The organism is Pseudomonas sp. Leaf434, from assembly GCF_001425545.1.
Classification (GTDB): Bacteria; Pseudomonadota; Gammaproteobacteria; order Pseudomonadales; family Pseudomonadaceae; genus Aquipseudomonas; species Aquipseudomonas siliginis.
This window is the reverse complement of the sequence record NZ_LMQZ01000009.1, coordinates 509,671-625,013: the sequence shown is the minus strand read 5'-3', so window position 1 is coordinate 625,013 and position 115,343 is coordinate 509,671. Positions and strand designations below refer to the sequence as shown.

The following is a 115,343-nucleotide window of genomic DNA, read 5'->3' as shown; positions in this document are numbered from 1 at the left end:
CTCGCTCGGCCTCGCCACCGGCCTGTTGGTCCCGGCCGATTCCATCGTCAGCAAAATTCTCATTGGCTGGAACGTCGGTGTCTGGACATACCTGATCCTGATGTTCTGGCTGACCATACGCGCCAAGGCCCCGGACGTGCGACGCATCGCCGAAGTCGAAGACGAGAACGCCGGGCTGGTGCTGTTTGTGGTGTGCATTGCCGCGTTGGCCAGTCTCGCCACCATCACCCTTGAACTGGCCGGCAGCAAAGACCTGGAAACCTCACGCAAACTCATGCACTACGGGTTCACAGCGCTGACAGTGACCGGCTCATGGCTGCTGATAGGTGTGATCTTCTGTGTGCACTACGCCAGATTGTTTTACACCTGGGACGGCAAAGAGCCGGCGCTGCGTTTTGCTGAAGGACTGACCACCCCCAATTACTGGGATTTTCTGTACTTCTCGTTCACCATCGGCGTGGCTGTGCAGACTTCGGATGTGGGTGTTGCAACGCGGGATATTCGAAAAATTGTGCTCGCGCAGTCGCTGATCGGTTTTGTGTTCAATACGGCGATCCTCGGGTTCTCGATCAACATTGCAGCAGGATTGTTCGGCTGAAAAACACGGCTTGTTCTGGCAGTTCAAAGCTCACAAAAACGTACGCCTGTAAACTGTCAACACTGACAGTTTACAGGCGTACTGTATTCACGCTTCCATACAACATCCAGAAGTAGGACGGGTCAGTCTTTGGATGTCCCCAACCATATTGTATGGAGATAAAACTCATGAGCTATGCAGCCCGAGCCTACACGACGATCTCTCCGGTTTTAGCGCCGACCTATTTGTCAGCCACTATCAACGGCGATGCCAACCCAAACTACAGGTTTGTCAAAATCCCTCAATTCATGGAGTTTCGATCTACCTCTGTACCTTCCTTCGGGCCGAAGCCCTACCCGGAAGGCCTGCGTTACGTCCTGACAGCTGGACACACTAAGGATGGTGTGACGCGTACGCTTGAGTTTGTGTTCCCTTTTAAACCCCAATCGTCGACCTATGACCTCTCCAAAGATAGCGATGATGTCAGAAGTACCTACTATTCCAATCCTGCGACGGGTGATCTGCACGTCTCTGTGAGCGGGAGCCTGACATTGAAATATGACGACATTAAAAAAACCCTGAGTGGCACTTGGTCCGGCACATATGACCATGGTGGAGAGAGCGGCAACGAAGAGTTTCCGATCACTGGGGAGTTTGTCGCTAACGCAGACCTGAGCAAGAGAAAAAACGCTTACTGACTACGACAAAAAGGAAGCTGCGAGGCTTCCTTTTTTTAATGCTGATGCAATCAGAAACTGAAGCTCAGCCCGACACTCCCTCCTAGCTCCTGGTCAGCTTTGCTGCCCCTGCTGGTCCCTATCTCGCCATACAGTTGCCATTTGTTATTGGCCGGAACCCAATTGAGGCCCCCGGTCAGCTCTAGGCTGGTGCTGGACAAATCGTTGTTGAATCCAGTGTCATTCACGCTGACACGATTATTGTTGACGAATTCATGACTTAACGCCGCGTGCAGCCTGGGTTGCAATTTTCCGCCATTGTTCAGCACCACCTCGCGGCCAACGGTCATTCCGACCTTGCCGAGCAATGAGCGGGTCTCGTTGCTGTCTACCTGCAGTCCGTTGTCCAACTTGTAGTCCTTGCCTTTTACCGTCGCAACACCAACCTGAGCAGAGGGTTCGATGAAGTAACCTCGGTTAAAGACTATATGCTTACCCACTTCGACGGTTCCACTGATGCCGAGATTATCGAAGTCACCCTTTGTTCGAGTGTCATCGCTCAAGGTGACTTTGACGTCATTACTGAAACGGTTGATTTTGCCAACGGTATCCACGTAATACCCGGTCGTTTCGTCATACCAGGACAGATACATCCCGCCATAGGTGCTGTTGATCGTGCCGGCGCTGCCGCGGGCCAGGTTAAGGCGAGTGGTGCTGTAGCCACCAAAAACCCCGATCAACCATTGGCCATCACCTATCGGTAGTGGCGTGTCCACCCCCAATGAGACGCCAGTCTGATTTTGTTTATAACCATCACCGTAGGCATTCTTGACGTTGTACTGATTGGCATGAGTGCGTATCCACAGGCCGCTGGTCGCGTTTTGATTATCTGAGTCCAGTGCCGCAATCGATCGCGATCGCGGCTGAGTGCCGGCCATGCGACGGTCGCCGAGGCGGGTATTGAGAGTGGTCATTTCCGAATAGATAACAGTAGGAGCGGTACCGGCAATTGCCAATGCAGTTTGTGAACCAGTGCTCGGCGTTGTCCCATCAGGCCGCAGGAAAATACCTTCGCCCTCTCGCACCAGTTTGTACGCCAAAGCACCACGATCAACCTGACCGTTTCTCAGATCGAACTCAGCATCCCCGCCAGCGATGTTAGCCACTTGAAGCGGTGCACCGGTGACAGGTTCGCTGGCGCTTGCACCAACTACCAGCTCGTGACGGCCACTGGCTGATTCCGTGACATTGAGAAAGTCCGTTTCACCGGTGGACACGTCAGCATCCAAAAAAAACCGGCCGTTGCCTGACAGGTTGGCAACATCCAGACGGACGAACTCGGCGGGCGTGCCGAATCTGACGTTCCCGCCCTGCATTTCGAGATTCGATAACGAATTGCTGCCAACCAGGTTCCATTCAGCGCCACGCCCGATGGACATAGCGCTGACGCCAGTAACCGAACCGTGCAGGATCGAGTCGTTATCCAGCATCACGACGCCAGTCCCAGAGCCCTGAATGTTACCGGTGAGTATGCTTCGGGTATCGAGCGAAACAGAATCGACGTTGGTCAAATCGCCGTCAAGGCTGGCATTGTTTTGCAAGAAAACCGCGGCGGTCCCGCCGTCAGCAACCGCTACATTGCCGGTCAACTGGCTGTCGTCGATTTGAAAGCGCGCTGCTGCTCCATCGATGACCTCCAGGATATTACCGTTGCCGCCGATCAGATTCGAACGGTTAGCTATTTCGATAAATACCGGTTGATCGTCCGGCGTCGCAAAATCGACTTTGATCGCTGCGCCGGTGCGACCCTGCACGGTTGACGCATCAACCTTCAACACGCTCTGTGCGGTGACATCGCTCGGGTTCAGGACGGTATCCTTGCCAAAGATGATCCCATTCAGTTCTCCGATGACCTCGCTGGCTGCACTGACATTGGCGTTGCCGCCATAGAGTTCGAGACCAACACCATCGGCGTCGGTCCCTTCAACCCGGCTGTCCACCAGATTCAACGTACTGAGGGATGTCACCGCTGCACCCGAAAAACCGCCTGTCAACGTACTGCCAGTGACGGTCGCTGTTGAGCCAACGGGAATATTCAGGTCGCGCGCAAGCGACATTGCTCTGCCATCGCTGGACAGCGTACTTCCGGATACCACTGCCGAGCTGTCGGTCAAGCTCAGCGCAGTGTCGAAATTGCTAGCCGTCACCGTTGCCGCGTCCAGAGACACTCGGGCGTCTGCTGAGGCTTCAATCTGTGAAGTGCTGGCGGAAATCGCGTTTAACGTCCCACCGCCGACAACGATGTTCAGCGTATCACCGCCATTGACGTTAAGCGTGGCAGTGGCAGGGATGAACCAGGCTTCTGGCGTAGCACCGACGGATACGGTTTCGACTTCACCAGGATTGAGATTTCGGGAAAAGGCCGTCTCGGATATTGCGATCAGTAATGCTGCACAAGAGAGCGTGCCAGTGAGTTTCAAAAGTGTCGGTCCCAAGCTATTTTCAAACGTCATATACACTTCTCGTTGAGGTTTATCGGGACGGAAGAAGGACGGTTCAGACGTACATGTTCCATCAGACGACCTTTGTAGGCGACGCCGGAGAATACCTGCTAGTCTGGACTTTCTCTGTAGGACTAATCCTCTTAGTAGGTGGGCTTAATCGCCCACTCGCGACATTTCGAGATGTTTCTTGCTTCCCCAATTAAATTGCATTGCCTGAAGAGGCTGGCTCTCCGGCAATGCAATGATCGCGAATGCCGTTTATGGAGCAGGCGCAGGATCCCAGCCCGGTTCCGATTCGCAGTACAAGAAGTCAGCATTGAGCAAGTAGACAATCATTTCCTGAACTTCTGACGTAGTTACAATTGGCGTCGAATACCAGATTTTTACATAACCTGCGTAAAAGTCGGTCGGATCAGGCGTGGTAGCAGGTGGACGAGGAAGATTACGAATAAAAGGTGCGTATGGCACTTCCCAAAGCATCCCCTCCGTTAACTCGAGCGAAGTGATCGCACGAGTATCGGAAAAAACCGTATCCGGCGGTGCGTCTATGGTGTATTTATCGTCATGCCAGCCTTGCCAATTGAATGTGATATTCATCCCATCGGTGAAATGATCATTAGGTTTGATCTTGAACGTCGCAACGTGATCATCCCCCGTCAAGCTCTCGCAAATAATGTATGGGTCTTCGGTGCCATCTGTAGGTGGGCGTTGGAATTCTGGCTTATCGAGAACGATGACTACAGTATTGACAGTTACCGTCTCCTTTGCCGAGTCTTGAGTATTATTCCGGGCGGGGTTTTCATATGTCCACCAAGCCTCTTTAAGCCCGATACCACCCGGACCGACAACGGTATATGGCAAATCTATCTGAACGACATTATTGATATTCGACTGAGTCATTTGAATGGAATTAACGATAATTTCGCCTTGATCCCCAAGATACTTCAGGGTAACCAGATCGCCCGGTTCGGGATCGGGAAACGACGTCCCGGCGGTGACAGGCGAGACATCGATGTGAGCCTTGGCTGTCTGATCGACATCCTGAGGGCCCAGTAAGTTATCCGTGACAGGTGGCTGTCCGCGGACGATCAGTTTCCGGAATTCGGGATTAACTTCAGGGGGCGGGGTCGTCGGGTCGACGGTATAAGGCGGATGCGTCGAGAAATCTGTTTTGACAGTTGTTGATCCGTCGTCGATGGATAAGCCGCCACGCATCAAGTCAGCTTTGACGACCACGTCCAATTCAAAATTCGTACCCGTCTGGTTATCAAAGTATTGTTTGCTCAGACTCGACCAAGGAATGGTGAACTCCAGCTCCGTGAGTGCGTTGAATGGCAGATCCTGGGCTGGTTGAGCGCCGTATGTCAGGCTCACTACGTCGGTGCCGATTGTATCTACCAACCGGCTGACTTTTACCTTCACACCTGCACGCGCATCTTTTAAATCGATCAGACCATCTTCGTTTGCCGGGACGGTAATGACGCCCAGTTTGGGCAGTGGCAGAAAACGCACGTTTTTGAAATACACGCCCCATGCGCTCTGGTTGCCAGCAGCGTCAGTAATGATGAACCAGATGAAGGCCCGGCCGCTCGTTACCTTGCGTAGCTCTGCGGTCGGGATGGACAGCTTGCCATCGGTGGGCATCGGTCCGTTGAAAAAAGGGGGCACCTGCGGAGGGTTGGTACGTGTACCTGCCACGTACAGGGTCAACGTGTCATCCGGCTGAACGTTGGCGTAGCCGGTATCAATTTGTACCTGCAATCCCCCTTCGTTACCTGGCTGACCCGCCCATGTGTCATCCAGATCCCCGGGGGCATTTGGAAAGGTGGCTGGCGGAATTGTTCTGGCGCCTGGAACCTGTCCTGGATTTGTACCTGTTTGTGCAGGTTTCGCTTGCCAGGCACCAGTACGGTCGATAAAAAACTTCATCACCGGACCGGTCAGCGGGTTGAGCCCCCGCTCATACAGCACGCTACGCACCCAGATCGGCGTCGGCCCCACCGGGGTTGCATCCTCACCCAGAAATTCGGTAGGCACAGTGATCGGGAAATCTACAGGACGGCTGGCCACGTCGCCGAGGTTTACCCTGTTTAACCGCGTGAAGTCTGTCGGCAGCGGATTGGCAGGAGGCTGGGTTCGCGTAACGTCAAGGGCGATCTGATCTCTGCTGTTAGGATTCGACCACACATTGGTCTTGACCATAAGTGTCAGCGCGGCGCCCACAGGTATCGCAGCTATCGGAATGATGTCCTTGTTCGTGCCGCGCCCGTCTGGCAATTCGGGGGTAGGTGCGACCAGAACGCCCAAGGGTGTGCCTGACTCCGCAGTTTGAATACTTGTCATGTGCCTTCTCCATTGCGTAGAAAATGTTTTTTGATCCATGCATCTTCGACAATGGCGAATGTCGCCAACTGCAGTCGTAATATCGCTGCTACTGTTGCGGCCTGATCACTTCATCCAACTTGCATCCGAGCAATACTTGCTTTCTCCCGGAATTTTCCTGTCTACCTTCACCAGCCCGGTAAACGAGCGAAAGATAGGTACACCGTCGCGCAATAGCTGGTAATTAACTAAGGCCGAATCGTTTTCCTCCATGGGTTCTATATGTGAAGCAAATGGTCTGATTACGATCTTGACTGGCTCCTTGGTCACAACATCTGTCACAACCTCAGTAAAGTTAAACACCTGTGTCAAAGGGTTTCCCGACCCGTTTAAAGAATCCCATGCCTGCCAATCCAGGCTGAGGACATCCGCAAGCTGAAACAAGTCATCGAAAGGAATTTCGATACGTACCCCTTCCCAGATAAACAAGGCTTCCGGATCGTCGGGATGGTTCTTGTAACATCCGATATATCCCCAGGCATCCGCATCGGGAAAAGTAACCTCCTTCAAAAGTTGCGGCGGCTTAACTATCGCAAAAGTCAGGCGTCGTGAAGGTGACGTAGTAGGGTTGATCGAACGTACTGTGTAGAAAAGCTCAAACGAAGCCACATCCGGAAGTTTCTCGGGAGCTACTGGAATACGAAACTCCGGTGCATCGTCCGCGGCCCCATACTCGCCAAAGGCGACGAAATCAGGGTTACCAACAATGAAAATTTCAACACGATCTTTATTCACGCCTGAAACAGGAAAGTTCGGCCAGCGGTCAATAATACAAACGATGCCCACCTGTTTTGCGTCCGGCGGCAATGTTCCGGCCGGGTCAAGCGGATCGACGCCTTCCACTCGTGGCAGGCTCAGAAGCACGCCGGGATTCAATGGATTGCTGGAGGTAGTCGGCGTTTCGATCGGCATGGAATTTCTCACTGGCTGGTCATCTAGGCCTGAAAGAAATTAAGCGCTGGTATTGGAAAGATGCCTACTGTCAGATCTGACAGGTAAAGCAACCGTTTGTCGGAAATCCATTTTGCCGTGACTGCTTCCGCTGCATTTGAAGGTTGACGGCTCAAGGTCAGATAGTGTCTTCTGAAACCGGTTTCAGCGGTATCCATGCCGTTAAAACGCTACATTTCAAAAATAAGGTCTGCCCCATTGAACGACTTCTCCGCCGCCCAGCGCAGCCGCGTGACCATGCTTGATGTTGCCGAATGCGCTGGTGTATCCAAGGCCAGCGTCTCGCGCTTCATCGGCGAAGACCGCGCGCTGCTCTCCGATGCCATTGCCCGGCGCATCGAGCAGGCGATTGATGAACTCGGTTACCGCCCCAACCAAATGGCCCGCGGCCTGAAACGCGGGCGCACTCGGCTGATCGGCATGCTCGTCGCCGATATCCGTAACCCCTATTCGATTGCCGTGATGCACGGGGTGGAAACCGCCTGCCGTGCGCACGGCTACAGTCTGGTGGTGTGCAACACCGACCGCGATGACGAGCAGGAACGCCAGCATCTGGCGCTGTTGCGCTCGTACAACATCGAAGGGCTGATCGTGAACACGCTGGGCCATCACCGGGACGAACTGCATGAGCTGCGCCGCGAGATGCCTATGGTGTTGGTGGATCGCAAGGTCGACGGGCTCGACAGCGACATGGTCGGGTTGAACAACTCGCAAGCAGTAGAGATGGCGCTCGCGCACCTTGAGCAGCGCGGATATCAGGATTTATTGCTGGTAACCGAACCGTTTGATGGCACCAGTTCGCGGATCGAACGGGTCAGCAGTTTTCAAGCGCAGATTGCCCAACGCTCGGCCCTGACCGGGGCGGTGCTGGAAACCGGCGATGATCTGAAGGCGCAACTTCAAACTTTTTTAAACACCCACGTTGACGGTCCGAAAGCACTGTTTTGCGCCAATGGCGTGGCGGCGCTGGCGGCGACTCACGCGTTGCGCGCACTCGGTGTGCGCTTGTTCGAGGATGTCGGGCTGATCGCCCTGGATGATCTGGATTGGTATCCGTTGGTGGGCAGCGGGATTACCGCGCTGGCACAGCCGACGCAAGAGATAGGCGCGCGGGCGTTTGAGTGTCTGCTCAAGCGCTTGCGCGGGGATGATGAGGTGGCGCGAATTGTGGATTTTGCGCCGGTGCTGATTGAGCGGGGTTCGACCCGAGGGATTGGCGGCGTCTGATCTGGCGCTTTCGCGAGCGGGCTCGCTCCCACAGGTGACCGTGTTGCAAATGTGGGGGCGAGCCTGCTCGCGAAAGGGCCTGCACAAACACTACAGAATCACCTGATTTTTTTTGAACAAAAATGAAACCGGTTTCAGAGGTCAATAACAATGAATAAACCCGCCGTTTCCATCAGTCTGTCCAGCTACGGTGCCGAGCTCGTGCGCCAGCGTGGGCAGGATTGTTTTATCGACATCCTCGCGGCAGCCGGGGCGAATCGCATCGAGTGGCGTGAAGAGCTGCTGACCCGTGAAGACCCGGCGCAACTGGCTCAGGCTACCCAGGCGCAGGGCCTGCAAAGCATTTATTCCTCACCCACCGAACTCTGGCTCGCAGGGCAAGCGCAGCCAAATCCCGAACTGATTACCGCGCTGCAACAGGCCCAGGCATTCGGCTCGAAATGGCTGAAAGTGTCCCTCGGTTATTTCACCGACACCTCTGACTTGCAGGCACTGGCCGAGCGACTCAAGCAAAGCCCGGTGCAACTGCTGGTGGAGAACGACCAGACCTTGCACGGCGGACGTATCGAGCCGTTCCAGCGTTTCTTTGCCGCCGTCGAGCAGTACAACCTGCCGATCAAGATGACCTTCGACATTGGCAACTGGCACTGGCAGGACCAGTCCGCCGCCAGCGCCGCACGCGCGCTCGGCCGTCACGTCGGTTATGTGCATTGCAAAGCCGTTGCGCGCCGCGCCGACGGCAAACTGGTTGCCGTACCACCCGCCATCAGCGACCTGCATCTGTGGGAACAACTGCTGCGACACATGGACCAAGGCGTTATGCGCGCCGCCGAGTACCCGCTGCAAGGCGATGATCTGGTGCAACTGACCCGCGAACACGTCGCCGCCCTCGCCCGCCTCGGTCAATCGCGCCTGGAGCCAGCTCATGTCTGAGATCGATATTCTTTCTTTCGGTGAAACCATGGCGATGCTGGTCGCCGAGCAGACCGGCGATCTGGCCAAGGTCGAGCAGTTTCACAAACGGATTGCCGGGGCCGACAGCAACGTCGCGATCGGCTTGTCGCGCTTGGGTTTCAACGTCGCGTGGCTGAGCCGGGTCGGTAACGATTCGCTCGGACGCTTTGTGGTCGAGACGCTGATCAAGGAAGGTCTGGATTGCAGCCACGTCGAAGTCGATAAAAACCAGCCAACGGGTTTCCAGTTCAAATCGCGCAACGACGATGGCAGCGACCCGCAGGTCGAATATTTCCGGCGCGGTTCGGCGGCCAGTCATTTGTCGCCCAACTCCATCAGCGACAACCTGCTGAGCGCCCGTCACTTGCACGCCACCGGCATTCCGCCGGCGCTGTCAGGTTCCAGCCGGGAAATGTCCTTCGAGCTGATGACCCGGATGCGCAACGCCGGGCGCAGCGTGTCATTCGACCCGAATCTGCGCCCGAGCCTGTGGGCCAGCGAGGGCGAGATGATCCGCCAGATCAACCGCCTCGCCGCCCTTGCCCACTGGGTGCTGCCGGGGTTGAGCGAAGGTCGCTTGCTCACCGGTTTCGACGACCCGGCCGACATTGCTGCGTTCTATCTGGATCAGGGCGCCGAGGCCGTGGCGATCAAGCTCGGGCCTGCGGGTGCTTATTACCGCACGCAGCTGGATCAGGGTTTCGTTGCCGGCGTGCCGGTGAGCAACGTGGTCGATACCGTGGGTGCCGGAGATGGCTTTGCGGTCGGCATGATCAGCGCCCTGCTCGAGCACCAGAGTTTTGCCGAGGCCGTGCAGCGGGCGAACTGGATTGGCAGTCGCGCGGTGCAGAGTCGTGGCGACATGGAGGGGTTGCCGACCCGCCAAGAGTTATCGGTTGAATTTGAATCCGCCTTCGCGAGCAGGCTCGCTCCCACATTTGGAATGCAATCCTCTGTGGGAGCGAGCCTGCTCGCGAAGAGGCCCGCCTGATCACCGCAAATCAATGAACCTGCTGCGACAAAAACAACAAGCTCAGGAGTCACACCGATGAAAACCGCTACCCTCGCCACCCGCCGCTGGTGGTACATCATGCCGATCGTGTTCATCACTTACAGCCTGGCCTATCTCGATCGCGCCAACTACGGTTTCGCCGCCGCGTCGGGCATGGCCGAAGACCTGATGATCACACCGGGCCTGTCCTCGCTGCTCGGTGCGCTGTTCTTTCTTGGGTACTTTTTCTTCCAGGTACCTGGCGCGATCTACGCGCAGAAACACAGCGTGAAAAAGCTGATTTTCGTCAGCCTGATTCTCTGGGGCGGGCTCGCCACGCTGACTGGCGTGGTATCCAACGCCTATTGGCTGATCGTCATTCGCTTCATGCTCGGCGTGGTCGAAGCGGCGGTGATGCCGGCGATGCTGGTGTATCTCTGCCATTGGTTCACCCGTGCCGAACGCTCACGGGCCAACACCTTTCTGATCCTCGGCAACCCGGTGACCATGCTGTGGATGTCGGTGGTCTCGGGTTATCTGGTGCAGCATTTCAGCTGGCGCTGGATGTTCATCATCGAAGGTCTGCCGGCGGTGTTGTGGGCGTTTATCTGGTGGCGTCTGGCCGATGATCGTCCGGTCCAGGCCAAGTGGCTCAACGACCAGGAAAAGCAGGATCTGGAAAGCGCCCTCGCCGCAGAGCAGGTCGGCATCAAGGCTGTGAAGAACTACGCCGAGGCGTTCCGTTCGCCGAAGGTGATCATTCTCGCGCTGCAGTTTTTCTGCTGGAGCATCGGCGTTTACGGCTTTGTGTTGTGGCTGCCGTCGATCCTCAAGGCCGGCGCGCAAATGGACATGATCGAGGCCGGCTGGCTCTCGGCGCTGCCATATCTGGCGGCAGTGCTGGGCATGCTCGCGGTGTCGTGGGGTTCGGACAAGTTGCAAAAGCGCAAACGCTTTGTCTGGCCGCCGCTGCTGATCGCTTCGATTGCGTTTTATGGCTCGTATGCCCTGGGCGCCGAGCATTTCTGGTGGTCGTACACGCTGCTGGTGATTGCCGGCGCCTGCATGTACGCGCCGTATGGGCCGTTTTTCGCCATCGTTCCGGAGATCCTGCCGGCCAACGTTGCCGGTGGCGCCATGGCGTTGATCAACAGCATGGGCGCGCTCGGTTCTTTTGGCGGCTCGTATCTGGTCGGCTATCTGAACAGCTCCACCGGCTCGCCCGGCGCGTCCTATTTATTGATGAGCGGCGCGTTGCTGTTGTCGGTGGTGCTGACGATTTTCCTCAAGCCCGGCGCCAGTGATCGCGTCGTCGCCAAAGCCGCCGCCACACCGCGTGTGCCGGCGCATTCCTGAAAGGATTTTTTGCCATGAAAAAACAGGTCTTGCTGTACAAGAAACTTTCGCCCGCGCTGATGGCGCGCCTGCAAGAGCAGTTCGACGTAACGCTGATCGAAAGCCTCGACGCCGATGGCCTCATGCAGTTGCGCGATGCCCTGCCCCGCGCTCACGGTTTGCTCGGCGCCAGCCTCAAACTGGATGCGGCGTTGCTGGACCTGGCGCCGCAGCTGGAGGCAATTGCCAGCGTCTCGGTGGGTGTCGACAACTACGACATCGACTATCTGAGCCGGCGCAAGATCCTGCTGACCAACACGCCGGATGTGCTCACCGAAACCACCGCCGACACCGGTTTCGCCCTGATCCTCGCCGCCGCCCGCCGTGTAGTCGAACTGGCGAACATGGTGCGTGGCGGGCAGTGGAGTCGCAACATTGGTCCGGCGCATTTCGGTACCGATGTGCACGGCAAGACGCTGGGCATCATCGGCATGGGCCGCATCGGCGAGGCCTTGGCCCAGCGCGGGCATTTCGGTTTCGGCATGCCGGTGATCTACCACAGCCAGTCGCGCAAACCGGCGGTCGAGGAGCGTTTCGACGCACAGTATCGCAGCCTCGAAGAGTTGCTCCAGCAGGCCGATTTCGTTTGCCTGACTTTGCCTCTGACGGCGCAGACCGAACGTTTGATCGGCGCCGAGCAATTTGCGTTGATGCGGCCGGAGAGCATCTTCATCAATATCTCGCGGGGCAAGGTGGTCGATGAGGCGGCGATGATCGAGGCGTTGCGCAACCAGCGCATTCGCGCGGCGGGACTGGATGTGTTCGAGCGCGAGCCGTTGAATCATGACTCGCCGTTGTTGCAGTTGAGCAACGTGGTGGCGACGCCGCACATGGGCTCGGCGACTCATGAAACGCGTGAGGCAATGGCGCGGTGTGCGGTGGAGAATTTGTTGGCGGCGTTGAATGGACAGCGGCCGGCGAATCTGGTTAATCCTCTAAACTGATCGTTGCTGATCGTTCCCACGCTCAGCGTGGGAACGATCAGCGTGGGAATGCAGCCCGGGACGCTCCGCGTCCCTTCCGAAAGTTGGAACGCGGAGCGTCCCTAGAGGCATTCCCACGCGGAGCGTGGGAACGATCAGCAAGGCGCCGGGGCAGGCAATGCAAGACCCTCAGGCACTGCGCGCCTGCAACAGCTGCACCGCACACAACGCAATCCGCGCGCAGGCATCCGCCAGTTTGACCCGATCCACCACCAGCCCGATGCGAATATGCCCCGCCGCGCTCGGCCCGAACGCTTCGCCGGCCAGCACCGACACGCCATAACCTTCCAGCAAGCGCTCGGCAAATGCTTGCGCGCCAAGCCCGGTCTGACGAACGTCGACCATCACGAACATGCCGCCATCCGGGCGAATCGGCTGCAACCCAGGGCAACCGTGCAAACGCTCGCACACCAGATCGCGCCGCAAGCGGTATTCCTCGCGCATCTGAGAGACTTCCGGCAGATCACTTTGCAGCGCTACTTGCGCGGCCTTCTGTACAAAATCCGGCAGACCGAAGAGCATGCTCAGCGACAGATTCACCAGATGCTCGGCCAAGGCATTCGGGCCGATCATCCAGCCGATACGCCAACCGGTCATCGCATGGGATTTCGACAGACTGTTGATCGTCGCGGTGCGCTCGGCCATGCCCGGCAGGCTCGCCGGGCTGATGTGCTCGCCTTCATATAACAGCTCGCTGTACACCTCATCGCTGATCAACCACAGATCATGACGAATGCACAGCGCTGCCAGCTCCTGCCAGATCAGCAAGGGCAAACTCGCGCCGCTGGGGTTGTTCGGACTGTTGAGCAGCATGGCGCGCGTTCGCGGGGTAATGCGCGCGGCAACATCGGCCGGGTCGACACGGAAACCGTTGTCGGGGCGTACCGGCACCGCAATCACCTTGGCACCGCAGGCGCCAAACACACCTTCGTAAGTGACGTACATCGGCTCAGCGACGATCACTTCATCGCCCGGATCGAGCAGACACTGCGCCACCGAGTACACCGCGCATTGTGCGCCGGGCAGGACAATCACCTGATCAGGATCAACCCGTTGACCACTGCGCTGGCGATGACGCTCGGCAATCAGCCTGCGCAGCTCGAACCGCCCACGCACGTCGGCGTAATGGGTATCGCCGGCCAACAGGCTATCGATCGCGCCATGGACGATCGGCAACGGCGTATCGAAATCCGGATCGCCGACGCTCAACAACAAAACATCAACGCCCTCGGCGCGCAGTTCCAGCGCTCGGTCGTGAATCTGCCAGGCAGCGGCACCCTCCCCGGCGATTCGTTGGGTCAAGGCTGAATAGCGCATGTACGTCTCCTGTTAGCGCGGTTTCCAGCCTTCACCGTATCTCAAATCACGAAACGCGCCACCATGGCGTTCAAATCCACTGCCAGTCGCGACAGTTCGTGGGTCGCGGCACTGGTCTGATTGGCGCCGGCGGCCGATTGCGTGGCGAGGTCGCGGATGTTGACCAGGTTGCGATCGACCTCACGGGAGACTTGCGCCTGCTCTTCCGACGCGCTGGCAATGACCAGGTTGCGTTCGTTGATCTGGTGAATCGATTGAGTGATCTGCTCCAGTGCCACGCCCGCCGCGCGCGCCATTTCCAACGTGGACTGGGTGCGCTGATTACTTTGCTGCATCGACGAAACCGCTTCACCCGTGCCGTTCTGGATGCCGGCAACCATTTTCTCGATTTCCTGGGTCGACTGCGCGGTGCGATGGGCCAAGGCGCGCACTTCGTCAGCCACCACGGCAAAGCCACGGCCAGCCTCGCCGGCACGCGCCGCTTCGATGGCAGCGTTGAGGGCGAGCAGGTTGGTCTGCTCGGCGATGGCCCGAATCACGTCCAGCACCTTGCCGATGTCACGACCCTGCGCGGCGAGGCCTTCGATCATCTGCGCGGTGTTCTGCACGTCGTGGGTCATGGTCTGGATCGCGTCGACGGTTTTCACCACTTGATCGCGACCTTCGCGGGCGGCGTGGGTCGACTGATTGGAAGCTTCGGAAGTCGAAACGGCATTGCGCGCCACTTCTTCCACCGCAGCGGTCATCTCGTTGACGGCCGTGGCGGCCTGTTCGATTTCGTTGTTCTGCTGCTGCAACCCGCGCGACGCTTCTTCGGTGACCGCGCTGAGTTCTTCGGCAGCGGCGCCCAGTTGCGTGGCGGAACCGGCGATCTGCTCGATGGTTTTGCGCAGGTTGGTCTGCATCGCGGCCAAGGCTTCGAGCAGGCGCGCCGGTTCGTCCTTGCCGTCGACTTCGATGGCTTTACTGAGGTCACCGCCAGCAATGGTTTGCGCAGCGAGCACGGCGCGGTTGAGCGGCGTGACGATGCTGCGGGTCAGCAACCAGGCGAGCAACACGGTGGCCAGCGCCGCAATCACGGCGACGATGATGATCCCGGTGATGGCGCTGTCATAGTTTTCACCGGCCTTAATGGCCGCCGCTCTGGCCCCGGCGGTATTCATGCCGATCAGCTTGTTGAGCTGCTCGCCCATCTGATCGGTGCCTTCCTTGATGCGCGTGTTGATCAACGCGCGCATCGCTTCCAGATCGCCCTTGCGCGACAGCTCAATCATCTGATTCTGCGCTTGCAGGTAATTATCGAGCGTCGTCGAAAACGTCTGGAAGACCGCGCGCTCTTCAGAACCTGCCGGCAACGCAGCGTAGCTGGCCTGAGCTTTGCGCACCTTGTCGACCAGCACCGCGATGCGGGTTTCTGCCTCTTGCAGGCTGGCCGGTTCGCGATTGACCAGCACACGGAACGAGAGAATGCGCATGCGCAGGACGTTTTCCGTGACCACACTGAGGTGGGTCACGCTTGGCAATTGGTTGGTGTCCATGTCGACCGACGCCTGACGAATGACCGTCATGCGGCTGACCGCGAACACGCCGAGGACAATCACCAGCAAGGCGATAAAGGCAAAACCGAGGAAAGCACGTGGCGCGATATTCAGGTTACGCAGGGACATGGTCGGACTCTCGAAAGAAAGAAACTACGAGCGTCCATGCCGTGAGCACTGGCCCATAGCGGGCGACAGTCCGGCGGCACTGAATTGTGGTTTTGTGTGCGCCTGACCGTTGTATCGGCCAGGCTTGAGGAAGGTTTCGGGTCTGCGGTAAATATTTTTCAGGACGTGGCAACAATCAAAAACTGCTCCGCTGCCCTTGGTAGGAGCTGTCGAGTGCAACGAGGCTGCGATCTTTTGATCCTGCTTTTAAAAGTCAAAAGATCGCAGCCTCGTTGCACTCGACAGGTCCTACATAGGCAAGCCGATCAGCGTTGGACGGCGAGTTGCCAGACCCGAGCGATATCGGTGGCGCGTTCACGCAGCAGGCGCGGTGCTTCGGCGCAGGCTTGTTCGAGTGTCATCGGTCCGCTGGTCACGGCGAAAGCGGCGTCGATGCCGTGTTGATAGAGCTCCTGATAGCCCTCGCCCAAGGTCCCGGCAATCACGATCACCGGCACAGCGTGTCGTTTGGCAACTCGCGCAACACCGAACGGCGTTTTGCCGCGAAGGGTTTGCGCATCGAAGCGGCCTTCTCCGGTAATCACCAGATCCGCACCCTTGACCGCGTCAGCGAGCCCGACCAGTTCCGCTACCACCTCGACGCCCGCCTGAAACTGCGCACCGAGAAAAGCCTTGGCGGCAAACCCCAGACCACCCGCCGCGCCGCTGCCCGGTTCATCGCGCACGTCCCTGCCCAATGCTTGCGCGCAAAGCTCGGCGAAGTGCCCCAGCGCCTGATCGAGCTGCTCAACCTGCGCAGGCGATGCGCCTTTCTGCGGGCCGAAAATGGCCGAGGCGCCGTGAGGGCCGCAGAGCGGATTGTTGACATCAGCGGCAATGTCGAAACGCACATCGGCCAGACGTCGATCAAGTCCACTCAGATCCAGTCGCGCCAGTTGCGCCAAGGCGAGGCCGCCGGGCACCAGCGACTGATTCTGCGCATCCAGCAACTTCACCCCCAGCGCCTGCATCGCCCCGGCGCCGGCGTCATTGGTCGCGCTGCCGCCAATCGCCAGAATCACCCGTTGCGCGCCGGCATCCAGCGCTGCACGAATCAATTCACCTGTGCCAAACGTGCTGCTGATGCAGGCATCGCGCTGTCCCGGCGGGACCAGTTGCAGACCGCTGGCCTCGGCCATTTCGATGATCGCGGTGTGGTTGTGCGGCAGCCAGCCCCATGCGGCTTCGACCGGCGCGCCCAGTGGACCGCGCACGCGGGTGCGGCGTAACTCACCTTCGCAGGCTGCAAGAATCGACTCGACCGTACCTTCGCCGCCATCGGCCATCGGGCATTTGATCAGCGTCGCCTGCGGCCAGACCTGGGCCAGTCCGAGGGCGATGGCTTCGGCAACGCCTTGGGCACTCAGGCTGTCCTTGAACGAGTCGGGGGCGATGACGATTTTCATGGGAGTTCTCCGGTTGCAGTGGCATTCATGCTGCCAGTCGGCCTGCGCCTTGACGCCGGTCGAGTGCACAAGTGGCGTCGGCGTTTATTGTTCATTTCCACAAAAGATATGCGTTGGTCGTACCGGCCTCATCGCTGGCAAGCCAGCTCCCACAGGGTTCTGCGGTGACTATGGAAGTTATGAACGCCTTCTGACCTGTGGGAGCTGGCTTGCCAGCGATGGCGGCCTCAAGGACAACTCATGTCAATGGATCAGTCTGCGGCAACAGCTGCACCCCAAGATACAACGCCAGCATCCCGTCCAGCTTCAACGGATCAACCCCGCTCAACTCGGCAATCCGCTCCATGCGATAACGCAGACTATTGCGATGAATGCCCAACGCCTCGGCACAGGCCTGGCTCTGCCCGTCGTGCTCGCACCAACTGCGCAGGGTCGCCAGCAACTGGCCGTTGCTGTCCTTGGCGATGACCTGGCGCAGCGGCTTGAGCAGTTCGTCCAGCGCATCATCGTTGCGATGACGCCACAGCATGACCGGCAAGCGATAACGATTGAGCGTCAGCAGTCTCGAATTCGGCAGCACGTCACGACCATAAGCGAGCAAATCGCCGACTCGTCGGTAACAGCGACGCAACCCTGCCAGACCATCCGCCTGCCCGCCGACGGCGATGCGCAAAATCTTCCAGCCGAGGCCATCGAGTTTTTCCAGCAGTCGATCGTGCTCGACGTTCTGGCTCGCAGGGCGACACCACAACAACGAAGACTTCGCCGAACTCACGCACCAACTGTCCGGGTAACGCGAGGTCAGCCACGCACTCAGTGCCTCGACGGTTTGCCCCGGGCCGTGCTCGAGCCCCAGCTCAAACAAATACGGCACCCGGGTCAATTGCGGCTTGAGCCCTAGTTGCTGCGCCTCATCGATCAGACGCGGCGAATCCCCCGCCTCGCTCAGCAGCAACGCCAGCAGATCATCGCAACGCTGCCGTCGCCATTGTTGCTCGGCCTGCTGGTTGCGCTGGCCGACCAGCATTTCAGCGGTCATGCGCACCAGCTCGGCGTAGGTGCGCAATTGCTCCGGCTCGCCGGTGATGCCGAGCACGCCGATCAAGCGCTGATCGAGCAGCAGCGGCAGATTGATCCCCGGTTGCACACCTTTGAGATGCACCGCCGTCTGCGCGTCGATTTCCACCACACGCCCGTTGGCCAGCACCAGTTGCGCGCCTTCATGCCGGGTGTTGATGCGTTCCGGTTCACCGCTGCCGAGGATCAGGCCCTGACTGTCCATGACATTGACGTTGTACGGCAAAATGGCCATGGCCCGGTCGACGATGTCCTGGGCAAGGTCGTGATCGAGTTCGAACATAGCGGCGGCAATCCTTCAGTTCAGGCACGAACGGTTGTTCAGCCGCACAGGGTCTGGCGGCAAACCCTGTGCTCAGGCACAAAGACAATCCGGCCAAAGGTGGCCGAGACTCTCATGGCGATCAACGTTACCCTTTGCATCGCAAAAAATCATAATAAAGAGAGAGCCGCTATGTCGCAGAGCGCCGCAGCTACCCAGACCATCGACGACGGTAAAAACGCCGTCTACAAACGCATCACCCTGCGTTTGATTCCCTTCATTTTCATCTGCTATCTGTTCAACTACCTCGACCGGGTCAACGTCGGCTTCGCCAAACTGCAGATGCTCGATGCACTGAAATTCAGCGAAACGGTGTACGGCCTCGGCGCCGGGATTTTCTTCATCGGTTATGTGCTGTGCGGCGTGCCGAGCAACCTGGCACTGACCCGCTTCGGTCCTCGGCGCTGGATTGCCTTGATGATGATCAACTGGGGCACGCTGTCGACCTGCCTGTTGTTCGTCACCACCCCGACCGAGTTCTACACCCTGCGCTTTTTCACCGGTGCCGCTGAAGCCGGGTTCTTCCCGGGCGTCGTGCTGTATCTCTCGCAGTGGTTCCCTACCTTCCGCCGTGGCCGGATCATGGCGTTGTTCATGTCGGCAATCCCGGTCTCCGGTTTGCTCGGCAGCCCGTTTTCCGGCTGGATTCTCAACCACTTCGCCGCTGGCCAGGGTGGCCTGGCCGGCTGGCAGTGGATGTTCCTCCTGCAAGGCATTCCGACGGTGATCCTCGGCGCACTGGCGTATTTCCTGTTGAGCGACAGCTTCGCCAATGCCAAATGGCTGACCGCCCATGAACGTTCGGTGCTCGAAGCCGACCACGCCGAAGACCTCGCCAACAAACCGAAAACCGCCACCGACTCGCTGCTCGCGGTGTTCAAGAACCCAGCGATCTGGGCCTTCGGCCTGATCTATTTCTGCATCCAGAGCGGCGTGTACGCGATCAACTTCTGGCTGCCGTCGATCATCAAGAACCTCGGCTTCAGCGACAACCTGGTGATCGGCTGGCTGAGTGCGATTCCGTACCTGCTCGCGGCGGTGTTCATGCTGGTCGTCGGCCGCTCGGCGGACTTGCGCAAGGAGCGCCGCTGGCACTTGGTGGTACCGATGCTGATGGGCGCTGTCGGGCTGGTGATCGCGGTGAATTTCGCGGCCAATCCGGCGATTGCGATTCTCGGCCTGACCATAGCGACCATGGGCGCACTGACCGGTCTGCCGATGTTCTGGCCGGTGCCGACCGCCATGCTGAGCGCGGGCGCAGCGGCTGGTGGGCTGGCGCTGATCAACTCGATGGGGCAGATGGCCGGGTTCCTCAGCCCGTACCTGGTGGGTTGGGTCAAGGACAGCACGGGTTCGACGGATGCAGCGTTGTACGTGCTGGCGGCGGTGATCGTCGGCGGGAGTCTGCTGGCGTTGCGGATGACGCGGACGTTGCGGGCCTAATCAGACGCGCAGATCAAAAGATCGCAGCCTTCGGCAGCTACTGTGGAATGCGTTCCCTGTAGGAACTGCCGAAGGTTGCGATCTTTTGCGTTTAAGCGATGCAATCATGCATAGCGCCAGCCGACGCAACATCTATGCTGAATCTGCTGGCCTCTTCGCGAGCAGGCTCGCTCCCACAGGTTTTGTGCTTGGCTCCAGGATGTGGGAAATAATGAGCATCCGCTCAATATTCAGCACAAAAACCACGTATCCTGCGCGCCCCGTTCAACCATCACGTCGCGAGGACAGTTTGTCTAAAGGTATCGCTCTATCGGTTTCAGCCTCCGTGCTGTTTGCCGTCATGTATTACTACACGTCGCTGCTGACCCCTCTGAGCGGCGTGGAAATCTTCGGCTGGCGCATGCTTCTGACCGTGCCGTGCATGACGGTGTTCATGCTGGTTTCCGGGGAATGGCGGCGGGTGCTGGAGCTGTTCCGATTGATGGCAGCCAGGCCGAAGCTGATTGCCGGGCTGCTGGTTTCTTCAGCCCTGCTCGGGGTTCAGCTGTGGCTGTTCATGTGGGCACCGCTCAATGATTACAGCCTGGATGTATCACTGGGCTATTTCCTGTTGCCACTGGCGATGGTGCTGACCGGGCGGATTGCCTATGGCGAGAGCCTGTCTTACCTGCAGAAAATCGCGGTATTTTTCGCCAGTCTTGGCGTGTTGAACGAGCTGTATCAGGTTGGCGGATTTTCCTGGGCGACGCTGATGGTCGTGGTCGGTTATCCGCTGTACTTCGTACTGCGCAAATACCTGCAAACCGACAACCTCGGTGGCCTGTGGGTCGACATGACCCTGATGCTGCCGGTCGCCTACTGGTTTGTGCAGGGCGGCGAACAGGGCCTGGCCGTGTTCGATCAATATCCGGGGCTGATGTGGCTGATTCCACTGCTCGGCCTGATCAGTGCGTCCGCGCTGGTGGTGTATATCATCGCCAGCCGCTTGCTGCCGTTCAGTCTGTTTGGGTTGTTGAGTTATGTCGAACCGGTGCTGTTGCTCGCGGTGGCATTGTTGCTGGGAGAGAGCATCAAGTCGGGCGAGTGGCTGACTTACATCCCGATCTGGCTGGCGGTTGTGGTGCTGGTGTTCGAAGGCTTCAAACACTTGATGCGCCAACGCCGCTCTTGAATGCAACACAAGACAAATGTGGGAGCGAGCCTGCTCGCGAAGTCGTCAGACCAGTCAACATGAGTGTTGAATGAAAGTCCGCATTCGCGAGCAGGCTCGCTCCCACAGGTTTTGTATGAAGCAAAAAAATCCCGGCCCTGCATTTCTGCAGGCCGGGATTTTTTCATTTCAGATTACTCGGTGGTCAACACACCACGACGCACCTGGTCACGCTCGATCGATTCGAACAAGGCCTTGAAGTTGCCCTCGCCGAAGCCATCGTCGCCCTTGCGCTGGATGAATTCGAAGAACACCGGCCCCATCAGGGTTTCCGAGAAAATCTGCAGCAGCAGACGCTTGTCGCCCTGCTCCGATGCGCCATCGAGCAGGATGCCGCGCGATTGCAGCTGATCGACCGGCTCGCCGTGATTCGGCAGGCGACCTTCGAGCATTTCGTAGTAGGTATCCGGCGGCGCGGTCATGAAGCGCATGCCGATTTTCTTCAGTTGATCCCAGGTCTTGATCAGGTCGTCGGTGAGGAACGCGACGTGCTGGATACCCTCACCATTGAACTGCATCAGGAACTCTTCGATCTGCCCGGCGCCCTTGGACGACTCTTCGTTGAGCGGAATGCGGATCATGCCATCCGGTGCGGTCATGGCCTTCGAGGTCAGGCCGGTGTATTCGCCTTTGATGTCGAAGTAACGGATTTCACGGAAGTTGAACAGCTTCTCGTAGAAGTTCGCCCAATAGGCCATGCGACCGCGATAAACGTTGTGGGTCAGGTGGTCGATGATCTTCAGGCCGGCACCGACCGGGTTGCGATCAACGCCTTCGATGAACACGAAGTCGATGTCGTAGATCGAGCTGCCTTCACCGAAACGGTCGATCAGGTACAGCGGCGCGCCGCCAATGCCTTTGATTGCCGGCAGGTTCAGTTCCATCGGACCGGTCTCGATGTGAATCGGCTGGGCGCCGAGCTCCAGCGCGCGCGAGTAGGCCTTCTGCGAATCCTTCACGCGAAACGCCATGCCGCAAACGGACGGGCCGTGTTCGGCGGCGAAGTACGAGGCGACGCTGTTGGGTTCGTTATTGAGGATCAGGTTGATTGCGCCCTGACGATACAGGTGCACGTTCTTGGAACGGTGGGTCGCGACTTTGGTGAAGCCCATGATCTCGAAGATCGGCTCCAGTGTGCCAGGAGTCGGCGCTGCGAACTCGATGAATTCAAAGCCCATCAGGCCCATTGGGTTTTCGTATAAATCTGCCATGGTGACGCCTCATCATTTCTTATCAATTAACCAGGGTTATTTGTCAGGAAAGTGATGTGGAGGGCGGCGCGCAGGAGATGCCACGCACGCTGCGCGCGAGGAAGTCTCCGTAGATCAGTTGAAACCCGAATATCTTCATTGTCGACCCAAGGCTCTTGCGGGCGAGGCTTCTGCTGCCAGAAGACGATTATTATTGTATGCGTAACCCGATTCTACACAGCGTAACCAGACCTGTCTGCCCTCTGTATAAAATCCGCTTTTTTACCTACGGCGCAAGCGCCATCTGCCATCTATTCTCCTCTCTGGCTCAATTGTTTATCGGGTCGGATTTTTAAACCACAGGATGTGTCCATGCCACTGACCCACCGATCCCGCCGCAAACGCAGCACCCGAATCGCCGTGACTTTGCTCAGCGGTCTGCTGCCAATCGTTCTGGGCAGTGGGATTCTTTATATGCAGGCAAAACGAACGCTGGAGCAAAGTGCCGGGGAAACGGCCGAACAAGCGTTGCAACAGTTCGATCTGATGCTCGACAACACGGCAGAAGCCGCTCGGGTTCTGCTGCCTCTGGCCGGGAAAAATTGCGAAGACGTGAAACTGGCCCTGCGCGAACAAGTGACCCGCCGCCCCTTCGTGCGCTCGACCAATCTGGTCTGGGACAACACGCTCTACTGCAGCTCACTGTTCGGGCAGTTCAAGGAAGCGGTCAATGCCGGGGACTATCATCAAGGCAAACTGTGGTTGATGAACGGCAATCCCGTCACTCCCGACACGGCATTGTTGATCTACCGCCTCAGCGACGGTCGTGGCGGCGCGCTGACCACGCTTGATGGTTATCACCTGAGCAACATCCTGCGCCTGATCGGCCGCCAGACATTACTGATGTTGCAAGTGGGCGATAACTGGCTGTCCGCCGACGGCAGAGTGCATCAAGGGCCCCTGCCCGCTTTGCCAGTCGCGCATAGCATGCTCGAATCCGAACGATACGGTTTCAACGTGTCGGCGGGTTTCCCCGAGGGAGAAACCTGGCGTTACATGGCGGCCAATTATCCGCCGTTGTTCAGCCTGCTGATATTTTTCGGCGTGATCTCGGGCGCCATCGGCCATGTCGTGCAGAAACGCTCGAACTCGCCCAGTCACGAAATGCTTCGCGCACTCGAGGCCGGGGAATTCATTCCTTATTTCCAGCCGGTGGTTCACGGTGACAGCAAGCAGTGGTCCGGCGCTGAAGTGCTGATGCGCTGGAATCACCCGAAAGAGGGCCTCGTACGCCCGGATCTGTTCATTCCATTTGCCGAGCATTCAGGCTTGATCGTGCCGATGACCCGCGCGCTGATGCAACAGACTGCCGCCCTGCTGGGACCGCATTCTGCGGCCTTCGCCAAACCTTTCCATATCGGCATCAACATCACTGCCAGCCATTGCAAGGATCTGGAACTGGTCGAAGACTGTCGCGACCTCCTGGCGGCGTTTGCGCCCGGCAGCGTCGAACTGGTGCTGGAATTGACGGAGCGCGAGCTGATCGAACCGAATGAGATGACCCTGCAACTGTTTGAGCAATTGCACGCACTTGGAGTGAAAATCGCGATCGACGATTTTGGTACTGGCCACTCAAGCCTCGGCTACTTGCGCGCCTTCAAGGTCGACTTTCTCAAGATCGATCAGAGCTTTGTCGCCATGATCGGCATCGATGCGCTATCACGACATATTCTCGACTCCATCATTGAACTGTCGGCAAAGCTGGATCTGGCCATTGTTGCCGAAGGTGTCGAAACACAGGCCCAAGCCGATTACCTGACGGAGCATCAGGTGGATTTCATGCAAGGCTATTTGTTTGCCAAGCCAATGCCGGCAGCAGATTTCATCAGCGCATTAAGTGATCGTTAACTCATTAGCATAGCCCGTCCAACAACCGCACCAAATTGATACAAAAAGTCATTGTTGTTACATGGCGACAACATCAGGATTTACTCTTGTCGCATTAACTACTACAATTTTTTCAACCTGAGCCAGACTGACAGGTGAGCCAATTATCACCGAGTCGCTTCCAGGCTCTTGGCTTATAGCTTTGTTTGCGGTTGGTATCAGCCAAACACACTATTGGAGTAAAGATATTGTCCAGACTCGCTGAATTTCGCGCAGCTGAAAAGGCCCTTCAGGAACAGCTCAAACAGCTGGAGTCACTGAAGAATGACGCCGGGCTCAAGAAAGAAATCGAATTCGAAGAAAAGCTCCAGGGACTGATGAAAACCTATGGCAAAGGCCTGAAAGACATCATCGCCATCCTCGACCCGAACCCGGCGAAGTCCGGTCTGCAGGCCGCCCCAGCGCCGAAGACCCGCCGCGCCCGCGTCGTCAAGGTTTACCAGAACCCGCACACTGGCGAGCTGATCGAAACCAAGGGCGGCAACCATCGCGGCCTGAAAGCCTGGAAAGAACAGTACGGTGCGGCCACCGTGGATTCATGGTTGCGCGGTTAATCTGACGCCAACAAAAAGCCCTGCGCGATGCAGGGCTTTTTTATTGACAATATCTAACAAATGAAATGATTTTCATCGAACAAGTTAGAAAAATGTGTAACGTTACTGAGTCATCACGCTAAACATTTTGCTGCGCGATGTTGCTGCAAACGATGAATCAAACTTTGTGCTTAATCCTTTCCGGCATTCATAACACCGCGAGTTAGTACGGACGTTTATAATTTCAGGCTGTTACGTGCCGCCTCTATGTCGTCGGCGCTCGCCTTATAAACCTCAGCCTGACCGGCATATGAAAGTACATAAACCTTGTCTGTTTCCACGGCGGCCACCAGCGTTTGTGATAATACGTGCCGGCCGTTCTCGGTGATCGTGCAGGTCGTCTCCAACCCGGTCAATGATCCGAGCGCAGCCGGATGGATTCGGTTGCAGACGCTCTGATAACCACTGCGGAAGAAATCCTTCTGGATGGACTTGCGCATCTCCAGCAACACGCCTTGCAAATTGACCTGATGCCCCGGCTCCACTTGCGTCATGGTCAACTCCATCACCATCACCTGATTGCCGTCGGCATCGAGCTTCACCGCCCTTTGCCGCGAGACTGGCGGCGCGGTATCCGGCAACATTTCAACCTTCCAGCCCGCCGGCCAGGTGATGCTCGGTTCGGCCATGGCCGGGAAAACCACGGCCAATGACAAAGCAAAAAAAACAAACACGGATTTGAACAGTCGGATCATTGCCGGACGCACTCGAAGGTAGAGAGCAAAGTCTGAGCCCCGCCCTCGCGCAGGGCAAGCCCGCCTTGCATTTGGCGATGCCGGCCGGCATGCGTATCATTGCGCCCATTCACTCGCCCATTGTTATTGGAGGGCCCATGAGCCTCAACGAACTGAACACTTTCCCCGGCGTGACCGCCACGCCAGACAGCGCAACCCGCAACTTCGTGTTCAACCACACCATGCTGCGCGTGAAGGACATCACCAAGTCGCTGGATTTCTACACCCGCGTCCTGGGTTTCTCGCTGGTCGAGAAGCGTGATTTTCCGGAAGCCGAATTCAGCCTGTACTTCCTTGCGCTGGTCGATAAAGCGCAGATCCCGGCCGATGCTGCTGCGCGTACCGAATGGATGAAATCGATTCCAGGCATTCTCGAATTGACCCACAACCACGGTACCGAAAACGATGCCGACTTCGCCTATCACAATGGCAACACCGATCCGCGTGGCTTTGGTCACATCTGCATTTCGGTGCCGGACATCGTCGCAGCGTGTGCACGCTTTGAAGAGCTGGGTTGCGATTTCCAGAAGCGCCTGACCGACGGCCGGATGAAGAGCCTGGCGTTCATCAAGGACCCGGATGGCTACTGGGTCGAGATCATTCAGCCTGCGCCGCTGTAAAAGCTGAAAGCCCCTCACCCTAGCCCTCTCCCAGAAGGAGAGGGGACTGATTGCGGGATGTTGGAGAATTACGCCGACTTGAACGATTGGCGGTGAATTCATAATCGACCGGCTCTCTCAGGTCGATGGATGACTTCAGACACCTCGGTCGGCTCCCTCTCCCTCGGGAGAGGGCTGGGGTGAGGGGTGGCTTTCCACGCGCAATAAAAAACCCATGATCGCTCATGGGTTTTTTCGTTTCCGACCTGGCAGTTACGCCGGGGCCGAAGTCCGGATCAAGTGATCGAACGCACTCAGCGAAGCCTTGGCGCCCTCGCCCACTGCAATCACGATCTGCTTGTACGGCACAGTCGTCACGTCACCCGCTGCAAAGATCCCCGCAATGGAAGTCTCGCCACGGTTGTCGACAATGATCTCGCCACGCGGCGACAGCTCGATGGTGCCCTTCAGCCAATCGGTGTTCGGCAGCAGACCGATCTGCACGAAGATGCCTTCCAGCTCAACCGTGCGCAGTTCATCGGTAGTGCGGTCCTTGTAGCGCAGGCCGTTGACCTTCTCGCCATTGCCGGTGACTTCAGTGGTTTGCGCACTGGTGATCACGGTAACGTTCGACAGGCTGTGCAGCTTGCGTTGCAGCACGGCGTCGGCACGCAGTTGCACGTCGAATTCCAGCAGCGTTACGTGCGCCACGATACCGGCCAGATCGATCGCCGCTTCAACGCCGGAGTTACCGCCGCCGATCACCGCTACGCGCTTGCCCTTGAACAGCGGGCCGTCGCAGTGCGGGCAGTACGCCACGCCTTTGTTGCGGTATTCCTGCTCGCCCGGAACGTTCATTTCGCGCCAGCGTGCGCCGGTCGCGAGAATCACGCTCTTGGCTTTCAGGGTTGCACCGCTGGCGAAGTGGACTTCATGCAGCTCGCCATTCTTGCCCGGGATCAGCTTGTCAGCGCGTTGCAGATTCATGATGTCGACGTCGTACTGCTTGACGTGTTCTTCCAGCGCCGTGGCCAGTTTCGGCCCTTCGGTTTCCTGCACGGAAATGAAGTTCTCGATGGCCATGGTATCCAGCACCTGACCGCCGAAGCGCTCAGCCGCGACACCGGTGCGGATGCCTTTACGTGCGGCGTAGATAGCGGCCGAAGCACCCGCCGGGCCACCACCAACGACCAGCACGTCAAAGGCTTCTTTGGCGCTGATCTTCTCGGCCTGACGCTCAATAGCGCCGGTGTCGAGTTTGGCGAGAATTTCCTCCAGGCCCATGCGGCCCTGACCGAAGTTTTCGCCATTGAGGTAGATGCTCGGCACAGCCATGATCTTGCGATCGTTGACTTCGTCCTGGAACAGCGCGCCGTCGATGGCGACGTGGCGGATATTCGGGTTGAGCACGGCCATCAGGTTCAGCGCCTGAACGACGTCCGGGCAGTTCTGGCAAGACAGCGAGAAGTAAGTCTCGAAGCTGAACTCGCCTTTGAGCGAGCGGATCTGCTCGATCACTTCAACGCTGGCCTTCGACGGGTGGCCGCCGACTTGCAGCAGGGCCAGCACCAGCGAGGTGAATTCGTGGCCCATTGGAATGCCGGCGAAACGCAGACTGATGTCGGCTCCGGGGCGATTGATCGAGAACGATGGCTTGCGGGCATCGTCACCGCTGTCGATCAGGGTAATTAGGCTCGAAAGACTGGCAACGTCTTTCAGCAGGTCCAGCATTTCACGGGATTTCGCACCGTCGTCGAGGGATGCAACGATCTCGATCGGTTGGGTGACCCGTTCCAGGTACGATTTCAACTGGGCTTTAAGATTGGCGTCCAACATACGGGCGATTTCCTTTATTTGAGGCGAAAAAAAGCCCGAGCGAATCTCGCCCGGGCATTTTTATTGGGCGGTGCAGCTAACTTAAGAAGGTGCGGCGTGCCGCCCTGCATTGCATGTCACAGACTTAGATCTTGCCGACCAGGTCCAGCGACGGAGCCAGAGTGGCCTCGCCTTCTTTCCACTTGGCCGGGCAAACTTCGCCTGGGTGTGCAGCGACATACTGAGCAGCCTTGATTTTGCGCAGCAGCTCGGAAGCGTCACGGCCAACGCCGCCATCGTTCAGTTCAACGATTTTGATCTGGCCTTCAGGGTTGATCACGAAGGTGCCACGGTCAGCCAGACCAGCTTCTTCGATCAGCACGTCGAAGTTGCGCGAGATGACGTGGGTAGGGTCGCCGATCATGGTGTATTCGATTTTGCCGATGGCTGGCGAAGTGTTGTGCCAGGCAGCGTGAGCAAAGTGGGTGTCGGTCGAAACGCTGTAGATTTCCACGCCCAGCTTCTTGAACTCAGCGTAGTTGTCAGCCAGGTCTTCCAGCTCGGTTGGGCACACGAAGGTGAAGTCGGCTGGGTAGAAGAACACTACGGACCACTTGCCTTTCAAGTCAGCATCCGAGACTTGAACGAAGTCGCCGTTTTTGAACGCGGTAGCTTTGAACGGTTTTACTTGGCTGTTGATGATAGGCATCGATGACTCTCCGTCAGGGGTTATGAAGTTGATGGGTGAATCCTACCCACTCACTCGACGGAAGGCTCATTGGCAAACCTGATACTGCTGATTTGTTTTCGCTATTAGCTGACTGTATTAATAGAAGAAAACGATCTCTACGGCTGATCCGGCTTATCCATAATCCGAGCCATTCCCTGGAATGGGCTGACCTCAACATAGCGCATGGCGGATTTCATGTCCTTCCAGCCAACATAACTCATCAACGATTTCAGGTCCCAGCCGCTTTGATGCGCCCATGTGGCAAAGCCACGCCGCAGTGAATGGCTGGTGTAGTTGGCGGCGGCAATCCCGGCGCGCTGCAACGCCTGTCTCAACAGCGGAATGATGCTGTTGGCGTGCAGCCCCTCCTCGCTCAGATTGCCCCAGCGATCAATGCTGCGGAACACCGCGCCGCGTACCAGCGCAGCCTCTGTAATCCAATCGATATAGGCCTGCACCGGGCACAGCTTCAGCAGCGCCGGGGCCTGGTAGGTCTGCCCGAGGTTCTCCCGGTCGCCCTTGCTGCGCGGCAGATACAGAGTGATGCCCTTGCCAGCGCTCGCCTGCACATGCTCGATTTGCAAACGGCACAATTCGTCGCTACGAAAGCCGCGCCAGAAGCCCAACAGAATCAGCGCGCGATCCCGATACGCCTTGAGCAAGGTCGGGCGGTCCTGTTCTTCCCGGGCCGTCTGCACCTCCTGCTCAAGCCAATCGATCACGCGCTGCAGATCCTGCAATTGCAGCGGCTCAGCCTGTTTTTCCTGCGCAGGGTGCAAAGCACGGATGCCCTTGAACACCTTGCGCACCACTGGCGCCTTGGTCGGATCGGCAAAACCCTGACTGTTGTGCCACTGCGCCAGCGCCGACAGACGCAGCTTCAGCGTGTTGATCGACAACACGCCAGCGTGTGCCACCAGATATCGCGCAACGCTGTCGGCAGTAGCCGGCAGAAATCCGCCCCACGTCACCTCGAAGTGCTCGATGGCCATGCGATAGCTGCGGCGAGTGTTGTCCCGGGTGGCGGCTTGCAGATATCGATCAATGTCGCTCATGGGCAGTTTTCTCGCTGGCGTACGGGTTCAGGCATGCAGAGGCGCATTTTGCCCCCTGACATTGGGTAATACCAGTATATCCCGCCTGTTTTACCTTAACGATTTACCTATATTTTCAGCATGGTACACTGTGTACATCAGTGGCATGTACCACAGTACGTAAACGTAGGAGTTCACATGGCCCGTGGCGGCATTACCAAAGCACTGGTGCAAATCGCACGCACAGCGATCCTGGCTCGCGGCGAACACCCAAGCATCGATGCAGTACGCATTGAAATGGGCAACACCGGCTCGAAAACCACGATCCATCGCTATCTGAAAGAACTGGACGACGGCGCCCAGCCGAATGAGGCGTCGGCAGAACCGATCGATGATGAGCTCACCGCCCTCGTCTCTCGACTCGCCCAGCGCCTGAAAGAACAAGCACAGGAACCCATCGAGCAAGCCCGCGAACAGTTCGAGGAACAACGCCAAGCACTGGAAGCCGAGCTGAAGCAGACGCGCCAGGCGCTGGAAAAACTCGAGCATGAGCACGACATTCAAGGCGCCGCGCTGCAACGCGAATCCGAAGCGCTGAGCAACACCCGCTCGATGCTGCAAACCGAACAGACGCGCAACGCCGGCCTCAACCAGGCATTGGCCGACTTTGAATTGCGCTTGCAGGACAAGGACGAACAGATCCGCTCACTGGAAGAGAAGCACCTGCACGCCCGCGATGCGCTTGAGCATTACCGTAACGCAACCAAGGAACAGCGCGAGCAGGAGCAGGCCCGCCATGAAGGGCAACTTCAGCAGATACAGGCAGAATTGCGTCAAGCCCAGCAGAGCGCGTTGGTGCGCCAGGACGAGATCACGCAGTTGCACCGTGACAACGAACGCTTGCTCACCGAAAACCGTGGCACTCAGCGCGAGCTGAATCTTGTGCAGGATCAGCTCAAGCACAGCAATCAGCGTCAGGATCAGTTGCTCGAGCAGGCCACGCGCATGGATAGCGAGCGCACCCTCCTCCAGGAACGTCTGCGCGTGGCGGCACTGGAAAGCCAGGCGCTCAAGCAGAGCGTCGACGAACAAACGCAGCTCAATCAGTCATTGGAAAAGGAATTGCTCAAGGTTCAGGCAAGCCTTGAAGACAGCCAGCGTCTGGCGGCTACCGTTGCGGCAGCGCCAGACTCGGCCAAAGCGACAGATGCTTAAGCGCTGACCGGCGTACGCATGGTGACGAACTCTTCGGCGGCCGTCGGGTGCACCCCGATGGTGTCGTCGAAGTCGCGCTTGGTCGCGCCGGCCTTCAAGGCGATCGCCAGACCTTGCACGATCTCGCCAGCGTCCGGGCCGACCATGTGGCAGCCAAGCACCCTGTCGGTTTTGGCGTCGACCACCAACTTCATCAGGGTTTTCTCCTGGCAGTCAGTCAGGGTCAGCTTCATCGGCCGGAAGCGGCTCTCGAAAATAACCACCTCGTGGCCGCACTCGCGCGCTTCTTCTTCGCTCAAACCGACCGTGCCGATGTTCGGCAGGCTGAACACGGCGGTCGGAATCATCTTGTAGTCCACCGGACGGTATTGCTCCGGCTTGAACAGACGCCGCGCCACGGCCATACCTTCGGCCAGAGCGACCGGGGTCAGTTGCACGCGACCAATGACGTCGCCCAGCGCCAGAATCGACGGCTCGGTGGTTTGATACTCGTCGTCGACTTTGATAAAGCCCTTGTCGTCGAGCTGCACATCGGTGTTTTCCAGGCCCAGATTGTCCAGCATCGGACGGCGGCCGGTGGCGTAGAACACGCAGTCGGCTTCGAGTACGCGACCATCCTTGAGCGTCGCCTTCAAGCTACCGTCGGCCTGCTTGTCGATGCGCGCAATGTCGGCATTGAATTGCAGATCGAGGCCACGCTTGGTCAACTCCTCTTGCAGATGCTTGCGCACCGCACCGTCGAAGCCGCGCAGGAACAGATCGCCGCGATACAGCAGCGTGGTGTTGGCGCCGAGGCCATGGAAAATTCCGGCGAACTCGACGGCAATATAACCGCCGCCGACCACCAGCACACGCTTGGGCAGCTCTTTGAGGAAGAACGCTTCATTCGAACCGATCGCATGCTCATGCCCCGGAATTTCAGGGATCTGCGGCCAGCCGCCGGTGGCGATCAGAATGTGCTTTGCGGTGAAGCGCTCGCCATTAACCTCGACCTCGTGCGGCCCGACGATTTTCGCGTGCGCCTCGTGCAGGGTCACGCCACTGTTGACCAGCAGATTGCGATAAATGCCGTTAAGGCGATTGATCTCGCGATCCTTGTTGGCGATCAGCGTGGCCCAGTCGAAGTTGGCTTCGCCCAGGTTCCAGCCGAAACCGGACGCCTGCTCGAAGTCCTCGGCAAAGTGCGCGCCGTAGACCAACAGCTTTTTCGGCACGCAGCCGACGTTGACGCAGGTGCCGCCCAGGTAACGGCTTTCGGCCACCGCCACTTTCGCCCCGAAGCCGGCGGCAAACCGCGCAGCCCGCACACCGCCGGAACCGGCACCAATCACATAAAGGTCAAAATCGTAGGCCATTTCTATCTCCTCGGCAGGCCATCAGCATACCCGCAGCCATTCATTGGGCAAGCACTGCCATCCATATAAGGGCGGAAAATGAAAAAGCCACCCGAAGGTGGCTTTCTTTTGCAGACGAGGCAGATGCTATTAGTAAGCTTTGCCAGTCTTGTAGAAGTTTTCGAAGCAGAAGTTGGTCGCGTCGATGTAGCCTTCAGCACCACCGCAGTCGAAACGCTTGCCCTTGAACTTGTAGGCCATGACGCAGCCGTTCTGGGCCTGCTTCATCAGGGCGTCGGTGATCTGGATTTCGCCGCCCTTGCCTGGTTCGGTCTGCTCGATCAGATCGAAGATGTCCGGGGTCAGGATGTAACGACCGATGATCGCCAGGTTCGACGGCGCGTCTTCCGGCTTTGGCTTCTCGACCATGCTGTGCACGCGGTAGATGTCGTCGCGGATCATTTCGCCGGCGATGACACCGTACTTGTTGGTTTCCTGCGGATCGACTTCCTGGATCGCGACGATCGAGCAGCGGAACTGCTTGTACAGCTTGACCATCTGGGTCAGTACGCCGTCGCCGTCGATGTTGACGCACAGGTCATCCGCCAGGACCACGGCGAACGGTTCGTCACCGATCAGTGGGCGGCCAGTCAGGATTGCGTGGCCCAGACCTTTCATTTCGGTCTGACGGGTGTAGGAGAACGAGCACTCGTCCAACAGCTTGCGGATACCGACCAGGTACTTTTCCTTGTCGGTGCCCTTGATCTGGTTTTCCAGCTCGTAACTGATGTCGAAGTGGTCTTCCAGAGCACGCTTGCCACGGCCGGTGACGATGGAGATTTCCGTCAGGCCCGCGTCCAGTGCTTCTTCAACGCCGTACTGGATCAGTGGCTTGTTTACCACCGGCAGCATTTCTTTAGGCATGGCTTTGGTCGCTGGGAGGAAGCGAGTGCCGTAACCGGCTGCTGGAAACAAGCATTTCTTGATCATATAAGTCCTTGAAAAGGCTGTGTGTACGAGTTTCGGGGCAGTCTAATCAGGCGGCGTGCGCCTTACAATGCCCCGCGCTGGCTAACCGATGCCAACATAGAGAAATATTCGCTCGGATAGTTCCATCCGGGTATTTCAGCGGCGGCGTCAGCGTAGCTCAAGATCCGGGCAAACAGGATCACCATACGCTTATCAGCCCCCATTGCGAGCATTTGCCGCTATCATGGCGCCTTTGAACCAGCGAATGAGACAGACTAGATGGCTGCGGTAAAAATCATCAACGGGTATGTGATCGACAAGAAAGACGGCAAGTGGACGCTGACCACTACCAATGGCGAACATATCGCCGGGCCTTTCGACAGCGAGCAGATGGCAACAGATGTGGCCTCGGTGTTCACTGATACGCCTGCTTCTTCCAAGCGCCGAGGCAAAGATCAGGACTGATCCTTTTAGCACTTGCGCCAAGCCCTGCCAGCATGCAGGGCTTTTTTGTGCTTTGTTGGCAAACAAGTGGCCAATCGCTATAACCTTTTCATCGCGGCGCTGTCAGAGCAACCAGTCCCCCACTTGAAGACCTCGCAACCATGAACCTGAACAAACTGCAGCCGCTTTTCGCGGTATTGGTACTGAGCGGCTGTGCCACTTCGCAGCCCACCTATCTGAACAATGGCGAACAGGGTCTGAGCATCGACTGTTCCGGCGAAGCCAACTCATGGGCCATGTGCTACGAAAAGGCCGATGCCTCCTGCGCCGGCACCGGCTATCGCATCGTCGGCACTGATGGCACACCGGCGCCCAAGGAAGATGACAAAACCCTGGGCGTTGACATTGGCAATTACAAGACCCGTAACGTCGTGGTCGTCTGCAAGTAAACCTTACATGTGGATTTCGGCGAATTTGATCCCGAGGCCACGGACGACCTCGATCAGGTCGTCGAGCCGATTGAAGGACTCGACCTCGTCATTGTCATCCACCAAAAAGTAGCTGCGCCCTGCACTCTTCTTGAAAAACACGATCCATTCACCCGGATTCGCCGGGTTCTGGATGACATGAGTGGCAGAGATAAGGCCCTCTGCGTGGCGCTCCCGCACGTGCTCTCGCTTCATTGCGACTCCATATATGACAATGCCGCCACAGCAGGACTGTGACGGCATCGGGTGCTGATGTTCGCTAGTCTATCAGCCGGAAATACAGGCGTTCGCAGCTTTCTGTACATCGCGAGGGCGAACCGGCACGTTGGACATCCGCTCATGCAGCTTGATGCTGCTGCCGCCGGCGCGATCTTCGATATCAAACACGGCTGCCGGGCCTGACGAAAGTTTGCCGGGAACGATGACTCGTACACCGTCCTTCTGCGGCTGGACTTGCAACGCACCACGACTGTCAGCGAGCTTGTCGGTCAGACACTGCGCATACTCCTGGGGCTTTTTGCCGGAGATCACGCTCATGGTTGGCAGCGTTTCATTGATTTCGGAAACATTTGCACAACCGGCCATCGCCAGAATCAACGGCACACACACCACACCCCACTTCATATAAATCCTCCGTTAAAGACCGTCCGACAGCACAAATGCCGCTTTTCTCCGGGGCCTTGTGCATTTAACCCGCCCGCCATGGCGAAGTTCTGTTCAAAATTTGTCAAAGCAACGCCCGACGGCCAGATAATAACCCGTGCGGGCTGATAAACTGCGCCCATCGACAAGCTATCGTTTTGATTTAGTAGAAAAAGCCCTTCTGGAGGCGCCCATGAAATTCATTCACCAGCGCGAGCACCTCAACGAAGACGACATCGTCGTCATTCAATGCTCGCAGATGTGCAACATCCGTTTGATGAACGACGCCAACTTCCGCAGCTTCAAAAACGGCGGCCGTCACACCTACCACGGCGGCGCGTTCGACACGTTCCCGGCACGCATCACTGCGCCGAGCACCGGCTTCTGGAACATCACCATCGACACCGTCAACCGCCGCGCAATCAGCGTGACGCGCAAGCCGACGCTGACCCACTCGATCAAGATCATCCGTCGCTCCAGCACTAAACTGAGCTGAGACGCGCAGCCTATTCTGAAAGGGAAACATGACCGTGGCGCAAAAAACCAAATACGTGATCAAGTACAAACTGGACGGTGAACAGCGTTTCGAATTCGCTGAACTGGAAACCGGCACTGACGAGGAAGCGAAGGCGGCGCTGAAGAAAATGCACGCTGACGAAGAGCTCAGTGACATCAAGGTCAGCAAAGCGCTGTAACCAACACCATGCAACCGACCACGTTTGACCTGTTCGCCGACAACGAACCCGTACAGCAAGCCCGCGCCGAGCAGATCGGCGAACAATCGTGGGTGCTGCGCGGGTTCGCCTTGCCGCAGGTCGAGCAACTGCTGACCGGGCTCGACGCCATTCTTGCCGCCGCCCCGCTACGCCACATGGTCACGCCCGGCGGTTTCAGCATGTCGGTCGGCACCAGCAGTTGCGGACAGCTGGGCTGGATCACCGATCGCAGCGGTTACCGCTATTCCAGCGTCGATCCACTCAGCGGCTTGCCGTGGCCGTCGATGCCGGCGGTGTTTGCCGATCTGGCGCACGAGGCGGCGGAACGCGCCGGGTTTACGGATTTTCAAGCCGACTCCTGCCTGATCAACCAGTACGTCCCCGGCGCCAAGATGTCGCTGCATCAGGACAAAGACGAAAAAGGTTATGCCGCGCCCATCGTTTCGCTGTCGCTAGGTTTGCCGGCAATGTTTCTGTTCGGCGGCTTCGAACGCAGCGATAAAACCCAGCGCATTCCGCTGTTGCATGGCGACATGGTGGTCTGGGGCGGCGTGGACCGCCTGCGCTATCACGGCGTGCTGCCAATCAAACCTGGCCGTCACCCGCTCTTGGGCGAGCGGCGCATCAACATCACCTTCCGCGTCGCGGGCGTTCAATAAAAGTTTGACCGCAAGGCGCGGAGTGTTGCGGGTTACGATGCTGGTTAACCTGACTCAAACAGGTCAACGGATCCCCTCTCATGGACACGCTTTCGAAGACAATCAGCATTGAGCACGATCCTCGCTGGGCCGCTGTGGTGGCGCGCGATCCGCGTGCCGACGGGCAATTTGTCTATGCGGTAAAAACTACTGGTGTCTATTGCCGGCCGAGCAGTCTTGCGCGCCTGCCGAAACCGCAGAACGTCGAGTTTTTCGACAGCGCCGAACTGGCCGAAGCTGCCGGGTATCGGCCAAGCAAACGCGCCAGCAAGGATCAGAGTGATGCGCAGCATGCAGCGATCGTGGCTGCAGCCTGTCGGCAGATCGAGACCTGTGAGACGCTGCCGGCGCTCAACAACCTCGCGGCCACCGCTGGCCTCAGCCCTTTTCATTTCCACCGGCTATTCAAAGCCGCGACCGGCCTGACGCCCAAGGCTTACGCCACGGCGCATCGCTCACGCAAACTGCGTGCGCGCCTGGCGGACGGCGGCTCGGTGACCGACGCGCTGTATGACGCTGGCTTCAATTCCAACAGCCGCTTTTACGAATCAGCCGATCAACTGCTGGGCATGAAGCCCACCGACTATCGCGCTGCCGGGCAGAACAACGACATTCGCTTTGCCGTTGGCCAATGCTCGCTGGGGGCGATTCTGGTGGCGCAAAGCGAACGTGGGATCTGCGCGATTCTGCTCGGCGACGATCCGCATCAGCTGGTCTGCAACCTGCAGGATCAGTTTCGCAAGGCCAACCTGATCGGCGCCGACCGCGAATTTGAACAGTTGATCGCCAGCGTCGTCGGCTTTGTTGAAGCGCCCGCGACGGGCCTGAACTTGCCGCTGGATATACGCGGCACAGCGTTTCAGGAGCGCGTCTGGCAGGCGCTGCGTGAGATCCCCGCAGGCAGCACCGCAAGTTACGCCGAAATCGCGCAACGCATCGGCGCGCCGACTTCGATGCGCGCCGTGGCCCAGGCTTGCGGGGCCAACCGTTTGGCGGTGGCGATTCCCTGCCACCGCGTGGTGCGCAGTGACGGCAATCTTTCCGGCTACCGCTGGGGCGTCGAGCGCAAACGCCAACTGCTTGAGCGCGAACTCAACGATTGACGTCGACCACCACCCTGCCCCGCAGTTGCCCGGCGAGTAATCTGGGCGCGGCCTCAAGGGCTTCGCTCAAGCTGATTTCGTGACTGATCAATTGCAATAACGAGAAATCCAGATCCTTGGCCAGTCGGCCCCAGGCCTCGATACGGCGCGCCTTGGGCTGGGTCACGCTGTTGATCCCGGCCAGCGTTACGCCGCGCAGAATGAACGGTGCTACCGAGGCCGGGAAATCCATGCCTTGCGCCAACCCGCATGCCGCGACCACGCCTTCCGAGCGTGTGCTGGCGCAAGCATTCGCCAGCGTATGACTACCGACCGAATCGACCACCGCCGCCCAGCGCTCTTTCGCCAACGGCTTGCCCGGTTCGGACAAGGTGGCTCGATCGATGATTTCGGCAGCACCCAATTGCTGCAGGTATTCATGCTCGGACACCCGCCCCGTGGACGCCACCACCCGATAGCCCAAATTGCTGAGCAAGGCGATGGCAAAGCTGCCGACCCCGCCATTGGCGCCGGTGACCAGCACTTCGCCGTGATCCGGTGTCAGGCCATGGCGCTCCAGCGCCAGAATGCACAGCATTGCCGTGTAGCCTGCGGTGCCGATGGCCATGGCTTGCGCCGGCGTGAAAGCTTCGGGCAACGGAATAAGCCAGTCACCATTAAGCCGAGCCTTTTGCGCCAGCCCGCCCCAGTGGCTCTCACCGACGCCCCAGCCGTTGAGCAACACTCGGTCGCCCGCCTTGAAATCGGCATGCGAACTGGACTCGACAGTCCCCGCCAGATCGATCCCCGGAACCATGGGGAACTTGCGCACCACCGGGCTGCTGCCGGTGATCGCCAGGCCATCTTTGAAATTCAGGGTGCTGTACGCGACGTTCACGCTGACGTTGCCTTCGGGCAGTTGCTGCTCATCGATTTGCTGCAGATTGGCGCGATAACCGCTGTCATCTTTGTCGATCAGAATGGCATTGAACATGACGGCCTCTCGAAAATAATGGGAAGAAAGCGTGCCCTGAAATAACACATCGCAACACATTGCCACACTCGACTTTCGCTAAGCCACCCACACCGACGCTGAAAAACTGCACGTAATGTTCAGAATTTCAGACTGGCCCCGCAGCCGGTTTTGCTGCTAAAACCGCTTGCCGTCCCTGCCCGTTTCATCGTTCGGAGAATTGCTTTATGAGCCAGTGGCCAGACACCCGTATCCTTGATCTTCTCGGTATCGAACTGCCGATCATCCAAGGCCCGATGGCCGGTGCGACCAATTCTTCGATGGTGATTGCCGTGTGCAATGCCGGCGGCCTCGGTTCAATGCCCGCAGCGATGCTGAGCATCGAGCAACTGCGCGAAGAACTGAAGACGATTCGCCAGCACACCACCAAGCCGTTCAACGTCAATTTCTTCTGCCATCAGCCACCGGCGCCTGATGAGCAGCGAGCCCGGGACTGGAAAAATCTGCTCGAACCTTACTACCGCGAACTCGGTGCCGATTTCGAGGCGCCGACGCCGGTGTCCAACCGTGCTCCTTTCGACGAGACTGCGTGTGCCGTGCTCGAAGAATTCCGCCCCGAAGTGGTGAGTTTTCATTTCGGGTTGCCGGAGAAAAATCTGCTTGATCGGGTCAAGGCAACCGGGGCGAAAATCCTTTCATCTGCCACCACGGTCGAAGAAGCGATCTGGCTGGAGCAACACGGCTGCGATGCGATCATCGCCATGGGTTATGAGGCGGGCGGGCATCGCGGGATGTTTCTCAGCGATGATCTGAGCAGCCAGGTCGGCACCTTTGCACTGGTGCCGCAGGTGGTCGACGCGGTGAAGGTGCCGGTGATTGCGGCGGGTGCGATTAGCGATGCCCGAGGCGTAGCAGCCGCGTTGATGCTCGGCGCCTCGGCGGTGCAAGTCGGCACGGCGTTTCTGTTTACCCCGGAGGCGAAGGTCAGCGCCTCGCACCACAAGGCCCTGCGCACCGCCAAGGAAAGCGAGACCGCCATCACCAACATTTTCACCGGACGTCCGGCGCGGGGTATTGTCAATCGGGCGATGCGCGAACTCGGCCCGATGTCAGCGCAAGCGCCAGCCTTCCCGTTGGCCGGCGGCGCGCTGATGCCGCTGCGAGCCAAGGATGACGCCGATTTTGCCAATCTGTGGGCCGGTCAGGCGCTGACGTTGGGCAAGGATATCGGCAGCGCTGAACTGACCCGGCAACTCGCCGAGGGCGCATTGGCGAAACTCAACCGTCATTGAATCTACGCGGCGAGCGGATTTATTCCCTCGCCACTTGGCGGCATATCGCTATATATTTCCGTATACAGCGATTGCGCCCGTGTATCGGCGTTATCCAAAGCAAAGCATTCAATGCCGATCACGGAGCCTTTACATGACACCTGCTGCCACACGCCTCGCCCCTGCCTGTCTCGCCTCATTCCTCACATTTTTCAGCATCAGTGCCGCGCAAGCTGACGAAGTGCAAGTGGCGGTCGCCGCCAATTTCACCGCGCCAATCCAGGCCATCGCTGCCGATTTCGAAAAAGACACCGGGCACAAATTGGTTGCTGCTTACGGCGCAACCGGCCAGTTCTACACCCAGATCAAAAACGGCGCGCCCTTCCAAGTGTTTTTCGCAGCTGACGACAGCACCCCGGCAAAACTCGAACAGGAAGGCGAAACCGTCAAAGGCTCGCGCTTCACCTACGCCATTGGCACCCTGGCGCTGTGGTCGGCAAAAGAAGGTTATGTGGATGCACAGGGTGACGTGCTGAAAACCAACCAATACCAGCACTTGTCCATCGCCAACCCGAAAGCCGCGCCATACGGTCTCGCCGCCACCCAGGTGCTGGAAAAACTCCAGTTGAGCGAAGCCACGAAAAGCAAAATCGTCGAAGGCCAGAACATTACTCAGGCCTACCAGTTCGTCTCCACCGGCAACGCCGAACTAGGCTTTGTGGCGCTGTCGCAAATCTTCAAGAACGGCAAAATCAGCAGCGGCTCGGCATGGATTGTTCCGGCCACCCTGCATGATCCGATCAAACAGGACGCGGTGATCTTGAACAAAGGCAAGGACAGCGCTGCTGCCAAGTCCCTGATCGATTATCTCAAAGGCCCGAAAGCCGCTGCGGTGATCAAATCCTTCGGATATGAACTGTAAATGTCGCTGACCAGTGCCGACTTCGCCGCGATCTGGCTGACCCTGAAACTGGCGTCGCTGACCACCGTGATTCTGCTGGTGATCGGCACGCCGATCGCGTTATGGCTGTCGCGCACCTCGTCGTGGTTGCGCGGCCCGATTGGCGCCATCGTCGCCCTGCCGCTGGTGCTGCCGCCGACGGTGATCGGCTTTTATCTGTTGCTGGCGCTGGGGCCGCACGGTTTTCTCGGCCAGTTCACTCAATGGCTGGGGCTGGGCACGCTGACGTTCAGTTTCACCGGGCTGGTCATCGGCTCGGTAATCTACTCCATGCCTTTCGTGGTGCAACCGCTGCAAAACGCATTCTCGGCGATCGGCACCCGCCCGCTGGAAGTCGCCGCGACGTTGCGCGCCAATCCTTGGGACACGTTCTTCAGCGTGATCCTGCCGCTGGCGCGCCCCGGCTTCATCACCGCAGCGATTCTCGGTTTTACCCACACCGTCGGTGAATTCGGCGTGGTGCTGATGATCGGCGGCAACATTCCCGACAAGACCCGCGTGGTCTCGGTGCAGATTTACGACCACGTCGAAGCGCTGGAATATGCCCAGGCGCACTGGCTGTCCGGGGCGATGCTGGTGTTCTCGTTTCTGGTGTTGCTGGCGCTGTATTCCAGCCGTAAAACCCGCGCTGGCTGGAGCTGATCGATGATTGATGTACGCCTGAAACGCACTTATCCGGGGTTCGAACTGGATGTTGATCTGCAAGTGCCGGGCCGGGGCGTCACCGCGCTGTTTGGCGATTCCGGCTCCGGCAAAACCACCTGCCTGCGCTGCATCGCCGGGCTGGAACGCGCAGAGCAGGGTTTTGTGCAGATCAACGATGAGGTCTGGCAGGACAGCGCGCAGGGCATTTTCGTAGCCCCGCATAAACGTGCGCTTGGCTACGTGTTTCAGGAAGCCAGCCTGTTCCCGCATCTGTCTGTGCTGGCCAATCTGGAGTTTGGTCTCAAACGCATCGCCAAGTCGCAACGCCTGGTCGATATCAACCAAGCGACCGAACTGCTCGGCATCGGCCATTTGCTCGAGCGTCATCCGCAGCATCTGTCCGGCGGCGAACGACAGCGCGTCGGCATCGCCCGCGCCCTGCTGACCAGCCCGAAACTGCTGCTGATGGACGAACCACTGGCGGCTCTCGACAGCCGGCGCAAAAGCGAAATCTTGCCGTACCTGCAACGCCTGCACGACGAACTGGATATTCCGCTGCTGTACGTCAGCCATGCCCAGGATGAAGTCGCGCGTCTGGCTGATCATCTGGTATTGCTCCGTGACGGCAAAGCCCTCGCCAGCGGCCCGATCGGCGAGACCCTCGCGCGTCTGGATCTGCCTTTGGCGCTGGGCGATGACGCCGGGGTGATCATCGAAGGTCAGGTCAGCGCCTACGACGCCACCTATCAATTGCTCAGCCTGCAACTGCCAGCTACCGAAATGAACATTCGCGTCACCCATGCGCCGATGGCCGTGGGCCAAGCCCTGCGCTGCAAGGTGCACGCCCGTGACATCAGCCTGGCGCTGAACAACGATGCAGCCAGCAGCATTCTCAATCGTCTGCCCGTTACCGTCATCAGCGAACAGGCCGCTGACAACAGTGCCCATGTGCTGATCCGCCTCGATGCGGGCGGCACGCCGCTGCTGGCGCGGATCACCCGCTTCTCGCGTGACCAATTGGGCGTGCACCCGGGCCAGCGGCTGTGGGCGCAGATCAAGGCAGTGGCGGTGCTCGCGTAAATCATTCGGCACGACGGCCAGCGACTGCGGTCAATCAGTTACAGACTGCCGTATGACCGAAGGAAACCGCCATGCCCGATACCGTGCTGACAGATGCCCTGCCCGCCGATCTGCATTACGTCGATGACACTCAGCCTGGTATCACCCGGAAAAAACTGCGCGGCAAGTTCGTCTATTTCGAACCGTCGGGCCAGCGCATCAGCGATCCGGACGAAATCAAACGCATCAATGCCCTCGCGGTGCCGCCGGCTTACACCGATGTGTGGATCTGCGCCGACCCGTGCGGTCATCTGCAAGCCACCGGCCGCGATGCGCGCGGGCGCAAGCAATACCGTTATCACGCACGCTGGCGCGAAGTGCGCGACGCCGACAAATACTCGCGCCTGCGAGAGTTCGGCCTGGCCCTGCCCAAACTGCGGCGCCAGCTTGAGGCGCTGCTCGACGCCCCGGGCTTCAGCCGCGACAAGGTCATGGCCACGGTCATCACCTTGCTCGACGCCACGCTGATCCGCGTCGGCAATACCCAATATGCGCGGGACAATCGCTCTTATGGCCTGACCACGTTGCGCAGTCGGCATGTCGAGGTCAACGGCAGCGCGATCCTGTTCCAGTTCCGCGGCAAGAGCGGCATCGAACACCAGATCACCGTCAAGGACCGTCGCCTGGCGCGAATCATCAAGCGCTGCCTGGAGATTCCCGGGCAAAACCTGTTTCAGTACCTTGATGAACACGGCGAACGGCACACCGTCACCTCCTCCGACGTCAACGCCTATCTGCAAAAGCTCACCGGCGCTGAATTCACCGCCAAGGATTACCGCACCTGGGCGGGCAGCGCATTGGCTTTGGCAGTGCTGCGCGAGCTGCAGCATGAGTCGGAAACCGAGGCCAAGCGCCATGTGGTTGAAGCCGTGAAGAACGTCGCCAAACAGCTGGGCAACACGCCAGCGGTGTGCCGCAAATGCTACATCCACCCTGCGGTGCTCGAACATTTCATGCTCGGCGCGCTCGCCGAACTGCCTCGCCCGCGAGTGCGCAAAGGCCTGCGCGCTGAGGAAGTAGCCTTGGCGATGTTTCTCGAGCGGATGTGTGAGGTGAGCGAGGCGTCCTGAGTCGCACAAACCCCCTGCAGGCTCACTCCTACAAGATTTGCCGATGAGCTGAGCCGGGTATTTTTTGCACGATCGCGCAGGGCTTCTATAGTTGATCTGAAGGTTCGCGCCATGCGGGCTTTTTGTTGCAACTCAGCCGTTTCAGCGAACGGAGGTGTTTCATGTCCGAGAAAGAGTCCATCACCACCCTCCTCACCCTGCTCGACGCCCGCCAGGCGCGCCTGGCAGCCGCCTGCAAAGAGATCGCCGACTGGGTTGATCATCAAGGCGGGCATCCGACAGCTTTGCGCATTCGCGACCGACTGCATGACATCGAAAAAGATGCGCCGCTTATTCGCGATACGCTTTCGACGCTCAAGCCAATTGATCGGCCGTTGCCACGATTCAGATAGTCGAGGTTCAATTAACTTCAACAACCGGCTCGGCATCGGTGTAAGTGTTTTTCTTTATTATCCAATGCGATTGAGCGTAGCCCTTTTAGTTATATGTGCACTACTGGCCGATACAAGTTGAAAGTGCAGGCACCGCTCATCGGATCAATTAAAAAAAATCAAAACACCGTGAACCGATATGTAATCGAAGTAGGTGTCCATGACGAAAACGGACATCACTAGCGAAACGTTAATAGATATCGGAGAGCTATCATGACCACCGGAAATAAAAATACAGGTAACGCCGGCAACGATCGTGACAAGATGCAAGAGTCCGGGAAAAAAGGCGGACAGTCTGGCGGCAACTTCGCCAACGATCGTGAAAAAGCATCCGAGGCTGGTCGCAAAGGCGGACAATCCAGCCACAGTGGAGGTCGCAAGTCGTAAATGAGCGGTACAAGGGCAGCCTCGCTGCCCTTGTAATATTCGACGGAGCGCATAGATGACCACCTCCATACATACTCCTCCAAGCCAGTTACACCAACGCGAAGGCGCTGAAGTTGTTCCAGAAGCGACGCGCAGCTCCCCGGAGAAACTGCCGGACGACGCTGGGTCTTCGTGCATTGAAAGAAAACCTGGCCACCCGCAGCACAGCGATCGTGCCCAACATGAATGTTACGAGCGCAGGCAGTTGAACGTTGACTCTGAAAACTCTCGAGAAACGCAAACGACGCCAACGTACGAACGCTGCTCCTGACTCACGGGCACCAGTCCTTGCGCAAAGAGCCCGTTCGCAGAGCCCCGGCCCGTCGAGGAAATTGCCATGCCTGTTCACGTGATTAACTTTACCGGCCCTATCAATGCTTCAACCTGCGGTCAGCTGATTGATAGAGCCTCGCGTGCGGTAAAGGAAGATGCCCCCAGGTTGATTCTGAACATCGCTACCATGGGTGGCGAATGCAGTTACGGTTTTACGATGTACAACTTTCTGATGGCGCTGCCCGTCCCGGTACACACGCATAACCTGGGAACGGTCGAGTCGATGGGCAATATCGTTTTCCTCGCCGGCCAGCGCCGCACTGCGTGCACTCATAGCAAGTTTCTGTTTCACCCTTTTCATTGGCACTTGCAGGGAGCGGTTGATCATTCGCGCATGTCGGAATATGCCATGAGCCTGGATTACGACTTGCATCTGTACGCGCAGATTGTCGCCGAGCGTACCAGTAACGGGAAAAATGCGTTGGAGACAGAGAAATACCTGACAGCGGCTCCGCGCATCATCAATCCTGAAGAAGCTTTGCATGCAGGGCTGATCACAGCGGTTGAAGACACCGAGATTCACGCCGACTTTGTCTGCTCATGCATTTACTCCTGAAGCCCCTCCTGAATAACGCGTCGCTTTAGATGCGTTTCATTCTATTCAGATCGCCACTCTGAGCAGCGACATTACAAGATCATGTAGTGCATTGGCGCCTCAACTTGTACACGCCCCAACGCGCGGTATAACGCTAAACAAGCGGCGCATGCCGGTCATCCCAGCCAAAAGAATTTTCTCTGAATTATTCATTTCGCCAGACATCCCTCTTTTTAACAGACGGAGGAAATGTATGAGCGCAGTGGACTTGTACGTGATCGAGTACCTGTTACATGGAAAGCCCAGGTCATTCGTCATTCGCACAAAAAACATGAACAACGCCGAAGCGTGGCAGTGGGCAAGTTGCGACGCAGGAATCGCGCCCATCCCCCGCCCCGGTCGGCCTCCGTTGAAACGTTTTTCCAAACCGATGGCGGAGCGCTTTGGCGTGACCGGGGTGCAATGGCGCGAGTCGGTGCCTCTGGTGTGGGAGGAGGATCACGCAAAATGAATGAGCACACGTTGAAATTCGGTTTCGGCCGATCCTGGGATGACGAGATGGCAGAAAACGCCGCGATGTTCCGCGAGGCCGACCTGCTGGAAGAGGCGGCCTACAGAATCATTGAGCATGACGCCGACAGCCCTGAGTCCTGGGCTCGCTTCAGCGAAGCGAAAGCCCTGGCCGACGCCAAGCGAACGGCGGCCTATCAGGACTGGATGCGCATCAAGCGCGCAATGAGCAAGCCGCGCTCGAAATAGCAGCCTGACAGGTCATGGTTTGAGGATCAGCAGCGGCTCGCCTTTCGGCACGACGTAAGTGGCCAGTTCCACGCCCTTTTCGCTGCCAATGTTTTTCGCCACATGCGCCACGCCCGCCGGAATGAACAACGAATCACCGGCCTTGAGTATTACCGGCGCCCGCCCTTCGAGCTGATACTCGAACGTGCCGCTGATGACATAGGCGACTTCCACGCCGGGATGAGCATGCCGAGGCGAGGTGACGCCAGCGTCGAAATCGATACGCGCCTGAATCACCTCGCGATTGTCAGCGCCGAGATCCTGGCGAACCAGATCAGTACGGCTCAGACCTTTCTGCCAGCTCGTCGCCGGCGCATCTGCCGCATGGGCGAAACCGGCAAGGGAGGCGAAGACAACGGCAGAAGCCAGAAACAGTGGACGGTACATGGTGGTGCCCTCTTGAACGTAGTGTTGGTGTGAGGGCTACTTTGGGCTCGGCATGTAAGGCGGATGTGTCGCGAAAGCCCGGTTTGGTGTTGCCGTGTGTATCCGCTGAGGGCTGATACACGCTTATACAAACGTGTCGCGGTCCCCGTCCGGGCCATGGTGGGAAAGAATCTGTAAACTGCCGCAATCTTCATTCACCCAAACAAGAGATGCCCATGGCCAATCAAGACATCATCTTCACGCCTGATCCGGACACCGATTCGATTTCTTCCGACGTCGCCACCTTTGGCGGGATCATGGTCTCGACGCAAATCCCGACCCGCGCCGATGGCAGCCTGGAACTCGGCGGCATCACCGAGCAAAGCGAGTGCACGCTGCAAGCGCTGAAAGTCGCCTTGGAACGTGCTGGCAGTTCGATGGACCGGGTGCTGCACCTGACCATTTACCTCACCGACATGGCTGATCGCGCGGCGTTCAACGAAGTCTACAAACGCTACTTCGCCAAGCCTTGGCCAGTGCGGGCAGCGGTGGGCGTCGCTTCGCTGGCGGTTGAGGGGATGCGTGTGGAAGTGACGGCGATGGCGGCCAAGGGCTGATTTGCGGAAATACTGCGTAGGCTGCCGCCACGATTCCGGTTGCGGCGTACGCAGTGAAAATGCTTAAGGGCGCGCGCCAAACACAGCAGCCACCAGGATGCGGCCGTTTGGCATGCGCTGGCTCGCTCGTTGAGCGAATTGGCGTCAACGGTCTATTCACAAAACTTAAAGGGGACCGCTAGCTATAACAAACAGTTTACCTTCTGATACCCGGTATGTTTGCCCGCGGTGCTCGATTTCAAAATTGAATGTTGCCGTAATCGAATCGATACCTTCTTCGTGTTTGCGCGCAAACTCTATTGTTCCTGTTTTCGCATATAAAATTTCATGCGACATAGTCATCAATCCCGCCACGGGACTTCCGAACCCGCCAACTTCATGCGTACCGTCCGTAAGGGAGCGATCTATCACAAATGAAATAATCTCACCCACCTCGTCCGTAAAATATTGACCAATAACGCTGAACGTCTCCTTTGTGCCGAAATAGAGATGCCGAGTAGCGGAGAATATTGGCTTGCCAATGCCCGGATGATGGGGTGAAACGACCGCTTTGTAATACACTTCGGCCTTCTTCTGCGGACGCGATTTAAACGACGCGAAATCCGAGATACCAATCGTCGCGAAGGCGTTATTACCTTTCATGATATTAATCTCCAATGTCTTGCGTGATATAGGCCAGAGCGACTTTCCCGCTCCCACCTGATGTTCACGCTTTGGACGCGGGCGGACAACTGACAGACTTTACAGTTATGCATTGCCTCGTATTGTGCTAGGTCCTTCGTACCTGATATCGGCACGCTGATGCCGCCCAGGTGTTTCACAGGTACAATGCGCCCCTTGCCCGTGACCGCCTGACTAAAAAAACTATGTCCTTGCCCAAGCATCACCTGGAATTGCTCAGCCCTGCCCGCGATGTCGCCATTGCCCGCGAGGCCATCCTGCATGGCGCTGACGCCGTGTACATCGGCGGCCCGAGCTTCGGCGCACGCCACAACGCCTGCAACGAAGTCAGCGAAATCGCCGAACTGGTCGAGTTCGCCCGCCGTTACCACGCACGCATCTTCACCACCATCAACACCATCCTGCACGACAACGAGCTGGAGCCGGCGCGCAAGCTGATCCATCAGTTGTACGACGCCGGCGTCGATGCGCTGATCGTTCAGGATCTGGGCGTAATGGAGCTGGACATTCCGCCGATCGAGCTGCACGCCTCGACCCAGACCGACATCCGCACCCTCGAGCGAGCGAAGTTCCTCGATCAGGCCGGTTTCTCGCAGTTGGTGTTGGCCCGTGAGCTGAACCTGCAAGAAATCCGCGCCATCGCCGATGAAACCGACGCGGCCATCGAATTCTTCATTCACGGCGCGCTGTGCGTGGCCTTCTCCGGCCAGTGCAATATTTCCCACGCGCAAACCGGCCGCAGTGCCAACCGAGGCGACTGCTCCCAGGCTTGCCGCTTGCCGTACACCTTGAAAGACGAAAAGGGTGGCGTGATCGCTTACGAAAAACACCTGCTGTCGATGAAAGACAACAACCAGAGCGCCAACATCCGCGCGCTGGTCGAAGCAGGCGTGCGTTCGTTCAAGATCGAAGGTCGCTACAAGGACATGGGCTATGTGAAGAACATCACCGCCTATTACCGCCAGCGTCTGGACGACGTGCTCGAAGACCGCCCTGACCTGGCCCGCGCCTCCAGCGGCCGCACCGTGCATTTCTTCCTGCCCGACCCGGAAAAGACCTTCCACCGTGGCAGCACCGATTACTTCGTCACCGATCGCAAGATCGACATCGGCGCCTTCGATTCGCCAACCTTCACCGGTCTGCCAGTCGGCACGGTGGAAAAAGTCGGCAAGCGTGACATGCAGGTTGTCACTCACGAGCCGCTGTCCAACGGCGACGGCCTGAACGTGCTGGTCAAACGCGAAGTGGTCGGTTTCCGCGCCAACATCGCCGAGGCCAAAGGCGAGTTCGAAGAAGACGGCGAGAAGCGCTACCGCTACCGCGTCGAACCGAACGAAATGCCCGAGGGCCTGTTCAAGCTGCGTCCAAGCCACCCGCTTAATCGCAACCTTGATCACAACTGGCAGCAGGCGTTGCAGAAGACCTCTTCGGAACGTCGTGTGGCCCTGAGCTGGTTCGCCCGTCTGCGCGAAGAACAGCTGGAAGTGACCGCGACCAGCGAAGAAGGCATCAGCGCCAGCGTCACGCTGAACGGGCCGTTCGGCGTTGCCAACAAGCCGGAACAGGCGCTGGAGCAACTGCGTGACCTGCTCGGTCAGCTCGGCACAACCCAGTATCACGCCACCGACATCAAGCTGGATGCGCCGCAAGCGTTCTTCATTCCCAACTCGCAGCTCAAGTCGCTGCGTCGCGAAGTGATCGAAGCGCTGACTGCGGCGCGTGTCGCCGCGCATCCGCGTGGCAGCCGCAAGGCCGAAACCACGCCGCCGCCGGTGTACCCGGATTCGCACCTGACCTTCCTCGCCAACGTCTACAACCAGAAGGCGCGCGACTTCTACCACCGTCACGGCGTCAAGCTGATCGACGCGGCGTACGAAGCTCACGAAGAGCCAGGCGAGGTGCCGGTGATGATCACCAAGCACTGCCTGCGTTTCTCCTTCAACCTGTGCCCGAAACAGGCCAAAGGCGTGACCGGCGTGCGTACCAAGGTCGCGCCGATGCAGTTGATCCACGGCGATGAAGTGCTGACGCTGAAGTTCGATTGCAAGCCGTGCGAGATGCACATCATCGGCAAGATGAAAGGCCACATTCTGAACCTGCCGCAGCCGGGCAGCGTGGTCGGCCACATCAGCCCTGAAGACCTGATGAAAACCATCCCGCGCGCACCGCACTAAGTGGCCGGCGTGCGCGGTGCTTCGGCATCGCGCACGCCTGCTTGGCTCCAAACGCGGTAAATCGCAGGCATAAAAAAACGCCAACTTCTTGCGAAGTTGGCGTTTTTTCGTAGATGGCAGGGGCGGCTGGATTCGAACCAACGCATGGCAGGATCAAAACCTGCTGCCTTACCGCTTGGCGACGCCCCTGTAGCTCTGATCAGCGGCTCCGTTAGGATCGCTGTGAGAACGGGGCGCAATTTAACAACATTCATTTCATTTGGGAAGCCCGAAATAAAATTTTTTTTGTTTTAAAACAGCCACTTATTATTTTCGCGCGGAAACTCACCGTTTCATCGCCATGTATCACACTGTGTACGCGCCCCGCTGCTACACAACCCAATGCAAAAACGCTCTCTGGCGACACAGAGCAGATACCTCGCCACGCTTCAATGCACCCAGGGTTTCAAGGGTTCATCCAGCCCCTTGGCCACAGGCTCGCAAAGGAGACGTCAGCATGAAACAGGCTCTGCACACCTCTAAAATCACCGCCGCGCTCGGCTTGTCAGTCCTGGCGCTGTCACTGTTCGGCGCCGTCGGCAGCGCTCAGGCGCAAACCACTGAACCGGCCGCCGTCAGCTATTCGGCGCCCTCGCCTTTCGGCCCGCTGAAGCACATCAAGGCTGGCTTGCTCGACGTGGCCTACGCCGAAACCGGCCCCGCTGATGGCCCAGTGGTGATTCTGCTGCACGGCTGGCCCTACGACATTCACAGCTACGACGATGTCGCACCACTGCTCGCGGCCAAGGGTTACCGCGTGCTGATGCCGTATGCACGCGGTTATGGCGACACGCAGTTCCTGTCCAAAAACACCCTGCGCAACGGCCAACCGGCGGCGCTGGCCAGCGACGTGATCGACTTCATGGATGCGCTGAAGATCAAACAAGCAGTGCTGGGCGGCTATGATTGGGGCGCGCGTTCGGCGGACATCGTCGCAGCATTGTGGCCGGAGCGCGTCAAGGCGTTGGTGGCGGTCAGCGGCTACCTGATCGGCAATCAGGCCGCCGGGCAAAACCCGCTGCCGCCGAAAGCCGAATTGCAGTGGTGGTACCAGTTCTACTTCGCCACCGAACGCGGCCGTGCCGGCTATGAAAAGAACACCCACGACTTCGCCAAACTGATCTGGCAGCTGGCTTCGCCGCAGTGGAAGTTCGACGACGCCACTTTCGACCGCAGCGCCCAAGCGTTGCAGAACCCCGATCACGTCGAAATCACCGTGTTCAACTACCGCTGGCGGCTGGGCCTGGTGCAGGGCGAGGCGAAATATGCCGCGCTGGAAGAAAAATTGGCTACTGCGCCTTCGATCAGCGTGCCGACGATTACCCTGGAAGGCGACGCCAATGGTGCGCCACATCCCAAGCCTGAGGACTATGCCAAGCGTTTTACCGGGAAATATCAGTTCCGGTTGATTGAGGGTGGGGTTGGGCACAATTTGCCCCAGGAAAGCCCGGCGGCGTTTGCGCAAGCTGTAATCGATGCTGATCGTCTCTGACAGACCCGCCCTCAATACCCCTCACCCTAGCCCTCTCCCGGAGGGAGAGGGAACTGATTGGGGGATATTCGAGATTTACGCCGACCTGAAAGCGCTGTATTGAATCCAAAGTCGACGTCCATCTTTCAGGTCGATGTACAGCGCAAGATACCTCGGTCGGCTCCCTCTCCCTCTGGGAGAGGGCTGGGGTGAGGGTTTTTGGGGATTGCACCGGTCGATCTATTTAACCAGCCGTTTTTCCTTCGAAGGCCGATAACCAAAATACGAGCTGTAGCACTTGCTGAAATGGCTCGGTGAAACGAAACCACACGCCACCAGCACTTCCACCTGCGACAGCTCGGTATGTTGCAGCAGGCGCCGTGCTTCGGTGATGCGCAGTTCCAGGTAATAGCGCTGCGGCGTGGTGCCCAGTTGTTCCTTGAACAAGCGCTCGAGCTGGCGCCGTGAGCGGCCGGCGTAGACCGCCAGTTGTTCCAGCTCCAGCGGTTCTTCGAGGTTGGCGTCCATCAGCTTGATCACTTCCCGCAACGGCGCGCTGACGCAGATGTTTTCATCCGGTTTGATCCGCCGGTAGCGCGATTCCTCAAACGCCAGAATGTCCTCGACACCCTCGACCAGCGCCTTGCCGTGCAGGCCTTTGATCCAGTCCAGCGCCATGTGGAAAGCCCCCGATGGGCTCGACGCGGTGAGACGGTCGCGGTCGATCACATAGGGCTCGCTGCTGACGTGCGTAGCCTTGGCAATTTCCGTCAACGCGGGGCGATGTTCCGGGTGAATCGCGCAACGGTAGCCGTCGAGCAACCCGGCACGCCCGAGAAACCACGAACCATTCCACAACCCGGCCAGACTGACGCCCCGCTCCGCCGCGAGTTTGAGCAAGTGCACAAACCCATCGCTCGCTCGCAGTTCAGTGCGATAACCGCCGCAGACCACCAGCAGATCCAATTCCTCGAGCGCTGCTGAGTCCAGACGCGCATCGGGGCGGATCACCAGCCCCAGGTCGCTGATGACCTCGCCCTCACCCAGCCCGAAGGTGCGCGAGGTAAACAGCCCCGGGCGCAACAGATTGGTAGTCACCACGGCGTCCAGCGTCTGCGTAAAGGCCGGTAGCGAAAAGTGTTCGAGCAGCAGAAAACCGGTGCGCGTCAACTGCGCGTTATCGCTTTGCTCATTCAGATAGCGGAGGTTTTTCCCCTTCATGCCTCCGCTGAATTGGCGTCGTTCGGTCAAGTTTCAATCCATCGGTCACATTGTTGTGCGCCGATAGTTGGCCGGAACCGGTAAAGAGTCAATCACGTCATCAGGCCACACCTTCAAACAACCCATGGCCGTCGCCCCGGGTATCTCAAACGATCGTATTCAACCCCGCCCCGAGCCGACCTTCGAGGCGCCCAAACAGGACGTAGTGTTGATAGCCACTGGAGAAGGCGCCTGTGGCGATTGCAGTCTTTACGTCGGCATTGAGGCGCAAATATTGCTCCTCATCGAAGTGCTCGGCGCTGACTTCACCTGTACGGCCCAGACGTTCGCTATCGATCGGCTGTTCGAGAATCGTGCGTCGTTGAAAGTCGATGATGCGATTGACCGCATGACTTTCCAGCGGCCCCTTGTTGGGCGATGCGGAGTAGATGTGCAGACCGTTCTTCGCGCAGCGGTTGCACAAGTCCACGCAGTTCTTTTGCGTGGATTTGCGACTCATCAATTCCTGTACCGGCATGTCCAGATACTTGCCGACGCTGTATTCCGCCTGATTGAAAATCGTGCAGCACAGCACGGTATTGCCATTGCAATCGAGTACCAGCCAATCATCTTTCAGGGTGCACGCCTGTTTGGGGTATTGCTTGACCAGATTGACCAGGTCTGCATACGGTGGCAACGCCAGGCGCTTGAGGGTTTCCCGGTCCGTGTCGGTGACCGAGGCATCGTCTTCGACGATAGCGAAGGTTTTTTCCAGCGGCATCATCACCGAGTAGCCGGTGGAGAAATTGAAACCCAGGCGCTCGCTGAACTGGCGCATCAGCCCCTCTTCTTCGAGGTTATCCAGATAGCGATGGTAATAGACCTCGATAAGCGTATTCAGGCCGTGACGCTGCTTGAGGTCATGCAGCTTGATCATGTTCTGCTTGACCACTTCGATGTCGCCGCCGACATGCCCTTGGCGGTAGGTATCCTGGTGGAACCCGGACAGGGAGACACGGAAGAACCAGGGATTGGCGAGCATCGCGCTTTCAATGTTCTTGGCCAGGTTAAGGTTGGAGCTGATGCCGCTTTGCAAGCCAGCTGCGTTGATGATTTCGACGAACTCACCAATGCGCGGGTGAATCAACGGCTCGGTCCAGTTGTACAAGAAGATCGCCTTGACCCCTTCACGACGTGCCTTATCGACAATCTGCGTGAACATATCGAGCTGCATGGCTTTCTTGAAATTGGCATTTTCCGAATTACCCATCGGGCATGACGGGCAGCTCAGATTGCAGGCGCCGACGATATCGATGTACATATTCATTACGCGCATAGCTCCTTGGGTCGAACGTGCGCCTCTCATCACGAGCACGTTCGGGTCGCCGGGTTGGTTGTTTTTCTGACGACCTGCCTTCACGTAAAGCAATAAGCGCACCAGAGCCCTACGCCATTAACGCCACAATCCAGTCGATAAATACCCGCAATTTCAAGCTGACATGCCGGTTCGGCGGATACGCGACGTAAAGCGGCATGCTTTCCAGTCGCCAGCCCTCAAACAACGGCACGAGCTCGCCGCGCGCGACATGCGCATCGGCCATATACGTCGGCAACCACAACACCCCCATGCCCGCCAGTCCCGCCGCTAGATAGGCATTGCCGTCATCTACCGCAAGCACATGCCGGCCCTTGATCTGCAAGCGCTCGGTGCCGTTGTGCAACGTGTACGGAAGAGGTTTACCAGTGCGAGCCCAAAGAAACGCGACCACCCGATGATGGGAGTCTTCCAGTTCGCGTGGATGGTCGGGCGTACCTTCGCGAGCCAGATAAGCCGGCGCGGCAAATACCCCCAATGGTAGATCGGCGAGCTTGCGCGCCATCAGCGATTGATCGAGCAATTCGCCGCCGCGCACCACGCAATCGACGTTCTCATCGATGATGTCGACGATGCGGTCGCTGACGCCCATGTCGATCTGGATGTCCGGGTAGCGCGCATGAAACTCCGGCAACGCCGGCACCAGAATGTGCCGCGCGAACGGGCTCGGCACGTCGATGCGCAAGCGCCCCCGTGGCCGTGCGGCGGCACCGGGCAGGCTGGTTTCGGCGTCGTCCATGTCGGCCAGCAACTTGATCACCCGCTCGTAATACGCCGCACCATCGGCGGTGACGTTGACCTTGCGCGTAGTGCGATTGAGCAGCTTGACCCGCAGCCGCGCCTCCAGCTGCTGCACCAGTTGCGTCACCGTGGTCTTGCTCATGTGCAGGGTTTCGGCAGCTTTGGTGAAACTGCCCGCCTCGACCACCCGGGCAAAGGCCTGCATCGCATCGAACCGGTCCATCCGCGCCCCTCGATTGTTTGGAATTTGCAAACAGTGAACGCCAAGCTTGCGCGTTTATCCAGCAGCTGCAAACACCTAAAGTCACCCCATCAACCACTGATGGAGTCAGCCCCATGTCCAAGCGCGATGTAGTTTTTCCACCTGCCCGCCACGCCCTGTATGAACGTCACCGTTACTCGCCGGCGATTCGCTCCAACGGTTTCCTGTTTGTCTCCGGACAAGTCGGCAGCCGTGAGGATGGCTCGCCCGAGGCCGATCTGCGCGATCAGGTGCGCACCGCCTTCCACAACCTCAACGCGATCCTCGCTGCGGCCGGTTGCAGCTTCGATGATGCGGTGGATGTCACCGTGTTCATGGTCGATCCGCACTCGACGTTCGAAACGATCTGGACTGTGGTGCCGGAGTTTTGGGGCGAAGCGCCGTTTCCGACCATCACCGCTGTCGGCGTGACCTGGCTGGCGGGTTTCGATTTCGAGATCAAGGTGATTGCCAAACTGCCCGAGGCGGCTTGACCACAACCGTACACAAACAGACACACCGCGCCGGCACGGAGGCTGGCCAATCTCCTCGCGAATGCGTATAACCTCGCCGTTTCGTCTACCCTGACGTGGCGCGCCGCCCGGTAGCGGCTGCCCTTCGAATGTTGACGCTTACGAAACGGAGAATTCTATGTTCAAGCGTACCCTCGCCCTCACCGCCGGTCTGGCGCTGTCCTTTTCTGCCCTGATGACGCAAGCCGCTGATGTCCTGCGCGTCAGCGCGATTCCCGACGAAGCCCCGACCGAGCTGCTGCGCAAGTTCGAACCGCTGGGTGCCTACCTTGAGCAGCAGTTGGGCATGAAGGTGCAGTTTGTGCCTGTCGCCGACTACCCGGCGGTGGTTGAAGCGCTGGCCACCGATCGCCTCGACATGGCCTGGCTCGGCGGTTTCACTTTTGTGCAGGCTCGTTTGAAGACCGACGCCACTACACCAGTGATCCCGCTGGTGCAGCGCGAACAGGATGCGCAGTTCACCAGCAAATTCATCACCGCCGACCCGAACGTGAAAAGCCTCGCCGACCTGAAGGGCAAGACCTTCGCCTTCGGTTCGGTGTCGTCCACCTCGGGCAGCCTGATGCCGCGTTACTTCATGCTGAAGAACGACGGCATCAAGCCTGAAGGCTATTTCAGCCGCGTCGCCTACTCCGGCGCGCATGACGCCACCGTTGCCTGGGTGCAGGCCGGCAAGGTCGATGCCGGGGTGTTGAATGCCAGCGTCTGGCAGAAACTGGTCGACGCCGGCAAGGTCGACACCAGCAAAGTCAAAGTCTTCGCCACCACCCCTACCTACTTCGATTACAACTGGACCGTGCGCGGCACCCTTGATCCGAAGCTGGCCGCGAAGATCAAGCAAGCCTTCCTTGACCTCGACCCAGCCAATCCTGAGCAGAAGAAGATCCTCGATCTGCAGGCCGCCAGTCGCTTCATCGAGACCAAGCCCGAGAACTACAAGGGCATCGAGGAAGCCGCCCGCGCCGCCGAACTGCTGAAATGACCCTACGCCTCACCCAGGGCAGCCTGCGCCATGCCAATGGCGTCGATGCCCTTCGTAACATCGACGTGCAGATTGGCGCTGGCGAACAGGTCGCAATCATCGGCCCGTCCGGCGCTGGCAAGTCGAGCCTGCTCAATCTGCTGGCCACCGCGCTCAAGCCCAGCAGTGGCGACATCGAAGTGCTTGGCGAACGCGCCTGGCACTTGTCGGCGCACCAGCGGCAGCGCCTGCGTGCGCGCATCGGCCTGGTGCATCAGGCGCCGCCGATTCCGCCGCGTCAGCGGGTCATTACGGCGGTGCTGGCCGGCAAGCTCGGTCAGTGGAGTCTGGGCAAAAGTCTGCTGAACCTGCTGCATCCACTGGATGTGGCGGGCGCTCGCGCGGCGTTGGCGCGGCTGGATCTGGGCGACAAACTGTTCGCCCATTGCCAGCAGTTGTCCGGCGGGCAATTGCAGCGCGTCGGCATTGCGCGAGTGCTGTATCAGGCGCCGGAAATATTGCTTGCCGACGAACCTGTCTCGGCCATGGACCCGGTGCTTGCCGGCCATACGCTGTCGATCCTTTCGCGTCACGCCCGTGAGCACAACGTCACGCTGGTGGCGAGCCTGCACGCGGTGGACCTGGCGCTGGCGCACTTTCCACGGATCATCGGCCTGCGCGACGGGCAGATTCTTTTTGATTGCCCATCCGATCAGGTCAGCCGCGACAAGCTCGATGCGCTGTACGCCAATGAACAACTGCAATCGCCTGCGCCGGCGGTCGCGCCTTTGATTGTGCAGATTCCGCGATGCTGAAGGCCGATTCACGGGACCCGGCGGCGTGGCCGCGACTGTTGCTGACGCTGCTGGCGCTGGCCCTGCTGTGGCCGGGCATTCAGCTCAGTGAGCTGGACCTGGGCGTGTTGTTTCAGGCCGATAGCCAGAACGAAATGGGGCGTTTCGTTTCGGCGTTCTGGCCACCCGCGCACGATCAGGCGTTTATGCAACTGCTGCTCAAAGCCACCCTGCAAACCCTGGCGATTGCCACGGCCGGCATGGCCTTGGCGTTGCTGCTGGCGGTGCCGGCAAGCCTGATCGCCAGTCGCGCGCTGTCGCTTTCTGCCGCTTCGCGGGGCGGCGTGCCGAGCCTGGCCGGGCGCTTGCTGCGCTGGCCGGTACGCGGCTTGCTGATCTTTTTGCGCAGCGTGCCGGAGATCGTCTGGGCGCTGTTGTTCGTGCGCGCGGTCGGCCTCGGCCCGGCGGCTGGCGTGTTGGCCATCGCCATCACCTACAGCGGCATGCTCGGCAAGGTCTACGCAGAAATTTTCGAATCCACCGACCAACGCCCGGCGCACGCATTGTTGCAGGCCGGCAGCGGTCGACTGGCGGCGTTTGCCTACGGCACGCTGCCGAATGTCGCCGCCGAACTGCTCTCGTACACGGTGTATCGCTGGGAGTGCGCGATCCGTGCCTCAGTGGTGATGGGCTTTGTCGGTGCCGGTGGGCTGGGGCAACAGATCGACTTGTCGATCCGCATGTTTGCCGGCGGTGAAGTCGCCAGCATGTTGCTGACGTTCCTGCTCCTGGTGCTGTGCGCTGATCAACTCAGCCGCTTGCTGCGCTGGAGGCTGACATGAGGCGCCTGATCAACCTGCTGCTGCTCGCCGCCATTGCGGTCGCGGTGGTCGCCTCTTTTGCCTATCTGGAACTGGATCTCGCCGAACTCGGCAGCGCCAACAGCCTCAAGCAGATGGGCAGTTATGTGCAGCGTTTTCTAAGTCCCGACTTGAGCGCCGGTTACCTGAAAGCCATTGCCCACGGTTCGCTGGAAACCCTGGCCATGTCCGCGTTGGGCACCCTGCTTGCGGCACTGATCGGCATCGTCCTCGCGCTGCCCGCTGCCGGGCGTTTCGGCTGGCCGCTGCAAAGTGCGGCGCGCCTGCTGCTCAACGGCTTGCGGGCGATTCCAGAGCTGGTTTGGGCCGCGCTGATGGTGCTTGCCGCCGGTCTCGGACCGAACGCCGGCACCCTCGCCCTTGCCCTGCACACCACTGGGGTGCTCGGTCGGCTATTTGCCGAAGCATTGGAAAACACTCCGCCACAACCGGCCGAGGCGATCCGTCTGCAGGGCGGCAATCCGATCCTCGCGTTCTGCTACGGCACCCTGCCTAACCTTGCCCCGCAACTGCTCGCCTACTGCCTGTATCGCTGGGAAAACAACATCCGCATGGCCAGCGTGCTGGGCTTTGTCGGTGCTGGCGGCCTGGGCCAGATGCTGTATGTCAGCTTGAGTCTGTTCCAGGAAGCCCAGGCCAGTACGGTGATTCTGGCGATGCTGTTGCTGGTGTTTCTGGTCGATTGGTTGAGCGCCTGGAGCCGGCAGCGTTGGGTCAAAGCGTAGGCCGAGTGGATATCTGGCAAAAGCTGATTATGCTTCAGGAAACCTTGCAGCCCTGCGAGGCGGTCAGACTGTGCAAGCTTCACGCTAGAGCAACGGCGGCAGATGCCAACGGGCCAGAGTGCGACAGGCAGTAACGGGGGACTCCGGCCTACAACAATAAGCACGACGGAGAACACCCATGGCCACAATCGACACAGCATCCACCGGCACACCGCCCCGCAGCGGCGGTATCACGAAGGAGGAGCGCAAGGTCATCTTCGCTTCCTCGCTGGGCACGGTTTTCGAGTGGTACGACTTTTACCTCTACGGCTCGCTGGCGGCGATCATCGCCAAACACTTCTTCGCCGGCGTCAACGAAACCACCGCATTCATCTTTGCCCTGCTGGCCTTCGCCGCCGGGTTTGCGGTGCGGCCGTTCGGCGCCATCGTCTTCGGGCGCCTGGGTGACATGATCGGGCGTAAGCACACGTTTCTGATCACCATCGTGATCATGGGCGTGTCCACAGCAATCGTCGGTTTGCTGCCCGGCTACGCCACCATCGGCGTCGCTGCCCCGGTGATTCTGATCACCCTGCGTCTGCTGCAAGGCCTGGCGCTGGGTGGTGAATACGGCGGCGCGGCGACCTACGTCGCCGAGCACGCGCCACGCAACCGCCGTGGCTTTTTCACTTCGTGGATTCAAACCACCGCCACCCTCGGGCTGTTCATGTCGCTGCTGGTGATTCTCGCCTGTCGCACGGCGCTGGGTAACGAGGCGTTCGAGGCTTGGGGCTGGCGGATTCCGTTTCTGCTGTCGATCATTCTGCTGGCCGTGTCGGTGTACATCCGCCTGCAACTGAGCGAGTCGCCGGTATTCCAGAAAATGAAGGACGAAGGCAAGGCCTCGAAAGCGCCGCTGACTGAATCCTTTGCACGCTGGGACAACCTCAAAGTGGTGATCATGTCGCTGCTCGGAGGCACCGCCGGGCAAGCAGTGGTCTGGTACACCGGGCAGTTCTATGCGCTGTTCTTCCTGTTGCAAACATTGAAGATCGACGCGCAGACCGCCAATCTGCTGATCGCCGGATCGCTGCTGATCGGCACACCGTTCTTCGTGATTTTCGGCAGCCTGTCCGATCGCATCGGGCGCAAACCGATCATCATGGCCGGGTGCATTCTGGCTGCTTTGACCTACTTTCCGATCTTTACTGCGCTGACCCAGTACGGCAACCCGGACGTGTTCGTCGCTCAGGAAAAAAATCCGGTCAAAGTGATCGCCAATCCTGATCAGTGTTCGTTCCAGTTCGATCCAGTGGGCAAGGCCAAATTCACCAGTTCCTGTGACCTGGCGAAAACGTTGCTGGCGAAACGCGCGATCCCGTACGAGAACGTCGCCGCCGAACCGAACACCGTCGCGCAGGTGCGCATCGGTGACCGCGTTGTCGAGAGCTTCGAAGGCAGCGCCCTCACCGCCGCCGACTTCAAGGCCCGCAACGACGCCTTCACCGCCAGCCTCGGCGCAGCGTTGAAAGACGCCGGTTATCCGGAAAAAGCCGACCCGGCGAAAATCAATTACCCGATGATGCTACTCCTGCTCACCGTGCTGGTGATCTACGTGACCATGGTCTACGGCCCGATAGCCGCGTGGCTGGTCGAGCTGTTCCCGACGCGCATCCGCTACACCTCGATGTCGCTGCCCTACCACATCGGCAACGGCTGGTTCGGCGGCTTCCTGCCGACCGTGGCGTTCGCCATGGTCGCCGCCACCGGTGACATCTACTACGGGCTCTGGTACCCGATCGTCATTGCAGTGGCGACGGCAATACTCGGCACGTTCTTCCTGCCGGAAACCAAGGATCGCGACATTCTCAAGGACTGAAAAAAGCCGCAGTGCCCTCTCCTGCGGGAGAGGGCCTCACCGCTGAAAAATTTCGAACGTCTGCCGCCGCGCTGTCTCCAATGTGTACACCCACAGGAGGCCAGCGCCATGAACCCCAACGACGACAAAACTCCCAACGCCCCACCCACCGATGCCAGCGGCAAACCGGTGAACGTGGTCGAGCGCGATCTGCAGGACCGCGACGGCAAAACCGAAGGCGTGGACAAAATCATCACGCCGTCTTCCACTCGGGTCAAAGAGCAGGAAGCTGAAGAGCTACAGCGCAAAGTCGATGAGATCGAGCGTAAGGTTGCAGACGGTAACTGAGTGCAGCGTGGCTGTGGCCGCAGCTTTGAGCGGCGGCTGTCAGCCCGATGACCAAAAGCTGATTTCCTACAGAATTGAACTACACAGCTGATCGACTTCACGTGCATCACAAGCGAAGCGTCTGACAGATTTGCATCGTCTGTTTGCGGATGATGTCTCCCTCGTCCCGCCAGTGACGACAACGAGCCCACATCCCCTTAGACTGCTTCACATTGATCATGGAGGTCATGATGAGCGCTGAACTTTCACTTATCGTTTCAGACTTCGAAACCGAAGAAGAGGCTGCGGATTACGATCTTTGGTATCGCGCCAAGGTACAAGCCGCACTTGATGATCCACGTCCGCCTATCCCCCACGATGAGGCAATGGTGCTGCTAGGTCAGATGCTGGAAGAGAGACGCAAGAATCGACGCGCTGCCGGTTAGCTGGAGTAAACCGGCTCTTGGAGACCTGGCTGACATCATCGAATACGTAGAACAACGCAACACTGTCGCTTCAGTTGCACTGCACCAAAAGCTCAGCGCCGCAGCGCGAAGGCTTTCCTGGATACCGCATGGTTTCCGCTCCGGCCGAATACCGGGCACTCGCGAAATGGTCATCAACTCGAATTATTTACTGGTCTATCAGGTGACAGACCACATCAAAATTCTGACCGTGTTGCACGCCCGTAAAAAATATCCATAACCATTCATAAAAAAAGGCGGCCAACCGGCCGCCCAAACGTACTGCACGAGAGCCTTTTACAACGTCAGCTGCCCACGCTCCTCCTCGGTCAGCTGCTGCTTAGCCTGTTCATCCAATGCCCCGGCGCCCAGCACCTGCACCGGGCTGTCCGGGTTATAACCCGTCGCTGGCGCGCGACTGGCACCATCGCGCGTTGGTGCCAGTTGCTCGTTGCCGAAGCTGAGCACCTGCACAGTGAATACCGAGGCTTGGTTCTGCCGCGCCGCTGCCTGTTGCTGCCGGGCGACGTCTTCCGCCGCTTGCGTAGCGGAGGATGCCGCCGAACTGGCCGAGGTGATCGCGCCGGTGTTCACCGCCGACACCACCGGCACGCCGGTTGCCTTGCCCTGCACCGAAATGTTCGCGGCGTTGACCACCGTCAGCGCGGCGATGTTGACGTTGCCCGACACGCGAATCCCCGCCTCGCCGGCATCGATGGTGCCCAGTGGCGCGATCAGGTCGATGTTGCCCGGTGCCACTTCGGCGATCGGGTTGAGTGTGGCGATACCGGCGCCGGTACTCGGCACCGACGGCGACAGCGTGACGTTGCCCCAGATGTCGTAGACACGTTTTGGCGGGGTGTAGACCACGGTGGTTTTCGAACCGCGACCGGCGTTGATATCGCCCTCGGCGGACCAACCGAGAATCGAGCCGCCGAACGTGGTCATGATCCGGCTCTGGCCGAGCAGAATGCTGCCTTGGGAGTACAGCTGAATGTCGCCCGAGCCTTGGGTGATGATCCCTGCCGTCGACGGCGGCGCCGCGCCTTCGATGCCGAACACCTGACCACCGCCCGGCGTGAGCATCTGGATATCGCCGCCAAACAGCGTCTTGACCCCGGCGCCGCCGTACATCGTGATATCGCCGTCGTAACGGATCGGATTGCCGGCGACATCAGTGGTCGGGAACAGCGCCGCAATGGCGTTGCGACCGCGCAGGTAACTGCCAGTGCGCGGACCACTGGCATCGGTGTATTCCAGGCCGCCGGCGCGCAATTCGGCGAAGTACACCTGGCGGGCGAAGATCGCCTGTTCGGTACTCGGCAGTGCGGCGAAGAAGGCTTGCGCCTGTTCGTCGCTACCCTTGAAGCCATAACCCAGGCTCAGCCAGCTCCGCAGTTCTTCGACGTAGGTCTTGACCACTTTGCCCGGCTGCGAGCTGAGGGCCACCGCTGAATCCGCTACGTTTTGCGGGTTCAGATAGCGCGCAATGAACCGTGAGTAATCCGGCCCCTGCGCGCCCGCACCCGCTTGCATCACGATGCTCGCACCGGGGCGCTGATCATCTGCCACGGCAGGGCCGAGGCTGGTGATGCTGGCGCGATCTTCCATCAGGATATTGCGCCCGGCATTGACGTCCAGAACACCCGGGCCGGCAATGTCGAAGCTGCTGTAGAGAATGTCTCGCCCGGCCGAAACCCGCGAAATGTCGCGCGCATCGTTATGCACGAACAGATTGCCGGTAGACGCGATCTGTTCGTTATTGCGACCCATGCCCCCAACGGGCGCAAACGTGGGTTGCCCCAAATTGGTACCGGACGCCACGATGTCACGCCCCGCCACCATCCACACCGGGCCTGCCGATTCATACCAGGTGCGCTTCGTGGTCGCGAACGCCAGCGTTTCGCCCGTGCGAATTCCTACCAGGTCACCGGTCAGTGCATAGAAGCGCGCCGGCCCCTGAACACTGCTAGACCCCGAGTAGCTATCGGGACCAAAGGCAAACAGTGGATAGCGCGAATTGGTTTGCGCCAGCACACCATCGCTGCCGGCGTTGGTCGTGATCGGCCGAGCGGACTGGTTGTTGCCGTAGCCATTGAACGCGGGTGCAAACGGTGTGGCGAGCGCCGCCGGGCTGGCCCCTGACTGGTTGATGGCGTAGCCGCCGGCATAGATCGAATCCCCAGCGATCAGTTCAAGCTGCCCCGCGCTGGAAGGTGCCAACAGCAATGACCAGGCCAGAGCCGGCGCCGGGTTGCCTATGCCGTAGGCCGCTGATGGTCCCGCATAAATCGAGCCCTGGCCGGCCACGGCACGCAATATCGAAGGAAAGACGAAGCGGTCATCGGTCGGTGACCCGTTAAGCCCGGCGACGGGGTCCTGCCCGGTGGTTTCCATCAACTGGGTGCTGGGCGTCAGGTTGCCGCCGGCCGAGAACAAATCGATGGCCGTGTGATCGGTCCACAGCGAGAAACCACTCAAACCGCCACCGGCATGGTAAATGCCATCCGCCGTGGTAAACGGTGTGGAGTTCTGCAACCTCACGCGGCCCGGATCGGCGGCGCCACCCAACACCAGATCGCCGCGGGTGTTGAGGCGCATGCCGGAGTCACCGGGAATCAGCACCAGCCCACCACTGGCATTACTGGCCGTCGAGTTGAACGGGTCGAAGGCGCGCGTTTCCCGTGGGTCATGAAACAGCGCCGAGGCGCCGTACTGCAGATTGATACCGCCCAACGCGGCGCCCGTCAGTTGCGCCGCACCGCGCAGGTTGATGAGCGCGCCCTGCAAGTCGTGCGTCGGCGTGCCGGTACCCGCCAGGCCGGCACGTGCCTGCAGAGACGGATTAAGGACACCGCCCAGACGAATATCCAGGTCTCCGCCACCGGTCAGTTGCAGGTTCCCGTCACTGTCCACGCGGCCCGTACTGCCGACAGCCACGATCAACCCCTGACTGCGAGGGTACGACGCATACCTGTCGTCGCCCATGGTCTTGAGCATGCCAGCATCCCCGCCGGCGCTCAGACTGATGTTGCCGCCGCCCAGCGTACCGAACCCGGTAAAGCCCACCAGATAAGGTCTGGTTTCCTCGCCCAGCGCTGGCAATGGCTGCGCAGCGTAGCTGCCGAAATTGATCCACCAGGCAGTCGGTACATCGTTGTTGCCGGTACCTTGGCGCCAGAGCCAATTGCCCACCGCCACACTCGGCACCTGCTCCCGCGTACCGTCGCCCGTGGCGACCGAGCGACGGCCAAGCACGTCACCCGACACAGACCCGCCGGCATTGATCGTCAGGTTACCGCCCATCTGCGGATACCAGGCCTGATAGAGGCTGGCACTTCCGCCATCGACCCATTTTTCGTAATCGCTGCCAGCGCTGCCCAATACCGAGCCATCAGCCGACAGCCTTCCGCGGGGCTGGTTATAACGCGCGTCGACGTCTGCCGATTGGGTGCCGGCGGTGTAGACGCCGAAAGGTGAGGCCATGCTCAGGTTACCGGCCGCCATCAAATCCAGGTCGCCGGTGCCAGTACGCAAAACGCTGAACATCTGCGTGTGGGCCTGGGCGCTCTTGCTCGGATTATTTTCAATGCACAGTGCCGGGTCGATGGAGCACCAGAACAATTCGTCATCGTTCATCGGTGTGTAATCCGGCATGCCCATCCAGTTGCCAGGCGCCCACACACTGCGCGCCATGGGCGCGCAAGAACCGGGAGCGATATCACAGAGCACAAGGTATTCCTCGGGAACCGGTTCGTACGGTGTAAAGCCATACTCGTTATCCACCGCCCAGACCAGTTTGCCGGCCACCTCGATCATGCTCACACCATAGTGAGTGTCGGCCATCTGCAAGTTGCCGACGCTGGCCTGAGGTTTCACGCTACGGCTGTCGGCCGCGGTCAGATCGGCCCCTGCCACCATGCGCATCGACCACGACGCACTGCCCGCCGGCAGCATGCTGGCGATCGCCCAGTTTCGACCTTGCTGGTTTCCATTGGCAGGACGCAGGTCGAGGAATACCGTGCCATCGGCGAGCTTCACGTTGGTCATGGAGGGGATCAGCGAACCCCGCAACAGCGCCAACGTTCCGTTCAACACAACACCCACCGTTTTATTGTCGGCATCAACCGCACCCGGCAGCGGCACGCCTTGGGGCCAGAGCAGGGCCTGCAGTGCGGTGGCGTTGTTCAAGCGAATACCTGCACCCAAACGACTGCCGGCCGGCAGGGTCACAGCGTTGTCGAGCAACGTACCGGCGGCATACATCAGGTTACCCGCCGCGTCATGCACATCGCCGGCCAGCACCGTTCCACCCTGTAACACGTAAGGTGCGGCCAAAGTGCTCTGAACCGGCAACACCGTGCCCGCAGCCAGTGTGGCGGCTTGAATCGGCAGGTCGTAATTCAAGGTGGCGCCAACCGGAAAGAGCGTCCCTTCGGCCAGGCTGACACCACTGCCCGGTACGATCAGGTCACCGCCGAAAGGCTGTATCCCCGGCAACAGTTTCCAGCCGGCGTCGTCCACGGTTTCCGGCGGCGGTGCGAAACCGTCGTTGATGCTGCCGTAGATATCGAGGTTGCCACCGGCACGGATCAACAGGCTGCCCGCTTCCCCGCTGCCATACACCGAGGTCCGGCGAGTGTGCGGGTTGAGGCTGGCGTAACGGTAGCCGGACAAGTCGAGATCGCCCTGCACCACCAGATCGCCGTCAGCGGTTTTGCTGACGATTTCCACCCCCGGGCGCAGATGAAACGCATCGGCATAGGTCGCATTGTTGAGGCCGGCCAGTTTGCGTTGTAGCAGATCACTGTTACCCAGCGCCGCATCGATAAAGCCGCTGCTGTCTGAGTGAATGCGATCCAGGTAGGCTTGATCGATCACTTGATACGGGCGACCGCTGGCCGCCGGATCGGTGCCATCGGCAGCATCACTGTAACTTCGCACGGCATTCAGCCCGATGGAGCGGGCACCTTGGATACTCAACGTACCGCTGGCATCCACCGCAATGTCACCGCCGCCCAGACGCGGTGCATTCAGCTCCAGCGTCCCACGCAACACGTCATCGCGTTGTCCCGCCTGGTTTCCAGGCACGGCATCGGTGCCGTGACGCAGATCAATCCGTACACCAGCGGCCAGCGTCAGCACGCCGTCACCTGAATTGAGTTCAACCATGGCGCGGTTCGGTGCGTCGATGATTTTGCCGTAGCTGTCGACGCGCAGTACGCGGCCATGGGCATCGAGCAGCGCGTTGCCTGTCAGGTTCAAACCGTTTTTGCCGGCAAGGCGAATGCTGCCGACCCGTTCACCACTGGCATCGATCACCCCGTCCACGGTCAGGTTGCCATTGTCCACCGAGACATTGACTTGGCCCGCTTTGAGTTCGTTACCGATACGCAGATTGCCCTGCTTGAACTGGAAGCTTCGACTGCCCACTACCCCGCCGGCATTCAAGCGCAGGTTAAGGCTGGCAAAGGCCTCGCTCAAATCACCCGCCAGGCGCTGGGCGCGAATGTCCACGCCAGCGGCCTTGTACGGCACCCACGTACCGCCCGCGTCGTAATAGCCACTGCTGCTGCCGACAATCTGCCCTTGCAGATCAACCTGTCCAGCGTCAGTGGCCAGGGCCACAACGTTCAATTGCCCGGCCTGATTGTTGACGGCGGACAGATCGATTCGCGAGCCCGCCAACTGACGAATATTGCCGTTGTTGCTCTGCAACGACACGTCGCCGCCCCAGCTGTATTTCTGTACATCATTGAACGGCAGAACCCGGCCCGCCATGTCCACCTGCGCGCCGCTGCCAAGCAGCAGATCATCCTCGGCATTGACCAGCAGCTTGCCGCTGGCGAGGACGATGCGACTGTCGAGCACAACACTGCGTGCCGTCAGGCTCAGTTGCGCACCGAGGGCATCCGCGGCAGCCGTTGTGGCGCTACCACTCAGAGTCAGGTTGTTGCCCGCCTTGAGTTCACTGACCGAGGCGGCCTCGGCGGTCAGCAATGGCGTGCGCAGATTGAGATTGCCGCCGCTGTAGCTGAACCCCTTGACCGCGTCATAAGCTCCTTGGGATTCGTACACCGCCAGACTGCCCTTGTGGTTGGCGGTGATGCGCTCGCTGGCGTTGAAGTTGACGTTGGCAAATCCCAGGGCCAGTCGGTTATTGCGATCCAGGCCATTGGGTTGCGGGTTCGGGCCATAACCCAATTCGATCCGCTGCGCCTGAATATCCAGCGTGCCGTGCCCGTTGCCGGCGCCGTCGTTGACCACCGTACCCGGGGCCTGAGTCGCCCCGTTCCAGATCAGATTGCGGGTGCGGATCGTCGCGACATCGGTGGCAGCGCCCGAGCCGTAGATAGCCGGGCTACCCAACACCAGATTCTGCAAACGGCTCTGGCCGGTCTGCGGATCAATGGTGTCGAGGGTCACGCTGCCGAAAAAGTTGAACGCATCGCGGGCCACCAGACTCAGGGTTTCCAGCGCGGGGGCGCCAGATTGCGTGTCGCCCTGCAACAGGCGATCCAGCACGTTCTGGTTAAGCGTCAGGCCCGCGGGTGTGCGGCCGCTGGCTGCGGCCAGTGCTTGCGGACTGCCGGCATTGACCACACCGACCGAAAGCCCGAGTTGGCGAGTGCCAAAGCGCACGCTTTCGCCCAGTTCGAAGTCTTTGTCAGTGGCGGCGATGATGCTGCCGTTGGAGTACAGCAACGCCGCAGCGGTGCAATCGGCCGTCGGACAGTTGCCGATACGAATGCTCCCGCCCCCGCCATCGGAGGGCGCAAGCACCGGCGTCCAGCCGTTGGATACCACCAGCAGGCTGGAGCGCCCCGGTTCGTAGACGAAACCGGCTGCGGCATCATACGGGACGTTACCTCGCCCCAAGGTATTGACGCCCGCTCCCGCATCGATGGTGATGCCGCCATTGGCGCTGTTACTGCTCAACACAACCTCTGGCGCCGAGAGGATCGCGCCTTCGCGCAGACGAATCGCCGAGGTATTGCCGATCACCTTGATCGAGCCGCCCTCCGAACCGTAATACACGGTTGGGGTGCCACCGATAGTCAAACGTCCGGCATTCAAGCGGTTGAGGGTGTCGGCGTACAGCGATACACCGTCGAACCCTGGCGTTCGCGTATGCCCGGCACCGAGAATTTCAAACTCTGCGCCGGTATAACCGCCCTGAACGACCGCCGTACCAATGACCCCGCCGCTGGCAGGTTTGAACAGCACCTGCCCGTTGAAATCCAGGGCTGAGTCGTGCTCGCCGCCACTGACCATGCGCAGGTGCAGCGTGTTGCCGTCCAGCGGTGTGCGGGCGCGCGGCAGACCGCGGCGGGCAGCATCATTGAGCACAAATTGGCTGAACCCGGTTTCGTTGTACTGTGAATAGCGCCGCAGCACATCGGCAGACGTCACGATGACCTGGCTGGGCAAACTGTCGCGGATACCGGTGTTGGCAATCGACAGCTGTCCGGCCGTGGTCCACGAGCCATTGCGCAACTTCAACGCACTGTCCATCGGCCCCGCAATCGCTTGACCATTGATTTCGACCCGCAAGGCGCCCGGTAACAAGGCAAAGGTCGATGGCAACAAGGTGTAGGTGCCGGGTCCCAGTCCGGCAACGCCGGTCCCGAGGGTGATCTGCTGGCCGATACGCGGATCGACCGCGCCGGCCTCGGCCAGCATCGGCGCATAGCGGCTCTGGTCACCGGCCACGATTGCATACACGGGGTTATTGGCCAGCCCCGGCAAACTGAAGGTGCCATCGGTGGCATTGCGTACCAGCGGATTGAAACGCGCATCGGTGGAGCCACCTCGTCCGGAGACAAAACCGGCACCGCGCAAATCGCCGCCGCCCGAAAGGTCGATCACCGCCCCGGCCTGCACATTGGTGTATTGCGCATCAAGGATGACCCCGGAGGTCGCTCCGGCAATGCCATTCAACATCACCGACTTACCGTTGTACCGATAGTCGATACCGTCGGTGGTTCCTCCATAGGGCATGACCAGTCCGGCGGCGCTGACTGAAGTCACGCTGCCCGGCAGAAGGTGAAGTTCACGGGTTTTGACAATGACGTCATCACCCAGGGATATCAGCCCCAAAGGCGCACGAATGACGCCGCCCTGCTCGATCTGTCCCGCACTGAGTGTCAGGCTGCCGAACACCGAGTAAGGCAAAGCGGTCGGCGCCGCCCCGTGATTGCCGATACGCAACGTATGCTCCGGCACCGATCCGGCCATACTTTGATAGCCCACTCGCACCTCAGCCGAGACGCCACTGGCCGGGTAGATCTGCGCAGCCCGCATGTGCATGTCACCCGCAGTCCACAGACGGCTGCGCTGCTGTTCATCGGTTGGCGCGAGGAAGCGCAGGTCGCCCTGGCTGTCGAGCGTGACCAGACCAAAGCCACGGCGGCTGACCGCCAGCGCCGGTGCGGCCGATTGCACAAGAGTCCCTTCGGTGCCGAACGAAAGCGAGTTGCCCACGTCCAGCAGGTCCGCGCTGGCGGTGAATTGCGCGCCGGACAACTGCGCTGTCGGATTGCTCATTACCCGCGGACGCACTTTGACTTCCGAGCTCAAATAGGTGCCCAGCCCTGACAGGCGCAGGTAAGGTGCGCTGAGGTTGACCCGGGCGCTGTCACTCGCCGACTCGGCCAATGAAAGAGAACCGGCGAACAGGCTCAGGCCCTGCCCCATATGCAGGTCGACATCGCCGTCGAACGTCATCAGACCGTTGCTCAGCAGACTCACGCTGCCGAAGCCACCGCTCATCAGTTGATCGGCACTCAAGCGTGCACGCCCGTAGCGTAAAAGTGGCGAAGCCAAACCCGCTCGCAGCGGCTGCGGCAGTGCCGGCGCGGGCCCTTGGCCAATGATCATTTCACGTGGCACGCGCACCGCATTGCTCAAGTTCGCGGGACCGTACGCCGGTGTATCCAGAGCGATCTCCAGACGCCCGCCCGCCGCACCTGCACCGCCAGCACTGGCCTGCAGACTGCCCTCGATGAACAGACCATTGTAGGAACTCAGGGTGATCCGTCCGCCATCGGTGGCCACACGAGCGGGGCCTTGCCCACCGCTATCGAGCACGGCTTGCGCACCGGACGCTTCCAGTCGCGCACCTTGGCGGATGATGACGTAAGCATCGGCAGCGGTCGCCGTGATTTTCTTCACATCAATCTCGCCACCGACAATGATCGAGCCACCCTTGCCGACCTGGCCGTAGACGCGGCCCAGCGCATCGACGGCGGTCGCTGCCCGACCGGCAACATCGATCAAGGCATGTTCACCGATCCAGATCGAACGGTTGTGCGGGGTCGGATCGGCCTCTTGCAAGGACGTCGCCACATCAATCGCGCCGAACTGCTGTTGACGGATATCGACAATACCGCCCCAGGCGTTGAGTTCACCATCAAGCGTGATCTGGCCTGCCCCGCGCAAACCGATGCGCTGGCCGGGATCGACACTGATCCGTGAGCCTTCGCCAATCGACAACGGACTGCTGGCGGGATCTATCAAGCCAGCAAGAGTTGCGCCGGCCTGCAATGCGACAGAAGCGCCGGCCCTTTGCGTCAAGACGCCCTTGAGCGGGTCTTCCTGAAATAGCGCGGGCGTCCATAGCTCCAGCGCAGCGCGCGGCGACATACCGGACACAATGGTCGAGGCAGATTCGCCAAATCGATAGACCGGCATCTGCACATCGATCGCGCTTTGCGCGGCGACCTCCAGCCCCTTCAGACCGATGATGTTGTAGGCGCTGAACCCCGTGCGGAACAGCTCCGGCGTCAGGCGCAAGGTCTGGTCTTCGGCCACTTCGCCGGAAGCGCCGATCCGCACCTTGCTGGCCTGCACGGTCAAGGTGCCGCCGCCGTTCACGCCATAGCCCTGCACCTCGCCATCGAGCACCATGCGCGACAGGCCTGGCGCACTGTTGGCGCTGGATTCAAGCGTCACGTCGCCACCCTTGCCGCCACGCGTCTTGCCGTTGGCCAATACCGCACCGCCCGACGAAACATCGACCAGACTGCCACTGGCCAGCAGAATGTCGCCGGTACTGCGGATCGACACCGTCCCGCCATTGAGGTACGCCAGGCCGCCCGCGTCGTCCGGGTTACTCGACAGGTTGCTCCACAGACCGCGTGTCTGCAGCTGCACACCCTGCGCAACCGTCACTCGCGCTTGCTTGCCTGCTGAAACCTGGAGACTGGTGTCATCACGCCGATCGGTGGCGAGCTGGTTCAAAACGTTGCCCAATTGCAGGCTGCCGCCTTGCGCAATCAGATCGGCATTGACCTGCACGTCAGGGCTGAACAGGGTGATGTTGCCACCGTGATCCACCGTCACGCCTTCATTGACTTCAATCGTGTTTTTCGCCGAGATCTTCAGCGCGCCCAGCGCGAAACCATTGAGCAGCCCGGCATCGAGGAACAGTTTGCCTGCGCGTTCTGCCGCGACCGTGTCGGTCAGCCCTGCGCTCGCTACGCTGGCATGCGCGCCCCCCACTTGCACCTGATCGAGCAACGGGTCGAGTTGATAGAGCAGGCCGGCACTGGCAGCGACATAAGCAGCATCGTAACTGCCAACCACCAACTGCCCTCGCCGCGCCCGGGCGGTCTGGGTCTGGGCATAGCCGTCCAGACCTGCCCGCGGTGCCTGGATTTGCCGTTCGCCCTGAAACACCTCACCCAACAGCTGGCCTTCCAGCACGGCGTTGCCCGTGGCGATCACCAACTGGCCGGCATCCCGGCCAACGGTGTACCCCGCCTCTTGGCGACGCGTCGGCGCGATCAGCGGGCTATAGAAATAATCCGTCTGGCCCCAGCGCTCGCTGTGACTTTCGTAACCTTTGTAAAGACCGTTGTAGAGAATATCGCCCGGCGCACGCGACACTTCGTATAAGCGCCCGTCCGCACCGCGCAGCCAGCTCTGGCGAATCTCGCCGCCCTGCACATCAAGCGTGCCGCCGGACACATTGATCAGCGAACCTTTTTCGCTGATCACGTCCTTTCCGGAAAACCGCACCTCACCGCCCTGCGCCATCCATTCACCAACGCCATGGCCCTGAGTGCCGAGGTATCCGCCGACCTCCAACAACCCACCGGCGGTGTACCAGCGGTCGGTGGCGTAACCGTTGGTGCCCGCCGGCACGAATACCAGCTCACGGACATCGACCCAGATGTCGTTACTGTTGAGCGCGCCGTTCTCGCGATTGACCGGCGCATCACGCTGCTCGTTGCCCTGGACGTTGATCTTGATGTTGTTGTTTGCCATCGCCACTTTGACGCCGAGGGCGCCGGACACGTCGATCACCGCCCCCTCGCGCAATAGACTGCGCTGTCCGGCGGCAACTGCCACCTGCCCACCGGTGGCAAGGGTGATCGAGCCGCTTTTGAATTCGACGGTGCCGCCGCTGCCGATGTCGATACGTGACTGATCGCTGCGGATCCGGTTGTTGGCGTTGACGCCGGTCAGCGCCGCCTCGCGCTGGCTGTCCAGGGCGGTGAGATCACTGCTGTCGAGCAGAATCGCACTGACGCCATTTTCGCCGAGGGTCACACGGCCTTGGGCATCGCTGGCCGGATTGAGCAGATGCACGGTGCCGCGCGTCGCCACCGAAGTGCTCGCCAGCAGCACACCGTTTTGCACAACATCGCGGCCGGTCAGGGTGATGTCGCCGGTGGATGCCTGGATCAGGCCGGTGTTGCTGACTTTGCCCGAGCTGTCAGCCTTGAAACCGGGAATGACCTCACTGCCGAAAGTGGTTGAATAACCATTACCGTCGGTACCCGAGCCCTTGCGGATATAGAAACGGTCCCCCGCACCCAGCACCGTCTGACCTTTGGCCGTACTGATCGAGCCGTCGTTCTGCACGTCCTGGCCGAGCAGCAAGGTATAGCCGCCGGCGTCGGTGGAGAGCGCAGGTTGATGCGTTTGTATGGTTGCGCCACGCTCCACCAGGACTTTGCCAGCAGCGTCGGTAAAGGTTGGCTGACTGCCGGTGCTGTCGAAATACAGACCCCGATCGCGAAATTGTGCATCGGTCATGTTCGCGGCTGCCGCTACCAGATTTCGTACATTGACCTGGCTGCCACCGCTGAAGACGATGCCGTTGCGGTTGATCAGCATCACCGTGCCGTCCGCTTTGATCTGCCCCTGAATCTGGCTGGCCCGTGCGCTCGGATCGTTGACGCGATTGAGCACCGCCCAGTTGGCCTGCTGGGCAAATTCCACTGTGGTATTGCGGCCGACGTTGAACGTTTCCCAATTGAGAATCGCCTTGTCGGCGGTCTGCTCGATCTTCACCGTGGTCTTGCCGTCGGCCTGGGTTTGTTGCGGGCCTTTGGCGTTCATCCAGCCCTGGCTCAGGCTGTTATCGACCTTAAGGCCGCCCTCGCCCAATCCGTCCGGAACCACTTGCACACTGCCCAATGCGGCGGCACGTCCAGCGGCTTGTGCGGCCTGCTGAGCGGCAATCGCTGCAACGGTGTTATTGAGTGTCTGCAAAGAGCGCTGCAACTGCTGGCTGGCCCGTTGCTGCTGTGCCAGCGGTGGGGTCATCCCCGGCAGACCGCTCCCACCCGGACGCGACGCCGAAGCCTGCTGCGCTGCGCCCTTCGCGGCAAACCAGGTGGAACTGAACGCTGTCGCCGCCTCGGCACTGCCCGCCACCAGACACAAGGCGACAGCTTGCGCCAATGGCTTGAGCAGCCACTGTGCGGGATCGCCCGCGCCACGTTTGATCGGCCGGATACGGTTACTGTGACGGGAGGTGCGAGCAAGCATCACTACAGGTCCTTTTGGGTGGCAGGTCGGATCAGCCCTGCTGTTACGACATAGGCAGTTGGCGAGCCTCACGACCGAACGGATGTCACACAAACTTCATGTTCGAGGAGTAAATCGGCAAAAAAAAACAGCAGCCCGAAGGCTGCTGCCGTTTCATTGCAGTTGAGACAAGGCTTACAAAGGACGACCAATGCCGTTACAGGCGTTGGCGTTGTTGATGTCCAGGTTATTGCCCGAGGTGTTGGTGATGAAGTTGGCGGTCACAGCGGTTTTCCAGTTGTTGGGAACCGGCGTGAAGCTGTGGGCGACGGTGGCGACGTTGTTGCCCGGGTTGCTGTAGTGGGTGGTCAGGAAGTTGCGCACGGCGGTGGCCACGGCTGCATCTTTGTAGCACTGGCCGAAGATGAAGTTGGTGTAAGCCACAATCGGGTAACCGCTTGCCGGGTTAGGCACGACCGGGGCCCAGCCAGCCGGGTTGGCAGGTGCGCTTGGCACCGGTGCAGTGCTCAGCGCCAGCGTCACGTTAGCGTTGGTTGGCTGGACGCCATTGACGCGGGCAACCACAGCGTTGCTGGTGGCGTTCACGCCGTCCGGCCCCACATAGCCGATCGAACCGTCCACGGCGTTCACCGCAGTGGCCACATCAGCGGTGTTGGCTACGCCGACCCAAGTCGATGGCAGCGCGGAACCGGCCGGCAGACGAGCGTTGGTGAAGGTGGAGTTGACGGCGAATTTGCCTGGGCAAACGGAGTTCAGGTGGCGACTGAGAATTTCAGTGGTGCCACTGGACACGCTGCGGTAAACCACACGGATCGGCGTGCTGTCGGCGTTACCCAGCAGAGCGCCCCAAGTGGTGGCGGTGCCCGACAGCGCATCGCACAGTTGAGCGCTGGTCAGGTTGAGCGCGGTCTGACCGGATTTTTTGTACGGAATGGCAACCGAAGTGGCCACCGATGGCAGCTGGATCAGCGGGCCGTACGAAGCACCGAAGTTGGTGGTGTAGGTGCTGAGTTCCGAAGCGCTGAGGATCGAGTCGCTAGCGGCAAAGTGCACAGTACCGGTGGTGCTGAACTGGGCGGCGTTGTTGGTCAGGAAAGCGCTTTTGCCAATGCCGCTACCGGTCACGGCGTAGCTGAAGTTGGCAGGCAGGATGCTGTTGGCAGAACCTTTGTACAGCGCGGCAGGCAGCGAGGCGCCACCACCGGTTACGGCCATGGCCTGGGCGGAAGCCAGAGCGGCGACGGTCAGTGAGGCGGCGATCAGAGTGCGCTTGAACATGAAGAATCTCCTTTTCAACTTGGTTTGGAACACAGGTTTCGGAAGGCTTGCATGACACCGGGAGGGTCCACCGCAGTGGAGCCGCAGGGAGAAATTCGCAGCTTCCGGTGACAGATAAAGGAAAAAACCTCGGGAGCTGCGCGGGGATTTTGGTGCGGATTTCTCGGGTGTTTGCGGTGGGTTGCGGCGCGTCTGGATCGGGGGTTTGGCTGAATCGGGCTGGAGCCGTTGGCGGGTGGTTGCAGATGACAGAATGGAGAACCCGAGGATGGGCGGATTGGGGCTCGGGATATGCTCAGGGCCGGTGAAAAATATTTGAGTTTTGTGTTGTCGGGACTGGCGCTTTCGCGAGCAGGCTCGCTCCCACAGTTGAAATGCGTTCCTCTGTGGGAGCGAGCCTGCTCGCGAAGAGGCCAGCCCGGCCAACATCAAAAGCGGCTACTGCACCAACTGGTTGATCTCAATAATCGGCAACAACACCGCCATCACAATCACCAGAACCACCCCGCCCATCACCACAATCATCAGCGGCTCCAGCAGCGCGGTCATGCCCATCGCTCGCCGTTCGATATCCCGCGACAAGGTCTGTGCCGCGCGCTCGAGCATCGGTGGCAGCGAGCCGGTTTTCTCGCCGCTGGCGATCAGGTGAATCAGCACCGGCGGAAAGACATTCTCCACGCGCAGCGCGGCGGCGAGGTTGACGCCTTCGCGCACCTTTGCCGTGGCCTCGCTGACGCTCAGGCTCAAGCGGTCGTTGGACAACGTCTGCCGCGCTGCTTCCAGTGCACGCAATAACGGCACGCCGGCACCGCCGAGAATTGCCAGCGTGGAGGCGAAGCGCGCGGTGTTCAGGCCGAGAATGAAACGCCCGAACAGCGGCAATTTCAGCACCCGGTGATGCCAGCTCAACCGCGCCGCCGGATTGCGCAAATAAAGACGCCAGCTCCAGAACGCCCCGGCCATCAGCGCCGCACACAACCAGCCCCACGCGCGAATGAAATCACTGGCGGTGAGCATCGCCAGCGTCAACCCCGGCAAATCCTGCCGCGCTTGAGAGAACGCGCTGACCACCTGCGGCACCACATAGCTGAGCAGGAAAATCACAATGCCGATCGACACCAGCCCGACCACGCCCGGATAGATGAACGCGGTGAGAATCTTGCCGCGCAGGTTGTTGCGTTCCTCGATGTAATCGGCCAGCCGTTCCATCACCTGCGCCAGATCGCCGGACTCTTCACCAGCGGCAATCAGCGCCCGGTAAATCTCGGGAAAATCCCGTGGCCGCGACGCCAGCGATTCCGCCAGACGCATGCCGCTGCGCACATCGGCGCGCACGGCGCTGAGGGTCTGGGCGATGTGCTTTTTCTCGGCCTGCTCGACCGTGGCGCTCAGTGCTGCTTCCAATGGCAGACTGGCGCCGAGCAGGCTCGCCAGTTGCCGGGTGGCCCAGGCGAGGTCGTTGTCGGAGAGTCTGGCGCTGAACAAACCGCCGCCGCCGTGTCGGGCGACGTTGCTTTCCTCGTGCACCGACAGCGCCGTCAGGCCACGCCCGCGCAAGGCACTGAACGCCGCGCTCTGGCTATCCGCCTCAAGGTGCCCGGACTCGATTTTTCCCGTGGCATCCGCCGCTTCAAAGCGATAGCGATTCATCAGGCGTCCCGTGTCACACGAAGGATTTCTTCCGGCGCGGTGGCACCGCTGCGAATCCAGCGCTCACCGTCCTCACGCAGGCTGAACATCCCCGCTTTCGACGCCGCCGCGCGCAAGGCCTGCTCCCCTGCCCCTTGGTGAATCAGCGTGCGGATGTCGTCGTCGATGCAGAACAATTCGTGGATGCCGGTGCGGCCGCTGTAACCGGTGTGATTGCACGCAGCGCAACCGACCGGGCGCCAGGTGCCGGGCGTGGCCGGGTCTTCCTGTTTGCATTGATTGCACAGGCGCCGCACCAGGCGTTGCGCAAGGACGCCGAGCATCGATGACGCGAGCAAGAACGGCTCTACACCCATGTCGACCAGGCGATTGACCGCCGACACTGCGTCGTTGGTGTGCAGCGTCGCTAGCACCAGATGCCCGGTAAGAGAGGCCTGCACGGCGATTTGCGCAGTCTCGAGATCGCGGATCTCACCGATCATGATGATGTCCGGGTCCTGCCGCAGAATCGCCCGCAGCGCGAGGGCAAAGGTCATGTCGATCTTGGCGTTGACCTGAATCTGGCTGATCCCCGGCAAATCGTATTCCACCGGATCTTCCACGGTGAGGATGTTGCTGGTGCTCGCATCCAGCCGCGCCAGCGCCGCGTAGAGGCTGGTGGTTTTGCCGCTGCCGGTCGGCCCGGTGACCAGCACGATGCCGTGGGGCTGGCGAATCAAATGGTCGAGTTTGGCCAACACCTGCGCATCCATGCCCAAGGTTTCCAGATGCAAGCGCCCGGCCTGTTTGTCGAGCAGGCGCATCACCACGCGCTCGCCGTGGCCGGTGGGCACCGTCGACACACGAATATCGATCGGCCGCCCCGCTACGCGCAAGGCAATGCGACCGTCCTGCGGCAAGCGTTTTTCGGCGATGTCGAGCTGAGCCATGATCTTGATCCGCGACACCAGCGCACCGTGCAACGCCTTGCGCGGCGAGACCACATCACGCAGGGTGCCGTCGACCCGGTAGCGCACCACCGAATGGGTTTCGAACGGCTCGATATGAATGTCGCTGGCTTCATCGCGCGCGGCCTGGGTGAGCAAGGCGTTGATCATGCGAATCACCGGCGCGCCGTCCTGGGTGTCGAGCAGGTCGGTGATTTCCGGCATGTCCTGCATCAGCCGATCGAGGTCGACTTCGTTTTCCGCCGCGCCGACCACCGCCGCCGCACTGCCGGTATCGGCGTAAGCACTGGCGAGCAGCCCGTCGAGCTCGTCATCACGCACCCGCTCAACCTGCGTCGCACCGAACTGCCGACGCACTTCGCTGATCGACCAGCCGGGCGTCGATGGGCACACCGTCAACACGCCATCGCGCAAAAGAATCCGCTGCGCCTTGGCCCAGGCATACGGCAACACACTCATCGCCCACCCTCCCCAGAATCCACCGTGGCAATGCGATCCCTTGTGGCAATGAGATCCTCAGTGGCAATGAGATCCCCTGTGGCAATGCGATCCTCAGTGGCGAGGGGATTTATCCCCGTTGGGCTGCGAAGCAGACCCAAAACCTGAGAACCAGTTTCTCCAGGCAAATCGCGTGTGCCCGGTTTACGACTGCTGCGCAGCCGAGCGGGGATAAATCCCCTCGCCACCGTCATCATCCCAGTCAAAACCGGGTGCTCCCTTCGATCGGTACCGTGGCAATGGAATCCTCAGTGACAATGCGATCCTCTGTGGCAATGAGATCCCTTGTGGCGAGGGGATTTATCCCCGTTGGGCTGCGAAGCAGACCCAAAACTTGAGAACCGGTTTCTCCAGGCAAATCGCATGTGCCCGGTTTACGACTGCTGCGCAGCCGAGCGGGGATGAATCCCCTCGCCACAGTCATCATCTCAGTCAAAACCGGGTGCTCCCTTCAATCGAGACCGTGGCAATGGGATCCTCTGTGGCAATGCGATTCTCTGGGGCAATGCGATCCCCTGTGGCGAGGGGATTTATCCCCGTTGGGCTGCGAAGCAGGCCCAAAACTTGAAAACCAGTTTCTACAGGCAAATCGCGTGTACCGGTTTTACGACTGCTGCGCAGCCGAGCGGGGATGAATCCCCTCGCCACAGTCATCATTCCAGTCAAAACCGGGTGCTCCCTTCAATCGGTACGGCTTTGATCGTGGCCCGTGGGCCTGATGTCGGCCCCGGCGCTGGCACGCCTTGCGCGGTGCTTGGCAATTGCGGCGCCTGCATGTCGGGCATCGCCCAGCTGCGTTCCGGCTGCAAGCCGCCCTGGGCGCGGCGCATGAAGTCGTAGCGGTTGAGGGTGATGCTGCGCCCCGCTTCGCTGTCGCGGATGATGTACGGGCGCAGGAACACCATCAGGTTGGTCTTGGTGATCGCCCGGCGTTCGTTGCGAAACAGCGCGCCGATGCCCGGCAGGCTGCCCAGCCACGGCACCGCATCATTGCTCTGGCTGTAGCCGTCCTGCAGCAACCCACCGAGAACCATGATCTGCCCATCGTCGAGCAGAATGCTGGTGTCGATAGCGCGCTTGTTGGTGACGATGCCGGCGGCGGTCACGCTGTTGGATGCGCGCTCATCGATGCTGCTGACTTCCTGATAGATATCCAGCTTCACCGTGCCGCCCTCGGAAATCTGCGGGCGCACGTTGAGCTTGAGGCCGACCTCTTCGCGGGTCACGGTCTGGAACGGGTTGTTGCTGGTGCCCCCGCCGCCGGTGACGTAGCTGCCGCTGACAAACGGGATGGTCTGGCCGACAAAAATGCTCGCCGCTTCGTTGTCCAGGGTCAGCAGGTTCGGCGTCGACAGCACGTTGGTACCGCCCTTGCTCTTCAGCGCCCGCGCCAGCACTTTCAGGTCGAGAATCTTGCCGATGCCGGGGATGTCGACCGTGCCGTTGACATAGCCGAGGTTCAAACCCTGCGGCAGTACGTCGATGCTGTTCTTGGCACCCGTGTTGAGACCCGCGCCACCCAGATTGGCGCCACCGATCACGCCCTTGCCGCCAAGATTGCCGGTCTGCCATTGAACACCGAATTCGCTGGCATCGTCCTCGCCAACCTCGACGATCAGGCTTTCGATCACCACTTGCGCACGGCGCTGGTCGAGCAAATCGATAACCTCACGCAGGTTGCGATACAGCGGTTCCGGCGCAGAAATCAGCAGCGTGTTGGTGGTGGCGTCAGCCTGAATCGTCACGCCACCAGCGCTGAAAGCCACGTTCTGTTCGCTACTCTGCGTACCGCCATTGCTCGCCGCGCCGCCACTGCCCTGCGCATAGCTGCCGCCAGTTCCGCCGCTGCCAGTCGACGTTGTCGTGCCAGTGCTCGGCGTGCTGCTCTGGCCGTTCTGCCCGGCATTGCCGCCGGTGCTGCTGCCCATCGCGCTGAGCACCGAACGCGCCGCGTCGCTGCTGCCGCTGTCACTCTCTCCAGTGAGCAAACCGCGCAACGCCTGCGCGAGTTTCGCCGCTTGGGCGTTGCGCAGATAAACCACGTGCAGATTGCTCGGATTGCTCTGCGCGTTGTCGAGTTTGTAGATCAGGTTGCGCGCCAGCTCGGTACGCTCGGGGCTGCCGGCGCGGATGATGATGGTGTTCGAGCGCGGGTCGCCGATCACGGCGATTTTCTGCGTCGGATCATTGCCCGGCGCGTCGAGCAAGTCGGCCACCATCGGTGCGATATCGGCGGCGATGCCGTTCTGGATCTGCACCACATCGGTGTCGATCGCGCTCGGCGTGTCGATGCTCTCGATCAACTGCGCGACACGGGTGAGGTTCTCGGCGTAATCGGTGATCACCACCGTGTTATTGCCGGGGTAGGCATTGATCGGATTGTTCGGCGAGACAATCGGGCGCAGCACCGGGATCAGGTTCACCGCGTTTTCGTATTGCAGGCGAAACGTGCGCGTGAGCATGCCGTTGCCGGCCGGTTTGTCGGCGCTGTAGATCGGCCCGCCGAGCAGTTTCGCGTCGGCCTCGGGAACCACCTGCGCCACGCCGCCGACATCGACCACGCTGAAGCCTTGCATGCGCAACGCCGCGAGCAGCATGTCGTAAGCCTGGCGGGCCGGCACCTGACCTTCCGAGACCAAGGTCAGATTGCCCTTGACCCGTGGATCGACGAGAAACTGCTGCCCGGTGGCCCGCGACAGCGCCCGTACCACCGCCTGAATATCCGCCTCGACAAAATTCAGCGTCACCGGTTGCTCGCCCAACGGATTACGCGCAACCGTGTTGCTCGGCGCAACACCACCACTGCGCCCACGCTGACTGATGTTATGCAACTGCTTCGGCACCGGCCGTGCCTGAGCCTGCGCCCGTTCGCGATCGGCTAACGCATCGCCGCTGCGCTGGGTGTTGGCCAGCGGCCGCCCGAGTTCGCTGTCGACCAACAGCGGCGGCTGATTCTGCGGCGCCGTGGTGCTGTTGCACGCGCTCAATGCCATCAGCAACAACGGCAGCGCCAGACGTGCCGGTTTGCAGCGTGACTCCTTCATGAAGCTTCCTTAGCGCCCTGCGCCTGATCCATGCGAACGGTGCCTGACAAAGTGCCGGCGGTGACATCGGTCGAGGCCGCGCTTGCGCGTTGCAACTGCGCCTCGACCACCTGCAGAGAAAGTTGTGATGGCTGGCTGAGCAGCCAGTCGAGCAGCGCATCGGCCGGCGCGGCGTCGACATTCAACTGCCACGCACCGCCCTCCGCCGCTTGTAATTGGTAATGCCCGGTGAGCCCCGCCGCTTGCAGACTTTGCTCCAGCGACTGGTCAACGCTCTGCCCCTGCGGCCGCACATTGACGCTGCGCAACAGCACTTCCAGCGCCTCGGTTTGCGCGCGCAACTTGGGCGTCTCGCTCTGCCAGAAAGTGATCCTGGCCAGCGGCGGCTTGACCAGCGTCAGCCAGATCAGCAGACCGACAAGCACCAGCGCCATGCCAGCGACCATGCGTTTCTCACGCAGCGCCAACGGCTGCCAACGCGCCTGCAACTGGCTGCGCAAGCGCTGCCAGCGTCCACGGTAAATCGCCAGCGTCGCCCTACTCATCGTCTGCTCCGCTGTCGTCGTCTTCGTTGGTGTTGGCGCTGGATTCATCGCTCGGCCGCAAGGTCCAGCCTGCGTCATCGGCAGTGACGCTGATGCCGGCCTGAGCCAAGGTGCTTTGCCAATCCTTGTCGTTGCCGCCACGGTTTGCATCGCTGAGCAACGCCAGCTGCAAAGCGCCGTCGCGGTAACTCAGGCGCTCGACACTGCCAGCCATGAACGGCATGCCCGTGCCGGCCTGCAACACCAGTCGATTGAAATTTTGCGCCGGGTCATCGACCGCGACTTTTTGCCGCTGCTCCAGTTGCTGACGCGCCTGTTGCAGCGGGTTGAGAATCACCGGCAATTCGGGGAAGGCCTGCTTCACCCGCTGACTCATCTGCGCCTTGAGCTGCTGGCCCTGCCGCGCTTCGCGGGCGGCATAAAGATTCAGGCCAATCACCCAAACGGCCACGGCCAAAGCCACATACCCGACAGCGCGCCCCCAGCCACGTTGCTCGCCGCCGGTTTGTTGCAGACCACCGTGCAAACCCCAACCGGGCAAGGGGCCGATCCAGCGTTGCGTCGCTTCAGCTGCGAACGATGCCTCATCAACTTCGTCACCGAGCAACGGCTCAACCTGCGCACTGTTCAAACTCTCGCGCCGGAGCAAATGCCCGTCCGCCACACAAGCGACAACCCCCGGCAGCACTGGCAGGCTGTACGGCGCCGGATACAAACCGCGCAGCGTCAACCCCGCCTGCTTGAGTACCGCAGCCAGACGCTGCAAGTGCTGCCGCGCCACCCAGGCGATTTGCACCTGCCCACTCGCATCACGAGGGCTGTGGCCGATATGCATTTGGCTGCTGTCACCGAGCATCAACGCCTGCGCCGCACACTGCACAGCGGCCGCCGTTTTGTTCGCGGGCAGCGGCGGCAGATCAATGCTGGCGAGCAGGCTGTCGGCCGGATGCAGAAAACACAGCAGCGGTGGTTGCTTCGGCCGTTGCCCCAACTGACTCAAAGTGAGCCGTTCCTCACGACTGACCTGCCCCTGACGATCCAGCCAGGCGCAACTCACTTCGCTGTGCAACTCCAGCTCCGCCAGCGGCGGCAACGCGACGCGCAACTGACTCATGCGCCCACCCGCGACCAGATCACCTGCGGCAGCCGATCCTCACTGCGATGCAGCAACGCGTCGAGGCTGACCCGGCGCTGATCACGCCGCGCTTCACCGCGCAAACGAAACCAGTCACTGGTGATGCCGACCTTGACGCTGCTCACTTCCAACTGCGGCATGCGCAAGCGGTTCACAAAATCGCCGCGATTGATAAACCAGCGCCCGGCGTCACGCTCGGCAATCAACGCCGTCGCCCGCTCCAGCGAAAGCGCCGGCACATACGCCGCCAGCACCTGCGCCGTGGCGGTGTTGCCGTTGATCCACGTCGTCGCCGGAATCACCGTCACGTACGGCGCCAGTTGGCCGAGCAGCGCATCGGTGATGCCTTCGACGCTGCGCAAATCATCCAGCGTGCGCAGCATCGGCACCTTCGGCGGTGGCGGTTTGTGATCGGCATCGGGCGAAGTCGCGCGGCCACTGTCGAAACCTGCTTTGCCCGTCGCACCAATCTGCGCATTCAGCAGATGCGGGTAACCGGCAATCACCCGTTGGCGGATGCGCTGGCCGACAACGGCGCTCACACCGATCAACTCGCACAACCGCTCGAACGCCTGCACCTGCGCCTCATCGATGCGCTCATTGGCGACCAGATTGCGCAGGTTGAACTTGCCCTGCTCATCCTCCAGCCGCCCGGCAAAACCCGCCGCCAGCAACGGCTGCGCCCAAGGCTGATCACGCCGGGTCAAGGGATCACGCAGGCGCGCATCCCAGAGCAACTGCCGGCTGATCTCCAGACCACCCTGCGCCACCCAACGCCCCTGCACCCGCTGCTGATCGGCCTCCAGCGCCCGGGTCGCCACGCTCTGACGCGTCAACATCCCCGCCGCAATCACCGCCACCACGGCGGCAATCAACAACGCGCTGATAATCGCCATGCCCCGTTGCTTCGCCCCGTTGAGCGAACCTGTGTTCACGGCCGGCCTTACAACTGCCAGGAACCGATATCGGCATTCACGCCATCGCCGTCAGGCTGGCCATCGGCGCCGAGGGAAAAGATATCGACTTCACCATTTGCGCCCGGGTTGAGGTACTGATAAGGCCGGCCCCATGGGTCATTCGGCAAACGCTCCAGGTACGAACGCCAGTTGCTGTTCTTCGCATCCGCCGGCCGCTCGACCAACACCTTCAGCCCCTGATTCATGCTCGGGTACGTGCCGTGATCGAGGCGATACAACTTCAACGCCTGCATCAACCCACCAATATCCTGCTTCGCCGCCGTCGCCCGCGCCTGATCCGGCCGGTCGAGCACCTTGGGCACCACCATCGCCGCCAGAATCCCCAGAATCACCACCACCACCATGATCTCGATCAAGGTAAAACCCTGCTGCCCACGTGGCATGCGCGGCGACTGACTGAGCGTTTTCAAAGGTGCGATATCCATCTCGACATTCCCTGGCTTGATCCGAATTCGACGCGCAGTGTTGCAAGAAGATATGTCAGGGATGTTGAAAATGCTCGGGTGTTTCCGTCGTCAAGCCGTCAAGGACGGGGGTTAGCGTCGAGGACTGGGTTTTACTTTGGGGCCATGTATGCGCGGGTGTTCGAGAGAGAAAGGATTCACCCTGATTGAAGTGCTGGTTGCACTGGCGATTATTGCCGTCGCCATGTCCGCCGCCGTACGTGTGGCGGTGTTGATGACGCAGAGCAGTGGGGTTTTAAGGGATCGGTCGGTGGCGATGATTGCCGCGCAGAGCCGGATGGCTGAGCTACGGCTGGAAGGTCGATTGCCGAATGGGGTGAAGTCCACAGAGTGTGATCAAGGGCGACTGATGTTGCGCTGTGAACAGGTGATCGCCAGCGCAGAGAATGGGCGACTGCTCAAGGTTGGAATTCAAGTATTCGACCGCAACCAGGACGCCCCACCACTCGCAAAACTCGAGACCCTACTGACCCGCCCCCAGTAGCTGCCGAAAGCTCGGGCCGCGATCGGACGATCTTTGGATCCTCTCTCCCGCAACCAACACAAATCCCCCTGTGGGAGCGAGCCTGCTCGCGAATGCGCAGTATCAGGCACCGAAATGGTCACAAGTGCCACCGCCAGCCATGCCGGCCAAGTTCCAAAAATTACAGCGCCCATGACGGTATCCAATCCGGCTTCAAAATCCGGTCGCTAGTGTTGAAAAATAATGATGTGATTACGGTTGAGCCAAAAGTGTTGGCCTGAGCAAACAAACTAAGGATGGCAATGAGCAAATCTACAGTCCGTTTTGCACCATGGGTCGGCGCCCATTACGAGCGCGGCATCCACGGTCTACGCATTCTCGTGGTCTGCGAATCTCACTATGGCGCCAAAGAACATGAACGCCCGACAGCCACACCCGAGGTATTGAAGGCCCTGGCCTTGGGTCAGAAACACCCTCAAGCGACAGCTAAGCTTCGGCAACATGCACATTTCACCAAAATAATGGCTTCTATCCTGAATGCTAAAAAGCACTTTTCCAAAGCAGATAGGAGTGATTTTTGGCATAGCATTGCCTACTACAATTTCATCCAAGAGTTTTTACCCGGCATCCGCAAAGCGCCATCGGCCGCAGCTTGGGAGAAAGGTAAGCAATCGTTTACTGAAGTCCTGGAGGCGTTGGCACCAGAATTGATCGTCTGCTTCAGCAAACGAAACGGAGGTCGAGTTACCGCACTAGCGGGCGGTATACCTGTGGCAGTGGCTAATCACCCGTCTTCTCAGTTTGCTTACTCCAAAGTCAATCCCATCATCGCTAAACAGATCAAGCAGGCATTGGCGCGTAAGGCGCAACTAACAGAATTCGCCGGTACCAGCGTTCTGTATTCACGTTGGTACGAGGCCACAGCTTCCGCCTTGCCTACACCAGGAAAACGTCTTTCGGGTTCGGAGAGGCTTGAGCTAATTGCGAAGCGCAGAGAAGCGATGGCTGCGATCGACGAAGCTGCACTGGCGTAGGTCAGTCGACTACCCACGCCGGCCACCCCGCCTGATAGCAGCCGCCCTTCTCCCCGGCAGTTACTGAGCCAGAAGCAGACCTTCAAGCCATTGACCATATACACTCGCAAAATTGCTCAAAGTCTGATGCAACTGTTCAGGGAGAAAAGGGGTTCATGAGTCTTGATCTGCACTTGGAAGCCGATAGCGCGCTCACAATTTCAGCGCTGAAAAGCGCCCTTGAGAATGCAGGAGCTCTGGAAATAGATGTAGCGGGTGATGGCTTGTTAGCGATATTTGCCTCGGGACTCAGTGTGAGCGGCGGCGACGTAACAGCCGACTCTACGATCTATGCTGAGAATAAAAAAGGCATCGAGTTTCCTGTCGCTTTGCGTTGCACCATCAGAATAAAAGGGGCTGACGCTGAGGGACACTCGCCTATGGAGGATTTGGATAAAATCGCTGAATCAATATCGCAGTCGTGTCCCGCCTTCTTTCTAATTAGCTTTCAATTCGAACAAACCTTGTACTGGCGGGATGCGAAAGGGCTACATCGACCTTGAGATCGGTGCCTGCGCGTCCGCCATAAAAGCAGGGGAAAACGAGCTATGAGTATGAAACATGAACTTTGGTTGGAACCTGATGGTTGCCAGACTTTCTGCCTGGCCGGAGTTCACGGTGATGACGCTCGCAGTCTACTTTCAGCAAACTCCCAACTGATCTGGACAGTCGAAGCGGACAGTTACTTCGAGGCGATGACCAAATACTATTCCCTCATGGAGTGGGGTGAATACCGGACAGACTTTCCGGAGCATGATCAAATGTCCTACGCAGAGCTCGGATGGGAGGAGTAACGGGCCAAGCGATAGGATCGCGTAAAAAGGGACGGCTTTATTAAAAACAAGACCCGCCCCCCTTTTGTTCCCAAACCCCTGTGGGAGCGAGCCTGCTCGCGAAAGCGCCAGCCCAAGCAACAAATCAACCTGCTGCCGCCCCCGCACATCACATCACCCCGCCATCTCCAAATTATCCATCACCCGATTCACCGCCAGCTCCCCCAGCATGATCAGTTGAGCAACCCCCAACAACGCCCGCCGCTGCGGCGCCGGCAACAGACTGGAAATGTCCTGAGCAATCGTCTTCGCCGAAGCAAGCGTTTCACTAGCATCAGCCAGCAGTTCTTCATTCTTGGTATCCGCCGTCACCGCATACATCCCACGCGCCTTACGCGGCGGAGGCAGGAGATTGTTTGGCGACAGGTAATGATCGAGTGCGCGGTCAGCGGCTTCGTGGAGCTTGTTGGAATCGAGGGATTCGTAGGGAGACGTGGGATCGGTTTCGGGCGGGTTGGGTGTTGGTTTGATCATGAGTGAATCTCCAAATCATAGAAAAGGAGCCATCATCTTTTCGCTACCAAACGAAGGGGTGGTGGCCATACGAAGGTTGGTAGACCGGTGACTTGGAAAACCGGCGCGCCCGAAGACGCCCTGCGCATGGCCACCATAAAAACACAGACCCAAAAAGGACTGAATCGGGTGACGCTATGCGCCAAGTCTAAGCCGGGCTACCAAACCCGATCGCTGATTCGTCAGCGACCCGACCACAATAGAACCCGCCCCCAAGGCGCACAAGCCGGCGGATTCTGGCGCAGCTGTAGGCAAAGGCGCAAGGAGTGTAGCCTAGGAGCGTGACTGGAGATGTCTTTTTAAACATTTGTGTTTATGAGGCGCAATTGCGCCAAGGTGGGCGGACAGATTCGGCCCACACCGGCCTGTTGAGCTTACCTTGCGCGTGAAAACGGCTGCTTTCGGCCATAAGCAGACTCTCAGCAGTGCTTGTTTTGGCCAGATGCGGATGCATTCAACCCTGCCCGAAATCTGAACTGGCTATGATCGAAGAACGAGCTCTGTCTCCGTGTAACCCAATCGAAGCCCGTTGATTATGATGCACTGTTGTCAATTTAATTTGAGGTGTGGTTCGCCCAATTCCGTTGCTTCGCGTTCGTTCGCATAGTTATTATCTTTCAGTAAAATAATGGTGTTGCCACGTAAGGGGAGCAAAAATGTACCACCAACCCAATATTTTTCTCATTGATACCGACGACAGTGTTTGCAAATCTTTAAAAAGCAAATGGGGTAGCATTGGGGTTGGCACTCTTGGTATCCCCTACGAAGTGCCAAGTGACAGTGATTGGCGCCCGGTAGTCCAACATAAGAAACTTGTAAAATATCAAGAGTCAGACCTAGTTATCGTTGATTTGACGTCAAGGGGTCTGGCCCCTGGTGCCGATGGAGGAAAGCACACTCCCAAAGAAGAAATAGACTTGTGGGCTAAATGTGATAGTGGGTGGATTGATGCGAGGGTGCGGACAGTATTGTACGCAAAAGAAAATTTTAATCGAATTGTATCTAACGGAGGCGCTCTAATAATCTTTGCAGAACCGGATAGTCCCATGAAATTTCAGTGGGCGTCTGCCGGATATCGTGGTCTAGCAACAAGTGAAAGCATTGATGGCGGCGTATGGAATTTCATCGACCCTATGGAGGAAATAAAATTTTCCTCCGAGTCAGGTTCCGTAATCAATGTGAACGGCGACGCTCCAATAGAAAAACTATTGAAGCGTCACATGGAGGGTGCTGAGTTCAAATGTTCCTTTAAACCTCGATGGTCGAAGTATGGTAAGTGGACCCCATTGGCGACTAATAAATACGGCTCGGATGTCGCCTTAGCTGGTCAGCACGGAGACGGATTGATTTTTATTTTTCCTCAGATTTCCGATAAAGCGAGCTTTATTGCAGACCTCGTTGAGAGCGTGTTACCTGAATATTTGCCTAATTTATTTCCAGATATCGAAAAAGGAAAATGGACCCATCTACCTGAGTATGAACTTGAGCACGTTCTAGAGTTAGAGGCCAAGAAATCGCAAGTGATCGCTCAAGCTGAAAATGAACTCGACAAGATCACTCGGGAAATTGCCGCGCATCGGTCAGAGAATGGATGGCTGCATGACCTAATAACCGCTACAGGGGACGATCTGGTTATAGCCATTAAAACTGCTCTCTCCAAGCTTGGGTTTCAGCATGTTATTGATGTAGATGAACTACGAGATGCTGAAGGCAAAAGTCGACGTGAAGATTTAAGAATAGAAGACAATGAACTCACTCTAGTTATTGATATTAAAGGGGTTGGAGGTAAAGCTGGTGACGAGGATCTCATGCAGGCCAACAAGCACGCAATAATAAATATGAGGGAGTTGAAGGTCACTACAATACAAGGCCTATCAATAATCAACCAGCAAAGACATCTACCGCCGCTCTTACGAGAGAATAACGAACCGTTTCGCAAAGAGATTCTTGATTTCGCTGGGGAAACAGGGATGGGGCTAATGACCACGTTTGATTTATACCGGTTAGTAGTAAACAAACAAAGACATCGTTGGTCATCTGACTGGGTAAAGCCTTTGTTCTATAAGCTCCAGCGAATTTCACCTATACCTGAGCATTATCAGTATATTGGGAACGTATCAAAAGTCTTTAGCGACGTTTTTGGTATGCACATCCTAGAAAATAAAGTGGAGGTAGGTGATTTTTTAGCCGTAGAAGGAGATATTTATTTTGAAGAGGTAGAAATCGCATCAATCCAAGTTAACAAGTTAGACGTTCAGAACGCAAAAAAAGGTGATCCTGCGGGCTTTGAATGGCCTTCAAGTGCGATGAAGCTTCGAGAAGGGATGCGAGTGTATGCCGTGCCGAAAACTATGAAGAACATGAAAGATTCCTCTTAATCCTAGCAACCTAATTTTGGAAATGAATACTGACGCACATCTAATATCGTATGCACAGGGAATGACTGCCGTTCATCGTTAGTAAGTGCCCGGTGTTGGCCGAAAGCCCCCGATGCCGTTTAGCTAGATATATGTGATGCTATTTGGGCCCGCAGGGCATCAACGGCGAAGGACGAGGGACGCAGGCGTACTCCAGCGAAGGGGCTGCTTTTCTAGCATGATGTTAGCCGTGCTATAGGTCATATACAGTAGAACGCTTCGGGCGTGGAGTTAACTCAATGTGTATGTCTATCCGATGCCATCATGCCTCGTCTCGAATGCCATTTGGGGCGGTGCGCAGCAGAAACCAAACTCATCGATAGAGTGGCTGCTGATGGGATGGCTGGTGATTTGTGGATCTCCAGATGGCCTGTTTTGCGAGAGCCAGAGGTGGATAAATTGCAGATCTGAAGTGGATTATACATGGTGATCAATCCTTCGCGTCTGATGAAGTCATCAGCTAAGACTCATGCTGTTAATAATAAGACTAACAACCAACTAATATTTTAAGGATAAGCATGGCTAATGGGAGTTGGGTGGATCATCCCGTATATGTGGCGGGAGTTTCGGTAGCAGGAACTATTGCTATATGTATTGCGTTGTATAAAGAGGTTTTGCTGCCAGCTCAAATGGCAGCGAGTGACTACAAGGTTAGCGAGCTTGAAAGACAGCTTAAAGATGTTAAAGCACAGAAGCTGATAGCAGAGCAAGTCGCCGAAAAAAATATAGTTACCAGCTCGTCTGAAAAAAGACAGCTGTCGGATGAGTTGAAATCCGTTAAGGCGATGTTGGAAAAAACAAAACTTGAGTTTTCAAGTTTCAAACTAGGGAATCTATTTTTTGAGGGCGGGGTATATCCATCTTCGTTTGATAAGGTCAAGATTGGACAGCCAATCAGCATCGTTGAAAAAGTCTTTGCGGGCACTCTCATAAAAAAATAAGATGGATTTGTTAATCTGGATGTGGATCATCCTCTCTTTGGGAGTGTCGTTTATTATTATAGTGATGAAGCTCCACAAAACATCTATCAAGTTATGTACATGACTCGATCTGGTTTTGGAGAAAGTGTAGAGGCGAATTATCTTCAGGCCCAGCTGGAGAAGGCATTTGGCGAGCCAATACAAATGGCGGAAGATAAATTTTATTGGAAGGTCAAAGGCAAGTTCAACATTTTTAAAGATGATGACTCTTTCCTAATTACCACCGGGGATAATCTTCCGGGCGGGTGGGACAGAATAGTACGAAAATATTGGAAATCAATTGATGTACAGAAAGAAACCACGAAGTAAAAGAGTATAACTTTTTGCGAATGAGGAGGTAGCCAGAATAAGCATAAAAAATAGATGGCCTTCTGGCTACTTTCTGCCGATGGCTGCCGGTTGCCACCGGCAGGTAGCTATGGCTCCATAACAGTCGTCCGTGTGGTATAGATAAATAACTGAGTCTAGAAGTCTGACCGCATGTCAGTGGCGTCGAGAGGCTCGGGATCCTGAAGGGTATCTGCTGCAGGGGCGCTCCATTCATCCTCATGATCGTGCCAGTCTCGCGTATCTACCATCAACGAGTCTTCGACGAACTCAAGCGCCTCAGGATCTGGATTTGCCGCTTCACAAGTCAATTCGCAGGTGTATTCGAAGGATTCATCCAGTTCGGCTCCGTCGCCCCTTCTGAGATCAGAGTTGGAACCCCACTGGAGTGTCACGCCTAGGCTACCGCTTACTTTGATATGAACGGTCTGCGAAGTGATACAGGTAACCTCATGCGAATCCACGTAGATTTGCTCGAGAGAATAGTGCGTAGCTAGCTCATCTACAGCGTCCAAGCTTTCTCCGACTATCTGCTGGACTGTTGCATCACTGATCGCACTTGATAACCGATCTCCAACCGCGGCTCTGCACTCCTGAATGCATACCATAAGAACGGCCACGGCTTCGGTTGTTTCCAGTGCGAGGTGCTTGATGTCGTCGTCTTCCAACTGGAAAACTTCCGGTGTGATGTGAACGTACTCGTTCAAACGGATTACGGCATCCCGAAATTCACTGAACTCCTGAGCGAAGTCAAGCCGCAGCTTTGTCCGCACGTAGTGATTGGAAAGTCCGCCCTGCGTTGCATAAACACACCGCTCGACTCGCGTTACCTGCGGGACAACGCCTTCTGGCTTTTGCTGCCACCATATGCACTTTCTCACTTCAGCATCTGGAGCAAGGCGCTTCAGCGTGTGCCCCACCAGCTCACGCATAGCGAAGGCGAAGTTATGAAAACGCAGCTTGTTTCTGCGGTCCTCGAGGTTCAATGTCGCGGCTTCATACAGCTCACGCTCGAACTGAGCATCTCCGATTAGCTGCAAAATCCTATCGTCCATGCTCTTCTCCATGTCGGCGACTATTTAGGATCATCTCTCAGAGTTGGGATAGAAGTCACCTGAAAGCTAACTAGAGGGATGTTGACGCTCCATTCGGGCCACCCCGGTTAGTAACCAGCGGCAGCCTTGGGTCGCTTGCGGCCCTCCGCCGCAGGCAGCAACCGGCCAGGCGACGGTCTCGAATGGCTGTTCCTGGCCGTTAGTTGCCACACAAGGTCAACCGCTTTCGGCCAAGAGCTGCCGCCCCCATGGTCTTTTCCAGCCTTAAACGCTGTCGCCAGTTGCTGCCGAACGTATGGCACACCTACTGGCATGGGCCGCACACCATATGGATGGCAACCCGATTCCTGTATGCGGCTCTTTCTATGAGAGCTGGCCTCCTGACGCAGCTGAAACAAGGTAATTCCCGCCTGCTTTCGGCCAGTAGCGAACGTTCCTGAGAGGCTGTTTACGGCCAGAAGCAGTCTGCCAGCGAGAGCAGAAAGAAGCCACTAGTGACACCCTTTAAAACTACTTTGGCTCATAAATAAATGCTGTCGAGCAACGCTGACCGGTTATCCCAAATTCTCGCAGCAAGCGTCGTTCGAGGTCTTGGCGCTAGCCACCAAGGACTATTCTGCATCGGCACAACGATACGCTCCCAATAATTTCCTAAGCCTAGCGTTGTGTGAGCTACACCAAATGCATCGCATATGCCGCGTTTGTTAGCATCGTTGACGCCCACGAAGAAATCCGGACGTTTCATTACCAAGAGACGAGAGGCCGTTGCTATCCCGCCCTTGTGAGTTTTGTTGCGGAAAGCGAGGTCGAAATCCTGGCAGAAGGAGTCATAGTTACCCTCAGAAATTGCTCCGTCGACAGGAATATTGTCCAGTGCTTTGGAAAGCAATTGAGGAGACTCATTGACCAAGTTTTTGAAGTCCCCTTGACCAGACATTCTTCCGAACCAAGCCCAATCAATACTATCGAGTCCTCGCTCGTTAGCCGCATAAGTCCCAGCAATAGCTTTGCGTTCGGGGCGAGGCATAGCGTCAAATGAGTCGTGTTTCAAAAACAATGTAGCTGCGCGTTCCAGAACGGCAAGCCGACCCTGCAGATTGTGATGGTCGTCGTTTTTGACGTCATCGACGAAACTCGACCATGTGATGGCTAAAGGTGAAGTTTTCGCGCCGGCACGTGGCCTGCAAAAGTTATGGAATTTATTTAAGTCATTAAGTTTTTCTTTATTTACAAAGTACTGAGCCTCATAGGCAAACAGAAATTCATCCTCAAGGATATCGTCAGCAACAGACCATTGCGATTCGATAAAATTCTTTAGGTCGAGAAAAATAGAGTTTTCTTCGCCGCCTTTGAGTAACACACTAACCTCAATGTTTTTTCCTCCGAAGGCACCTCCTGTCAGATTATGGCTTCCAACGACCGCTGCGTACCCGTCAGACATTTCAAAAAAATAAAGTTTTGGATGAAAAAGACGTCCGCTTGGAGGTAGGCAGCGCGCACCTTTGCACTTGCTAAAGCGACGCAGCACTGCCGGATCCGTCTGATACATGTGTGTACCAATTATGACCTTTCCGAGCTTCTTTTTTGCATCCAGCATGGATTCGACAATTTCGTTCGCACCAGCCCATGCAACTGCTACCGCATATCGATTGCATGTTTTAACTAATCGTTTGAGAGCACTAGTGGCTTCCCGCTCAGTGAGCATGCTCACTTTCACTTTAAATTCCTTCTATCTAGTATTTACGGAAGATGTAACTAAGGAATCACCGAGCAACGTAAATAAAGCTACCGACAGCAGCATGTGCAGTAACGGCCGCAATTTGGAGTTGAAGTTCTGGAAAGGGAAAACCACCTGTTTCGTCTTTCGCCGTGGCCACACAAGCATCTCCGTCGCTCGTCAGTTCGGGAAATCCTCCAACCTAATCTTAGGGCCTCATCGATGGTGTCGGTCGACGGTATTTGAGAATAGCAGCCTTCATGAGTTGAAAATACCATATATCGGTGATCATTGGTGTGAGCGCCTGGCGCAGGAATCGAGTTAAGTGTTACTCGACCTCCGTGGTGAGGTGCCACAATTCCGCTCAGGTCTTGTTTGTACCGTGAGGCGATAGAAGTGTAATCGGCATCTCCACAGAGTAGCACGCGTCTGTAGTAGGGACTTTGGGAGTTTTCCACCAACATGCCCAAAGCTAAATTGTTGCGCAAGTACTTCGGATCGTGTGTACCAAGAACCGGATTGCAGGCAAATAATACGCAAGCACCCCAATGAACCTGTGTTCTGGCAGAGGGCCAGAATTTCAATGCGCGACTGCCGTCGTGGAGAATTTGATTTTGCAACTCAAATAGAAGGTGTGCATGGCTGATACCCAGCTTCATGCTTTCGGACGGCCGTCGCATTACCCACGGACGATCTAGTACGCCGGGCCGATACGTAACGTGTGTCTTCCAGAAGCCGCGTGCGTCTCTCGTAGCGCGACCAGATTGATAAGCATATCCCCAGTGATCCCAATCTAAATGCGAAAGGAAGACTGGAGCAGGGTTGGCTGGATCATCGCCAGCCAACGGGTCGAAGGCCAGGCAATTTGGAGCCGACCTGCGTTTAGCGTTTATGGGCCATCCGAAATCAAAGAACGCTTTAGGTTTGCAATCCTCACCGATAATGGCGCACATGTTGGCCTGACCGACGTCGTAAACTACAACGAACAAATCGTCTTTCGGTTGAACTCCTAAATTATCGAATGCCACACTTGGATGATGTCGACACTCGGTAACTCGCTTTAGCGCCTTAAGATCTTTTTTGTCAGGTGGCGATGAATTGATCTTCACGTAGAGGACTGTCGGAGTAAATTCCTGCCCATCTTGAGAAAACTCAAGTGCTGTAGCCTCATAGAAACCCTCGCTAGCCTCTGGATCGTCTGAGACAATGAGAGAGCACCAGCCACCGTTTCCCACAGCCTGTTGAAAATCGGCAATGGGGATTTCTGCTTCCATCAACAGGAAACTCAATGCCATGTCTGGAGCGTTAAGGATTTCTTGGGAGCTGGCGCGGCGTAAGAAAGGCAGAAGCTGCATAGGTATAGCGTCGAAAGTCACTGTGCAGAAACTGGCCTCAGCCTGATCAATGCCCTCGTCGCGCACTTCTATGGCGCTCAAATACTCGACGTTACCGAAATGCGGTGTCGTTGCGACGTGCTTACTCAGTGGTTTTGACTCGCTCACGGGGGCAGTCCATTGCTCGGAAAGAGATGCATAGTATCATGGCGCCATTACGGGCAGTCATTGATATGCCTCCTAGCCCCCCTTGGATTTTTCAAGTTGCAGCTCCTCGATTGGATTTTTGCCAGCCCAACTCAGTCTGGCATGTCTTCAGTCCATCAATGAGGGCAAAATGTGGTGCCAAGGGTTCAAGCACAGATGCCATCTCAGAGAATGCCTAAGCTCTTGAGGTGAGTGCTATGACACTGAATGGAAGATCGGCGACAAACCCATTTCTCGTGATTCTGCCTGTAGGACTTATAGGCGTCTCATCCAGACGTATGTTCCTCGCAGACAAATCTCGGGGAGACCATGGAAAAGACTGACTGGCAGCTCTGGGTCGGCTGCTGCCTGTGAGTGAAGGCGAATTCGTAAAGTCTTCGAATGGCAGGCTTCATGGACCATGGAAATGTCGCCTGGTTTAGCTGCAACTCACGCCCAGCATTTAGTAATGGAGGTAGGAAGCGTTATCTAGCGCGTTGCCGCTTTGTCGGATTCGAGACGTTCTTTTTTGAGTTCTATGGCCAATTCAGTGAGCGCGATCATACGATCATATTGCACAAGCATCATTTGCACATAGCCACACATGAAGAAGAAAAAGACATTTGCCACTGCTACGGCAAATACCCAATCCATACGTGCGCTGATGCCTGCGCCGTCGAGAGTTTTAATGAGTGTCGAAATGCCGATAAATAGGGCAAGGAAGCCAGGGAAAATCCCAACTTTTTCCAATGCGCCGACTAACATGTAGGTGCGCTTTTCGAATCCGTTGCGCTCGCTTTTGAGTTCCAGTGCGCCAAGTTTTAGAGTCTCACGAGAAAGTGCTGAGAGTTCGGGCAAATACTGTGCGTCGATTTGCATTACCGTTTTAACGTTCCACTCCAAAAGGCTGGCAAACGGAGCAGAAATCACTTTTTTTAACGAATGGCGGTACAGCAACACACCCACAAAAGGGTAGAGGAACAAGGCCAGATAAGACATGGCAATCAGCACCCAGCTTACGTTGAACATCCAGTGGGCGACGATGGATTTGCCAAGGATTGCCAGTAATACCGCCACAACTGACGGGCTTATCATAGCGGACCAAAAATATAGGGTTTCAAGACGATAGTTTCTATTGGTCTTGCGTTGGTTGCGACTGATTCGCACGGTTTGCTTGTAGGCTTGCTTGATCTGAGCCTTGCTTCGGATATATTTTTCGCTCTCGGTTGTCATAAAATTCCTTCGGAATATGATGATGCAGAGGCAAGCATCGCAGGAATAACCGGTCGATTGAAATGCTGTGCTCGGGATGACCTGGTGAATGTCCGAATGTGCCCGTTAGCGGTCTCGTCTGACCGGCTGCATGCCGCTGTTCTAGCTGTTTAGCGCGACTATCAACTGTTGTTTGGTTGGCATAATGTTATGAATCTTTATTGATTTCACTGGAATTCCACAGCTTTTGGCCATTTTAATCTCCCATTGAACCCATTGGGATTTTTCAACCGATGCCGTTTCCAGTAGCAGTAATAGGGTTGAGTTCTGTAATTCGGATTTTACGCGAGCCTGTTTCATTGGGGAATTATTATGGATAAGATCAATAAAAGGTTTCCCTAGTGAAGAGATCGTGTGCAGTAATGATGCTAAGGATTCCATATTTATGATCGAATCTCGAGTCGTGTAGCTGACAAATATCTTGTTGTCTTTATTTAAGCATGAATTATGCGATTTTTTCATAAAGAACTGCCCCAAAGCAAAGTGTCAATGCGTAGAAATATAGACTCATTGATCGATTGAAAAATGCGCTTGCCCAAGAGTTTTCAAGTTTTGAAACATGCTCTTGCTTGTTTGAATTTCGAGTTCTTATTTGATCGACAAGCTTGTTTATTTTCTGTCTATTAGCTCTTTGGTAGTAGTATGCATTAGCATCGCACAGCCAAAAACCAAAGCTTATAGCGGCGCATATGTTAGAAATCGAACTCCAACTTGTGGATGTCTCGAATTTGAGTAGCGCCGCGATAATGATTCCAATTACGCCAACGCAAAGTTTTTTATATTCAAAGCATTGATTGCTTATTTGTAAAGTAGCCTCATGAAGCTGCTCAATTGATGACCAGTCAAGTTCGTCTTCGTGGCATTTTTTGTATTCGTCTCTTTCCATTATGCGAGCCTTGAATTTTTTCGACGGAATCGTAATTGCGACTAATGAAGGATATCGATTTATGATTGCAGAAACGCATATGCCAAGCAATCAAGAAAGAGGCAAGCTTGAGTAATCTTGAGTTCGCCGAAAGAAAAAGGGCGCAACTGTCTGCTTTTGGCCGATAACGGACAACCACAATTGTTGGCTTTTGGGTAAAAGCAAACGCCCAGACCTCGGGAGTTCTCCCTTTTTCGCCGCTCTACAATTCCGGCCGGATCAGCCTCGGCAACTCCACCCCCTCCCCCAACCTCTCAACCCCCAACCTCACCCTCTCCCCACCCTGCTCAATCACCACCCCATCCCCCTCAACCCCCACCAACTTCACCCCAACCCCAACCTTCTCCCCCACCAAAAAACTCCTCGGCGCGCCATCATTCAAACTCAATATCGCCACCGTCCCACTCCCGCCCGCGATCACCCCGCTCACCTTGATATCCACCGGTGCGGTCTCATTGGAGAACCACTGCAACGCCGGGCTATCGCTCCTCGCCGCGAGCACTTGCGGGGCGGCTGCGGGTGTGTGGGATTCCGCCGTGGTCAGCAGCAGCGACGACCATGTCGCGACGCCCACCAGGGCGGCGAGCAGGGCCAGGGCCTGGACGGTTTGCGCCGGGGTAATCCGTGGGGTGAATTTCATGGGTTGTCGCTCCTTGTTGTCCCTGTTGCCAGCCTACGCGGCAATTCTCTCCGTTTTATTTCACATGCCTTACATGTTCGCCGGGCACGATGGGGTGGGACGCCAAGGAGCGCGCGGGTGATGAGCAGGCAGCAGGGTTTTACGTTGATCGAGTTGATGGTGGTGCTGGTGATTATTGGCATTGCCAGTGCGGCGATCAGTTTGAGTATCAGGCCCGATCCGTTGCAGTTGTTGCGCAAGGATGCCGAGCGGGTTGCGCAGTTGTTGCAGGTGGCGCAGGCGGAGGCTCGCACCGATGGGCGGCCGATTGTGTGGGTGGCGGATGCCAAGGGGTTTCGCTTTGGGCGGCGTGGGGATGATGGCGTGGGGTTTGAGTCGTTCATGGAGGATGCGCAGTTGCGCCCGCGTGCGTGGCAGAGCCCGAAGATCGAGGTGCGTGTGGAGCCTCGGCAGACGGTGGTGCTGAATGCCGAGTGGATCAATCCGCCGTTGCGGCTGATTTTGTCGGATGGGGCCAATCGGCTGAGTGTGCTGCGCGATGGCAGTGGGCGGATCAGTGTTCAATGAAGACTCAGCAAGGGTTCACTCTGATTGAGGTGATGGTCGCGATTCTGCTGATGGCGGTGGTGAGTCTGATTGCCTGGCGCGGGCTGGACAGTGTGACGCGGGCGGACAGTCATTTGCAGGCGAGCAGTGAGCAGAGCGATGGGTTGTTGCGGGTGTTGAATCAGTTGCAGCGCGATGTGGACATGCGCGCGGGGGTGGAGTTGAGCGAGCCGCGCAAGGTCGGGGCTGAGGATGAGGCGCCGACCGCGCCGCCGGCGGTGACGGTGCGCAGCAGTGATAGTAAGGGGTTTCGGCTGGACATTATTCGCAGCGCGGCGGATCAGCCGGGGGCGTTGCAGCGGGTTCGGTGGTGGGTCAAGGGGGATACGTTGTATCGGGCGGTGGCTGAGGCGCGCAGTCGCTATCCGTTGCCCGCGCCTGGGAATGGGGTTGCGGTGTTGAGTGAGGTGAGTGATGTGCAGGTGCGGGTTTGGGAGATCGATAAAGGCTGGCGGCAGTTGAGTGGCAATCGGCGGGAGGATCCGTTGGGGTTGGAGATTAGTCTGAGTCGGCAGACGGGGCAGGGGGTTGAGCGGTATCGGCAGGTGATTGGGTTGTTGCAATAGCCGGGGTCACCGCAGCTTTTTTTGTAGGAGTGAGCCTGCTCGCGATTGCGGTGGGTCAGTCAATATTGTTGTCACTGGTAGACCGCTTTCGCGAGCAGGCTCGCTCCCACAATTGGGTTGGGGGCGGTCAGTTGCAGGTTGGTTGGCTGTTAGGCCGTCATCGCTGGCAAGCCAGCTCCCACAGGGGTCGAGTGCGACCGGAAGATATTGGTCAGTTGGGCAACCGCTTTCGCGAGCAGGCTCGCTCCCACAATTGAATTGGGGGCGGTCTGTTAGGCCGTCATCGCTGGCAAGCCAGCTCCCACAGGGTTCGAGTGCGACCGGAAGATATTGGTCAGCTGGGAAACTGCTTTCGCGAGCAGGCTCGCTCCCACAGAAAGCAGGATCAAGATCAGAAGATCGCAGCCTTCAGCAGCTCCTACATTTGGATTGCGCTGGGCTTTGGTTAGCTGAGCACGACCACGCCACCGGGCAGTTCGGTGCATTTGACGCCGTAGGCGTCGCGGATCAGCAAGGCGACGCCGGCGAGTTGGTCGAGGTTGAAGCGGGCCTGGACGCGGCGTTGGCCGAGTTCGCGGTTGAGCAGCAGGAGCATGCCGGGGCGGTAGCGGTTGATTTCGTCGATCATCTGGCTAAGGGTCGCGCCGTTGAACACCAGCACTTGTTGGCGCCAGTTCATCACGGCGGCGGTGTCGACGGTTTGCACGTTGCCGATTTGCCGTGTGTCGTAGGTGATTTGCTGGCCGGCTTCGAGGCGCAGGTTGCGGCCTTCGAGGGCGACGTCGACCGCGCCGTCGAGGCAGGTCACGCAGACTTGCTGGTCGGTGTTGCGCAGGTTGAAGCGGGCCTGAATGGCGCGTAACCACCCTGCCCCGGCCTGCATCGCCAGCGGCAGGCGTGCGGTTTGCACTTCGACTTCGCCGCTGACCAGTTCAAAGCCCTGCACGCCGTTTTCGACGCTGCGCTGGTTGATGCGGGTCTGGGTGTTGAGTTCGAGGCTGACGCCTTGCGCCGGTTCAACCCGGCGTTGCTGGCCGACTTCAGTGATGTAGTCAGCGCCCAGCCCTTCAAAGCCACCGGGAATCGTGCCGCGCACCAGCAGGAATGCGGCGGATGCGGCAATCGCGCCGCCGAGAAATGCCCGTCGGCCTAAGCTGCGTCGGCCCTGCAACGCTTCGGCGGCCGGTTGCAGGTGATGCCATAGCCGCTTGGCTTCTTCGAAGGCCCGGGCATGTTCGCCACTCTGCGCGCACCATTCGCGCAGAGCGCGGGCGTCGGCGACAGTGGCGCGGCCCGAGGTCAGCAGAATCAGCCAGTCGCGGGCTTCGCTGTGCAGCAACTCGGTGGCCGAAGGCTCGGCGGGTTTCAGTCGAAAGATGTTCAAACGCGCAAATTCTCAACGGATTAATCGGGTCACTATTCGCTAGACGGTTTTCCGGCCCCGCGACCGAACCGCTGAAACACTTTTCTTTCCAGTTTCGCTGCGCAGAAGCCCAACGCGGCTTTGATTTCCTTCTCGACCATGCGCGTGGAAATGCCGAAACGCTGGGAGATTTCCAGGTGCGGCGCCTCTTCCAGCCGCGCGGCGATGAAGATCCGCCGACGTCGTGCCGGCAGTTCGTACAAGGCGCTGAGCAGGGCCTGCATCTCCTTTTGCCCACCGACCACCCGCGCCGGGTCGAGGGCTTCGTCGCCCAGTTGCAGAAGTTCCTCGACTTCGGTGCCGGTGAGCAGGCGCGCATCGGCCTGACGGCGGTCGGCGGCGATGTTCAGGGCCATGCGATACAGATAGGCGTTGGGTTTGAGCAGGTTCGGCGGGGTCTCCATGCGATCGACCCGCAGCCAGGTTTCGTGCAGCACGTCATTGGCCAGGTCCTCGGAGCCGAGGCGGCGGCGCAGGCGCACGCGAAAATCCTCGTAGGAGCTGAGGAACAGCTGGCCCATCGTGCTTTGTCCGGCGTCTTTCATCCCCCGGAAACTCCTTCCCATCTCGTGCATTCCATGCGTTTCCCTGACGACTCCGGTAACAACAGCAACGTGACCGGCTGGCGCAAGGCGCTGGGCGTCGGCCGATCGATTGTGAGGTTGCGAAAACTTTCCACCAGCGCGTTATCGCGCCGTACATCGCCGGTCGAAGTGACCAACCGGTTGTGCTGCACCACGCCGTCGCGCCCGACCCACACCTGCAACACCGCGCGATAACTGCCCGGCCGTGTCAGCGGCGAGCGGCACAGCTTGCGCTCGATCGCCGCTTGCACCGCCGTCGCATAACTGCGGTTGACCGCGACAGCGGCCGGCGTGGGTTTGTCCGTCGGCATCGGCAGATCTTCCACCTGCGCCGCTTGTAGAGTGAACGCGTCGGCGCGGGCGTAGCGCGCCATCAACCCGGTGCCGCCGAGCAAATGACGCAAGGCGTCGGCGGCGGTGAATTCGCCATCCACGGCGAGGGAGCGACGGCCCCTGCTCAACTGGCTGTCGACCAGCACCGCAACGCCTGTGGCGCGGCTGTATTGATCCAACGCCCGAGCGAGTTCCTGCGCCGGGATGTGCAAGGTCATGCGCATGTCTGCCGCTGCCGGATCAGCACTGGCCGCGATGGCCAGCAGACCGAGCAGCCACCCCAGACCCGCGCGGCGCACAAGCGTCGCCGAGCGCTGAAGACTGATCCGCGAACTGCCTCGCTGCACGACTGGCGCACCCCTGAAAATCGCTATCCTGCGGGGCATTTATGACTCTGGTATGACGGGCGGTGCAAAAAAACCATCACGGGTTTTGCGCCGCGCTTGCACTAGACTCAAAGCCAGAGCGGCCCATTCGGGCGGGCCAGGAGGCGGACATGAAAACGCGGTGGATGTGGGTCTTGCTGATGACGGTGGGCGCGGCGCAGGCGGAAGAGCCGCTGGGCTGTGTCGAGGTCACGGTCGGCGGTTACAAGGCGCCGAATTACGATTGCCTGAGCCAGCAGATGGGCAACAATCCCGACGGCGCGGCGGCGGCGCAGAAGAACATGGAAGCGTTGAATGTGCCGGTGCACAAGCGCGCGCCGAATCAGGTCGGACTGGCGACCCCGGCTGCGACCAGTACGCGGATGGGGAATACGTTTGGCACCTCGGTGAAACCGCAGCGGCCGGCGAATTGAATCGCACTGTGGGTGCTGAGGGATTTAGCACCTGTGGTGAGGGGATTCATCCCCGTTGGGTTGCGCAGCAGCCCCGAAGTCGCCTGACTCTGATCTGTCAGATAAACCGATTTCACCGTTTTGGCGTCTGCTGCGCAGCCGAACGGGGATAAATCCCCTCGCCACAGGGATGGGTGCTTTCAGTCACTCGGGGTCTGACGGAAGCTGACAGCCAAACGATTCCAGCTGTTGATGTTGCTGACCGCAACCGTCAAGTCCACCAGTTCACCTTCATCAAATTGCTCGCGCGCTTGCTGGTAGACGTCATCCGGCACGTGGCTTTCGGCCAACAGCGTCACCGCCTCGGCCCAGGCCAGCGCCGCCCGTTCGCGAGGGTTGAAGAAGTTGCTGTCGCGCCACACCGCGATCGCGTAAAGGCGCCGATCGCTCTCCCCGGCCCGCCGCGCGTCCACCGAATGCATGTCAGTGCAGAAGGCGCAGCCGTTGAGTTGCGAAGCGCGGATCCGGATCAATTGCAGAAGCGGCGCTTCGATGCTCAGGTTGCTGGTCAGCGCCTCCATGGCAAGCATCGCTTTCATCGCCTTGGGCGAAGCGTTGTAGTAATCCAGACGCAGGGACATGGCGCGGCTCTCGGCAGGCGGAATGATGAGTTCACGGTAAGGGCTGTGAGGGCTGTGTTACAGCCCCAATTCCATGAATTCCGGCTACACCAATGAACCTCGGCCAAACGCAATACCTGTGGGAGCGAGCCTGCTCGCGAAAGCGGTTTCCCAGACAAATATTCATCCACTGCACCACCGCCATCGCTGGCAAGCCAGCTCCCACAAGGTTTAACTTCGTTCACAAGATTTGTGCACGCCGCAAAAACTGTGGGAGCTGGCTTGCCAGCGATAGCGGAGTGTCAGACAACGAATCTGTTCAATGACAGACCGCTTTCGCGAGCAGGCTCGCTCCCACAGGGACTTGCGCCAATTTGCGGTATTTACTCCACGCAACTACTGCCATAAGCCCAACAACGCTAATCTGACCGACACTTCACTCAACACCCGGGAGCCTCGTCGGTATGGAACTTCATGTCGTGATCAACGGCCGCAAGGATCTTGCCGGTCAGTTGTATCAGCAGCTGCGCGCGGCGATTGAATCCGGGCGGTTGGCGGCGGGTACGCAGTTACCGCCGAGCCGCTTGCTGGCCGAGCAATTGGGCATTTCGCGCAAGACCATTTCCGACACTTATGCGCAGCTGACCTACGAAAACTTCCTCACCGGCGTGATCGGCAAAGGCACCTACGTCAACGCCCGCCCGGCACAGGTGCAGCGCAAGCAGAGCCACACCGAGCTGGCCAGTGCCGAGGTGATCGAGAGCTGGCGCAATCTGCCGGTGCTCCTCCGTCACCCGACGCTGCAAGGTTCGCTGCGCTACGACTTCATCGGCGGCGCCACCAGCAAAGGCCAGTTCCCCCACGACGACTGGCGCCGCTGCGTCGCCCACGCGATGCGGCAGATGGCGCAGTCGAAAGGTTTCTACAGCGTCGCCGAAGGCTTGCCGGCGCTGCGCAATGCGATCGCTCGGCACATCGCGTTTTCCCGTGGCATCAACTGTCAGGACGAGGACATCGTCGTATGCAACGGCGCGCAGCAGGCGCTGGACCTGATTGCCCGCGTATTGACCCGTCCCGGCAGTCTGGTGGCCATGGAAGACCCCGGCTATCCGCCCGCGCGCTTGTTGTTCGGCACGCATGGCGCGGAGGTGGTCGGGGTGCCGGTGGATGCCGAGGGCATTCAGGTCGAGCACATTCCCGATGGCACCCGGCTCATCTATGTGACGCCATCGCATCAGTTTCCGCTGGGCATGGCGATGAGTCAGGCGCGCCGCGAGGCCCTGCTCGCCCGTGCCCACGAGCTCGGCGCGATCATCATTGAGGACGACTACGACAGCGAATTCCGCTACGAGGGCCGGCCCACCGATTCGCTGTACAACCTCGATCAGCGCGGCATCGTCGCCTACGTCGGCACCTTCTCGAAAACCCTGTTGCCGGAGTTACGCCTGGGCTACGCGATCCTGCCGCCGTCGATCATCGAAGCGGTGATTCGCGCCAAGCAGTTGACCGATCTGCACGCCTCGACCCTGCCGCAATGGGCGCTGGCCAAGTTCATCGCTGAGGGATGCCTGCTCAAGCACATCCGTCGCTGCCACACGATCTACGCGCAACGTCGCGAGCGGATTCTGGCGCGGATGGCCACCGACCTTGCGCCATGGCTGCAAGCCGTGCCGGCCAGTGCCGGGTTTCACATGGCGGTGTTCTGCAAGGTGCCTATCGATCTGCCGTTGGTCATCGAGCTGGCAAAAAAGGTTGAGGTCGGCCTGTATGCGATCAATGGTTTCTACTACCAGCAGCCGGCGAAAGAAGGCCTTTACTTCGGTTTCGGCGCCATCGAAACCCTCGACATCGACATTGCCCTCGATCGCCTGCGCGACATCCTCGAACAGCTGTCATGAGCCGTTGGTATAAGGCTTTTACCGCCGATTGGTTATTGGTGATTCATGGCGGCAGGCCTATTCTGCACAGGCGTTATCCCTCAGTGAGCAGGATTCGTCCGGCCTGATTCAGGAGTGTGAGCAATGTCCAACGAAGTGATCAACACGGTTGAGGTGAAGGCTGTTGCGGGCCGCTCGGAAGAGCTTGGCAAGCAATTGCAGAAGATCGTCGACACCCTGCGCGAAACTCCGGGCTGCGATTCCTACCTGGTCGACCGCTGCCCCGAGGACAGCCACCGCTGGACGGTCAGCGCGCGCTGGCAGTCGGAAGCGGCGATGCAGGCGCATTTCAACCGGCCCGAGGCACAGGGGTTTATCGACCTGATCGATAGCCGCCTGGCCAATAGCGTCGATTTCAACAGCTTCCCTATCGTCTAAAAGCAAGATCAAAAGATCGCAGCCTTCGGCAGCTCCTACTCTGGAATGCGTTCCCCTGTAGGAGCTGCCGAAGGCTGCGATCTTTGCTTTTGAACCAGAATTGGTCACCTGATCTTCGCGAATATTGGCCGTTTGAACCGGCCACATTGCGGCCTACTGTGAGCACACCCCCACCATCACAGGTAACCCGCCATGAAAGCCCTGCACCTCGTCGCTGCCGCCCTCGCCTTCACCCTCTCCGCTTCGGCAATGGCCCACGACCCATCCGAAAAAATCACCGTCCTGCAGGACCAACTGCTGAAAAACGCCCCCGGCAAGAAAGCCATGATGATCGAAGTCGACTACCAGCCCGGGCAATCCTCGATCGCCCATAAGCACGAAGGCACGGCGATGGCTTACGTGCTCGACGGCGAAGTGATTTCCCAAGTCAAAGGCGAACAGGCGATCACTTACAAAAAGGGCCAGTACTGGTACGAGCCGGCCGGCTCCGAGCATCTGGTGTCGAAAAACGCGAGCTCAACCAAGCCTGCCAAGTTGCTGGTGTTCATGGTGATGGCCCCGAACGAGCAGGTGCTGATCCCGCTGGAAAACTGATGGCTGCCTGATCACATTTGGAATGCGATCAACCGTGGGAGCGAGCCTGCTCGCGAAGGCGCCAGACCAGACACCACAAAATCCCTCAGACATTAAATCCCCGGCAAGACAGGCCATTCCGTCTTCCAAATCCACAATCATCCGCCGCTGTCCACTGTCAGGTCTGACAGTGGACAGCGCGACCGAAAGCTCCCCAAATACCAGCACTGCGTTGATTTGCCGGTCCCTATCGACTGATCGCTTTACGCAAAAACAGCGTATTCGAGGAGCAGACCATGACTGAAGTAAAAGACACCGTTGTGCATAATCTGGACCCCACTTTCGGCCCCGATAAAAATGGCCTCACCTGGTTTAAATATCCCGATCAGGAAAACGGATTCGCCAACGCAGTTGCCGTCGCGGCGGACGGCAAGCTGCTGATCGCCGCAAGTCCGGGCAACAAGTTCGCCATTGTGCGATTGAAGCCTGATGGCACACAGGACACTTCGTTTGCCCGGGATGGCGTGGCCAGCGGGGTTTTCGCTCCGGGCTATAAATCCACGGGTGGCAGCATCAGCATCCTCAAGAACGGAAATCTGTTGCTTCAGGGTGCCTTTTATCTACACGAATACGCACAGCCACAACGCTGCCTGGCAATGTTTCGCAATGACGGAACGCCCGAGACCGCATTTGGCGTCAACGGCGTAGTCTTCGTTGATCCGATTCCGTCGCCCGCCCTCACGTCGTCCGACATCGAAATTGGGCAAAAACGCACTACGGCATCCGATTACAGTGGCCATGCCATTGAACTGGACGACGGAAAACTGATGGTGTTGAGCAACCATCGATATTCCCCCAATGACCAATGCGGTCTTTTGATCAGACTGCAAAGCAACGGGGCTCTGGACACTGCGTTTGGCCAGGGAAAGGGTTACGTCGTGATTCGATACCTGGCCAACTTCACGTGGGCTGGCTCACTGATCCGGCTCCAGGACGGCAAATTCGCCATCGCAGGCAGCGTCTCAAGCAATGTCGGCTACCGCGCAATGATCGCCCTCTTCGACGCCGCAGGTAAACCTGTCAGCAGCTTTGCCGATAACGGTTTTGCCCTGTTCGGCCGCCTGGACAAGCTCAGTCAGATCAACCAACTGGTCGAAATGCCTGGCGGCAACATCCTTGGCATAGGTAGCGCCCGCTCCATTGATTTCGTTAACAGGGGCCTCCTGGTATGCGTCGACAGGCATGGGAAATACGCCATCGATTTCAATGAAGGGAGGCCAGTCCTGACGTCCTATCCAAAAGCCCTTTTGGGCATCCAATGGACTGCTGGCACGCTGAGGGACGGACACATCGTTGTGCTTTCCAGCACCCACGGCGAACAAGACTCGGAAATCGTCATTGCCCAGTTCAAATCGGACGGCTATCCAGATCGCGATTTTGCCGACGACGGTGTGCTGGTCATCAATCTGACCGGCGTGCTCGACATGGCGGGAGGTCTTGCCATTCAGGACAATCAGATTGTCGTAGCCGGAACATCCCTGCCCCGTACGGACGGCGTCGGTAGCTTCGCCTTTCGCTGCGCCGATACGTTCTGAATGACAGACAAGAAAAAGCCCCGCCTCTTTCGAGAGCGGGGCTTCTTCATTCAGCCACTACTTACGCCAGTTCAAGCTCGGCATTCGCAGTGATCGCAGGCACGATTGCTTGCCCGCTCAACGCCAGATCCAGCAGTTCACGGTTGGCCACCGCGTACATGGCGTAGTCCGTACCGCTCGCAGCACGGATTTCCACCAACATGGCGCGCCAGCGTTCGATCATGCTTTCGTGCTGGGCCATCCACAGCGCCAGGCGTGCTTCCACGTCCTGCGAGCCGTCGCCCTGTTGCAGGACGGAGATGGTGATCGCCCGTTGCTGCCAGTCGACGTCATCACGGAACGCTTCACGGGCCAGAGCCTGCCAGTTGTTTTCAACCGGCAGAGCGCTGATCTGTTGCAGGTACCAGGTGATGTCCAGTGCAGAGCCGACGGCGAAGTAAGCCTTGGCCACTTCGGCCGGGTTCTGCCCGGTGACGTCTGCGGCTTCGATGATCGGCAGCAGCGTGTACAGGTGCGAAGTACCCGCCACCATACGCGCCAGCAATTCCGGCACACCGGCTTCGACGTACGCCTGATAGCGCGACTGCCAGTTCTCGCGGATTTCGCCGCTGAGCAGTTCGTCGAGTTTCAGGCCCAGTTCTTTCAGGTGCGGACCGAAATGCGCGACGTCACGGGCAGCGTTCTGCTCGTTGCGGCGGGCACGCAGGAACCAGCGCGTGGCGCGACGGCCCAGACGCATCAGCTCGTCCATCAGCTCCAGCTGCACGTCAGCGGAAACCTGGTAGTCCAGCGCTTCGATCTGACGGAACCAGTGCGGGAGGTGGAAGATGTCGCGCACGATCACGTAAGCGCCAGCCACGTTCGCCGGGCTCATGCCGGTCGACTCTTTGAGTCGCTGCACGAAAGTGATGCCCATGTGGTTGACCAGATCGTTGGCGATCTGGGTGCTGACGATCTCGCGCTTCAGACGGTGGCGACGCATGGCTTCGGAGAACTTGCTGACCAGGGTCGGCGGGAACGCCGTTTCCATGTCGCGGGTCAGGTAGTCGTCGTCCGGCACCAGCGAGCCCAGCAGCTGCTCTTTGAGGTCGATCTTGCTGTAGGAAATCAGCACCGACAGCTCAGGACGGGTCAGGCCGTGGCCCTCAGCGACGCGCTCGGTCAGTTGCTCTTCGGTCGGCAGGAATTCGATGGCACGGTCCAGCTTGCCACGGCCTTCCAGATCGCTCATCAGACGCTTGTACTCAGCGATGCGCGCGTAGGCACGGCGCGCCGCCAGGGACAGGGCCTGAGTCTGCTTGTAGTTGTTGCCCAGCACCAGATTGCCGACTTCGTCGGTCATGCTCGCGAGCAACTGGTTGCGTTGCTTGTCGGTCATGTCACCGGCCTGAACCACTTCGTTCAGCAGGATCTTGATGTTCACTTCGTGGTCGGAGCAGTCCACGCCACCGGCGTTGTCGATGAAGTCGGTGTTGGAACCGCCGCCATTCAAGCCGAATTCCACGCGACCCAGTTGGGTCATGCCGAGGTTACCGCCCTCGCCCACGACTTTGCAGCGCAACTCGTTACCGTTGACGCGCAGTGCATCGTTGGCCTTGTCGCCGACATCGGCGTGGCTTTCGGTGCTGGCCTTGACGTAGGTGCCGATACCGCCGTTCCACAACAGATCCACCGGCGCCTTGAGCAAGGCATTGAGCAGTTCGGTCGGGGTCAGCTTGTCAGCCTGGATGTCGAAGCGTTCTTTCATCTGCGGCGATATCGCGATGCTCTTCGCGCTGCGCGAGAAGATACCGCCACCTTCGGACATGATGCTGGTGTCGTAGTCGGTCCAGGCCGAACGCGGCAGGTCGAACAGACGCTGACGCTCGACGAAACTGGTCGCCGGGTTCGGATTCGGGTCGATGAAGATGTGCATGTGGTTGAACGCAGCGACCAGTTGCAGCTTGTCGGACATCAACAGGCCGTTACCGAACACGTCGCCGGCCATGTCGCCGACGCCAACCACGGTGATGCTGTCTTCCTGAACATTGATGCCGCGCTCGCGGAAGTGGCGCTGTACGCCGACCCACGCGCCCTTGGCGGTGATGCCCATTTTCTTGTGGTCGTAACCGGCCGAACCACCGGAGGCAAACGCGTCACCCAGCCAGAAGCCGTAGTCGATGGCGATGCCGTTGGCGATGTCGGAGAAGGTCGCAGTGCCCTTGTCCGCCGCGACCACCAGGTACGGGTCATCGTCGTCATGACGCACGACATTGACCGGCGGCACCAGGGCGCCGTCCTTCAGGTTGTCGGTGATGTCCAACAGACCGGAAATGAAGATGCGGTAGCAGGCGATGCCCTCCGCCGCGATCTCGTCACGGCTGCCGCCCAGTGGCAGACGACGCGGCAGGAAGCCGCCCTTCGCACCCACCGGCACGATGACCGAGTTTTTCACTTGCTGGGCTTTTACCAGGCCGAGCACTTCGGTACGGAAGTCTTCTTCACGGTCGGACCAGCGCAGGCCACCACGAGCAACGTTGCCGAAGCGCAGGTGCACGCCTTCGACGCGTGGCGAGTAAACGAAGATTTCAAACTTCGGCACTGGCTTTGGCAGCTCAGGGATCGCATGCGGGTTGAACTTGAAGCTGAAGTACGACTTGTTCTGGCCGTTGGCATCCGTCTGATAGAAGTTGGTGCGCAGGGTGGCTTTGATCAGGTCGAGGTAACGACGCAGGATGCGGTCTTCGTTGAGCACCTGAACATCGTCCAGTGCAGTCAGAATCGCTTGTTCCAGACGCAGTTGCTTGTCTTCCAGATCGTCGCTGCCGAGCTTGCGCGCCAGGTAGAAACGGGTCTTGAACAACCGGGTCAGTTCGCGAGCGATGTCGGTGTGGTTGTTCAAAGTGCTGGCGATGTAACCCAGATCGAAGCCCAGACGAATCTGCTTCAGGTAGCGGGCGTAGGCACGCAGCAGCGCCACGTCGCGCCATGGCAGACCGGCGGTCAGCACCAGACGGTTGAACGCATCGTTCTCGGCATCGCCGCGCACGATGTGGACGAACGCGTCCTGCAGGGTGTCGTTGAGTTGCTGGATGTCGAGGTCGAGACCTTCAGCGGCGGTGAATGCGAAATCGTGAATCCAGAATTCGCGGCCGTTGGTGTGGCGCAGGCGATACGGGAATTCACCCAGTACGCGCAGGCCGAGGTTTTCCAGAATCGGCAGGACGTCGGACAGCGCCAGCGGCGTGTCGGCGTGATACAGCTTGCAATGCAGCTCGCGCTGGCCGGAGACCTGACCGAGCGGCTGATAGAAGCTCATCACCAGCGGATTTTTTTCGTTGAGGCTCAGCAGGTGCTGCATGTCGACCACGGCCGAATGCGCAGCAAAACGCTCGCGGTAGCCGGCCGGGAAGCCTTTCGGGAAGTCGGCCAGCACGTTGGTGCCGTGGGCTTCGCCGAAGCTCTCGACGGTCAGTGCGGCGTAATCGTCCTGCCAGCTGCGGCAGGCCTGAACCACTTCTTTTTCCAGCAGCAGCGGGTCGATGTCGAGACGGTTCTTCGGATCGACGCGCAGGATCAGCTGCACACGGGCCAGCACGGATTCCGAGAAGAAGGTCCAGAATTCGCAATCGGACGCCTTCAGGCGCTCCATCAGCACTTGCTGGATCTTCTGGCGCACTTCAGTGGAATAAATGTCGCGCGGCACGTAGGCCAGGCAGTAGCAGAAGCGACCGTACGGGTCTTTGCGCAGGAACACGCGGATCTTGTTGCGTTCCTGGATCTGCACGATCGACATCACGGTGGTGAACAGTTCGTCGACCGGGGTCTGGAACAGGTCGTCACGCGGTAGCACTTCGAGGACCTGTGCCAGTTCCTTGCCCAGGTGAGCCTTGGACTGGAAGCCGGAGCGGCGCTCGATTTCTTCGACCTTGCGGCGGATGAACGGGATGACCCGCACGCTCTCGCCGTACACCGACGAGGTGTACAGGCCCATGAAGCGGTGTTCCTTGATGACTTTGCCGTCGGCGTCGATTTCACGGATCGACACGTAATCCGGGTAAGCCGGACGGTGCACACGGCTCGGGTGCGCAGCCTTGGCGAACGACAGCAGGGTCGGTTCGCGCAGATAGGACACGGCGTAGTCTTCGATGCGCAGGTCTTCGTAGGTCAGGCCGGTGCGCAGCAGTTTCGTCAGGCCGAGGAAGGAGTTCCGGTCGTACTCGATGTGGCCGCCATCGGCTTGATCGGTAACCACGAACTCTTCGTAGCCGAGGAAGGTGAAGTGGTTGCCCACCAGCCATTCCAGGAAGCTCTTGATTTCGTTCTTTTCGTCGGCATCGACCGGATAGGCGCTGTTGTCGAGCTGGGTGAGGATGTCCTGCACCTTGGCTTTCATCGGCTCGAAATCAGCGACGGCGACGCGCACTTCACCGAGCACCTGCTCAAGCTCTTTGCTCAGCACGTTCAGTTCGGCCGCGTTGGCGCAACGGTCGATTTCCAGGTACATCAGCGATTCGTGCAGCACGCCTTCGCCGGTGCTGCCCTTTGGCAGGACTTCCAGCAATTCGCCCTTGCTGCCACGACGGACGCTGAGCACGGTGGTCTGCAGGGTATGAATGCTGTAGCCGCGACGGTTCAGCTCGGTACGCACCGAGTCGACCAGAAATGGCAGGTCGTGGTGCAGCACTTCGACCGCGGTGTGGGTCGACTGCCAGCCGTGACGTTCGTAATCGGGGTTGTAGACACGCACTTGCGGTTGCGCGTGATCGAAGCGCTCAAGCAGGCGCCACGCAGAGAGAGTACAGCCAGCGAGGTCGGAGAGGCGACGTTGAGTCAGCTCGTCCAGGGAAATGATGCCGAAGAATTGTTCAGCGAACAGCGCCACTTGTGGCAGTGCCTGTTCACTGATGTGCTGCGCCAGTGCCGCTTGCAGTTGGTGCTGGAAGTCGGCTTTGCTGGCTGCGGTGAAGAACGCCATCTGTGGTACTCCGCTTAAGCTTGTTATTGATGGAAAGCGTCGCGTGCAACACCCCTTTCGGGGCTGGTGTCGCCCTGTTCCTGATTCTCGGGCAGAGGAAACAGGGAGACAGGTGGGTGAAGCTGGACGGGACACTCAGGTCACATTCACCTTCCATGAATGAGCATCTGCAAAAGCGACTGCCAGCACTGCCGACAATGCCTTTACGGGTGCTCATCCGTTGCGCAGCTTAATGGGTGCGACAATGTGTCTGCTTGCGGTGCTGCGACATATTCGGTCATTGGCACGTAAATGCAGGGTTTGGCCTGCATCAACACTAGCAGGCGTGAGCTGAAATGCAGGCTCGATACCCCGGTTTCACGGGACTTTCGTGCCAGGACAATCCTTGGGAACGTTACATATCCGGAAACGAAAACGCCCAAGGCCCTGTTATCGACCCTGAGCGTGGCATCCGGTTCAGCGCTGGCGGTTGACGCGGATCAGTCCGGCAGTTCCTCAAAGGCTCTGAATTTGCTCACCGTGGCGCAGTCGTAGCACATCGTCTGCAGGATCTGCTTGTCCATGCTGGCGTCAATGTTGCTCGAATCGCATTCGCGGCAGAACAGGCGCAGATTGCCCAGCAAGTCGCTGTCGAACGCTACGGCGCTGAAGAATTGCGGAACCAGTTCGTCGCGCCAGTACATGCCCGGCGACTTTGAGAATCCGGCGCCGCTGTCCTTCAGCACTACGTCGTAAAGCAGTCGCTGCAAGGCTGTCTGCGGCACCCGCGCATCACGATGGCCGTTCTTGCGCCAGTTACGGACGAGCGCGTCCTGCGCCGTGCCCAGCATGTTGCGCGGAATGGTGTTGGAGGCGTGACTGCGCCCTTTGGAATTGCCGGTGGCATAAAAGTGCGCGGCGTTTCGTACCGCCAAGCGGGCGAAGTAATACAACTGACTCACCGAGAAGTCCTGCAACAACTGCCCGACCACCTCATCGGCACGGGCTTCGGCCGTGAAGGCGAAATCCACCTCACTGGCCAGCACACGAATGTATTGAAGCGACTCTTCGCGGGCGAGACTGAAGACCAGCGAATAGATTTCGCTCTTCCAGGCAGCCTTTACGCTGCCCGACAATTCCTGATACAGCGCCAGATACAGACTCTCTCGGTTACTGCGCGCCGCGCCATCCAGCGTGACGTTGGGCAGCCAGCGCACGGCGCTGTACTCGCGAATACTGCAACCCTCGCTGCGATCGAAGGCGTTGATATCGGATTCGGTGGAAACCGCCAGCACCCCGGCTTCGTGCAGGTCTTTGAGCAACTCTTCCCGCGCCTCGAAGGTCAGGGCGAGCAGCTCCTCTCGGGATGGCGCGTTCAACGGCGCAATCCATTCAACGTTTGCGCCGTAGCCATCATCGAGCAAGGCAAGCAACGTCAACTTCTGCACAAAGCCCAGATTGGCGTAAGGCACTGCAGGGAGTTGCGCGCCATATCTGGCCTGCAACTCCAGACGGTCCCGCGCTGCCCGGGCGGCCAGTTGCTGCTGGCGAACCTTGAAACATTCTGTGCAGTTGCACGCTGCGTGGCGGCCATTGGCGCCGGGGACACTGTGCTGGTGCTCACAGCGGACGCATTTGAATGCACTGCGCAACGAAAGCGGAGTTCCCCTGGCGTAGCGGCGCATCCACATCGGCAGTTCACAGTAAGGACAGGTGAGGTCTGTGCTGACGATCGGTGGCAGAACTTTTAGCAGACTGCGCACCGTGGAAGGAATCTGGAATTGCGCCATCAGCTGCGAAGTTTTCTCACCTTCCAGATAGCGCTTGTAGATCTCCTCGATCTGTTCGTCAGACAGGTGGCGAATTTCTTCGGCGCGTTCGAAATATTGAGTCATGGCAAAGGTCCTTTTTCGGGGTTTTGGTAACGCACTCCGTTGCGCAAGAGCGGCGAAACTAACGGCAAAACGGTGGCGATCACAAGCGAAAAATCGCAATTTCGGGTGGATTTTGCGCATCCGGTAATTGCCTTACGCTGGCGTCGGATTTTCCCTTCTCGCTACTCGGAACCGGGCGACGGAAATTTCCTGCTTTGCGACTTTTTGCCGATGCAGGCAGCGCGAACGAGCAGAGACTGGCAAAATCGCGCCTTCGAACAGATTCACCGCCGCCACTGCCCAGGATTTCACCCATGCAAATGACCACCGCCCTACTGATCGTCAACCCGTGCGACGACGAAGAAGACAACATGGCCATGCTCTGCTGCCACAGCGACAAGGGTGAGATGTTCCTGATGAGCCGTTATCCGGATGAGGATGAGCTGGAGATCACCCTGGATGGCGAGCCGTCGACGCTTGACGGCGTGAAGGTCACGCTGACGTCGGAACTGCTGAAGATCGAGATTGCTGCGGCGGATGCCGATGCGTTGAATGGGGATGATGTGCTGGAGATCGCTTTCAACCCGGATATGGTGGATATGGAAGAGGTTGTTGAGACCTTGAAGAATATTCTCGATGGGACAGGAACTTTTGTAATTAATCTGGAATAACCAGGTCGGCTCGCATGACAAGATAAATGACGACGGCATTTGATCGCCCCTTATGCCATCGTCATTAATTCC

100 protein-coding genes, 1 tRNA gene and 1 pseudogene (1 of these 102 running past the window's edge) are annotated in these 115,343 nt (G+C 58.7%); 55 read left to right on the top strand and 47 right to left on the bottom strand.

The window, feature by feature from the left end; translation table 11 throughout:
• Window positions 1–598, top strand: partial view of a DUF1345 domain-containing protein gene (locus ASG55_RS20210; protein WP_056789701.1) — the 3' portion only. The gene continues 44 nt to the left of window position 1, outside the view; 598 of the gene's 642 nt are visible here — the last part of the coding sequence; its start codon lies beyond the left edge, outside the window; its stop codon occupies window positions 596–598.
• 167 nt (window positions 599–765) lie between these two features.
• Window positions 766–1,275, top strand: a complete 510-nt coding sequence (locus ASG55_RS20205) for a hypothetical protein (RefSeq protein WP_056789698.1) — start codon at window positions 766–768, stop codon at window positions 1,273–1,275.
• Window positions 1,276–1,325: 50 nt separating this feature from the next.
• Here the strand turns inward: ASG55_RS20205 and ASG55_RS20200 are convergent, their stop codons facing one another.
• The 3 genes from ASG55_RS20200 to ASG55_RS20190 all read right to left on the bottom strand — a co-directional run bounded on the left by ASG55_RS20200 (window position 1,326) and on the right by ASG55_RS20190 (window position 7,052).
• On the bottom strand, window positions 1,326–3,767 hold the full coding sequence (locus ASG55_RS20200; protein ID WP_056789695.1) for an autotransporter outer membrane beta-barrel domain-containing protein: 2,442 nt from the start codon (window positions 3,765–3,767) through the stop codon (window positions 1,326–1,328).
• A gap of 249 nt (window positions 3,768–4,016) precedes the next feature.
• On the bottom strand, window positions 4,017–6,101 hold the full coding sequence (locus ASG55_RS20195; protein ID WP_056789691.1) for a hypothetical protein: 2,085 nt from the start codon (window positions 6,099–6,101) through the stop codon (window positions 4,017–4,019).
• Window positions 6,102–6,206: 105 nt separating this feature from the next.
• The gene (locus ASG55_RS20190; protein WP_056789688.1) at window positions 6,207–7,052 is read right to left on the bottom strand and encodes a hypothetical protein; all 846 of its coding nucleotides are present in this window, start codon (window positions 7,050–7,052) and stop codon (window positions 6,207–6,209) included.
• Between the two features lie 237 nt (window positions 7,053–7,289).
• Here ASG55_RS20190 and ASG55_RS20185 point away from each other — a divergent pair, with 237 nt between their 5' ends.
• The 5 genes from ASG55_RS20185 (at window position 7,290) to ASG55_RS20165 (ending at window position 12,602) form a co-directional block, all read left to right on the top strand.
• Complete coding sequence (locus tag ASG55_RS20185; protein WP_056789684.1) at window positions 7,290–8,318, top strand: LacI family DNA-binding transcriptional regulator; 1,029 nt, start codon at window positions 7,290–7,292, stop codon at window positions 8,316–8,318.
• A 150-nt stretch (window positions 8,319–8,468) separates the two neighbouring features.
• Window positions 8,469–9,251, top strand: coding sequence for a sugar phosphate isomerase/epimerase family protein (locus ASG55_RS20180; protein ID WP_056789681.1), 783 nt, complete (start codon window positions 8,469–8,471; stop codon window positions 9,249–9,251).
• On the top strand, window positions 9,244–10,263 hold the full coding sequence (locus ASG55_RS20175) for a sugar kinase (RefSeq protein ID WP_056789679.1): 1,020 nt from the start codon (window positions 9,244–9,246) through the stop codon (window positions 10,261–10,263). Before ASG55_RS20180 ends, ASG55_RS20175 begins: the two co-directional genes overlap by 8 nt.
• 57 nt (window positions 10,264–10,320) lie before the next feature.
• Window positions 10,321–11,619, top strand: a complete 1,299-nt coding sequence (locus ASG55_RS20170; protein WP_056789676.1) for an MFS transporter — start codon at window positions 10,321–10,323, stop codon at window positions 11,617–11,619.
• Window positions 11,620–11,633: 14 nt separating this feature from the next.
• The gene (locus ASG55_RS20165; RefSeq protein WP_056789673.1) at window positions 11,634–12,602 is read left to right on the top strand and encodes a 2-hydroxyacid dehydrogenase; all 969 of its coding nucleotides are present in this window, start codon (window positions 11,634–11,636) and stop codon (window positions 12,600–12,602) included.
• Window positions 12,603–12,770: 168 nt separating this feature from the next.
• Here ASG55_RS20165 and ASG55_RS20160 read toward each other — a convergent pair whose 3' ends face one another.
• From ASG55_RS20160 to ASG55_RS20145, 4 genes are all read right to left on the bottom strand, one after another.
• Entirely contained in the window at window positions 12,771–13,958 is a 1,188-nt protein-coding gene (locus ASG55_RS20160) for a pyridoxal phosphate-dependent aminotransferase (RefSeq protein ID WP_056789670.1), read from the bottom strand.
• Window positions 13,959–13,999: 41 nt separating this feature from the next.
• A complete protein-coding gene (locus tag ASG55_RS20155) occupies window positions 14,000–15,625 on the bottom strand; it encodes a methyl-accepting chemotaxis protein (protein WP_056789667.1) in 1,626 nt (541 codons plus the stop codon).
• A gap of 305 nt (window positions 15,626–15,930) precedes the next feature.
• On the bottom strand, window positions 15,931–17,070 hold the full coding sequence (locus ASG55_RS20150) for a glycerate kinase (RefSeq protein ID WP_056789664.1): 1,140 nt from the start codon (window positions 17,068–17,070) through the stop codon (window positions 15,931–15,933).
• Between the two features lie 238 nt (window positions 17,071–17,308).
• Window positions 17,309–18,430 (bottom strand): sugar diacid recognition domain-containing protein, encoded by a 1,122-nt coding sequence (locus ASG55_RS20145; RefSeq protein WP_056789661.1) that lies wholly within the window; start codon window positions 18,428–18,430, stop codon window positions 17,309–17,311.
• A 171-nt stretch (window positions 18,431–18,601) separates the two neighbouring features.
• Here ASG55_RS20145 and ASG55_RS20140 point away from each other — a divergent pair, with 171 nt between their 5' ends.
• Window positions 18,602–19,912 carry an MFS transporter gene (locus ASG55_RS20140; protein ID WP_056789658.1) on the top strand — a complete coding sequence of 437 codons (1,311 nt, stop codon included), beginning with the start codon at window positions 18,602–18,604 and terminating at the stop codon, window positions 19,910–19,912.
• Between the two features lie 289 nt (window positions 19,913–20,201).
• Window positions 20,202–21,083, top strand: coding sequence for an EamA family transporter RarD (gene rarD, locus ASG55_RS20135; RefSeq protein ID WP_056789655.1), 882 nt, complete (start codon window positions 20,202–20,204; stop codon window positions 21,081–21,083).
• A 173-nt stretch (window positions 21,084–21,256) separates the two neighbouring features.
• Here rarD and hppD read toward each other — a convergent pair whose 3' ends face one another.
• Window positions 21,257–22,333: a 4-hydroxyphenylpyruvate dioxygenase gene (gene hppD / locus ASG55_RS20130; RefSeq protein WP_016774910.1), complete on the bottom strand. Its 1,077-nt coding sequence runs from the start codon at window positions 22,331–22,333 to the stop codon at window positions 21,257–21,259.
• Window positions 22,334–22,684: 351 nt separating this feature from the next.
• On the opposite strand from hppD, the gene ASG55_RS20125 reads away from it, so the two are divergent.
• Window positions 22,685–24,220 carry an EAL domain-containing protein gene (locus tag ASG55_RS20125; RefSeq protein ID WP_056789651.1) on the top strand — a complete coding sequence of 512 codons (1,536 nt, stop codon included), beginning with the start codon at window positions 22,685–22,687 and terminating at the stop codon, window positions 24,218–24,220.
• Between the two features lie 227 nt (window positions 24,221–24,447).
• Window positions 24,448–24,813 carry a histone-like nucleoid-structuring protein, MvaT/MvaU family gene (locus ASG55_RS20120; protein WP_041480175.1) on the top strand — a complete coding sequence of 122 codons (366 nt, stop codon included), beginning with the start codon at window positions 24,448–24,450 and terminating at the stop codon, window positions 24,811–24,813.
• 215 nt (window positions 24,814–25,028) lie between these two features.
• On the opposite strand, the gene ASG55_RS20115 is transcribed toward ASG55_RS20120, so the two are convergent.
• Entirely contained in the window at window positions 25,029–25,547 is a 519-nt protein-coding gene (locus ASG55_RS20115; RefSeq protein ID WP_056789648.1) for a DUF4946 domain-containing protein, read from the bottom strand.
• Window positions 25,548–25,684: 137 nt separating this feature from the next.
• On the opposite strand from ASG55_RS20115, the gene gloA reads away from it, so the two are divergent.
• The gene (gene gloA, locus ASG55_RS20110) at window positions 25,685–26,206 is read left to right on the top strand and encodes a lactoylglutathione lyase (RefSeq protein ID WP_039762746.1); all 522 of its coding nucleotides are present in this window, start codon (window positions 25,685–25,687) and stop codon (window positions 26,204–26,206) included.
• Window positions 26,207–26,458: 252 nt separating this feature from the next.
• Here gloA and ahpF read toward each other — a convergent pair whose 3' ends face one another.
• The 3 genes from ahpF to ASG55_RS20095 form a co-directional block, all read right to left on the bottom strand.
• Window positions 26,459–28,021, bottom strand: a complete 1,563-nt coding sequence (gene ahpF, locus ASG55_RS20105; protein ID WP_056789644.1) for an alkyl hydroperoxide reductase subunit F — start codon at window positions 28,019–28,021, stop codon at window positions 26,459–26,461.
• Between the two features lie 124 nt (window positions 28,022–28,145).
• Entirely contained in the window at window positions 28,146–28,709 is a 564-nt protein-coding gene (gene ahpC / locus ASG55_RS20100; protein WP_016774916.1) for an alkyl hydroperoxide reductase subunit C, read from the bottom strand.
• Between the two features lie 137 nt (window positions 28,710–28,846).
• Complete coding sequence (locus ASG55_RS20095) at window positions 28,847–29,785, bottom strand: site-specific integrase (RefSeq protein WP_056789641.1); 939 nt, start codon at window positions 29,783–29,785, stop codon at window positions 28,847–28,849.
• 177 nt (window positions 29,786–29,962) lie between these two features.
• On the opposite strand from ASG55_RS20095, the gene ASG55_RS20090 reads away from it, so the two are divergent.
• Window positions 29,963–30,979 (top strand): DNA-binding protein, encoded by a 1,017-nt coding sequence (locus tag ASG55_RS20090; protein ID WP_056789637.1) that lies wholly within the window; start codon window positions 29,963–29,965, stop codon window positions 30,977–30,979.
• Here the strand turns inward: ASG55_RS20090 and gorA are convergent.
• Complete coding sequence (gorA, locus tag ASG55_RS20085; protein WP_056789635.1) at window positions 30,976–32,334, bottom strand: glutathione-disulfide reductase; 1,359 nt, start codon at window positions 32,332–32,334, stop codon at window positions 30,976–30,978. The two genes, ASG55_RS20090 and gorA, sit on opposite strands and share 4 nt — an antisense overlap.
• Before the next feature lie 129 nt (window positions 32,335–32,463).
• Complete coding sequence (galU, locus tag ASG55_RS20080) at window positions 32,464–33,303, bottom strand: UTP--glucose-1-phosphate uridylyltransferase GalU (protein WP_024013124.1); 840 nt, start codon at window positions 33,301–33,303, stop codon at window positions 32,464–32,466.
• A gap of 258 nt (window positions 33,304–33,561) precedes the next feature.
• On the opposite strand from galU, the gene ASG55_RS20075 reads away from it, so the two are divergent.
• Together ASG55_RS20075 and ASG55_RS20070 are read left to right on the top strand one after the other, a co-directional pair.
• Window positions 33,562–33,747 carry a hypothetical protein gene (locus ASG55_RS20075; RefSeq protein WP_016774922.1) on the top strand — a complete coding sequence of 62 codons (186 nt, stop codon included), beginning with the start codon at window positions 33,562–33,564 and terminating at the stop codon, window positions 33,745–33,747.
• A gap of 140 nt (window positions 33,748–33,887) precedes the next feature.
• Entirely contained in the window at window positions 33,888–34,175 is a 288-nt protein-coding gene (locus tag ASG55_RS20070) for a hypothetical protein (RefSeq protein WP_056789632.1), read from the top strand.
• Window positions 34,176–34,178: 3 nt separating this feature from the next.
• On the opposite strand, the gene ASG55_RS20065 is transcribed toward ASG55_RS20070, so the two are convergent.
• On the bottom strand, window positions 34,179–34,409 hold the full coding sequence (locus tag ASG55_RS20065) for a hypothetical protein (protein WP_016774924.1): 231 nt from the start codon (window positions 34,407–34,409) through the stop codon (window positions 34,179–34,181).
• A 72-nt stretch (window positions 34,410–34,481) separates the two neighbouring features.
• Entirely contained in the window at window positions 34,482–34,838 is a 357-nt protein-coding gene (locus ASG55_RS20060) for a hypothetical protein (RefSeq protein ID WP_016774925.1), read from the bottom strand.
• 211 nt (window positions 34,839–35,049) lie between these two features.
• Here ASG55_RS20060 and ASG55_RS20055 point away from each other — a divergent pair, with 211 nt between their 5' ends.
• The 4 genes from ASG55_RS20055 to ada all read left to right on the top strand — a co-directional run bounded on the left by ASG55_RS20055 (window position 35,050) and on the right by ada (window position 37,373).
• The gene (locus ASG55_RS20055; RefSeq protein WP_007912251.1) at window positions 35,050–35,352 is read left to right on the top strand and encodes a DUF1883 domain-containing protein; all 303 of its coding nucleotides are present in this window, start codon (window positions 35,050–35,052) and stop codon (window positions 35,350–35,352) included.
• A 28-nt stretch (window positions 35,353–35,380) separates the two neighbouring features.
• Window positions 35,381–35,551, top strand: a complete 171-nt coding sequence (locus ASG55_RS27030) for a hypothetical protein (RefSeq protein WP_016774926.1) — start codon at window positions 35,381–35,383, stop codon at window positions 35,549–35,551.
• An 8-nt stretch (window positions 35,552–35,559) separates the two neighbouring features.
• Window positions 35,560–36,231, top strand: a complete 672-nt coding sequence (alkB, locus tag ASG55_RS20050) for a DNA oxidative demethylase AlkB (RefSeq protein ID WP_056789629.1) — start codon at window positions 35,560–35,562, stop codon at window positions 36,229–36,231.
• 80 nt (window positions 36,232–36,311) lie between these two features.
• Window positions 36,312–37,373 carry a bifunctional DNA-binding transcriptional regulator/O6-methylguanine-DNA methyltransferase Ada gene (gene ada / locus ASG55_RS20045; RefSeq protein WP_056789627.1) on the top strand — a complete coding sequence of 354 codons (1,062 nt, stop codon included), beginning with the start codon at window positions 36,312–36,314 and terminating at the stop codon, window positions 37,371–37,373.
• Here the strand turns inward: ada and acuI are convergent.
• Window positions 37,363–38,346, bottom strand: a complete 984-nt coding sequence (gene acuI / locus ASG55_RS20040) for an acrylyl-CoA reductase (NADPH) (protein WP_056789624.1) — start codon at window positions 38,344–38,346, stop codon at window positions 37,363–37,365. The two genes, ada and acuI, sit on opposite strands and share 11 nt — an antisense overlap.
• Window positions 38,347–38,552: 206 nt before the next feature.
• Here acuI and ASG55_RS20035 point away from each other — a divergent pair, with 206 nt between their 5' ends.
• The 10 genes and pseudogenes from ASG55_RS20035 to ASG55_RS19990 all read left to right on the top strand — a co-directional run bounded on the left by ASG55_RS20035 (window position 38,553) and on the right by ASG55_RS19990 (window position 45,875).
• On the top strand, window positions 38,553–39,617 hold the full coding sequence (locus ASG55_RS20035) for an NAD(P)H-dependent flavin oxidoreductase (RefSeq protein ID WP_056789622.1): 1,065 nt from the start codon (window positions 38,553–38,555) through the stop codon (window positions 39,615–39,617).
• 133 nt (window positions 39,618–39,750) lie between these two features.
• Window positions 39,751–40,518 (top strand): molybdate ABC transporter substrate-binding protein, encoded by a 768-nt coding sequence (modA, locus tag ASG55_RS20030; RefSeq protein ID WP_056789618.1) that lies wholly within the window; start codon window positions 39,751–39,753, stop codon window positions 40,516–40,518.
• Window positions 40,519–41,199 (top strand): molybdate ABC transporter permease subunit, encoded by a 681-nt coding sequence (gene modB / locus ASG55_RS20025; RefSeq protein WP_056789616.1) that lies wholly within the window; start codon window positions 40,519–40,521, stop codon window positions 41,197–41,199.
• 3 nt (window positions 41,200–41,202) lie between these two features.
• Entirely contained in the window at window positions 41,203–42,282 is a 1,080-nt protein-coding gene (gene modC / locus ASG55_RS20020; protein ID WP_056789615.1) for a molybdenum ABC transporter ATP-binding protein, read from the top strand.
• A gap of 71 nt (window positions 42,283–42,353) precedes the next feature.
• A complete protein-coding gene (locus ASG55_RS20015; protein WP_056789610.1) occupies window positions 42,354–43,391 on the top strand; it encodes a DNA topoisomerase IB in 1,038 nt (345 codons plus the stop codon).
• A gap of 161 nt (window positions 43,392–43,552) precedes the next feature.
• Window positions 43,553–43,783, top strand: a complete 231-nt coding sequence (locus ASG55_RS20010; RefSeq protein WP_016774936.1) for a hypothetical protein — start codon at window positions 43,553–43,555, stop codon at window positions 43,781–43,783.
• Between the two features lie 309 nt (window positions 43,784–44,092).
• Window positions 44,093–44,209, top strand: a pseudogene (locus ASG55_RS26515) (general stress protein); the annotation flags it as partial.
• 376 nt (window positions 44,210–44,585) lie between these two features.
• Entirely contained in the window at window positions 44,586–45,137 is a 552-nt protein-coding gene (locus ASG55_RS20000) for an ATP-dependent Clp protease proteolytic subunit (protein ID WP_041480149.1), read from the top strand.
• Between the two features lie 232 nt (window positions 45,138–45,369).
• Entirely contained in the window at window positions 45,370–45,627 is a 258-nt protein-coding gene (locus ASG55_RS19995; protein WP_056789607.1) for a DUF6555 family protein, read from the top strand.
• Window positions 45,624–45,875: a hypothetical protein gene (locus ASG55_RS19990; protein WP_056789602.1), complete on the top strand. Its 252-nt coding sequence runs from the start codon at window positions 45,624–45,626 to the stop codon at window positions 45,873–45,875. Before ASG55_RS19995 ends, ASG55_RS19990 begins: the two co-directional genes overlap by 4 nt.
• 12 nt (window positions 45,876–45,887) lie before the next feature.
• On the opposite strand, the gene ASG55_RS19985 is transcribed toward ASG55_RS19990, so the two are convergent.
• Window positions 45,888–46,301: a cupin domain-containing protein gene (locus ASG55_RS19985; RefSeq protein WP_056789598.1), complete on the bottom strand. Its 414-nt coding sequence runs from the start codon at window positions 46,299–46,301 to the stop codon at window positions 45,888–45,890.
• A gap of 215 nt (window positions 46,302–46,516) precedes the next feature.
• Between ASG55_RS19985 and ASG55_RS19980 the strand changes: the two genes are divergently transcribed.
• Window positions 46,517–46,897, top strand: a complete 381-nt coding sequence (locus ASG55_RS19980) for a RidA family protein (RefSeq protein WP_056789594.1) — start codon at window positions 46,517–46,519, stop codon at window positions 46,895–46,897.
• 165 nt (window positions 46,898–47,062) lie between these two features.
• Here the strand turns inward: ASG55_RS19980 and ASG55_RS19975 are convergent, their stop codons facing one another.
• The gene (locus ASG55_RS19975; RefSeq protein WP_056789591.1) at window positions 47,063–47,539 is read right to left on the bottom strand and encodes a hypothetical protein; all 477 of its coding nucleotides are present in this window, start codon (window positions 47,537–47,539) and stop codon (window positions 47,063–47,065) included.
• Window positions 47,540–47,763: 224 nt separating this feature from the next.
• Between ASG55_RS19975 and ASG55_RS19970 the strand changes: the two genes are divergently transcribed.
• Entirely contained in the window at window positions 47,764–49,752 is a 1,989-nt protein-coding gene (locus tag ASG55_RS19970) for a peptidase U32 family protein (RefSeq protein WP_056789588.1), read from the top strand.
• A 114-nt stretch (window positions 49,753–49,866) separates the two neighbouring features.
• On the opposite strand, the gene ASG55_RS19965 is transcribed toward ASG55_RS19970, so the two are convergent.
• Window positions 49,867–49,941: transfer RNA gene (locus ASG55_RS19965), tRNA-Gln, on the bottom strand.
• Window positions 49,942–50,248: 307 nt separating this feature from the next.
• Between ASG55_RS19965 and ASG55_RS19960 the strand changes: the two genes are divergently transcribed.
• The gene (locus ASG55_RS19960) at window positions 50,249–51,283 is read left to right on the top strand and encodes an alpha/beta fold hydrolase (protein ID WP_056789584.1); all 1,035 of its coding nucleotides are present in this window, start codon (window positions 50,249–50,251) and stop codon (window positions 51,281–51,283) included.
• A gap of 219 nt (window positions 51,284–51,502) precedes the next feature.
• Here ASG55_RS19960 and ASG55_RS19955 read toward each other — a convergent pair whose 3' ends face one another.
• From ASG55_RS19955 to ASG55_RS19945, 3 genes are all read right to left on the bottom strand, one after another.
• Window positions 51,503–52,513: a GlxA family transcriptional regulator gene (locus ASG55_RS19955; protein WP_177342730.1), complete on the bottom strand. Its 1,011-nt coding sequence runs from the start codon at window positions 52,511–52,513 to the stop codon at window positions 51,503–51,505.
• A gap of 115 nt (window positions 52,514–52,628) precedes the next feature.
• A complete protein-coding gene (locus ASG55_RS19950; protein ID WP_056789581.1) occupies window positions 52,629–53,789 on the bottom strand; it encodes a radical SAM protein in 1,161 nt (386 codons plus the stop codon).
• Window positions 53,790–53,907: 118 nt separating this feature from the next.
• Entirely contained in the window at window positions 53,908–54,801 is an 894-nt protein-coding gene (locus ASG55_RS19945; RefSeq protein ID WP_056789579.1) for a LysR family transcriptional regulator, read from the bottom strand.
• Between the two features lie 113 nt (window positions 54,802–54,914).
• On the opposite strand from ASG55_RS19945, the gene ASG55_RS19940 reads away from it, so the two are divergent.
• The 9 genes from ASG55_RS19940 (at window position 54,915) to ASG55_RS19900 (ending at window position 61,582) form a co-directional block, all read left to right on the top strand.
• On the top strand, window positions 54,915–55,313 hold the full coding sequence (locus ASG55_RS19940) for a RidA family protein (protein WP_041480136.1): 399 nt from the start codon (window positions 54,915–54,917) through the stop codon (window positions 55,311–55,313).
• A 157-nt stretch (window positions 55,314–55,470) separates the two neighbouring features.
• Window positions 55,471–56,334, top strand: coding sequence for a putative selenate ABC transporter substrate-binding protein (locus tag ASG55_RS19935; protein WP_056789576.1), 864 nt, complete (start codon window positions 55,471–55,473; stop codon window positions 56,332–56,334).
• Window positions 56,331–57,128 (top strand): phosphonate ABC transporter ATP-binding protein, encoded by a 798-nt coding sequence (locus tag ASG55_RS19930; RefSeq protein WP_056789573.1) that lies wholly within the window; start codon window positions 56,331–56,333, stop codon window positions 57,126–57,128. Before ASG55_RS19935 ends, ASG55_RS19930 begins: the two co-directional genes overlap by 4 nt.
• Window positions 57,122–57,949, top strand: a complete 828-nt coding sequence (locus ASG55_RS19925; RefSeq protein WP_056789570.1) for a PhnE/PtxC family ABC transporter permease — start codon at window positions 57,122–57,124, stop codon at window positions 57,947–57,949. The genes ASG55_RS19930 and ASG55_RS19925 overlap by 7 nt, the downstream gene beginning before the upstream one ends.
• Window positions 57,946–58,713, top strand: a complete 768-nt coding sequence (gene phnE / locus ASG55_RS19920; RefSeq protein WP_056789567.1) for a phosphonate ABC transporter, permease protein PhnE — start codon at window positions 57,946–57,948, stop codon at window positions 58,711–58,713. The genes ASG55_RS19925 and phnE overlap by 4 nt, the downstream gene beginning before the upstream one ends.
• 178 nt (window positions 58,714–58,891) lie before the next feature.
• Window positions 58,892–60,571, top strand: a complete 1,680-nt coding sequence (locus tag ASG55_RS19915; protein WP_056789565.1) for an MFS transporter — start codon at window positions 58,892–58,894, stop codon at window positions 60,569–60,571.
• Between the two features lie 108 nt (window positions 60,572–60,679).
• Window positions 60,680–60,898, top strand: coding sequence for a hypothetical protein (locus tag ASG55_RS19910; RefSeq protein WP_056789562.1), 219 nt, complete (start codon window positions 60,680–60,682; stop codon window positions 60,896–60,898).
• A 230-nt stretch (window positions 60,899–61,128) separates the two neighbouring features.
• Window positions 61,129–61,323 (top strand): type II toxin-antitoxin system RelB family antitoxin, encoded by a 195-nt coding sequence (relB, locus tag ASG55_RS19905; protein WP_056789559.1) that lies wholly within the window; start codon window positions 61,129–61,131, stop codon window positions 61,321–61,323.
• Window positions 61,304–61,582 (top strand): type II toxin-antitoxin system RelE/ParE family toxin, encoded by a 279-nt coding sequence (locus tag ASG55_RS19900; RefSeq protein ID WP_330219661.1) that lies wholly within the window; start codon window positions 61,304–61,306, stop codon window positions 61,580–61,582. The genes relB and ASG55_RS19900 overlap by 20 nt, the downstream gene beginning before the upstream one ends.
• Before the next feature lie 56 nt (window positions 61,583–61,638).
• Here the strand turns inward: ASG55_RS19900 and ASG55_RS19895 are convergent, their stop codons facing one another.
• The 9 genes from ASG55_RS19895 to gspG all read right to left on the bottom strand — a co-directional run bounded on the left by ASG55_RS19895 (window position 61,639) and on the right by gspG (window position 84,623).
• Entirely contained in the window at window positions 61,639–74,124 is a 12,486-nt protein-coding gene (locus ASG55_RS19895; RefSeq protein WP_056789553.1) for a filamentous haemagglutinin family protein, read from the bottom strand.
• 174 nt (window positions 74,125–74,298) lie between these two features.
• A complete protein-coding gene (locus ASG55_RS19890) occupies window positions 74,299–75,402 on the bottom strand; it encodes a substrate-binding domain-containing protein (protein WP_056789549.1) in 1,104 nt (367 codons plus the stop codon).
• Between the two features lie 438 nt (window positions 75,403–75,840).
• On the bottom strand, window positions 75,841–77,052 hold the full coding sequence (gspF, locus tag ASG55_RS19885) for a type II secretion system inner membrane protein GspF (RefSeq protein ID WP_041480124.1): 1,212 nt from the start codon (window positions 77,050–77,052) through the stop codon (window positions 75,841–75,843).
• Complete coding sequence (gene gspE / locus ASG55_RS19880; protein WP_056789546.1) at window positions 77,052–78,458, bottom strand: type II secretion system ATPase GspE; 1,407 nt, start codon at window positions 78,456–78,458, stop codon at window positions 77,052–77,054. The genes gspF and gspE overlap by 1 nt, the downstream gene beginning before the upstream one ends.
• A 701-nt stretch (window positions 78,459–79,159) precedes the next feature.
• Window positions 79,160–81,541, bottom strand: coding sequence for a type II secretion system secretin GspD (gene gspD, locus ASG55_RS19875; RefSeq protein ID WP_056789545.1), 2,382 nt, complete (start codon window positions 81,539–81,541; stop codon window positions 79,160–79,162).
• Complete coding sequence (gspM, locus tag ASG55_RS19870; protein WP_056789542.1) at window positions 81,538–82,086, bottom strand: type II secretion system protein GspM; 549 nt, start codon at window positions 82,084–82,086, stop codon at window positions 81,538–81,540. Before gspM ends, gspD begins: the two co-directional genes overlap by 4 nt.
• Window positions 82,079–83,200: a type II secretion system protein GspL gene (gspL, locus tag ASG55_RS19865; RefSeq protein ID WP_056789539.1), complete on the bottom strand. Its 1,122-nt coding sequence runs from the start codon at window positions 83,198–83,200 to the stop codon at window positions 82,079–82,081. Before gspL ends, gspM begins: the two co-directional genes overlap by 8 nt.
• Complete coding sequence (gene gspK, locus ASG55_RS19860) at window positions 83,197–84,117, bottom strand: type II secretion system minor pseudopilin GspK (RefSeq protein ID WP_056789537.1); 921 nt, start codon at window positions 84,115–84,117, stop codon at window positions 83,197–83,199. The genes gspL and gspK overlap by 4 nt, the downstream gene beginning before the upstream one ends.
• Window positions 84,118–84,164: 47 nt before the next feature.
• Window positions 84,165–84,623, bottom strand: coding sequence for a type II secretion system major pseudopilin GspG (gene gspG, locus ASG55_RS19855; RefSeq protein ID WP_056789534.1), 459 nt, complete (start codon window positions 84,621–84,623; stop codon window positions 84,165–84,167).
• Window positions 84,624–84,771: 148 nt separating this feature from the next.
• On the opposite strand from gspG, the gene gspI reads away from it, so the two are divergent.
• From gspI to ASG55_RS19840, 3 genes are all read left to right on the top strand, one after another.
• On the top strand, window positions 84,772–85,146 hold the full coding sequence (gene gspI / locus ASG55_RS19850; protein ID WP_156388211.1) for a type II secretion system minor pseudopilin GspI: 375 nt from the start codon (window positions 84,772–84,774) through the stop codon (window positions 85,144–85,146).
• Window positions 85,147–85,427: 281 nt separating this feature from the next.
• Window positions 85,428–86,159, top strand: a complete 732-nt coding sequence (locus tag ASG55_RS19845; RefSeq protein ID WP_056789528.1) for a hypothetical protein — start codon at window positions 85,428–85,430, stop codon at window positions 86,157–86,159.
• A gap of 155 nt (window positions 86,160–86,314) precedes the next feature.
• Window positions 86,315–86,701, top strand: a complete 387-nt coding sequence (locus ASG55_RS19840) for a hypothetical protein (RefSeq protein WP_056789525.1) — start codon at window positions 86,315–86,317, stop codon at window positions 86,699–86,701.
• Window positions 86,702–87,145: 444 nt separating this feature from the next.
• Here ASG55_RS19840 and ASG55_RS19830 read toward each other — a convergent pair whose 3' ends face one another.
• Entirely contained in the window at window positions 87,146–87,505 is a 360-nt protein-coding gene (locus ASG55_RS19830) for a DUF6124 family protein (protein WP_056789519.1), read from the bottom strand.
• 695 nt (window positions 87,506–88,200) lie between these two features.
• Between ASG55_RS19830 and ASG55_RS19825 the strand changes: the two genes are divergently transcribed.
• The 3 genes from ASG55_RS19825 to ASG55_RS19815 all read left to right on the top strand — a co-directional run bounded on the left by ASG55_RS19825 (window position 88,201) and on the right by ASG55_RS19815 (window position 91,250).
• Complete coding sequence (locus ASG55_RS19825; RefSeq protein WP_156388210.1) at window positions 88,201–89,922, top strand: hypothetical protein; 1,722 nt, start codon at window positions 88,201–88,203, stop codon at window positions 89,920–89,922.
• A 557-nt stretch (window positions 89,923–90,479) separates the two neighbouring features.
• Window positions 90,480–90,902, top strand: a complete 423-nt coding sequence (locus tag ASG55_RS19820; RefSeq protein WP_056789513.1) for a hypothetical protein — start codon at window positions 90,480–90,482, stop codon at window positions 90,900–90,902.
• A gap of 21 nt (window positions 90,903–90,923) precedes the next feature.
• Entirely contained in the window at window positions 90,924–91,250 is a 327-nt protein-coding gene (locus ASG55_RS19815) for a hypothetical protein (RefSeq protein ID WP_156388209.1), read from the top strand.
• Between the two features lie 155 nt (window positions 91,251–91,405).
• Here the strand turns inward: ASG55_RS19815 and ASG55_RS19810 are convergent, their stop codons facing one another.
• From ASG55_RS19810 to ASG55_RS19790, 7 genes are all read right to left on the bottom strand, one after another.
• Window positions 91,406–92,323 carry a hypothetical protein gene (locus ASG55_RS19810; RefSeq protein ID WP_056789508.1) on the bottom strand — a complete coding sequence of 306 codons (918 nt, stop codon included), beginning with the start codon at window positions 92,321–92,323 and terminating at the stop codon, window positions 91,406–91,408.
• A gap of 520 nt (window positions 92,324–92,843) precedes the next feature.
• Window positions 92,844–94,040, bottom strand: coding sequence for a hypothetical protein (locus ASG55_RS19805; RefSeq protein ID WP_056789506.1), 1,197 nt, complete (start codon window positions 94,038–94,040; stop codon window positions 92,844–92,846).
• A gap of 68 nt (window positions 94,041–94,108) precedes the next feature.
• Window positions 94,109–95,542 carry a hypothetical protein gene (locus ASG55_RS26895; RefSeq protein WP_156388208.1) on the bottom strand — a complete coding sequence of 478 codons (1,434 nt, stop codon included), beginning with the start codon at window positions 95,540–95,542 and terminating at the stop codon, window positions 94,109–94,111.
• A 507-nt stretch (window positions 95,543–96,049) separates the two neighbouring features.
• Window positions 96,050–96,793 (bottom strand): hypothetical protein, encoded by a 744-nt coding sequence (locus ASG55_RS19795; protein WP_056789500.1) that lies wholly within the window; start codon window positions 96,791–96,793, stop codon window positions 96,050–96,052.
• 141 nt (window positions 96,794–96,934) lie between these two features.
• Entirely contained in the window at window positions 96,935–97,294 is a 360-nt protein-coding gene (locus ASG55_RS27735; RefSeq protein WP_156388207.1) for a TIR domain-containing protein, read from the bottom strand.
• Window positions 97,278–97,718 carry a hypothetical protein gene (locus ASG55_RS26890; protein ID WP_156388206.1) on the bottom strand — a complete coding sequence of 147 codons (441 nt, stop codon included), beginning with the start codon at window positions 97,716–97,718 and terminating at the stop codon, window positions 97,278–97,280. Before ASG55_RS26890 ends, ASG55_RS27735 begins: the two co-directional genes overlap by 17 nt.
• Before the next feature lie 241 nt (window positions 97,719–97,959).
• The gene (locus ASG55_RS19790; RefSeq protein WP_056789498.1) at window positions 97,960–98,397 is read right to left on the bottom strand and encodes a type II secretion system protein N; all 438 of its coding nucleotides are present in this window, start codon (window positions 98,395–98,397) and stop codon (window positions 97,960–97,962) included.
• A 120-nt stretch (window positions 98,398–98,517) separates the two neighbouring features.
• Between ASG55_RS19790 and ASG55_RS19785 the strand changes: the two genes are divergently transcribed.
• On the top strand, window positions 98,518–98,964 hold the full coding sequence (locus tag ASG55_RS19785) for a GspH/FimT family pseudopilin (RefSeq protein ID WP_056789495.1): 447 nt from the start codon (window positions 98,518–98,520) through the stop codon (window positions 98,962–98,964).
• Window positions 98,961–99,569 carry a prepilin-type N-terminal cleavage/methylation domain-containing protein gene (locus ASG55_RS19780; protein WP_056789492.1) on the top strand — a complete coding sequence of 203 codons (609 nt, stop codon included), beginning with the start codon at window positions 98,961–98,963 and terminating at the stop codon, window positions 99,567–99,569. The genes ASG55_RS19785 and ASG55_RS19780 overlap by 4 nt, the downstream gene beginning before the upstream one ends.
• A gap of 445 nt (window positions 99,570–100,014) precedes the next feature.
• Here ASG55_RS19780 and ASG55_RS19775 read toward each other — a convergent pair whose 3' ends face one another.
• Genes ASG55_RS19775 through ASG55_RS19765 form a run of 3 tightly spaced genes read right to left on the bottom strand, consistent with a single transcriptional unit; the run spans window position 100,015 to window position 102,256 of the window.
• Window positions 100,015–100,953, bottom strand: coding sequence for a FecR family protein (locus tag ASG55_RS19775; RefSeq protein ID WP_056789490.1), 939 nt, complete (start codon window positions 100,951–100,953; stop codon window positions 100,015–100,017).
• Between the two features lie 32 nt (window positions 100,954–100,985).
• The gene (locus tag ASG55_RS19770; protein WP_041480103.1) at window positions 100,986–101,537 is read right to left on the bottom strand and encodes an RNA polymerase sigma factor; all 552 of its coding nucleotides are present in this window, start codon (window positions 101,535–101,537) and stop codon (window positions 100,986–100,988) included.
• Window positions 101,534–102,256, bottom strand: coding sequence for a secretin and TonB N-terminal domain-containing protein (locus ASG55_RS19765; protein WP_056789488.1), 723 nt, complete (start codon window positions 102,254–102,256; stop codon window positions 101,534–101,536). Before ASG55_RS19765 ends, ASG55_RS19770 begins: the two co-directional genes overlap by 4 nt.
• A gap of 149 nt (window positions 102,257–102,405) precedes the next feature.
• Between ASG55_RS19765 and ASG55_RS19760 the strand changes: the two genes are divergently transcribed.
• Window positions 102,406–102,708, top strand: a complete 303-nt coding sequence (locus ASG55_RS19760) for a hypothetical protein (protein WP_041480100.1) — start codon at window positions 102,406–102,408, stop codon at window positions 102,706–102,708.
• 179 nt (window positions 102,709–102,887) lie between these two features.
• On the opposite strand, the gene ASG55_RS19755 is transcribed toward ASG55_RS19760, so the two are convergent.
• Window positions 102,888–103,328 carry a carboxymuconolactone decarboxylase family protein gene (locus ASG55_RS19755; protein WP_056789485.1) on the bottom strand — a complete coding sequence of 147 codons (441 nt, stop codon included), beginning with the start codon at window positions 103,326–103,328 and terminating at the stop codon, window positions 102,888–102,890.
• 443 nt (window positions 103,329–103,771) lie between these two features.
• Here ASG55_RS19755 and pdxR point away from each other — a divergent pair, with 443 nt between their 5' ends.
• The 4 genes from pdxR to ASG55_RS19735 all read left to right on the top strand — a co-directional run bounded on the left by pdxR (window position 103,772) and on the right by ASG55_RS19735 (window position 107,790).
• Complete coding sequence (gene pdxR / locus ASG55_RS19750; protein WP_056789483.1) at window positions 103,772–105,205, top strand: MocR-like pyridoxine biosynthesis transcription factor PdxR; 1,434 nt, start codon at window positions 103,772–103,774, stop codon at window positions 105,203–105,205.
• Between the two features lie 123 nt (window positions 105,206–105,328).
• Entirely contained in the window at window positions 105,329–105,622 is a 294-nt protein-coding gene (locus ASG55_RS19745) for a putative quinol monooxygenase (protein ID WP_016774982.1), read from the top strand.
• A gap of 192 nt (window positions 105,623–105,814) precedes the next feature.
• On the top strand, window positions 105,815–106,216 hold the full coding sequence (locus ASG55_RS19740; protein ID WP_056789480.1) for a cupin domain-containing protein: 402 nt from the start codon (window positions 105,815–105,817) through the stop codon (window positions 106,214–106,216).
• 275 nt (window positions 106,217–106,491) lie between these two features.
• Window positions 106,492–107,790: a hypothetical protein gene (locus ASG55_RS19735; protein ID WP_056789477.1), complete on the top strand. Its 1,299-nt coding sequence runs from the start codon at window positions 106,492–106,494 to the stop codon at window positions 107,788–107,790.
• A 61-nt stretch (window positions 107,791–107,851) separates the two neighbouring features.
• Here the strand turns inward: ASG55_RS19735 and ASG55_RS19730 are convergent, their stop codons facing one another.
• The 3 genes from ASG55_RS19730 to ASG55_RS26885 form a co-directional block, all read right to left on the bottom strand.
• Window positions 107,852–112,747: an NAD-glutamate dehydrogenase gene (locus tag ASG55_RS19730; protein WP_056789474.1), complete on the bottom strand. Its 4,896-nt coding sequence runs from the start codon at window positions 112,745–112,747 to the stop codon at window positions 107,852–107,854.
• A gap of 479 nt (window positions 112,748–113,226) precedes the next feature.
• A complete protein-coding gene (locus ASG55_RS19725; protein WP_056789471.1) occupies window positions 113,227–114,621 on the bottom strand; it encodes a hypothetical protein in 1,395 nt (464 codons plus the stop codon).
• 79 nt (window positions 114,622–114,700) lie between these two features.
• On the bottom strand, window positions 114,701–114,916 hold the full coding sequence (locus ASG55_RS26885) for a hypothetical protein (protein ID WP_156388204.1): 216 nt from the start codon (window positions 114,914–114,916) through the stop codon (window positions 114,701–114,703).
• On the opposite strand from ASG55_RS26885, the gene ASG55_RS19720 reads away from it, so the two are divergent.
• Window positions 114,915–115,271 (top strand): hypothetical protein, encoded by a 357-nt coding sequence (locus ASG55_RS19720; protein ID WP_056789468.1) that lies wholly within the window; start codon window positions 114,915–114,917, stop codon window positions 115,269–115,271. The genes ASG55_RS26885 and ASG55_RS19720 overlap by 2 nt on opposite strands.
• Window positions 115,272–115,343: the final 72 nt, after the last annotated feature.

Coding starts and splice junctions, on each gene's coding strand:
- ASG55_RS20205 (WP_056789698.1), top strand. CDS start 766: ATGAGCTATGCAGCCCGAGCCTACACGACGATCTCTCCGGTTTTAGCG.
- ASG55_RS20200 (WP_056789695.1), bottom strand. CDS start 3,767: ATGACGTTTGAAAATAGCTTGGGACCGACACTTTTGAAACTCACTGGC.
- ASG55_RS20195 (WP_056789691.1), bottom strand. CDS start 6,101: ATGACAAGTATTCAAACTGCGGAGTCAGGCACACCCTTGGGCGTTCTG.
- ASG55_RS20190 (WP_056789688.1), bottom strand. CDS start 7,052: ATGCCGATCGAAACGCCGACTACCTCCAGCAATCCATTGAATCCCGGC.
- ASG55_RS20180 (WP_056789681.1), top strand. CDS start 8,469: ATGAATAAACCCGCCGTTTCCATCAGTCTGTCCAGCTACGGTGCCGAG.
- ASG55_RS20175 (WP_056789679.1), top strand. CDS start 9,244: ATGTCTGAGATCGATATTCTTTCTTTCGGTGAAACCATGGCGATGCTG.
- ASG55_RS20170 (WP_056789676.1), top strand. CDS start 10,321: ATGAAAACCGCTACCCTCGCCACCCGCCGCTGGTGGTACATCATGCCG.
- ASG55_RS20165 (WP_056789673.1), top strand. CDS start 11,634: ATGAAAAAACAGGTCTTGCTGTACAAGAAACTTTCGCCCGCGCTGATG.
- ASG55_RS20160 (WP_056789670.1), bottom strand. CDS start 13,958: ATGCGCTATTCAGCCTTGACCCAACGAATCGCCGGGGAGGGTGCCGCT.
- ASG55_RS20155 (WP_056789667.1), bottom strand. CDS start 15,625: ATGTCCCTGCGTAACCTGAATATCGCGCCACGTGCTTTCCTCGGTTTT.
- ASG55_RS20150 (WP_056789664.1), bottom strand. CDS start 17,070: ATGAAAATCGTCATCGCCCCCGACTCGTTCAAGGACAGCCTGAGTGCC.
- ASG55_RS20145 (WP_056789661.1), bottom strand. CDS start 18,430: ATGTTCGAACTCGATCACGACCTTGCCCAGGACATCGTCGACCGGGCC.
- ASG55_RS20140 (WP_056789658.1), top strand. CDS start 18,602: ATGTCGCAGAGCGCCGCAGCTACCCAGACCATCGACGACGGTAAAAAC.
- hppD (WP_016774910.1), bottom strand. CDS start 22,333: ATGGCAGATTTATACGAAAACCCAATGGGCCTGATGGGCTTTGAATTC.
- ASG55_RS20125 (WP_056789651.1), top strand. CDS start 22,685: ATGCCACTGACCCACCGATCCCGCCGCAAACGCAGCACCCGAATCGCC.
- ASG55_RS20115 (WP_056789648.1), bottom strand. CDS start 25,547: ATGATCCGACTGTTCAAATCCGTGTTTGTTTTTTTTGCTTTGTCATTG.
- gloA (WP_039762746.1), top strand. CDS start 25,685: ATGAGCCTCAACGAACTGAACACTTTCCCCGGCGTGACCGCCACGCCA.
- ahpF (WP_056789644.1), bottom strand. CDS start 28,021: ATGTTGGACGCCAATCTTAAAGCCCAGTTGAAATCGTACCTGGAACGG.
- ahpC (WP_016774916.1), bottom strand. CDS start 28,709: ATGCCTATCATCAACAGCCAAGTAAAACCGTTCAAAGCTACCGCGTTC.
- ASG55_RS20095 (WP_056789641.1), bottom strand. CDS start 29,785: ATGAGCGACATTGATCGATATCTGCAAGCCGCCACCCGGGACAACACT.
- ASG55_RS20090 (WP_056789637.1), top strand. CDS start 29,963: ATGGCCCGTGGCGGCATTACCAAAGCACTGGTGCAAATCGCACGCACA.
- gorA (WP_056789635.1), bottom strand. CDS start 32,334: ATGGCCTACGATTTTGACCTTTATGTGATTGGTGCCGGTTCCGGCGGT.
- galU (WP_024013124.1), bottom strand. CDS start 33,303: ATGATCAAGAAATGCTTGTTTCCAGCAGCCGGTTACGGCACTCGCTTC.
- ASG55_RS20075 (WP_016774922.1), top strand. CDS start 33,562: ATGGCTGCGGTAAAAATCATCAACGGGTATGTGATCGACAAGAAAGAC.
- ASG55_RS20070 (WP_056789632.1), top strand. CDS start 33,888: ATGAACCTGAACAAACTGCAGCCGCTTTTCGCGGTATTGGTACTGAGC.
- ASG55_RS20065 (WP_016774924.1), bottom strand. CDS start 34,409: ATGAAGCGAGAGCACGTGCGGGAGCGCCACGCAGAGGGCCTTATCTCT.
- ASG55_RS20060 (WP_016774925.1), bottom strand. CDS start 34,838: ATGAAGTGGGGTGTGGTGTGTGTGCCGTTGATTCTGGCGATGGCCGGT.
- ASG55_RS20055 (WP_007912251.1), top strand. CDS start 35,050: ATGAAATTCATTCACCAGCGCGAGCACCTCAACGAAGACGACATCGTC.
- ASG55_RS27030 (WP_016774926.1), top strand. CDS start 35,381: ATGACCGTGGCGCAAAAAACCAAATACGTGATCAAGTACAAACTGGAC.
- alkB (WP_056789629.1), top strand. CDS start 35,560: ATGCAACCGACCACGTTTGACCTGTTCGCCGACAACGAACCCGTACAG.
- ada (WP_056789627.1), top strand. CDS start 36,312: ATGGACACGCTTTCGAAGACAATCAGCATTGAGCACGATCCTCGCTGG.
- acuI (WP_056789624.1), bottom strand. CDS start 38,346: ATGTTCAATGCCATTCTGATCGACAAAGATGACAGCGGTTATCGCGCC.
- ASG55_RS20035 (WP_056789622.1), top strand. CDS start 38,553: ATGAGCCAGTGGCCAGACACCCGTATCCTTGATCTTCTCGGTATCGAA.
- modA (WP_056789618.1), top strand. CDS start 39,751: ATGACACCTGCTGCCACACGCCTCGCCCCTGCCTGTCTCGCCTCATTC.
- modB (WP_056789616.1), top strand. CDS start 40,519: ATGTCGCTGACCAGTGCCGACTTCGCCGCGATCTGGCTGACCCTGAAA.
- modC (WP_056789615.1), top strand. CDS start 41,203: ATGATTGATGTACGCCTGAAACGCACTTATCCGGGGTTCGAACTGGAT.
- ASG55_RS20015 (WP_056789610.1), top strand. CDS start 42,354: ATGCCCGATACCGTGCTGACAGATGCCCTGCCCGCCGATCTGCATTAC.
- ASG55_RS20010 (WP_016774936.1), top strand. CDS start 43,553: ATGTCCGAGAAAGAGTCCATCACCACCCTCCTCACCCTGCTCGACGCC.
- ASG55_RS20000 (WP_041480149.1), top strand. CDS start 44,586: ATGCCTGTTCACGTGATTAACTTTACCGGCCCTATCAATGCTTCAACC.
- ASG55_RS19995 (WP_056789607.1), top strand. CDS start 45,370: ATGAGCGCAGTGGACTTGTACGTGATCGAGTACCTGTTACATGGAAAG.
- ASG55_RS19990 (WP_056789602.1), top strand. CDS start 45,624: ATGAATGAGCACACGTTGAAATTCGGTTTCGGCCGATCCTGGGATGAC.
- ASG55_RS19985 (WP_056789598.1), bottom strand. CDS start 46,301: ATGTACCGTCCACTGTTTCTGGCTTCTGCCGTTGTCTTCGCCTCCCTT.
- ASG55_RS19980 (WP_056789594.1), top strand. CDS start 46,517: ATGGCCAATCAAGACATCATCTTCACGCCTGATCCGGACACCGATTCG.
- ASG55_RS19975 (WP_056789591.1), bottom strand. CDS start 47,539: ATGAAAGGTAATAACGCCTTCGCGACGATTGGTATCTCGGATTTCGCG.
- ASG55_RS19970 (WP_056789588.1), top strand. CDS start 47,764: ATGTCCTTGCCCAAGCATCACCTGGAATTGCTCAGCCCTGCCCGCGAT.
- ASG55_RS19960 (WP_056789584.1), top strand. CDS start 50,249: ATGAAACAGGCTCTGCACACCTCTAAAATCACCGCCGCGCTCGGCTTG.
- ASG55_RS19950 (WP_056789581.1), bottom strand. CDS start 53,789: ATGAATATGTACATCGATATCGTCGGCGCCTGCAATCTGAGCTGCCCG.
- ASG55_RS19945 (WP_056789579.1), bottom strand. CDS start 54,801: ATGGACCGGTTCGATGCGATGCAGGCCTTTGCCCGGGTGGTCGAGGCG.
- ASG55_RS19940 (WP_041480136.1), top strand. CDS start 54,915: ATGTCCAAGCGCGATGTAGTTTTTCCACCTGCCCGCCACGCCCTGTAT.
- ASG55_RS19935 (WP_056789576.1), top strand. CDS start 55,471: ATGTTCAAGCGTACCCTCGCCCTCACCGCCGGTCTGGCGCTGTCCTTT.
- ASG55_RS19930 (WP_056789573.1), top strand. CDS start 56,331: ATGACCCTACGCCTCACCCAGGGCAGCCTGCGCCATGCCAATGGCGTC.
- ASG55_RS19925 (WP_056789570.1), top strand. CDS start 57,122: ATGCTGAAGGCCGATTCACGGGACCCGGCGGCGTGGCCGCGACTGTTG.
- phnE (WP_056789567.1), top strand. CDS start 57,946: ATGAGGCGCCTGATCAACCTGCTGCTGCTCGCCGCCATTGCGGTCGCG.
- ASG55_RS19915 (WP_056789565.1), top strand. CDS start 58,892: ATGGCCACAATCGACACAGCATCCACCGGCACACCGCCCCGCAGCGGC.
- ASG55_RS19910 (WP_056789562.1), top strand. CDS start 60,680: ATGAACCCCAACGACGACAAAACTCCCAACGCCCCACCCACCGATGCC.
- relB (WP_056789559.1), top strand. CDS start 61,129: ATGAGCGCTGAACTTTCACTTATCGTTTCAGACTTCGAAACCGAAGAA.
- ASG55_RS19895 (WP_056789553.1), bottom strand. CDS start 74,124: ATGCTTGCTCGCACCTCCCGTCACAGTAACCGTATCCGGCCGATCAAA.
- ASG55_RS19890 (WP_056789549.1), bottom strand. CDS start 75,402: ATGTTCAAGCGCACTCTGATCGCCGCCTCACTGACCGTCGCCGCTCTG.
- gspF (WP_041480124.1), bottom strand. CDS start 77,052: ATGAATCGCTATCGCTTTGAAGCGGCGGATGCCACGGGAAAAATCGAG.
- gspE (WP_056789546.1), bottom strand. CDS start 78,458: ATGAGTGTGTTGCCGTATGCCTGGGCCAAGGCGCAGCGGATTCTTTTG.
- gspD (WP_056789545.1), bottom strand. CDS start 81,541: ATGAAGGAGTCACGCTGCAAACCGGCACGTCTGGCGCTGCCGTTGTTG.
- gspM (WP_056789542.1), bottom strand. CDS start 82,086: ATGAGTAGGGCGACGCTGGCGATTTACCGTGGACGCTGGCAGCGCTTG.
- gspL (WP_056789539.1), bottom strand. CDS start 83,200: ATGAGTCAGTTGCGCGTCGCGTTGCCGCCGCTGGCGGAGCTGGAGTTG.
- gspK (WP_056789537.1), bottom strand. CDS start 84,117: ATGGCGATTATCAGCGCGTTGTTGATTGCCGCCGTGGTGGCGGTGATT.
- gspG (WP_056789534.1), bottom strand. CDS start 84,623: ATGGATATCGCACCTTTGAAAACGCTCAGTCAGTCGCCGCGCATGCCA.
- gspI (WP_156388211.1), top strand. CDS start 84,772: ATGCGCGGGTGTTCGAGAGAGAAAGGATTCACCCTGATTGAAGTGCTG.
- ASG55_RS19845 (WP_056789528.1), top strand. CDS start 85,428: ATGAGCAAATCTACAGTCCGTTTTGCACCATGGGTCGGCGCCCATTAC.
- ASG55_RS19840 (WP_056789525.1), top strand. CDS start 86,315: ATGAGTCTTGATCTGCACTTGGAAGCCGATAGCGCGCTCACAATTTCA.
- ASG55_RS19830 (WP_056789519.1), bottom strand. CDS start 87,505: ATGATCAAACCAACACCCAACCCGCCCGAAACCGATCCCACGTCTCCC.
- ASG55_RS19825 (WP_156388210.1), top strand. CDS start 88,201: ATGTACCACCAACCCAATATTTTTCTCATTGATACCGACGACAGTGTT.
- ASG55_RS19820 (WP_056789513.1), top strand. CDS start 90,480: ATGGCTAATGGGAGTTGGGTGGATCATCCCGTATATGTGGCGGGAGTT.
- ASG55_RS19810 (WP_056789508.1), bottom strand. CDS start 92,323: ATGGACGATAGGATTTTGCAGCTAATCGGAGATGCTCAGTTCGAGCGT.
- ASG55_RS19795 (WP_056789500.1), bottom strand. CDS start 96,793: ATGACAACCGAGAGCGAAAAATATATCCGAAGCAAGGCTCAGATCAAG.
- ASG55_RS27735 (WP_156388207.1), bottom strand. CDS start 97,294: ATGAAAAAATCGCATAATTCATGCTTAAATAAAGACAACAAGATATTT.
- ASG55_RS26890 (WP_156388206.1), bottom strand. CDS start 97,718: ATGGAAAGAGACGAATACAAAAAATGCCACGAAGACGAACTTGACTGG.
- ASG55_RS19790 (WP_056789498.1), bottom strand. CDS start 98,397: ATGAAATTCACCCCACGGATTACCCCGGCGCAAACCGTCCAGGCCCTG.
- ASG55_RS19785 (WP_056789495.1), top strand. CDS start 98,518: ATGAGCAGGCAGCAGGGTTTTACGTTGATCGAGTTGATGGTGGTGCTG.
- ASG55_RS19780 (WP_056789492.1), top strand. CDS start 98,961: ATGAAGACTCAGCAAGGGTTCACTCTGATTGAGGTGATGGTCGCGATT.
- ASG55_RS19770 (WP_041480103.1), bottom strand. CDS start 101,537: ATGAAAGACGCCGGACAAAGCACGATGGGCCAGCTGTTCCTCAGCTCC.
- ASG55_RS19760 (WP_041480100.1), top strand. CDS start 102,406: ATGAAAACGCGGTGGATGTGGGTCTTGCTGATGACGGTGGGCGCGGCG.
- ASG55_RS19755 (WP_056789485.1), bottom strand. CDS start 103,328: ATGTCCCTGCGTCTGGATTACTACAACGCTTCGCCCAAGGCGATGAAA.
- pdxR (WP_056789483.1), top strand. CDS start 103,772: ATGGAACTTCATGTCGTGATCAACGGCCGCAAGGATCTTGCCGGTCAG.
- ASG55_RS19745 (WP_016774982.1), top strand. CDS start 105,329: ATGTCCAACGAAGTGATCAACACGGTTGAGGTGAAGGCTGTTGCGGGC.
- ASG55_RS19740 (WP_056789480.1), top strand. CDS start 105,815: ATGAAAGCCCTGCACCTCGTCGCTGCCGCCCTCGCCTTCACCCTCTCC.
- ASG55_RS19735 (WP_056789477.1), top strand. CDS start 106,492: ATGACTGAAGTAAAAGACACCGTTGTGCATAATCTGGACCCCACTTTC.
- ASG55_RS19730 (WP_056789474.1), bottom strand. CDS start 112,747: ATGGCGTTCTTCACCGCAGCCAGCAAAGCCGACTTCCAGCACCAACTG.
- ASG55_RS19725 (WP_056789471.1), bottom strand. CDS start 114,621: ATGACTCAATATTTCGAACGCGCCGAAGAAATTCGCCACCTGTCTGAC.
- ASG55_RS19720 (WP_056789468.1), top strand. CDS start 114,915: ATGCAAATGACCACCGCCCTACTGATCGTCAACCCGTGCGACGACGAA.
- ASG55_RS26885 (WP_156388204.1), bottom strand. CDS start 114,916: ATGGGTGAAATCCTGGGCAGTGGCGGCGGTGAATCTGTTCGAAGGCGC.